The 114,168-nt window shown below is 72.3% G+C and carries 107 protein-coding genes, 2 tRNA genes and 1 pseudogene (1 of these 110 cut by a window edge); 77 read left to right on the top strand and 33 right to left on the bottom strand.

The annotated features are described in order from the left end of the window. Positions 1-24 precede the first annotated feature (24 nt). On the bottom strand, positions 25-789 hold the full coding sequence (locus ABD194_RS14020; protein ID WP_343994161.1) for an SDR family oxidoreductase: 765 nt from the start codon (positions 787-789) through the stop codon (positions 25-27). Between the two features lie 148 nt (positions 790-937). On the opposite strand from ABD194_RS14020, the gene serA reads away from it, so the two are divergent. Beyond that, positions 938-2,521: a phosphoglycerate dehydrogenase gene (gene serA, locus ABD194_RS14025; protein ID WP_343992371.1), complete on the top strand. Its 1,584-nt coding sequence runs from the start codon at positions 938-940 to the stop codon at positions 2,519-2,521. A 197-nt stretch (positions 2,522-2,718) separates the two neighbouring features. Further along, positions 2,719-3,183 (top strand): ATP-binding cassette domain-containing protein, encoded by a 465-nt coding sequence (locus ABD194_RS14030; protein ID WP_343992373.1) that lies wholly within the window; start codon positions 2,719-2,721, stop codon positions 3,181-3,183. A gap of 54 nt (positions 3,184-3,237) precedes the next feature. Here ABD194_RS14030 and ABD194_RS14035 read toward each other — a convergent pair whose 3' ends face one another. Continuing rightward, on the bottom strand, positions 3,238-4,431 hold the full coding sequence (locus tag ABD194_RS14035; RefSeq protein WP_343992375.1) for an AI-2E family transporter: 1,194 nt from the start codon (positions 4,429-4,431) through the stop codon (positions 3,238-3,240). A gap of 609 nt (positions 4,432-5,040) precedes the next feature. Between ABD194_RS14035 and ABD194_RS14040 the strand changes: the two genes are divergently transcribed. From ABD194_RS14040 to cimA, 10 genes and pseudogenes are all read left to right on the top strand, one after another. Continuing rightward, the gene (locus ABD194_RS14040; protein ID WP_343992377.1) at positions 5,041-6,105 is read left to right on the top strand and encodes a 3-isopropylmalate dehydrogenase; all 1,065 of its coding nucleotides are present in this window, start codon (positions 5,041-5,043) and stop codon (positions 6,103-6,105) included. A 177-nt stretch (positions 6,106-6,282) separates the two neighbouring features. Then, positions 6,283-7,380 carry a branched-chain amino acid aminotransferase gene (locus ABD194_RS14045; RefSeq protein WP_343992379.1) on the top strand — a complete coding sequence of 366 codons (1,098 nt, stop codon included), beginning with the start codon at positions 6,283-6,285 and terminating at the stop codon, positions 7,378-7,380. Positions 7,381-7,391: 11 nt separating this feature from the next. Next, positions 7,392-8,330: an HAD family hydrolase gene (locus tag ABD194_RS14050; RefSeq protein ID WP_343992381.1), complete on the top strand. Its 939-nt coding sequence runs from the start codon at positions 7,392-7,394 to the stop codon at positions 8,328-8,330. Positions 8,331-8,392: 62 nt separating this feature from the next. Then, positions 8,393-9,982, top strand: coding sequence for an amino acid permease (locus ABD194_RS14055; RefSeq protein ID WP_343992383.1), 1,590 nt, complete (start codon positions 8,393-8,395; stop codon positions 9,980-9,982). Between the two features lies 1 nt (position 9,983). Then, positions 9,984-10,745: a FadR/GntR family transcriptional regulator gene (locus ABD194_RS14060; protein ID WP_343992385.1), complete on the top strand. Its 762-nt coding sequence runs from the start codon at positions 9,984-9,986 to the stop codon at positions 10,743-10,745. A gap of 11 nt (positions 10,746-10,756) precedes the next feature. Next, a pseudogene (locus tag ABD194_RS14065) lies at positions 10,757-12,126 on the top strand (glutamine synthetase family protein). Further along, positions 12,123-13,505 (top strand): aldehyde dehydrogenase family protein, encoded by a 1,383-nt coding sequence (locus ABD194_RS14070; RefSeq protein WP_343992387.1) that lies wholly within the window; start codon positions 12,123-12,125, stop codon positions 13,503-13,505. Before ABD194_RS14065 ends, ABD194_RS14070 begins: the two are co-directional and overlap by 4 nt. 53 nt (positions 13,506-13,558) lie before the next feature. Then, positions 13,559-14,326 (top strand): 3-oxoacyl-ACP reductase, encoded by a 768-nt coding sequence (locus ABD194_RS14075; RefSeq protein ID WP_343992389.1) that lies wholly within the window; start codon positions 13,559-13,561, stop codon positions 14,324-14,326. Positions 14,327-14,344: 18 nt separating this feature from the next. Beyond that, complete coding sequence (locus tag ABD194_RS14080) at positions 14,345-15,058, top strand: gamma-glutamyl-gamma-aminobutyrate hydrolase family protein (RefSeq protein WP_343992391.1); 714 nt, start codon at positions 14,345-14,347, stop codon at positions 15,056-15,058. A gap of 318 nt (positions 15,059-15,376) precedes the next feature. Continuing rightward, positions 15,377-16,957, top strand: coding sequence for a citramalate synthase (cimA, locus tag ABD194_RS14085; RefSeq protein ID WP_343992392.1), 1,581 nt, complete (start codon positions 15,377-15,379; stop codon positions 16,955-16,957). Here the strand turns inward: cimA and bioD are convergent. From bioD to bioB, 4 genes are read right to left on the bottom strand one after another with little or no spacing between them, the layout of a single operon-like run. Next, entirely contained in the window at positions 16,936-17,640 is a 705-nt protein-coding gene (gene bioD, locus ABD194_RS14090; RefSeq protein WP_343992394.1) for a dethiobiotin synthase, read from the bottom strand. The genes cimA and bioD overlap by 22 nt on opposite strands. After that, positions 17,633-18,886, bottom strand: coding sequence for an aminotransferase class I/II-fold pyridoxal phosphate-dependent enzyme (locus tag ABD194_RS14095; protein WP_343992396.1), 1,254 nt, complete (start codon positions 18,884-18,886; stop codon positions 17,633-17,635). Before ABD194_RS14095 ends, bioD begins: the two co-directional genes overlap by 8 nt. After that, positions 18,883-20,223, bottom strand: coding sequence for an adenosylmethionine--8-amino-7-oxononanoate transaminase (bioA, locus tag ABD194_RS14100; protein ID WP_343992398.1), 1,341 nt, complete (start codon positions 20,221-20,223; stop codon positions 18,883-18,885). Before bioA ends, ABD194_RS14095 begins: the two co-directional genes overlap by 4 nt. Next, positions 20,216-21,292: a biotin synthase BioB gene (bioB, locus tag ABD194_RS14105; protein WP_343992400.1), complete on the bottom strand. Its 1,077-nt coding sequence runs from the start codon at positions 21,290-21,292 to the stop codon at positions 20,216-20,218. Before bioB ends, bioA begins: the two co-directional genes overlap by 8 nt. Before the next feature lie 119 nt (positions 21,293-21,411). Here bioB and ABD194_RS14110 point away from each other — a divergent pair, with 119 nt between their 5' ends. Both ABD194_RS14110 and ABD194_RS14115 read left to right on the top strand, forming a co-directional pair. Further along, on the top strand, positions 21,412-21,963 hold the full coding sequence (locus tag ABD194_RS14110) for a TetR family transcriptional regulator (RefSeq protein WP_343992402.1): 552 nt from the start codon (positions 21,412-21,414) through the stop codon (positions 21,961-21,963). A 113-nt stretch (positions 21,964-22,076) separates the two neighbouring features. Next, entirely contained in the window at positions 22,077-22,415 is a 339-nt protein-coding gene (locus tag ABD194_RS14115; protein ID WP_343992404.1) for a VOC family protein, read from the top strand. 153 nt (positions 22,416-22,568) lie between these two features. On the opposite strand, the gene ABD194_RS14120 is transcribed toward ABD194_RS14115, so the two are convergent. Continuing rightward, a complete protein-coding gene (locus ABD194_RS14120; protein WP_343992407.1) occupies positions 22,569-23,453 on the bottom strand; it encodes a 3-methyladenine DNA glycosylase in 885 nt (294 codons plus the stop codon). Between the two features lie 104 nt (positions 23,454-23,557). Between ABD194_RS14120 and ABD194_RS14125 the strand changes: the two genes are divergently transcribed. The 9 genes from ABD194_RS14125 (at position 23,558) to ABD194_RS14165 (ending at position 31,422) form a co-directional block, all read left to right on the top strand. Beyond that, positions 23,558-25,093 carry a phospholipase D family protein gene (locus ABD194_RS14125; protein ID WP_343992409.1) on the top strand — a complete coding sequence of 512 codons (1,536 nt, stop codon included), beginning with the start codon at positions 23,558-23,560 and terminating at the stop codon, positions 25,091-25,093. Positions 25,094-25,143: 50 nt separating this feature from the next. Beyond that, on the top strand, positions 25,144-25,923 hold the full coding sequence (locus ABD194_RS14130; RefSeq protein WP_343992411.1) for a fumarylacetoacetate hydrolase family protein: 780 nt from the start codon (positions 25,144-25,146) through the stop codon (positions 25,921-25,923). Between the two features lie 25 nt (positions 25,924-25,948). Beyond that, positions 25,949-26,122 (top strand): hypothetical protein, encoded by a 174-nt coding sequence (locus ABD194_RS14135; protein WP_343992413.1) that lies wholly within the window; start codon positions 25,949-25,951, stop codon positions 26,120-26,122. Between the two features lie 297 nt (positions 26,123-26,419). Beyond that, on the top strand, positions 26,420-27,859 hold the full coding sequence (gene gltX / locus ABD194_RS14140) for a glutamate--tRNA ligase (RefSeq protein ID WP_425580015.1): 1,440 nt from the start codon (positions 26,420-26,422) through the stop codon (positions 27,857-27,859). Between the two features lie 10 nt (positions 27,860-27,869). Further along, the gene (locus tag ABD194_RS14145; protein WP_343992417.1) at positions 27,870-28,517 is read left to right on the top strand and encodes a GNAT family N-acetyltransferase; all 648 of its coding nucleotides are present in this window, start codon (positions 27,870-27,872) and stop codon (positions 28,515-28,517) included. Next, positions 28,514-29,266, top strand: coding sequence for an HAD family hydrolase (locus ABD194_RS14150; RefSeq protein WP_343992419.1), 753 nt, complete (start codon positions 28,514-28,516; stop codon positions 29,264-29,266). Before ABD194_RS14145 ends, ABD194_RS14150 begins: the two co-directional genes overlap by 4 nt. Positions 29,267-29,324: 58 nt before the next feature. Further along, positions 29,325-29,396: transfer RNA gene (locus tag ABD194_RS14155), tRNA-Gln, on the top strand. A gap of 91 nt (positions 29,397-29,487) precedes the next feature. Further along, positions 29,488-29,560 (top strand) — tRNA-Glu (locus ABD194_RS14160). A gap of 134 nt (positions 29,561-29,694) precedes the next feature. Further along, positions 29,695-31,422: an alpha/beta hydrolase gene (locus tag ABD194_RS14165; protein ID WP_343992421.1), complete on the top strand. Its 1,728-nt coding sequence runs from the start codon at positions 29,695-29,697 to the stop codon at positions 31,420-31,422. On the opposite strand, the gene ABD194_RS14170 is transcribed toward ABD194_RS14165, so the two are convergent. After that, positions 31,407-32,057, bottom strand: a complete 651-nt coding sequence (locus ABD194_RS14170; RefSeq protein ID WP_343992423.1) for a MerR family transcriptional regulator — start codon at positions 32,055-32,057, stop codon at positions 31,407-31,409. The genes ABD194_RS14165 and ABD194_RS14170 overlap by 16 nt on opposite strands. Positions 32,058-32,129: 72 nt before the next feature. Between ABD194_RS14170 and ABD194_RS14175 the strand changes: the two genes are divergently transcribed. Further along, complete coding sequence (locus ABD194_RS14175; protein WP_343992425.1) at positions 32,130-32,654, top strand: DUF4188 domain-containing protein; 525 nt, start codon at positions 32,130-32,132, stop codon at positions 32,652-32,654. A gap of 29 nt (positions 32,655-32,683) precedes the next feature. Here ABD194_RS14175 and fgd read toward each other — a convergent pair whose 3' ends face one another. The 3 genes from fgd to ABD194_RS14190 all read right to left on the bottom strand — a co-directional run bounded on the left by fgd (position 32,684) and on the right by ABD194_RS14190 (position 35,720). Continuing rightward, positions 32,684-33,691 carry a glucose-6-phosphate dehydrogenase (coenzyme-F420) gene (gene fgd, locus ABD194_RS14180; protein ID WP_343992427.1) on the bottom strand — a complete coding sequence of 336 codons (1,008 nt, stop codon included), beginning with the start codon at positions 33,689-33,691 and terminating at the stop codon, positions 32,684-32,686. Positions 33,692-33,770: 79 nt separating this feature from the next. Next, a complete protein-coding gene (locus tag ABD194_RS14185) occupies positions 33,771-34,775 on the bottom strand; it encodes a L,D-transpeptidase family protein (RefSeq protein ID WP_343992429.1) in 1,005 nt (334 codons plus the stop codon). A gap of 192 nt (positions 34,776-34,967) precedes the next feature. Beyond that, the gene (locus tag ABD194_RS14190) at positions 34,968-35,720 is read right to left on the bottom strand and encodes an IclR family transcriptional regulator domain-containing protein (RefSeq protein ID WP_142184312.1); all 753 of its coding nucleotides are present in this window, start codon (positions 35,718-35,720) and stop codon (positions 34,968-34,970) included. 144 nt (positions 35,721-35,864) lie between these two features. Between ABD194_RS14190 and leuC the strand changes: the two genes are divergently transcribed. The 3 genes from leuC (at position 35,865) to ABD194_RS14205 (ending at position 39,084) form a co-directional block, all read left to right on the top strand. Further along, positions 35,865-37,319, top strand: a complete 1,455-nt coding sequence (leuC, locus tag ABD194_RS14195) for a 3-isopropylmalate dehydratase large subunit (protein WP_343992434.1) — start codon at positions 35,865-35,867, stop codon at positions 37,317-37,319. A gap of 3 nt (positions 37,320-37,322) precedes the next feature. Further along, positions 37,323-37,916, top strand: a complete 594-nt coding sequence (leuD, locus tag ABD194_RS14200) for a 3-isopropylmalate dehydratase small subunit (RefSeq protein WP_343992436.1) — start codon at positions 37,323-37,325, stop codon at positions 37,914-37,916. A 286-nt stretch (positions 37,917-38,202) separates the two neighbouring features. Continuing rightward, the gene (locus tag ABD194_RS14205; RefSeq protein WP_343992438.1) at positions 38,203-39,084 is read left to right on the top strand and encodes an HU family DNA-binding protein; all 882 of its coding nucleotides are present in this window, start codon (positions 38,203-38,205) and stop codon (positions 39,082-39,084) included. Positions 39,085-39,169: 85 nt separating this feature from the next. Here the strand turns inward: ABD194_RS14205 and cofC are convergent, their stop codons facing one another. Then, the gene (cofC, locus tag ABD194_RS14210) at positions 39,170-40,027 is read right to left on the bottom strand and encodes a 2-phospho-L-lactate guanylyltransferase (RefSeq protein WP_343992440.1); all 858 of its coding nucleotides are present in this window, start codon (positions 40,025-40,027) and stop codon (positions 39,170-39,172) included. A 114-nt stretch (positions 40,028-40,141) separates the two neighbouring features. Between cofC and ABD194_RS14215 the strand changes: the two genes are divergently transcribed. Together ABD194_RS14215 and ABD194_RS14220 are read left to right on the top strand one after the other, a co-directional pair. After that, complete coding sequence (locus tag ABD194_RS14215; protein WP_343992442.1) at positions 40,142-40,942, top strand: lysophospholipid acyltransferase family protein; 801 nt, start codon at positions 40,142-40,144, stop codon at positions 40,940-40,942. After that, entirely contained in the window at positions 40,939-41,940 is a 1,002-nt protein-coding gene (locus ABD194_RS14220; protein WP_343992444.1) for an NAD(P)H-dependent glycerol-3-phosphate dehydrogenase, read from the top strand. The genes ABD194_RS14215 and ABD194_RS14220 overlap by 4 nt, the downstream gene beginning before the upstream one ends. A gap of 20 nt (positions 41,941-41,960) precedes the next feature. Here ABD194_RS14220 and ABD194_RS14225 read toward each other — a convergent pair whose 3' ends face one another. The 4 genes from ABD194_RS14225 to ABD194_RS14240 form a co-directional block, all read right to left on the bottom strand. Beyond that, positions 41,961-43,010 (bottom strand): cation diffusion facilitator family transporter, encoded by a 1,050-nt coding sequence (locus ABD194_RS14225; RefSeq protein ID WP_343992446.1) that lies wholly within the window; start codon positions 43,008-43,010, stop codon positions 41,961-41,963. Further along, positions 43,007-43,402, bottom strand: coding sequence for an ArsR/SmtB family transcription factor (locus ABD194_RS14230; protein WP_343992448.1), 396 nt, complete (start codon positions 43,400-43,402; stop codon positions 43,007-43,009). Before ABD194_RS14230 ends, ABD194_RS14225 begins: the two co-directional genes overlap by 4 nt. Positions 43,403-43,457: 55 nt before the next feature. Next, positions 43,458-44,054 (bottom strand): phosphatase PAP2 family protein, encoded by a 597-nt coding sequence (locus ABD194_RS14235; protein ID WP_343992450.1) that lies wholly within the window; start codon positions 44,052-44,054, stop codon positions 43,458-43,460. A gap of 94 nt (positions 44,055-44,148) precedes the next feature. Continuing rightward, a complete protein-coding gene (locus ABD194_RS14240; RefSeq protein ID WP_343992452.1) occupies positions 44,149-45,234 on the bottom strand; it encodes a trans-sulfuration enzyme family protein in 1,086 nt (361 codons plus the stop codon). Positions 45,235-45,284: 50 nt separating this feature from the next. Here ABD194_RS14240 and ABD194_RS14245 point away from each other — a divergent pair, with 50 nt between their 5' ends. Further along, positions 45,285-46,424 carry a D-alanine--D-alanine ligase family protein gene (locus tag ABD194_RS14245; RefSeq protein ID WP_343992454.1) on the top strand — a complete coding sequence of 380 codons (1,140 nt, stop codon included), beginning with the start codon at positions 45,285-45,287 and terminating at the stop codon, positions 46,422-46,424. A 37-nt stretch (positions 46,425-46,461) separates the two neighbouring features. Here ABD194_RS14245 and ABD194_RS14250 read toward each other — a convergent pair whose 3' ends face one another. Both ABD194_RS14250 and ABD194_RS14255 read right to left on the bottom strand, forming a co-directional pair. Next, positions 46,462-46,746: a DUF3515 family protein gene (locus ABD194_RS14250; protein ID WP_343992456.1), complete on the bottom strand. Its 285-nt coding sequence runs from the start codon at positions 46,744-46,746 to the stop codon at positions 46,462-46,464. Between the two features lie 169 nt (positions 46,747-46,915). Next, entirely contained in the window at positions 46,916-47,149 is a 234-nt protein-coding gene (locus ABD194_RS14255) for an Lrp/AsnC family transcriptional regulator (protein ID WP_343992458.1), read from the bottom strand. Positions 47,150-47,343: 194 nt separating this feature from the next. Between ABD194_RS14255 and thiL the strand changes: the two genes are divergently transcribed. Then, the gene (gene thiL, locus ABD194_RS14260; RefSeq protein WP_343992460.1) at positions 47,344-48,345 is read left to right on the top strand and encodes a thiamine-phosphate kinase; all 1,002 of its coding nucleotides are present in this window, start codon (positions 47,344-47,346) and stop codon (positions 48,343-48,345) included. A 134-nt stretch (positions 48,346-48,479) separates the two neighbouring features. Here the strand turns inward: thiL and rpmB are convergent, their stop codons facing one another. Together rpmB and ABD194_RS14270 are read right to left on the bottom strand one after the other, a co-directional pair. Then, positions 48,480-48,668 carry a 50S ribosomal protein L28 gene (rpmB, locus tag ABD194_RS14265; protein ID WP_343992462.1) on the bottom strand — a complete coding sequence of 63 codons (189 nt, stop codon included), beginning with the start codon at positions 48,666-48,668 and terminating at the stop codon, positions 48,480-48,482. Between the two features lie 166 nt (positions 48,669-48,834). After that, positions 48,835-49,608, bottom strand: a complete 774-nt coding sequence (locus tag ABD194_RS14270; RefSeq protein ID WP_343992464.1) for a fructosamine kinase family protein — start codon at positions 49,606-49,608, stop codon at positions 48,835-48,837. A 141-nt stretch (positions 49,609-49,749) separates the two neighbouring features. Here ABD194_RS14270 and ABD194_RS14275 point away from each other — a divergent pair, with 141 nt between their 5' ends. From ABD194_RS14275 to mutM, 8 genes are all read left to right on the top strand, one after another. Then, positions 49,750-51,546: a DAK2 domain-containing protein gene (locus tag ABD194_RS14275; protein ID WP_343992466.1), complete on the top strand. Its 1,797-nt coding sequence runs from the start codon at positions 49,750-49,752 to the stop codon at positions 51,544-51,546. Between the two features lies 1 nt (position 51,547). Further along, positions 51,548-53,818 (top strand): ATP-dependent DNA helicase RecG, encoded by a 2,271-nt coding sequence (locus ABD194_RS14280; RefSeq protein ID WP_343992468.1) that lies wholly within the window; start codon positions 51,548-51,550, stop codon positions 53,816-53,818. A gap of 1 nt (position 53,819) precedes the next feature. After that, a complete protein-coding gene (gene rsmD / locus ABD194_RS14285; RefSeq protein ID WP_343992470.1) occupies positions 53,820-54,401 on the top strand; it encodes a 16S rRNA (guanine(966)-N(2))-methyltransferase RsmD in 582 nt (193 codons plus the stop codon). Positions 54,402-54,442: 41 nt separating this feature from the next. Continuing rightward, positions 54,443-54,931, top strand: coding sequence for a pantetheine-phosphate adenylyltransferase (gene coaD, locus ABD194_RS14290; RefSeq protein ID WP_343992472.1), 489 nt, complete (start codon positions 54,443-54,445; stop codon positions 54,929-54,931). Between the two features lie 89 nt (positions 54,932-55,020). Next, complete coding sequence (locus ABD194_RS14295) at positions 55,021-55,596, top strand: YceD family protein (RefSeq protein WP_343992474.1); 576 nt, start codon at positions 55,021-55,023, stop codon at positions 55,594-55,596. 1 nt (position 55,597) lies between these two features. Then, a complete protein-coding gene (gene rpmF / locus ABD194_RS14300; RefSeq protein WP_142184271.1) occupies positions 55,598-55,792 on the top strand; it encodes a 50S ribosomal protein L32 in 195 nt (64 codons plus the stop codon). A gap of 52 nt (positions 55,793-55,844) precedes the next feature. Beyond that, entirely contained in the window at positions 55,845-56,624 is a 780-nt protein-coding gene (gene rnc, locus ABD194_RS14305) for a ribonuclease III (protein WP_343992478.1), read from the top strand. A 4-nt stretch (positions 56,625-56,628) separates the two neighbouring features. Next, the gene (gene mutM / locus ABD194_RS14310) at positions 56,629-57,489 is read left to right on the top strand and encodes a bifunctional DNA-formamidopyrimidine glycosylase/DNA-(apurinic or apyrimidinic site) lyase (protein ID WP_343992480.1); all 861 of its coding nucleotides are present in this window, start codon (positions 56,629-56,631) and stop codon (positions 57,487-57,489) included. A 54-nt stretch (positions 57,490-57,543) separates the two neighbouring features. Here mutM and ABD194_RS14315 read toward each other — a convergent pair whose 3' ends face one another. From ABD194_RS14315 to ABD194_RS14330, 4 genes are read right to left on the bottom strand one after another with little or no spacing between them, the layout of a single operon-like run. Beyond that, a complete protein-coding gene (locus tag ABD194_RS14315) occupies positions 57,544-57,897 on the bottom strand; it encodes a hypothetical protein (RefSeq protein WP_343992482.1) in 354 nt (117 codons plus the stop codon). Positions 57,898-57,910: 13 nt separating this feature from the next. Continuing rightward, entirely contained in the window at positions 57,911-59,671 is a 1,761-nt protein-coding gene (locus ABD194_RS14320; protein ID WP_343992484.1) for a sodium:solute symporter family protein, read from the bottom strand. Positions 59,672-59,731: 60 nt separating this feature from the next. Then, on the bottom strand, positions 59,732-61,033 hold the full coding sequence (locus tag ABD194_RS14325; RefSeq protein ID WP_343992486.1) for an NAD(P)/FAD-dependent oxidoreductase: 1,302 nt from the start codon (positions 61,031-61,033) through the stop codon (positions 59,732-59,734). A 42-nt stretch (positions 61,034-61,075) separates the two neighbouring features. Next, positions 61,076-61,828: a hypothetical protein gene (locus ABD194_RS14330; protein ID WP_343992488.1), complete on the bottom strand. Its 753-nt coding sequence runs from the start codon at positions 61,826-61,828 to the stop codon at positions 61,076-61,078. Positions 61,829-61,944: 116 nt separating this feature from the next. On the opposite strand from ABD194_RS14330, the gene ABD194_RS14335 reads away from it, so the two are divergent. The 3 genes from ABD194_RS14335 to ABD194_RS14345 are packed head-to-tail and all read left to right on the top strand — an operon-like array spanning position 61,945 to position 66,069. Beyond that, positions 61,945-63,240, top strand: a complete 1,296-nt coding sequence (locus ABD194_RS14335; protein WP_343992490.1) for a hydroxyacid-oxoacid transhydrogenase — start codon at positions 61,945-61,947, stop codon at positions 63,238-63,240. A 43-nt stretch (positions 63,241-63,283) separates the two neighbouring features. Further along, positions 63,284-65,209: a M3 family metallopeptidase gene (locus ABD194_RS14340; protein WP_343992492.1), complete on the top strand. Its 1,926-nt coding sequence runs from the start codon at positions 63,284-63,286 to the stop codon at positions 65,207-65,209. Beyond that, positions 65,206-66,069, top strand: a complete 864-nt coding sequence (locus ABD194_RS14345; protein ID WP_343992494.1) for an MOSC domain-containing protein — start codon at positions 65,206-65,208, stop codon at positions 66,067-66,069. Before ABD194_RS14340 ends, ABD194_RS14345 begins: the two co-directional genes overlap by 4 nt. Before the next feature lie 48 nt (positions 66,070-66,117). Here ABD194_RS14345 and ABD194_RS14350 read toward each other — a convergent pair whose 3' ends face one another. Further along, positions 66,118-68,157, bottom strand: coding sequence for an acyltransferase family protein (locus ABD194_RS14350; protein WP_343992496.1), 2,040 nt, complete (start codon positions 68,155-68,157; stop codon positions 66,118-66,120). A gap of 107 nt (positions 68,158-68,264) precedes the next feature. Here ABD194_RS14350 and ABD194_RS14355 point away from each other — a divergent pair, with 107 nt between their 5' ends. Both ABD194_RS14355 and ABD194_RS14360 read left to right on the top strand, forming a co-directional pair. Then, positions 68,265-68,579, top strand: coding sequence for an acylphosphatase (locus ABD194_RS14355; protein ID WP_343992498.1), 315 nt, complete (start codon positions 68,265-68,267; stop codon positions 68,577-68,579). Between the two features lie 18 nt (positions 68,580-68,597). Then, on the top strand, positions 68,598-68,915 hold the full coding sequence (locus ABD194_RS14360; protein ID WP_425579989.1) for a chorismate mutase: 318 nt from the start codon (positions 68,598-68,600) through the stop codon (positions 68,913-68,915). Positions 68,916-68,961: 46 nt separating this feature from the next. Here ABD194_RS14360 and ABD194_RS14365 read toward each other — a convergent pair whose 3' ends face one another. Further along, positions 68,962-69,621 (bottom strand): MSMEG_1061 family FMN-dependent PPOX-type flavoprotein, encoded by a 660-nt coding sequence (locus ABD194_RS14365; RefSeq protein ID WP_343992500.1) that lies wholly within the window; start codon positions 69,619-69,621, stop codon positions 68,962-68,964. A gap of 119 nt (positions 69,622-69,740) precedes the next feature. On the opposite strand from ABD194_RS14365, the gene smc reads away from it, so the two are divergent. The 7 genes from smc to ABD194_RS14400 all read left to right on the top strand — a co-directional run bounded on the left by smc (position 69,741) and on the right by ABD194_RS14400 (position 80,982). Beyond that, the gene (gene smc, locus ABD194_RS14370) at positions 69,741-73,319 is read left to right on the top strand and encodes a chromosome segregation protein SMC (RefSeq protein ID WP_343992502.1); all 3,579 of its coding nucleotides are present in this window, start codon (positions 69,741-69,743) and stop codon (positions 73,317-73,319) included. 131 nt (positions 73,320-73,450) lie between these two features. After that, the gene (locus tag ABD194_RS14375; RefSeq protein WP_343992504.1) at positions 73,451-73,636 is read left to right on the top strand and encodes a hypothetical protein; all 186 of its coding nucleotides are present in this window, start codon (positions 73,451-73,453) and stop codon (positions 73,634-73,636) included. A 116-nt stretch (positions 73,637-73,752) separates the two neighbouring features. Then, complete coding sequence (locus ABD194_RS14380; RefSeq protein WP_343992506.1) at positions 73,753-75,369, top strand: glycosyltransferase family protein; 1,617 nt, start codon at positions 73,753-73,755, stop codon at positions 75,367-75,369. Beyond that, on the top strand, positions 75,362-76,573 hold the full coding sequence (gene ftsY / locus ABD194_RS14385) for a signal recognition particle-docking protein FtsY (RefSeq protein ID WP_343992508.1): 1,212 nt from the start codon (positions 75,362-75,364) through the stop codon (positions 76,571-76,573). Before ABD194_RS14380 ends, ftsY begins: the two co-directional genes overlap by 8 nt. A gap of 196 nt (positions 76,574-76,769) precedes the next feature. After that, the gene (locus tag ABD194_RS14390; protein ID WP_343992510.1) at positions 76,770-78,182 is read left to right on the top strand and encodes an ammonium transporter; all 1,413 of its coding nucleotides are present in this window, start codon (positions 76,770-76,772) and stop codon (positions 78,180-78,182) included. Beyond that, on the top strand, positions 78,179-78,517 hold the full coding sequence (locus ABD194_RS14395; protein WP_343992512.1) for a P-II family nitrogen regulator: 339 nt from the start codon (positions 78,179-78,181) through the stop codon (positions 78,515-78,517). The genes ABD194_RS14390 and ABD194_RS14395 overlap by 4 nt, the downstream gene beginning before the upstream one ends. A 92-nt stretch (positions 78,518-78,609) precedes the next feature. After that, complete coding sequence (locus tag ABD194_RS14400) at positions 78,610-80,982, top strand: [protein-PII] uridylyltransferase (RefSeq protein ID WP_343992514.1); 2,373 nt, start codon at positions 78,610-78,612, stop codon at positions 80,980-80,982. Positions 80,983-80,991: 9 nt separating this feature from the next. Here ABD194_RS14400 and ABD194_RS14405 read toward each other — a convergent pair whose 3' ends face one another. Beyond that, positions 80,992-81,426: an NUDIX hydrolase gene (locus tag ABD194_RS14405; protein ID WP_343992516.1), complete on the bottom strand. Its 435-nt coding sequence runs from the start codon at positions 81,424-81,426 to the stop codon at positions 80,992-80,994. Between the two features lie 82 nt (positions 81,427-81,508). Between ABD194_RS14405 and ffh the strand changes: the two genes are divergently transcribed. From ffh to ABD194_RS14425, 4 genes are all read left to right on the top strand, one after another. Continuing rightward, entirely contained in the window at positions 81,509-83,134 is a 1,626-nt protein-coding gene (gene ffh / locus ABD194_RS14410; protein WP_343992519.1) for a signal recognition particle protein, read from the top strand. Positions 83,135-83,365: 231 nt separating this feature from the next. Next, positions 83,366-83,665 (top strand): DUF350 domain-containing protein, encoded by a 300-nt coding sequence (locus tag ABD194_RS14415; RefSeq protein ID WP_486388609.1) that lies wholly within the window; start codon positions 83,366-83,368, stop codon positions 83,663-83,665. A 65-nt stretch (positions 83,666-83,730) separates the two neighbouring features. Continuing rightward, positions 83,731-84,819 (top strand): amidohydrolase family protein, encoded by a 1,089-nt coding sequence (locus ABD194_RS14420; protein WP_343992524.1) that lies wholly within the window; start codon positions 83,731-83,733, stop codon positions 84,817-84,819. After that, on the top strand, positions 84,809-85,744 hold the full coding sequence (locus ABD194_RS14425) for a GNAT family N-acetyltransferase (protein ID WP_343992526.1): 936 nt from the start codon (positions 84,809-84,811) through the stop codon (positions 85,742-85,744). The genes ABD194_RS14420 and ABD194_RS14425 overlap by 11 nt, the downstream gene beginning before the upstream one ends. A 117-nt stretch (positions 85,745-85,861) precedes the next feature. Here the strand turns inward: ABD194_RS14425 and ABD194_RS14430 are convergent, their stop codons facing one another. After that, positions 85,862-89,812, bottom strand: coding sequence for a beta-galactosidase (locus tag ABD194_RS14430; protein ID WP_343992528.1), 3,951 nt, complete (start codon positions 89,810-89,812; stop codon positions 85,862-85,864). Positions 89,813-90,126: 314 nt separating this feature from the next. Here ABD194_RS14430 and rpsP point away from each other — a divergent pair, with 314 nt between their 5' ends. The 4 genes from rpsP to trmD all read left to right on the top strand — a co-directional run bounded on the left by rpsP (position 90,127) and on the right by trmD (position 92,774). Continuing rightward, complete coding sequence (rpsP, locus tag ABD194_RS14435) at positions 90,127-90,612, top strand: 30S ribosomal protein S16 (protein ID WP_343992530.1); 486 nt, start codon at positions 90,127-90,129, stop codon at positions 90,610-90,612. Positions 90,613-90,614: 2 nt separating this feature from the next. After that, positions 90,615-90,857: an RNA-binding protein gene (locus tag ABD194_RS14440; RefSeq protein ID WP_142184219.1), complete on the top strand. Its 243-nt coding sequence runs from the start codon at positions 90,615-90,617 to the stop codon at positions 90,855-90,857. 160 nt (positions 90,858-91,017) lie between these two features. Further along, positions 91,018-91,545 (top strand): ribosome maturation factor RimM, encoded by a 528-nt coding sequence (rimM, locus tag ABD194_RS14445; protein WP_343992533.1) that lies wholly within the window; start codon positions 91,018-91,020, stop codon positions 91,543-91,545. 32 nt (positions 91,546-91,577) lie between these two features. After that, on the top strand, positions 91,578-92,774 hold the full coding sequence (gene trmD, locus ABD194_RS14450) for a tRNA (guanosine(37)-N1)-methyltransferase TrmD (RefSeq protein ID WP_343994165.1): 1,197 nt from the start codon (positions 91,578-91,580) through the stop codon (positions 92,772-92,774). Positions 92,775-92,813: 39 nt separating this feature from the next. Here trmD and ABD194_RS14455 read toward each other — a convergent pair whose 3' ends face one another. Further along, on the bottom strand, positions 92,814-93,572 hold the full coding sequence (locus ABD194_RS14455) for an ABC transporter permease (RefSeq protein WP_343992535.1): 759 nt from the start codon (positions 93,570-93,572) through the stop codon (positions 92,814-92,816). A 241-nt stretch (positions 93,573-93,813) separates the two neighbouring features. Here ABD194_RS14455 and rplS point away from each other — a divergent pair, with 241 nt between their 5' ends. The 10 genes from rplS to ABD194_RS14505 all read left to right on the top strand — a co-directional run bounded on the left by rplS (position 93,814) and on the right by ABD194_RS14505 (position 101,319). Further along, complete coding sequence (gene rplS, locus ABD194_RS14460) at positions 93,814-94,200, top strand: 50S ribosomal protein L19 (RefSeq protein ID WP_343992537.1); 387 nt, start codon at positions 93,814-93,816, stop codon at positions 94,198-94,200. A 42-nt stretch (positions 94,201-94,242) separates the two neighbouring features. After that, a complete protein-coding gene (lepB, locus tag ABD194_RS14465) occupies positions 94,243-95,031 on the top strand; it encodes a signal peptidase I (protein ID WP_343992539.1) in 789 nt (262 codons plus the stop codon). Further along, the gene (lepB, locus tag ABD194_RS14470) at positions 95,031-95,912 is read left to right on the top strand and encodes a signal peptidase I (RefSeq protein WP_343992541.1); all 882 of its coding nucleotides are present in this window, start codon (positions 95,031-95,033) and stop codon (positions 95,910-95,912) included. The genes lepB (ABD194_RS14465) and lepB (ABD194_RS14470) overlap by 1 nt, the downstream gene beginning before the upstream one ends. A 16-nt stretch (positions 95,913-95,928) precedes the next feature. Further along, positions 95,929-96,702: a ribonuclease HII gene (locus ABD194_RS14475; protein WP_343992544.1), complete on the top strand. Its 774-nt coding sequence runs from the start codon at positions 95,929-95,931 to the stop codon at positions 96,700-96,702. Beyond that, entirely contained in the window at positions 96,699-97,019 is a 321-nt protein-coding gene (locus ABD194_RS14480; protein WP_343992546.1) for a DUF2469 domain-containing protein, read from the top strand. The genes ABD194_RS14475 and ABD194_RS14480 overlap by 4 nt, the downstream gene beginning before the upstream one ends. 124 nt (positions 97,020-97,143) lie before the next feature. After that, on the top strand, positions 97,144-97,509 hold the full coding sequence (locus tag ABD194_RS14485) for a YraN family protein (RefSeq protein ID WP_343992548.1): 366 nt from the start codon (positions 97,144-97,146) through the stop codon (positions 97,507-97,509). Further along, a complete protein-coding gene (locus ABD194_RS14490) occupies positions 97,509-99,071 on the top strand; it encodes a YifB family Mg chelatase-like AAA ATPase (RefSeq protein ID WP_343992550.1) in 1,563 nt (520 codons plus the stop codon). The genes ABD194_RS14485 and ABD194_RS14490 overlap by 1 nt, the downstream gene beginning before the upstream one ends. Then, the gene (locus ABD194_RS14495) at positions 99,068-99,202 is read left to right on the top strand and encodes a hypothetical protein (RefSeq protein WP_343992552.1); all 135 of its coding nucleotides are present in this window, start codon (positions 99,068-99,070) and stop codon (positions 99,200-99,202) included. Before ABD194_RS14490 ends, ABD194_RS14495 begins: the two co-directional genes overlap by 4 nt. Further along, on the top strand, positions 99,192-100,298 hold the full coding sequence (gene dprA, locus ABD194_RS14500; RefSeq protein WP_343992554.1) for a DNA-processing protein DprA: 1,107 nt from the start codon (positions 99,192-99,194) through the stop codon (positions 100,296-100,298). Before ABD194_RS14495 ends, dprA begins: the two co-directional genes overlap by 11 nt. Positions 100,299-100,380: 82 nt before the next feature. Beyond that, entirely contained in the window at positions 100,381-101,319 is a 939-nt protein-coding gene (locus ABD194_RS14505) for a tyrosine recombinase XerC (protein WP_425580016.1), read from the top strand. A 15-nt stretch (positions 101,320-101,334) separates the two neighbouring features. On the opposite strand, the gene ABD194_RS14510 is transcribed toward ABD194_RS14505, so the two are convergent. The 3 genes from ABD194_RS14510 to ABD194_RS14520 form a co-directional block, all read right to left on the bottom strand. Next, the gene (locus ABD194_RS14510; protein WP_343992558.1) at positions 101,335-101,877 is read right to left on the bottom strand and encodes a M23 family metallopeptidase; all 543 of its coding nucleotides are present in this window, start codon (positions 101,875-101,877) and stop codon (positions 101,335-101,337) included. A gap of 97 nt (positions 101,878-101,974) precedes the next feature. Further along, on the bottom strand, positions 101,975-103,159 hold the full coding sequence (locus tag ABD194_RS14515; RefSeq protein ID WP_343992561.1) for a pyridoxal phosphate-dependent aminotransferase: 1,185 nt from the start codon (positions 103,157-103,159) through the stop codon (positions 101,975-101,977). A gap of 172 nt (positions 103,160-103,331) precedes the next feature. Next, positions 103,332-105,275, bottom strand: a complete 1,944-nt coding sequence (locus ABD194_RS14520; protein ID WP_343992563.1) for a DUF6541 family protein — start codon at positions 105,273-105,275, stop codon at positions 103,332-103,334. Positions 105,276-105,561: 286 nt separating this feature from the next. Here ABD194_RS14520 and rpsB point away from each other — a divergent pair, with 286 nt between their 5' ends. The 3 genes from rpsB (at position 105,562) to ABD194_RS14535 (ending at position 108,427) form a co-directional block, all read left to right on the top strand. Then, complete coding sequence (gene rpsB, locus ABD194_RS14525) at positions 105,562-106,482, top strand: 30S ribosomal protein S2 (RefSeq protein ID WP_343992565.1); 921 nt, start codon at positions 105,562-105,564, stop codon at positions 106,480-106,482. Between the two features lie 64 nt (positions 106,483-106,546). Next, on the top strand, positions 106,547-107,377 hold the full coding sequence (tsf, locus tag ABD194_RS14530) for a translation elongation factor Ts (protein ID WP_343992567.1): 831 nt from the start codon (positions 106,547-106,549) through the stop codon (positions 107,375-107,377). Positions 107,378-107,563: 186 nt separating this feature from the next. Continuing rightward, positions 107,564-108,427: a hypothetical protein gene (locus tag ABD194_RS14535; RefSeq protein WP_343992569.1), complete on the top strand. Its 864-nt coding sequence runs from the start codon at positions 107,564-107,566 to the stop codon at positions 108,425-108,427. A gap of 205 nt (positions 108,428-108,632) precedes the next feature. On the opposite strand, the gene ABD194_RS14540 is transcribed toward ABD194_RS14535, so the two are convergent. Beyond that, on the bottom strand, positions 108,633-108,809 hold the full coding sequence (locus ABD194_RS14540; protein WP_343992571.1) for a hypothetical protein: 177 nt from the start codon (positions 108,807-108,809) through the stop codon (positions 108,633-108,635). 18 nt (positions 108,810-108,827) lie between these two features. On the opposite strand from ABD194_RS14540, the gene ABD194_RS14545 reads away from it, so the two are divergent. The 5 genes from ABD194_RS14545 to pyrH form a co-directional block, all read left to right on the top strand. Then, complete coding sequence (locus ABD194_RS14545; protein WP_343992573.1) at positions 108,828-109,001, top strand: DsrE/DsrF/DrsH-like family protein; 174 nt, start codon at positions 108,828-108,830, stop codon at positions 108,999-109,001. 69 nt (positions 109,002-109,070) lie between these two features. Further along, positions 109,071-109,853 (top strand): response regulator, encoded by a 783-nt coding sequence (locus tag ABD194_RS14550; RefSeq protein ID WP_343992575.1) that lies wholly within the window; start codon positions 109,071-109,073, stop codon positions 109,851-109,853. Further along, positions 109,850-112,510 carry a DUF4153 domain-containing protein gene (locus ABD194_RS14555; protein WP_343992577.1) on the top strand — a complete coding sequence of 887 codons (2,661 nt, stop codon included), beginning with the start codon at positions 109,850-109,852 and terminating at the stop codon, positions 112,508-112,510. Before ABD194_RS14550 ends, ABD194_RS14555 begins: the two co-directional genes overlap by 4 nt. Before the next feature lie 31 nt (positions 112,511-112,541). Further along, positions 112,542-113,669 (top strand): aminotransferase class V-fold PLP-dependent enzyme, encoded by a 1,128-nt coding sequence (locus tag ABD194_RS14560; protein ID WP_343992580.1) that lies wholly within the window; start codon positions 112,542-112,544, stop codon positions 113,667-113,669. 102 nt (positions 113,670-113,771) lie between these two features. Further along, positions 113,772-114,168 carry the 5' portion of a UMP kinase gene (gene pyrH, locus ABD194_RS14565; RefSeq protein ID WP_343992582.1) on the top strand. Its footprint extends 332 nt past the window's final position, so only the first 397 of its 729 coding nucleotides appear in the window; it begins with the start codon at positions 113,772-113,774; the stop codon falls past the right edge of the window.

Genomic DNA, 114,168 nt, shown 5'->3' on the forward strand with positions numbered 1-114,168 from the left:
GGCCGCTCGGCGTATGCGCTCCCGTCAGTGTCCGGTGAGCCGGGCCGGCTGGGTGGCCAGCCACTCCGCGAACGTCCGCCCGCCCACGTGGGCGGCGCCGGGCACCGGCACGTTGCGGCTCTCGGCGAAGGCGTGAAGGAGCCGGCCGACGGGCGGCACGTGGACGGCGTGCGGAGCCGAAGCACCCCGGTGGGCGCGCACGAGTCGCGCGAGCTCGACGAGGGGGAGGACGTCGGGACCCGCGAGGTCGCGGGCGCGCACGTATGCCGCCGGGCGGGGACCGGTTGCCACCTCGGCCAAGCGGGTGGCCACGAAGTCGGTGTCGACCGGCTGGAACGCCATGTCACCGATCGTGAAGGTGACTGGTCCCTTCGTCAGGGTCCGCCCGAAGAAGGCTGCGAGGGAGTGGAACTGGGTGGCTCGCAGCACGGTGGCCGGGCCACCGGCCGCCGCCACGGCCTGCTCGGCGCGCAGCTTGCGGCGGTAGTAGGCCATCGGGTGGTCGTCGATGCCGACGATGGAGACGTGGACGAGGTGCACGCCCCGGGCGGCTGCCGCATCGGCCAGTCGCCGCGTCCCGTAGACGGTCACGAAGTCGCCCCGGGACGGGTCGTCGGCGCAGTGGACGACCGCGTCGGCGCCTGCCACGACCGGCTCCAGGCCGGCGCCCGTCGTGAGGTCGAGTCCGGTCCGGCGGCTGGCCGCCACGGCCTCGTGGCCCTGTGCCACGAGCAGTCGCACGACTCGCGACCCCAGGTCGCCCATACCGCCGGTCACCACGATGCGCATGGCCACAGACTGGCTCCTGCATCGTCTCCGCGCAACGGCCTGCCTGCGCAGGGCCAGCGCCTAGACTCACCGGCGGCACAGCGCGGTGTCGGAAAGGGCCGGCGCTCGACGCGCGAGCGGCCGGCACCCGCCCGGAAGGGAGCATCCCGTGAGCAAGCCCGTCGTCCTCGTCGCAGAGGAGCTCTCGCCTGCCACGGTCGAGGCACTGGGACCCGACTTCGAGGTGCGTCACGTCGACGGCACGAACCGCGAGGAGCTTCTGGCCGCCCTCGCCGACGTCGACGCGGTGCTCGTCCGCTCCGCGACGAAGATGGACGCAGACGCCATCGCGGCCGCCAGGAGGCTCAAGGTCATCGCCCGCGCCGGAGTGGGTCTCGACAACGTCGACGTTCAGTCGGCCACGCGCGCCGGCGTGATGGTGGTCAACGCCCCCACCGCCAACATCACCTCGGCTGCCGAGCTGACCGTGGGCCTGCTCCTTGCCGCGGCGCGCAACATCGCCGCCGCCGACCAGGCGCTCAAGGGCGGGGAGTGGGAGCGGAGCAGGTACGCCGGCGTGGAGCTGCTCGACAAGACGGTGGGCATCCTCGGGCTCGGCCGCATCGGCGCCCTCGTCGCCGAGCGGCTCAAGGGTTTCGGGATGAGGATCGTCGCCCACGACCCCTACGCCTCGCCGGCCAGGGCGGGGCAGCTCGGCGTCCGGCTCGTCACCCTCGACGAGCTGCTCTCGGAGTCCGACTTCATCACCGTCCACCTGCCGAAGACCCCGGAGACCCTGGGGCTCGTCGGGGAGGAGGCCCTCTCGAAGGTCAAGCCGACCGTGCGGATCGTCAACACCGCCCGCGGCGGCATCGTCGACGAGGCCGCCCTCGCCCGTGCCGTCGCCGAGGGCCGGGTCGCCGGCGCCGGCCTCGACGTCTTCGCCAGGGAGCCGACCACGGCCTCGCCGCTGTTCGCCCTGAACTCCGTCGTCGTCACCCCGCACCTCGGCGCCTCGACGCACGAGGCCCAGGAGAAGGCCGGCATCGCGGTCGCCAGGTCGGTCCGTCAGGCGCTCGGCGGGGAGCTCGTCCCCGACGCGGTCAACGTCGCCAGCGGCCTCATCGCCGAGGAGGTGCGCCCGGGCATCCCGCTCGTGGAGAAGCTCGGCCGCATCTTCACGGCCGTCGCCGGCGCCGTCCCGGCCCTGCTCGACGTCGAGGTGCGGGGCGAGATCACGGCGCACGGCGTGGACGTCTGGAAGCTCGCGGCGCTGAAGGGACTGTTCACCGACGTCGTCGAGGACCCGGTCACGTACGTCAACGCCCCGGTGTTCGCCGAGCAGCGGGGGTGCGTCGTCCGGCTCGTCACGGACCCGCACTCGGGCGACTTCCGCAGCGTCACGACGTTGCGGGGCACGCTCACGGACGGCACGGTCGTGTCGGTGTCGGGCACCCTCACGGGACCGCGGAGGGTCGAGAAGCTCGTCGGTGTCGGCGGCTACGACCTCGAGGTCCCGCTCTCGGACCACATGCTCGTCTTCGAGTACTCCGACCGGCCGGGCATCATCGGCACCGTCGGTCGCATCCTCGGCGACGCAGACGTCAACATCGGCGGCATGCAGGTCTCGCGGCAGGACGACCGCGCCATCGGGGTGCTCAGCGTCGACAGCGCCGTTCCCGCTGCCCTCGCCGTCGAGCTGTCCCAGGCCATCGAGGCCAAGAGCTTCTCCGTCGTCGACCTGCAGGACTGACCCGGGCGGGGCGCGCGCGGCCCAGGCACACGGCATACGCCCCCATGCGGGTCGTCGGGTCTTCGGACCCTGCCGGTGGCACGGGCGTCCGTGCGGCGGTCGAGGGGTGAGCGCCAGTGTCATCCGGTGCGAGCGCGTGACCAAGCGGTTCGGCGCCACCGAGGCCCTGCGCGGCGTCGACCCCGTCGTCGAGCAGGGTGAGGTCTTCGGCCACCTCGGCCCCCAACGGGGCCGGCAAGACCAGGACGCTGCGCCCGCTCGTGGGCCTGACCCGAGCCACGTCGGGCAGTGCCGAGCTGTTCGAGCTCCACGCCTGGCGGCATCGCGACGAGCTGCACCGCAGGGTGGGCTACGTCCCCGGCGACGTCTCGCTCTACCCACGGCTCACGGGGCAGGACCATGTCGACTACCTCGGTCACCTCCACCGGCTCGGCAGACCACCTGACGCCGCCGCGCTCGCGAGGCAGCTCGATCTCGACCTGGGCGGGCCCGTCGACTGGCTGTCCCCGGCCCAGAAGCTGTCGCCGTTCTACCAGTCCGCCGCCCACGACCCGCTGCGCAGCGGCGTCTCCTGGCCGGCGGTCGAGGTTGCCGCGGGCACGGTCGTGGTGTTCGCCCTGCTGGGAGTCGTCACGTTCGGCGGCCGGGACGTCTCGTCCTGACCTCTGTCGTGAGTCAGCTCGTGAGGGCCCGACTTGCCTTCAAGGGGTGCGGCCTCAACCGGCCGGGCGTGCGTCGGCCGAGCCGGTGGGGTCGTCCTCGGTGCGTTCGGTGAGGTGCTCGGTGCCGCTGGCAGGCTCCTGGCCGTCGGGGGTCTCGAGTTCCGCCAGCTCCGGCACGAGCTCGTGACGCTTGCTGAAGGTGTCGACGATCGCCAGGGCCACGGCCGCGATGGGGATGCCGATCAGCGCGCCGATCGGGCCGAAGAGTGCCGCTCCGGCGATGACCGACCCCAGGGCCACGGCAGGGTGCACGTCCATGGTCCGGCGGCTGATGCGGGGGGTGAAGACATAGTTCTCGACCTGCTGGTACACCGTGGCGAAGATCGCGATCCAGAGCGCGTTGACGGGCCGGTCGAGAAGCGCGAAGAGCGCCGGCAGTGCCACGCCGATGTAGGTGCCGATCGTCGGGATGAACTGGCCGACGATGCCGGCGAAGACACCGAGCGGGAGCCAGAACGGCACGTCGATGAACCAGAAGAAGGCGGCGTGGAAGACGGAGGAGAGCGTGGCGAGCACGACCTTGGAGACGACGTAGCCACCGGTCTTCTCGACGGAGATGGTCCAGACCGTGATGAAGACCCGCTGGTAGCGCTGGGGGAGCCACGAGCCGATGGTCTGGCGGAGCTTTGGGCTGTCGGCCGAGAAGTAGTACGTGAAGACGAGGATCGTCAGGGCGTCGAACAGGAAGGCGAGCACCGAGCCGAAGATGCCGATGATGCCGCCGCCGTACTTCCCGGCGAGCTCGCCCAGCTTGTCCGGGGTCAGGACGAGCGCCTTCTGGATCTGGGACAGGTCGAACGACGTGCCGAAGGTCGAGTTCACCCAGGTGATGGCCGAGGTGATCGCCGTCGGCAGCTGGCTCCCCAGCTCGGAGAGCTGCGAGACGAACACCTGGCCGAACATCTCGGCGACGGCGACGAAGAGCAGCACCATCGCCAGCATGGCGAGGCCGGTCGCAAGACCCCGCTTCATCCCTCGCCTGCCGAGCCACAGCACGACCGGCTCGAGGGCGATGGACAGCAGCCACGCGAGCAGCAGCAGGAACAGGAAGCTGCCCATCGCGTCGAAGGCCCAGGTGGCCACCGCGAGCAGGACGAGGCCCCCGATGACGGTCGCAGTGACCCGGCGGGCGTTGGCCGGCGTGATGGCGATCCAGCGCGCCTGCTCGTCGAACGGCACGCCGGGCACGGCATGGCCCGTCCTCCCGTGCCCGCGGTGCGCCGTGTCGGCCGGGGGGCCAGTCGGGGGGGCGGCGGTCTCATCGACGTGATCGGCGCTCACCCACCGAGCCTACGAGCCCGCGCCCGCGCATCGGGGGATGCCGCGAACGCGCCGCGCGTGATCCGGCGCGTCATGAGTTCGCTCGCCCGTTCGTGGACATCGCGTCTCAGTTGTTGGAAACCCCCTGTACCAGCACGTGGGCCCGCGTACCGTGAAACGCATGGCGCGGCAGGTCGTACTCATTCTCCGCCGCGGCGAGTCCAGGTAGTCAGCACCCTCGCCGCGGAGATCCCGCGCACCCCTCGTGCTGACCGGTTCGCCCACCCGGGCTGGAGCCACCTGAGACCGACACCCGAACGCAACCGAAAGACGTGATTCCCAATGAGCGAAGACGCCAAGGCCGCCCGTCAGGCACTGCAGGAGTCGATGGACCTGCGCGACCAGGGCCACACCGACAACTGACTCCGAGTCGGAGCGCTGGAACGCCCGAAGCCCCCGCCCCCACGGCGGGGGCTTCGCTTTTCACTTCCTGAGACACGGATCCCACATCACAAGACGGCTCCTAGGCTGGCGGGCATGGCACAGACGCAGCTGCAGGACGCCTACTCGATCGCGGTCATCGGCGGTGACGGCATCGGTCCCGAGGTGGTTGCGGAGGGCCTCAAGGTCCTCGACGCCGTCACGGGGCAGGGTGGCCCGAAGTTCTCGACCACCGACTACGACCTGGGCGCACGGCGCTGGCACGCCACGGGGGAGACGCTGCCCGGCTCCGTGCTCGACGAGCTGCGCGGCCATGACGCGATCCTCCTCGGCGCCATCGGTGACCCCAGCGTCCCGAGCGGCGTGCTCGAGCGCGGCGTGCTCCTGCCCCTTCGCTTCGCCCTCGACCACTACGTGAACCTGCGTCCCGCCAAGCTCTTCCCAGGAGTCTCGAGCCCGCTCGACGTCGCCCGCGTCGCCCCCGACGGGATCGACTTCGTCGTCGTCCGGGAGGGTACCGAGGGCCCCTACACCGGCAACGGCGGCGCGCTGCGTGTCGGCACTCCCGCCGAGATCGCGACGGAGGTCAGCGTCAACACGCGCTACGGCGTCGAGCGGGTCGTGCGTGACGCGTTCGCACGCGCGCAGGCCCGACCGCGCAAGCACCTGACCCTCGTGCACAAGCACAACGTGCTGACGTATGCCGGCCACCTCTGGCGTCGCACCGTCGAGGAGGTCGGCGCCGAGTTCCCCGACGTCGAGACGGCCTACCAGCACGTCGACGCCGCGACGATCTTCCTCGCCACCGACCCGGGTCGCTTCGACGTCATCGTCACCGACAACCTCTTCGGCGACATCGTCACCGACATCGCCGCAGCCATCGCCGGCGGCATCGGGCTGGCAGCCTCGGGCAACATCAACCCGGCACGCACGACGCCGAGCATGTTCGAGCCGGTCCACGGCTCCGCCCCCGACATCGCGGGACAGTCGAAGGCGGACCCGACCGCGGCGATCCTCTCGGTCGGGATGCTCCTGGCCCACCTCGGGCTCGACGCCGAGGCGGCACGCGTCGAGGCTGCCGTCGCAGCCGACCTGGCCGAGCGCAGCGACGCCACGCGCAGCACGACGACGGTCGGCGACGCCGTGGCCGCCCGCCTCTGAGACCGCGCCACACGGCATACGCACGCCCGTGTCCCCATAGGCGTTGCGGGTTCGTACGCGCGAGCGCACCACGCGTACGGACCCGCCCGTCGCCAACGGCGCCCGGCTACGTCGTCTCACCATGTGGGCGATAGCCTGACGTCGGATCACCGCTGATTTTGCTCCTGGAGGTTTGTCATGACCCAGCTGTCCTTCGAGGTCACCCGCCGCGACGACCTCACCCCGCCCGAGCGCATCGCCGAGATCCTCGAGAACCCCGGCTTCGGCAAGACCTTCACCGACCACATGGTCGTCGCGACGTGGACCGCCGACGGCGGCTGGGGCGGGGCGCGGGTCTTGCCCTACGGACCCTTCCAGCTCGACCCGGCCGCGGCCGTCCTGCACTACGCCCAGGAGATCTTCGAGGGCATGAAGGCCTACCGCCACGCGGACGGCTCGATCTGGACGTTCCGCCCCGAGGCCAACGCCGCGCGCTTCGCCCGGTCGGCCCGGCGCCTGGCCCTGCCGGTGCTGCCCGAGGAGGACTTCATCGAGTCGCTGCGCCAGCTCGTCGCCGTCGACCAGGAGTGGGTGCCCGCGGGTGACGCCGGCGAGAAGAGCCTCTACCTGCGTCCGTTCATGTTCGCCTCCGAGGCCTTCCTCGGGGTGCGTCCCGCGCAGCAGGTGACCTACTCCGTCATCGCATCCCCGGCCGGCGCGTACTTCTCCGGCGGCCTCAAGCCCGTCACGCTCTGGATCTCCACCGACTACGCGCGTGCGGGGGAGGGCGGCACCGGCGCCGCGAAGTGCGGCGGCAACTACGCGAGCTCGCTCGCCGGCCAGCTCGAGGGCATCGAGCACGGCTGCGACCAGGCGGTGTTCCTCGACTCCTCGACGCACACGTACATCGAGGAGCTGGGCGGCATGAACCTCTTCCTCGTCACCAAGGACGGGCGCATCATCACGCCCGAGCTCACCGGCACCATCCTCGAGGGCGTCACCCGCAGCTCGATCCTGGCGATCGCCAAGGAGCTCGACCTCGAGCCCGAGGAGCGCCGGATCCCCATCGAGGAGTGGAAGCAGGGGGCGGCCAACGGCGACATCGTCGAGATCTTCGCCTGCGGCACCGCCGCCGTCGTCACCCCGGTGGGCGAGCTGCGCTGGGACGGCGGCTCCGTCGACCACCGTCGTGATGGCCACGAGGACCGCTACGCGGAGGCGATCCGCACGCGGCTGCTCGACATCCAGTACGGCCGCGCGGAGGACAGCCACGGCTGGCTGACCCGGCTGGTCTGAGTAGGCGGCCGGTGGGCGTCGGCCCGGCGTCCGGCGAGGCGTCCGGCGAGGCGTCCGGCGAGGCGTCCGGCGAGGCCCGGTGGGGTCTCGTCGATGGCCCGCGCCCTCGCCTCGTCGCCTCCGACCTGGACGGGACGCTGCTGCGCACCGACGGCTCGCTCTCGTCTCGCACGGTCGCCGCCTGGACCGCGGCAGCCGAGGCGGGCATCGAGACGGTGCTCGTCACGGCTCGACCGCCGCGCTGGCTGCACGACCTCGAGCCCGTCGTCGGTCCGCGAGGCACCGCCATCTGCGGCAACGGCGCCTTCGTCTACGAGGTGGCGACCCGCCGCCTGGTCGAGACGCACTGCTTCGAGGGCTCCGTGGTCGACGAGCTCGTGGCAGACCTGCGCCGCGCCGTGCCGTCGGTGACGTTCGCCGCCGAGCGCGCCACGGGTCCGTTCGTCGCCGACGACTACCCCGACCCGCATCGCGACCGGGGCGCTGCCAGTTCGGTCCGAGGGTCCTGGCGGCAGGTGGCTTCCGAGCCGGTCGGCAAGCTACTTGCCCTCGCGCCGGAGCTGCCCGTCGACGAGTTCCTCGCGACGGTCGAGGACGTGCTGGGCGACCGGGGGCACCTGCACTTCTCGGGGGCGCACGGCCTGGCGGAGATCAACGCTCCCGGCGTGACGAAGGCCGCGGGGCTGGAGCGCTGGGCCGCCCGGCTGGGCCTCGAGGCCTCACAGGTCTGGGCCTTCGGCGACATGCCCAACGACCTGCCCATGCTCTCGTGGGCGGGGGTCGGCTGGGCCGTGGCGAACGGCCACGAGCAGGTGCGGCGGGCGGCCGACCGGGAGTGCCCGGCCAACGACGAGGACGGCGTCGCGCAGGTGCTCGAGGCTGTTCTGGGCAGAGCCGAACAAAAGGTTTTAGACAGAACCATTGACGCGTCGTGGCGTGCGGGTATTTGATGCCTCGCATCACATGACGCGGTGGGCAAAGGTCTGCCGCCTGATGTTTGCGAGGTAGTGCAGTGAGCGTTCCTCCGTCCCCTCCCGCCGACCCGCCCCTCGACGCCAGCGCCCGCGCCGTCCAGCCGGACGCGGACCCGGCCCTTGCCGGCTCGTCCGGCTCCTCCGACGACGACGAGGGGATGCTCGCGTCGCTCGGCTACAAGCAGGAGCTGCACCGCGGCATGTCCGGCTTCTCCAACTTCGCCGTGTCCTTCTCGATCATCTCGATCCTCGCGGGCTGCATCACCAGCTACGCGATCGCCATGAACGCCGGCGGTCCGATCGCCATCTCGATCGGCTGGCCGCTCGTCGGCGCCTTCGTCCTGTGTGTCGCCATGGCGATGGCGGAGGTGTGCTCGGTCTATCCGACCGCGGGTGGCCTCTACTTCTGGGCCGGCCGCCTGGCCCGCCGCAACCAGCGCGTGTGGGCATGGTACGTCGGCTGGTTCAACTTCCTCGGGGAGGTCGCCGTCACGGCGGCCATCGACTACGGCGCCGCGGTGACGTGGATGGCCCTGCTCAGCCTGGTCTTCGGCCTGCAGGTCACGGCCGGCACGACGTTCGTCGCCTTCCTGGTCATCATCGCGCTGCACGGTCTGCTCAACACCTTCGGGGTGAACCTCGTCAAGCTCCTCTCCAACGTGAGCGCGTGGTGGCACCTCGTCGGCGTCGCCGTGATCGTCGGCATCCTCGTGGTCGTCCCGGACAAGCACCAGGACCTCTCGTGGACGTTCACCCACTTCGAGAACCGGACCGGCTGGGGCACGCCGTTCTACGCGTTCCTGCTCGGGCTGCTCATGGCGCAGTACACCTACACCGGCTTCGACGCGTCGGCGCACGTCGCGGAGGAGACGAAGAACGCGTCGACGGAGGCGCCCAAGGGCATCGTCCGCAGCGTCTGGGTCTCGATCCTCGCCGGCTGGGTCCTGCTCGTGGCCGTCACCGCGGCGATCCAGAGCTACGACGGCGCCCTCGGGACCGACATCGGGCTGCCGCCGGCGCAGATCTTCATCGATGCCGCCGGCCGCTCGCTCGGGATCTTCCTGCTCTTCATCTGTGCCGTCGCCCAGTTCTTCTGCGGCATGGCCTCCGTGACCGCGAACTCCCGCATGTCGTATGCGTTCTCGCGCGACAACGCGCTCCCCGGCTCGCGCTGGTGGTCCCAGGTCAACCCCCGCACCGGCACGCCCACCAACTCGATCTGGCTGTGCGTCGCGTGCTCGGTGGTCCTGACGACGCCGGCGCTCGTGTCGACCACCGCGTACCTCGCGGTCACCTCGATCGCGGTCATCGGCCTCTACATCGCGTACGTCGTGCCGGTCTTCCTGCGCCGCACGAACCCGGACTTCCGTCCCGGCCGGTGGAACCTCGGCCGCTGGAGCGCGCCGATCGGCTGGGTCTCGGTCGCGTGGGTGGCCTTCATCGTCGTGCTCTTCATGCTCCCGCCCGCCAACCCGATCACGGTCGAGACGTTCAACTATGCCCCGATCGCCGTCGGTGTCGTCCTGGTCTTCTCGACGGTGACGTGGTTCGTCGGCGGCCGCAGGCACTTCATGCGAGACGTCCCGCGAGGCCACGATACGCTGCCGGCGGCGGAGATCCTCGGCTGACATGGTGCCTGACAGGGGAGCCCAGCCGCCCCAGCCCCTAGGCCTGACGGCGTTGCCGGACGCGGTGCTGCGTCCCGCGTCCGGCAACGCCTTCGAGCACGCGGTGGCGCAGCTGGCGCGGGCGATCCGACTCGGGGTGCTCCCCGACGGGGAGCAGCTGCCGCCGGAGCGCGAGCTCGCCGAGCGGCTCGGCATCGGACGCAACACCCTGCGCGAGGCGATCGCGGCGCTGCGGGAGTCCGGCATGGTCACCACCCGACGGGGCCGCGGCGGCGGCACCTGGGTGACCTACGACGGCGCCGTCAGGGCTGCGTCGTGGGAGCCCAAGGACGTCCCGGTGCGCAGCGGCGCCGCCATGGACGACGCGCTGGCGTTCCGCCGCGTCGTCGAGCCCGGTGCGGCGTGGTTCGCCGCCTCGCAGCCGCTCGCCGGGGACCAGCGGGCCTGGCTGGCCGACAGCCTGCGCGACGTCGACGAGGCGGCCGACGCCGCGGCCCACCGTGTCGCCGACTCCCGGCTGCACCTGGCCGTGGCGACGCTGGCGGGCTCGCCGATGCTCGTGGACGCAGTGACCCGGGCCCAGTCCGCACTGCACGACATGCTGACCGCGATCCCCGTCCTGACCCGCAACATCGAGCACTCGAACGCCCAGCACCACGAGGTCGTCGAGGCGATCCTGCGTGGCGACCCGCACCGCGCGCGGGCCGCCATGGAGGAGCACTGCGACGCCACCTCCGCGCTCCTGCGCGGACTTCTCGGATAGGACATGTGCACATGGCACCAGCACCGAACCTGACCCTCGAGCGGCTGCGCGCCGAGATCGAGTCGGGCGACATCGACACGGTGGTCGTCGCGTTCACCGACATGCAGGGACGCCTGCAGGGCAAGCGCCTGCACGGCCACTACTTCCTCGACCACGTGCTCGAGGACGGCACCGAGGGCTGCAACTACCTGCTCGCCGTCGACGTCGACATGAACACCGTCGACGGCTACGCGATCTCGTCGTGGGAGCGCGGCTACGGGGACATGTTCTTCGACCTCGACCTGTCGACCCTGCGTCGGACTCCGGGGAGCCGCCACTCCGCCACCGTCCAGTGCGACCTGACCTGGCTCGACGGCAGCGGCCCCGTCCTCCAGTCCCCGCGGTCGGTGCTGAAGAAGCAGGTGGAGCGGGCCGCCGCCCTGGGGCTGGGCGCGCACTGCGGCACGGAGCTCGAGTTCATGGTGTTCCAGGAGTCGTACGAGCAGGCCTGGGACGCGGGGTACACGGGGCTGACGCCCGCCAACCGCTACAACGTCGACTACTCCATCCTCGGCGGCGACCGCGTCGAGCCGCTGCTGCGGGAGATCCGCAACGAGATGTATGCCGCGGGCGCCGTCGTCGAGAGCGCCAAGGGGGAGTGCAACCTCGGCCAGCACGAGATCGGTTTCCTCTTCGACGAGGCGGTGCGCACGTGTGACAACCACGTCGTCTACCGCAACGCGGCCAAGGAGATCGCCGCCCACCACGGGCAGTCGATCACCTTCATGGCCAAGTTCGACCAGCGCGAGGGCAGCTCGTGCCACATCCACCTCTCGCTTCGGGGGCTGGACGGCGAGACCGTCTTCGCCGACGAGGAGCGCGAGCACGGGCACAGCGTCCTCTTCGAACACTTCCTCGCCGGGATACTGTCGACCCAGCGGGAGCTGACGTACTTCTACGCGCCGAACATCAACTCCTACAAGCGGTTCGCGTCCGCGAGCTTCGCACCGACGACGGTCGCCTGGGGGCGGGACAACCGCACCTGCGCCCTGCGCGTCGTCGGTCGCGGCGCCCGGCCCTGCGCGTCGAGAACCGCGTCGGTGGCGGCGACCTCAACCCCTACCTCGCGGTGGCCGCGATGCTCGCCGGCGGGCTCCACGGCATCGAGAACGAGCTGCCTCTCGAGCCGGCCCTCGAGGGCAACGCCTACACGTGCGACAAGCCGCGCGTGCCCTCGACGCTCCAAGAGGCCCGCGACCTGCTCGCCGCGTCCGCCGTGGCCCGCACGGCCTTCGGCGACGAGGTCGTCGACCACTACGTCAACGCCGCCGACGTCGAGATCACGGCCTTCAACGCCGCGGTCACCGACTGGGAGCGCCGGAGAGGATTCGAGCGACTGTGACCACCACGAGCCAGACCCACGACGTCGTCAACCCTGCGACCGAGGAGGTCGTCCGCACCGTCGAGCTCGCCTCCCTCGAGCAGGCCGACGCGGCGATCGCTCGTGCCGCCCAGGCGAGCCCCGCCTGGCGGGCGGTGAGCCCGGCCGACCGGGCCATGCTGCTGCGCCGCTTCTCCGACCTCGTCGGAGAGCACCAGGAGGAGCTGGCGCTGCTCGAGGTGGAGAACGCCGGCCACACCATCGGCAACGCCCGGTGGGAGGCCGGGAACGTCCGTGACGTGCTCGCCTACTACGCCGGCGCGCCCGAGCGGAACTTCGGGCGCCAGATCCCGGTCGCCGGCGGCGTCGACGTGACCTTCCGCGAGCCGCTCGGCGTCGTCGGCATCATCGTGCCGTGGAACTTCCCCATGCCGATCGCCGGCTGGGGTTTCGCACCGGCTCTCGCGGCGGGCAACACGGTCGTGCTCAAGCCGGCCGAGCTCACGCCGCTGACGGCCGTACGGCTGGGGCAGCTCGCGCTGGAGGCGGGCATCCCCGAGGGTGTCCTCACGGTCGTCCCGGGTCGGGGCGACGTGGTCGGGGAGCGTTTCGTCACGCATCCCGACGTGCGCAAGGTCTGCTTCACCGGCTCGACGGCAGTCGGCCAGCGGATCATGCGCGGGGCCGCCGACCAGGTCAAGCGGGTCACCCTCGAGCTCGGTGGGAAGAGCGCGAACATCGTCTTCGCAGACTCCGACCTCGAGCTCGCCGCGGCGCGGGCCCCCTACGGCGTCTTCGACAACGCGGGCCAGGACTGCTGTGCCCGCAGCCGGATCCTCGTGGAGTGCAGCGTCTTCGACACCTTCATGGAACACTTCGAGACGGCGGTCCGCGGCGTCGTCGTCACAGACCCGCGCGACGAGACGGCCGAGATGGGGCCGCTCATCAGCGCCGGTCAGCGCGAGCGGGTGCGCTCCTACGTCGAGGACGCCGGAGACGAGGTGGAGGTCGCCTTCCGCGGGGACGCTCCTGACGGCGCCGGCTACTGGTACCCCGCGACCGTCGTCCTGCCGAGATCGACGAGCGACCGCGTCTGGCAGGAGGAGGTCTTCGGCCCTGTCGTGGCGGTGATGCCGTTCGATGACGAGGCCGACGCGGTCGCCAAGGCGAACGACACGGCATACGGCCTCTCGGGGTCGATTTGGACGCGCGACCTGGCGCGCGGGCTGCGCGTGGCCCGCGCCGTCGAGGCCGGCAACCTCTCGGTGAACTCGCACAGCAGCGTGCGCTACTCGACCCCGTTCGGGGGCTTCAAGCAGAGCGGGATCGGGCGCGAGCTCGGTCCTGACGCGCTCGAGGCGTTCACCGAGGTCAAGAACGTCTTCATCGCGACCGACTGACCCGTCGGCCCCCACACCTACACGCAGAACCACTGGGCTACAAGGAGATCCACATGACAGGCAGGCTCGACGGCAAGGTCGCGGTCATCACCGGCGGATGCTCGGGCATCGGGCTTGCGACCGTGCGGCGGTTTGCCGAGGAGGGCGCCAAGGTCGTCATCGGCGACCTCGACGAGACCAACGGTCCCCGCATCGCGGACGAGGTGGGCGGCACCTTCGTGCGGGCCGACGTCGTGAGCAAGGAGGACGTCGACGCGCTCTTCCGCACCGCGAAGGAGACGTACGGCTCGGTCGACATCGCCTTCAACAACGCCGGCATCAGCCCGCCCGAGGACGACTCGATCCTCGACACCGACCTCGACGCCTGGCGCAAGGTGCAGGAGGTCAACCTGACGTCGGTCTACCTCTGCTGCAAGGCGGCCCTGCCCCACATGCTCGAGCAGGGCAGGGGCTCGATCATCAACACTGCCTCGTTCGTGGCCGTCATGGGTGCCGCCACGTCGCAGATCTCCTACAGCGCGAGCAAGGGTGGCGTGCTGTCGATGTCGCGCGAGCTCGGGGTGCAGTTCGCCCGCCAGGGGGTGCGCGTCAACGCGCTGTGCCCGGGCCCCGTCAACACCCCGCTCCTGCAGGAGCTGTTCGCCAAGGACGAGGAGCGGGCCGCGCGCCGGCTCGTCCACGTGCCGATGGGCCGCTTCGGCGAGCCCGAGGAGATGGCCAACGCGGTGCTGTTCCTCGCCTCGGACGAGTCGAGCTTCATCACCGCGTCGACCTTCCTCGTCGACGGCGGCATCTCAGGCGCCTACGTGACCCCGCTCTGAGGTGGGTAGGGGGTGGTCATGGGTCGTCCGGTCATCGGCATCACCGCGTACGTCGAGCGCGCCTCGTGGGGCCACTGGGTCGACGTGCCCGGTGCCCTGGTGCCCCACCGCTACGTGCGGCAGGTGGAGGACGCCGGCGCGATAGCCGTGGTGGTGCCGCCGCGCCCCGATGCCGACGACGACACGGCCCTGGAGATCGTCGAGCGGCTCGACGGGGTGGTCCTGGCCGGGGGCGTGGACGTGGCGCCCGAGCTCTACGCCGACGAGCGGCACGCGTCGGTGCAGGCCTCGCGTCCCGACCGCGACTCCACCGAGATGGCGATCGCCCGCGCGACGGCGGAGGCCGACCTGCCCGTCCTCGGCATCTGCCGCGGCATGCAGGTGATGGCCGTCGCCGCTGGCGGTCTGCTCGAGCAGCACCTGCCCGACCGGGTGGGCCACCACGACCACTCGCCGGCCCCGGCGACCTACGGCAGCCACCCGGTACGCACGGTCGCCGGCACGCGCCTCGCCGCGATCCTGGGCGAGGAGGTGGACGTGCCCAGCTACCACCACCAGTCGGTGCTGACGCACCCCGGCTACGAGCCATCGGCGTGGGCCGCGGACAGCACCCTCGAGGCGATGGAGGACCCCACCGCCTTCTTCCGGCTGGCCGTGCAGTGGCATCCCGAGGTCGGTACCGACCCGCGGCTGTTCCGTGCCCTCGTCGAGGCGGCCTCCAGCCGTCGGTAGCCCCGGCCGCGCGGGTCCACGATCCGGACCTGCGGTTCCGCCCGCGCCGCGGCAGCCCTACGGTGAGCGGGTGATGAAGCGACCCGTGCCCACCGGCACCCTCATTATCGACTAGCGCGACGAGCACCCCTCGTCGCGCAGACCTCCCAACCCTTGGGGGGTCTTTTTGTTTCCCGAGACACCCCGAGGGAGACCCGCGAAGGCCACCACCCCCGGCCGCCGCGACACGAGAAGAGACCGGGACGCGAGATCACGCCTCCGCGCCGGCCGCCCCGACGGCGGCCGGCCGCATCCCCGAGATCGAGGACAATGAAGGTCATGGAAGCGCTGCACGTCTACGACACCACCCTGCGCGACGGCGCCCAGCAGGAGGGGCTCAACCTCTCGGTGTCGGACAAGCTGGCCATCGCCGGGCTGCTCGACGATCTCGGGGTCGACTTCATCGAGGGCGGCTGGCCCGGCGCCAACCCCAAGGACACCGAGTTCTTCGAGCGGGCACAGACCGAGCTGACCCTGCGGCAGGCGACGCTCGCGGCCTTCGGCGCCACCCGGCGGGCCGGGGGTGACGCGGCGCAGGATCCCCTCGTACGCGCGCTGCTCGACTCCGGGGCCTCCGTCGTCTGCCTCGTGGCCAAGTCGCACACCGGCCACGTGGAGCGGGCCCTGCGCACCACCCTCGCGGAGAACCTCGAGATGGTCCGCGACACGGTGAGCCACCTCGTCGGTGAGGGCCGGCGCGTCTTCGTGGACTGCGAGCACTTCTTCGACGGCTGGCGTCTCGACCGCCACTACGCGTTGTCCGTCGTGCGCACCGCGCACGAGGCCGGGGCCGAGGTCGTGGTGCTCTGCGACACCAACGGCGGCATGCTCCCGCACCAGGTCGAGGAGGTCGTCGCCGACGTCATCGCCTCCACGGGGGCGCGGATCGGTGCGCACTGCCACAACGACACCGGTTGCGCCGCAGCGAACTCCGTGGCCGCCGTGCGCGCCGGCGCCAGCCACGTGCAGGGCACGGTCAACGGCTACGGCGAGCGCACCGGCAACGCGGACCTGGTCACCGTCGCGGCCAACCTCCAGCTCAAGCTCGGCCTCGCCGCGCTCGATCCCGACGCCCTGCGGCGGGCCACGCACATCGCCCACGCGATCAGCGAGGTGACCAACGTCCCCGCCTACAGCCGCCAGCCGTACGTCGGCGCGAGCGCCTTCGCACACAAGGCCGGCCTGCACGCGAGCGCCCTCAAGGTCGACCCGGACCTCTACCAGCACATGGACCCTGCCCTCGTCGGCAACGGGATGCGCACCCTGGTCTCCGACATGGCCGGCCGGGCCAGCATCGAGCTCAAGGCCCGGGAGGCGGGGCTCGACGTGTCCGACCGGCCCGACGTCGTCGCCTCGGTGCTCGCCGAGGTCAAGGAGCTCGAGCTGCGCGGCTGGACCTTCGACGCGGCCGACGCCACGGTCGAGCTCATGCTGCGCGAGGCGCTCGAGCCCGGCTGCACCGACTACTTCGAGGTCGAGTCCTGGCGGGTCATCACCGACTCGTCCGGCGAGGGCGACGCCACCTCCGAGGCGACCGTCAAGCTCCGCGCCGGCGGCGCCCGTCTCATCGCCACCGGAGAGGGCAACGGTCCCGTCAACGCGCTCGACCACGCCCTCCGCGAGGCGCTCACCCGCGCGTACCCGGAGATCGAGAAGATCGAGCTGATCGACTTCAAGGTGCGCATCCTCGACGCCTCCCACGGCACCGACGCGGTGACGCGGGTGCTCATCGAGACCTCCGACGGCGAGACGTCGTGGGACACCATCGGGGTGGCCGGGTCGATCCTGGCCGCGTCCTGGCGGGCGCTCACCGACGGCATCGTGCACGGGCTGCTGCGTCAGGACGTCGCCAGGCGCTGAGCCAGTCCGGGCAGCCAGGTGGGCGCGGCCGCGCGGAAGGCCGGCGGATCCACACGTGGCGCGCCGAGCGGAACGGCCCCCAGGAGCCCTTCCGGCAGGTCGTCGAGGTAGTCGCGGTTGGTCGTCTCGACGACACCGGGTTCGTCCGGCCACGCACCGAAGACGACTCCGAGCTGGGGGATCATCCTGTGCGACAGCGCCTCCCGGGTCAGCATCGTGTGGTTGAGCGTCCCCAGGGCACTGCGCGCCACTACCAGTGCACCCGCGTCGCGCAGTCCTCCCGCCAAGTCGGCGAGAGTCTCGCCCGCCTCCGTGAGCTCGACGAGCAGACCACCCGCGCCCTCGACGACGACGACGTCGTGGTGCCCAGAGAGGTCGGTGACGGACTCCAGGTGCTCGGCCATCGTCGGCAGCCGCGCACCCTCGAGCGCCGCGGCCGGTCTGGGCGCCATCGGCGCGCGCAGCCGCACCCCCTCCGACGTCGCCACGCCGGTGAGCCGCTCGACCTCGGCCATGTCGCCCGGCTCCCCGGGTGCCACGCCCGTCTGCGTGGGCTTGTATGCCGCGACGCGCAGTCCCGCCGCCAGCACCGTCGCGGCGACCGCAGCCGTGACGACTGTCTTGCCCACGTCGGTGTCCGTCCCGGTGACGAGGAGGACCCGGGGCAGCGGGCCGCTAGTCATCGACCGAACCGGGCGGGGTGGCGGCGACCGTCAGGAGGCCACGGGCAGGGGAGGGAGCATCCCCTGCCCGTGGCCACCCGACGGTACCTGCCGACCCGCGCTCGCCCGGCGTCGCCGCGCGCCGGGCCACGAGCTGCGCCGCCTCGCGCAGGTCTGGTCCCGAGAGGTCGGCGCGGGCGGTGACGCGCAGCCGGGAGACGCCGTCGGGGACGCTGGGCGGCCTGAAGCAGCCGACGAGCACGCCTTCGGCCCGCAGGTCCAGGGCGGCGGCGACCGCAGCCTCCGGGGACGGCATCGGCAGCGACTGCACCGCGCCGGCGGCCTGCTCGATGCCGCAGATCGCCGCGATGGTGGCGGCGTTGGCCCGGACGGCTGCTGCCAGCGACGGCTCGACGGCGATGACGTCGGCGGCCGCCCACGCGGCGGCGGCGGACGCGGGAGCGAGGCCGGTGTCGAAGATGAAGCTGCGCGCGCTGTTGACGAGGTGGTGCCGGATGGCGGTGGGGCCGAGGACGGCTCCGCCCTGCGAGCCCAGGGCCTTCGAGAGCGTCAGCGTGATGATGACGTCGCGGGCGCCCACGAGGCCCAGCTCGTGGACGAGGCCGCGACCGCCGCCGGCGACCCCGATGCCGTGGGCCTCGTCGACGACGAGCAGTGCGCCGTGGCGGTGGCAGACCTCGACGAGCGCGCGCAGGGGGGCGGCGTCACCGAGCACCGAGTAGATCGACTCGACGGCGACGACCACCCTGCGTCCGGCACGCGCAGCGAGCTCCCGGTCGAGCGCCGAGGGGTCGCTGTGGGCGAAGGACCCGTACGGGACGCGCGACATGCGGGCGGCGTCGTGGAGCGAGGCGTGGGCGTGGGCGTCGAGCAGGATCTCGGCCCCGCGTCCGCTGAGCGCGGTGAGCACGCCGAGGTTGGCGGCATACCCGGTCGAAAAGGCGAGGGCGGCCGGCTGGCCGGTGAGCCGGCACAGGGCGGCCTCGAGGTCCCGGTGGACCGGGAGGGTCCCGCTGACGAGGCGGCTCGCGGTCGCCGACGCGCCGTAGCGGGTGAGCGCCTCGTGGGCGGCGGCCACGACGCGGGCGTCACGTGCCAGGCCCAGGTAGTCGTTCGACGCGAGGTCCAGGGGGTCGCGGGTCTCCGCCTTCGAACCACCCTCGCGCAGCACGGCGTCGAACCGGTCGACGCCCCGCTGTCTCCGCAGCTCGTCACGCTGCCTCAGCCAGGCGTCCCAGCCGCTCATCCGTGCACCTCCGAGACGGCACCGACGATGCCGTCGGCGATGAGCCGCACGTCGTCGTCGGTGCACACGTAGGGGGGCATCGTGTAGACGAGGTCGCGGAACGGACGCACCCACACACCTCGCCGCAGGGCCGCCCGGGTGACCCGGCCGACGTCGACGGGGCAGGCCAGCTGCACGACGCCCACGGCTCCGAGGACCCGGATGTCGGTGACGCAGGCGAGGCCGCCGGCGGGCGCCAGGTGCTCGGTCAGGAGGCGGCCGACGCGCGGGGCGTCCCCCTTCCAGCTGCCCTCGACGAGCTCCAGCGACGCATTCGCGACCGCACAGGCGAGCGGGTTGGCCATGAAGGTGGGCCCGTGCAGCAAGGCGCGGAACTGCGACCGCGTGATCGCGTCACCGACGTGTCGGGTCGTGAGCACCGCGGCGAGAGAGAGGTACCCGCCCGTCAGCGCCTTGCCGATGCACATGACGTCGGGAGCGACGTCGGCCCACTCGGAGGCGAAGAGGCGGCCCGTGCGGCCGAAGCCGGTGGCGATCTCGTCGACGACGAGGAGCAGCTCGTGCTCGTCGGCGACGTCGCGCAGCACGCGCAGGCACTCCGGGGGGTAGACGTGCATGCCGCCGGCACCCTGCAGCACCGGTTCGACGACGACGGCGGCGAGCTCGTCCCGGTGGGTCTCGGCGAGGGACCGGACCTCCGCCGCCCAGGGCTGGAGCTCGAGAACGTCTGTCTCCCAGCGCTGCTCGCAGTCGGGGGTGGTGATCAGCCGTGCGGCGGGTGGTCGTGGGGCGAAGACCTGTCGAGCCAGCGCGCCGGGGAAGGCCGAGTGCATCCCGTCGACCGGGTCGCACACGCTCATCGCGGCGAAGGTGTCGCCGTGGTAGCCGCCGCGGACCGTCAGGAACCGCTGCCGACCCGGACGGCCGCGCGCCGCCTGGTACTGCAGGGACAGCTTGAGGGCCACCTCCACCGACACCGACCCCGAGTCGGCGAAGAAGACGTGTGTCATCGGGCCGGGGGCGATGGCGGTCAGGCGCTCGGCGAGGCTGACCGCCGGCTCGTGCGTCAGTCCTCCGAACATGACGTGGCTGAAGCGGTCGAGCTGCTCGTGCGCGGCGGAGTCGAGGGCCGGGTTGCGGTAGCCGTGCACTGCGCACCACCAGGACGCCATGGCGTCCACGGCCTCGTGGCGGGTGCCGTCCGGGGCTCGCAGGCTCAGCCGGACACCCGAGGCGCCCTCGACGGCATACGGCTCCGGGCCGTCCAGGGGGGCGTAGGGGTGCCAGACCAGCCCGCGGTCGCGCGCCGCGAGGGGGGACCCCGGGGGCTCAGGCATTGGCGGGGACGTCCGTGCCGGCCCCGCGACGACGCTTGGCCGGGTCGTGGGGCCGCTGGGAGGAGGGCCTCGCCCCTGCCGCGACGGCGTCGGCGCCGAGCACGACGAAGCCGTTGTCCCGGATGAGCTCGAGGTCGGCCTCGGCGGCCTGGCCCTCGGACGTCAGGTAGTCGCCGAGGAAGATCGAGTTCGCCACCTGCAGGGCGAGCCCCTGCAGCGAGCGCAAGTGCATCTCCCGGCCGCCTGCGATGCGGATCTCCCTGTCAGGACAAACCATTCGTGCCATGGCGAGGATGCGCAGGCAGCGACCGGGGGTCAGCTCCCACGTGCCCTCGAGGGGTGTGCCGTCGAAGGGCATGAGGAAGTTGACGGGGATCGAGTCCGAGCCGAGGTCGCGCAGGGCGAAGAGCGCCTCGACGAGCTGCTCGTCGCTCTCGCCGAGTCCCGCTATGAGGCCCGAGCACGGTGACAGCCCGGCGTCCTTGGCGCGGTTCACCGTGTCGACGCGGTCGGCGTAGGTGTGGGTCGTCACGATGTGGTCGTGGTGCGACTGCGCCGTGTTGAGGTTGTGGTTGTACGCGTCGACGCCGGCCTCGCGCAACCGCTGGGCCTGTCCGTCCTTGAGCAGGCCCAGGCAGGCGCACACCTCGACCTCCGGGTGCTCCTGCTTGAGGGCGCCCACCATGCCGGCCACCCGGTCGATGTCGCGGTCGGTCGGGCCCCGTCCGCTCGAGACCATGCAGATCCGGGTGGCGCCGCCGCGCAGACCCGCAGCCGCCTGCTCGACCGCCTCGTCGGGGCGCAGCCACGTGTACTTCAGGATGTCGGCCTGCGAGCCGAGCCGCTGGGAGCAGTAGTGGCAGTCCTCCGGGCAGAGGCCGGACTTGAGGTTGACGAGGTAGTTGACCTTGACCGCGTTGCCGAAGTGTCTGCGGCGCAGGCGTGCCGCCGCTGCGACGACCTCGAGGAGCTCGTCGTCGTCAGACTGCAGCACGGCGAGCGCATCCTGCTCGGTGGCCGGGGTCCCCGCCAGGACGGCGTCGGCGATGGCGTCGTGTCGGCTGGGCATCGGGTCTCCTTGCGGGCGGCGCTGAACGGTGTTCAACTGAACGGCGTTCAGTATGCCGAGCCGCTACGCTCGGCTGTCAACAGGGGGTCTAAAGCGGACCGTCAGGGGTTGGAGACCGCGTGGCACTCAGCAGGGAGCAGGTCGTGGCGACCGCCGTGGACCTGTTGCGCCGCTACGGCCTCGGCGACCTGACGATGCGCCGCCTCGCGCGTGAGCTGGGCGTCGCGCCGGGTGCGCTCTACTGGCACGTCGCCAACAAGCAGGAGCTCCTCGTCGAGGTGGCGGACGCCCTGCTGGCCGAGATCGCCGTCCCTCCGCCGGGACAGCCGCCCGAGGAGGCCCTCGCCGGGCTCGCCGTGTCCCTGCGCGAGGCCCTCGTCCAGGTTCCCGACGCCGCCGACGTCGTCGGGCTCGCGTATGCCGTCGAGCCGGGTGCCACCCGCGCGCTGCGTGAGCTGGCCCGCCTCGTCCACGACACCGGCGTGCCGGCGTCCGAGCGCGACAAGGTGGCCGCCCTCGTCGTGCACCACGTCCTGGGCTCCGTTGCCGGAGAGCAGAACCGGGGACTGGCAGCGCGCGCCGACCCAGAGCTGTCGCCGCCCGATCCGGCTGGGGAGGCCAAGGCCTTCGAGGTGGGACTGGCGGTCATCCTCCGCGGGGTCACCCGCTAGCGCCGACCCACGACGGACGCGTGTGCCCCATCGCGGCCCTCCGGTGCCGCAGACTGGCCGCATGCCCCTGCGAACGACGAAGCACTGGTTCGGCGTCGTGCTGGACGCGCCGGATGCATCAGCCCTGGCGCACTTCTACCAGCGACTGCTCGGGTGGACCTTCTACAAGGACACGCCCGACTGGGCCACCCGTCGCTCCGTCCGAGACGGCCGGCCACAACCTCTCCTTCCAGACCGAGCCCAACTACGTGCGCCCGGTGTGGCCCAGCGAGCCGGGGGAGCCGCTGATGATGCTTCACCTCGACCTCGAGGTCGACGACCTCGAGGAGGCGGTCGCGTATGCCGTCGAGGTCGGTGCGCAGGTCGCCTCCTTCCAGCCGCAGGAGGATGTGCGGGTGATGCTGGACCCGGCCGGGCACCCGTTCTGCCTCTACGTGGACACGGAGGACTGAGCCCTGGCGTCCCGCCGGGGCACTGACGGAGCGCAGGCAGCTGCCGCGACGAGCGACCACGTGGCCGGTTGTTGCGCCCGCACGATCCGCTCGACCGCGACAAGCCACCAGATGGCGCCGTGCCGTGGCGCGGCTCGGCCCCTCGACGAGCCCTCAGTCGGTGCGGTCCGACGAGACGAGCAGCACGCGGTCGATGGCCTCGACCAGCCGCTCGCGCAGCACCTGCCCGCGAGCAGAGAAGCCGCGCTGCTCGGCGGCGTACTGCGCCTTGCCTTCCGGCGTCTCGATCCGCACCGGCTCGTAGCCGAGCTCGCGCAGGTCGTACGGCGCGGCTCGCATGTCCAGCGAACGGATGTCCCGCGCCAGCGCGAAGCAGTCCATCACGAGGTCGCTCGGCACTGCGGGAACCAGCTTGTGCGCCCACTTGTAGAGGTCCATCCCGGCGTGCAGGCAGCCCGGCTGCTCGAGGTCCGGCTGCGTCTCGCGGGTCGGCCGGAAAGCATTGCGCGGCGCCGCCTCGGGAGTGAAGAAGCGGTAGGCGTCGAAGTGCGAGCAGGCGACCTGGTGGCTCTCGACGACAGCGTCCGTCCCCGAGGCGCCCAGCCGGAGCGGCCACCCGGAGTGCCGCACGTCCGAGGGATCCAACCGGTAGACCATGGCCCACTCGTGGAGTCCGAAGCAGCCGAACCGTGCCGGCCGCCCAGCGGTGCGTAGGAGAAGCTCGCGGACGAACCGCAGCGTGTCGCCGCGCGCCGTCACGAACGCGTCCACGTCGACGGCGACCCGGTCACCGTCGACCGCATAGAAACGCCAGTCCCGGTGCGGCGCCCGACTCGCGGCCGTCAACGCCGTTCCGGCGCCCGGGTGCCAGCGACGAAGCTGCGCCGGCTTGAACGAGTAGTAGGTGAACAGAAAGTCCTCGACCGGGTGCTTGCGGTGGTCGCGGCGACGGCCGAGGTGTGCGGCCGTGGCGGCATCGACCCGCGCCTCGTGCGCGGCCGTCCGCTCCCGCCACACCCGCTCGTCCACGACCTGCACCCCACGAGGGTAGGGGAGCGGCGCCTGCCTGCCACAACCGTCGGCAGCCCGACGACGCACGCCGCGACGACCGCAGACCCGCCCCACGGCATACGCTCGGTCCCGTGCTCGCCGCCGAGTGGTACCTCACCGCCCACGAACGGGGCAACCCGTCGACCCGCCTCGACCGCCGCCACCCCGACGGGCGCGCGTGGACGGAGGGCAACCTCGTCACGCCGCTCGTCCACGGCGAGGCCTACTTCGCGGCCCTCGCCGAGCGGGTCTCGCGGATGGAGCGGGGCGACCTGCTGCTCTTCGTCGACTGGCGTGGCGACCCCGACGAGCGGCTGACGGGCGAGCCCGGCAGCGAGGTCGCCTCCCTCTTCGCCCAGGCAGCCCGCCGGGGCGTCGACGTCCGAGGTCTCGTCTGGCGCTCCCACTGGGACAAGCTCACGTTCTCGGCCGGCGAGAACCGCCACCTCGGCGAGGACATCAACGCGGCGGGCGGTGATTGCGTGCTCGACATGCGAGTGCGCCTCGGGGGCTCCCACCACCAGAAGTTCGTCGTGCTGCGACACCCCGGGCGGCCGGAGCTCGACATCGCCTTCCTCGGCGGGATCGACCTGTGCCACAGCCGCCGTGACGACTCCACCCACGCCGGGGACCCGCAGTCCCAGACCATGGCCAAGGTCTACGGCCCCCGCCCGCCCTGGCACGACGTCCAGCTCGCGCTCACCGGCCCCGTCGTGGGGGACGTCGAGACGGTCTTCCGCGAGCGCTGGGACGACCCACAGGCGTTGAGCCGCTCGCCGATCCGCCGCACCATGGACGCCGTCCGTGGCGACCGTCCGCACCGGCGCGCCCTGCCCGCCCAGCTGCCGGACCCGGCGCCCACCGGCCCGCATCCCGTCCAGCTGCTGCGCACCTACGGCCACCGCCTCGGTGGCTACCCCTTCGCCCCGCGCGGCGAGAGGAGCGTCGCGCGTGCCTACGCCAAGGCGTTCTCGAACGCCCGGCACCTGATCTACCTCGAGGACCAGTACCTCTGGTCCGCGGAGGTGTGCGCGCTCCTGCTCGCGGCGCTGAGGCGAGCGCCCGAGCTGCGCTTCGTCGCCGTCGTCCCTCACCAGCCGGACCAGGACGGAACCCTGAGCTACGCCCCGAACCTCGTCAGCCGGGCCAGGCTGCTCGAGGAGCTGCACGCCGCGGCCCCGGGACGCGTCGCGGTCTACGGCATCGAGAACGCCGACGGCACGCCGGTCTACGTCCACGCCAAGGTCTGCGTCGTCGACGACGAGTGGGTCACGGTGGGCTCCGACAACTTCAACCGGCGGTCGTGGACGCACGACTCCGAGCTGTCCGCCGCGGTCGCGCACCCGGAGTTCGCCCGCGACCTGCGCCAAGAGCTCGCCCGCGAGCACCTCGACACCGACGCGGAGCTCCCGCTCGAGGACCACTTCGAGGCGTATGCCGCCAGCGCCCGGGCGCTCGCCTGCTGGCACCGCGCCCCGGCCGGCTCACCACGGCCGCCGGGGCGGTTGCGCCCCCTCGACAACCCGGAGCAGGGCCGGCTCACCCGGCTGTGGGCCGACGCGTTCTACCGCCTCGTCTACGACCCCGACGGCCGACCGCTGGACCTGCGCCTGCGCCGCACCTTCTGACAGGCGACCGCGCGCCCGACGCCTCGCCGCCGCGTCGTAGGGTGGGGCGCGTGCGCATCGCGAGGTACACGACCGGGGACGACCCGGCATACGGCATCGTCCAGGGCGACCCCGGGGGCGAGGTGATCACGCCGCTCGCCGGTGACCCCCTCTACGTCGGGCTCCAGCCCAGCGGGCAGCCCCCTGTCATGCTGGAGGACGTGCGCCTGCTCGCGCCGGTGATCCCGCGCTCCAAGATCGTGGCGATCGGCAAGAACTACGCCGACCACGCCAAGGAGATGGGAGGCGAGGCGCCGGCCGAGCCGATGATGTTCTTCAAGCCCAACACCTCCGTCGTGGGCCCGTTCGACCCGGTCGTGCTGCCCGCCGGCAGCGGCGAGGTCTCCTACGAGGGCGAGCTCGCGGTCGTCATCAAGACGATCACCAAGGGGGTCAAGGCCGAGAACGTCGCCGAGTGCATCTACGGCTACACGATCGCCAACGACGTCACGGCGCGCGACTGGCAGCGCACCGACGGCCAGTGGGCCCGTGCCAAGGGCTTCGACACGAGCTGCCCGCTCGGCCCGTGGGTCGAGACCGAGCTCGACCCGTCGGACCTCAAGATCGTCACGACGCTCGACGGGGACGTGAAGCAGGACGGCACGACGGCCGACATGGTCCACGGCATCGCGAAGATCATCGAGTACGCGTCCGCCGCCTTCACGCTGCTGCCCGGCGACATCGTCCTCACCGGCACCCCCGCCGGCGTCGGCCTCGTCGAGGCCGGCCAGCAGGTCACCGTGGAGATCGCCGGCATCGGCTCGCTGACCAACACCTTCGTCCGCCGCTGAGCCCGCGCGCCGCTAGGGTCGAGCCATGAGCCACGACGACATCACTGCCGCCGCCGACCCCCGCGACCCGTCCCGGGACGAGGGCTACGTCGGTCGCCACGCCCGCCCGGGGGCGCCCGACCAGGGCCCCGACGAGGACACGACCTACGACGCGAGGCACGACGACATCGAGGGCACTCCCGGCGCCGTGCAGCGCTGACCGGCTCGCGCCCAGCGGACCACCGACGCCGCCCAGCCACCAGGCTGGGCGGCGTCTCCGCGTCCGGGCCCTCGCGGGCCGCCCACTAGGCTGGGTGGCACCATGAGCGACAACAGCAGCAGCACCGGTATGCCGTCTTCTCCCGCCAGCGCGACCGTCCCCGACGCGCTCGACCCGACGCAGGTCGAGGTCCGCCTCGAGCAGGCGCAGCGCGTCTCCACCTCCGACGGCTCCGGCCCGGTCCGCACCCGTGTGGCCCCCTCGCCGACCGGCGACCCGCACGTCGGCACCGCCTACATGTCGCTCTTCAACCTCGCCTTCACCCGACAGCAGGGCGGCCAGTTCGTCCTGCGCGTCGAGGACACCGACCGCGTGCGCTTCCGCGAGGACTCCGAGGCGCAGCTCTACGACACCCTGGCCTGGCTCGGCCTGCACTGGGACGAGGGCCCGGACATCGGGGGCCCCTTCTCGCCGTACCGCCAGTCCGAGCGGCTCGACACCTACCGCCCGTACGTCGAGCGGCTCATCGAGTCCGGCCACGCCTACTACTGCTGGTGCTCGCGCGAGCGCCTCGACCAGATGCGCGAGGTGCAGCAGAAGACGAAGCAGCCCACCGGCTACGACCGCATGTGCGTGGGCAGGACCCGCGAGGAGCGCGCGGCGCTGCCGGGCTTCACCGAGACTCCCGTCGTGCGGATGCTCATCCCCGACGACGCGCCGCTCGTCTTCGACGACGTCATCCGCGGCAAGGTCTCGGCTCCGCGCCCCGACGACCAGGTGATCCTCAAGGCCGACGGCTTTCCCACCTACCACCTCGCCGTCGTCGTCGACGACCACCTCATGGGCATCACGCACGTGGTGCGCGGTGAGGAGTGGATCAGCTCGACGCCGAAGCACATCCTGCTCTACCGCTGGCTGGGGCTCGAGCCGCCGAAGTTCGCGCACATGCCGCTGCTACGCAACACCGACAAGTCGAAGATCTCCAAGCGCAAGAACCCCGCCGCACGCCTCACGTGGTTCCGGGAGCAGGGCTACCTGCCCGAGGCGCTCGTGAACTTCCTTGCGCTGCTTGCCTACCCGCCGCAGCAGGACGCCGAGGGCGCCGACGTCGAGGTCTTCACCTTCGAGGACTTCAGCCGCACCTTCGACTGGGCCAAGGTCAACCCGATCGGGCCGATCTTCGACCTCAAGAAGCTCGACTGGCTCAACGGCGTCTACATCCGCTCGCTCGGGCTCGGTGACTTCGCCGGCCGCCTGCTGCCCTACCTCGTGGCCGAGGGCGTGCTGGGCGAGACCCAGTCGCTGGGTGAGCTCGCCCGGCTCAAGTCCGTCGCGGAGCTCATCCAGACGCGCATCGCGCTGCTCACCGAGGCGCCCGCGCTGGTCCGGCCCTTCTTCGTCGCCGACGACGCGCTCCTCATCGACGACGACGCCCGGGCCCAGCTCAAGGACGACGCCCCCGCCGTGCTCGACGCCGCCCTCAAGGTGCTCGGCGACATCGACGACCAGGGCACCGGCCTGCTCGGCAGCGACAGCCCGTGGAACGCCGCCCGCATCGAGGAGTCGCTGCGCGCTGCGATCGTCGAGGGGCTCGGTATCAAGCCACGCTTCGCGTTCGGTCCGCTGCGCACGGCGGTGTCGGGCGCCCGCATCTCCCCGCCGCTCTTCGAGTCGATGGAGATCCTCGGCAAGACCTCCACGCTCGCCCGCCTCCGCTCGCTGCGCGACTCCCTCTGAGGGGCCTCGCATGGGGGAGCGCGCCGTCTGGCCGCTGCACGGCATACGCCTGCGCACGGCAGAGCTCGACCTGCGAGTGATGACCGAGGCGGACCTGCCGACGCTCTGCGAGCTGCTGCCCGACGACCTGCAGATGAACCCGCACGCCACGACGTATGCCGGTCTCGACAACCGCGCGAACCGCCGGGCCGTCCTCATGCAGGGCTACTGGCGCGCCCTCGGCATGTGGTCCCCGGACGACTGGGCGCTGCCCTTCGTCGTGCGGTCCGGTGACCACGTTCTCGGCGTCCAGTGGCTCGAGGGCCCCGACTGGCGGGCCGACCGCACCGTCGACTCGTCCTCGTGGCTCCTCCCGGGCGCCCGGGGCAAGGGCCTGGGCACCCAGATGCGCTCGGCCGTGCTGGCCCTGGCGTTCGACCGGCTCGGGGCGTCGGCCGCCATCAGCTCGGCGGTCGTCGACAACGGGGCGTCGCTGGGGGTCTCACGCGCGCTCGGCTACCGGGAGACCCACCGCTCCGTGCTCGAGCACTCCGGCGAGGCGCTCCAGCACGTGCGGCTCGAGCGTGCGTCCTGGGACGAGTCCCGACGGTCGAGCGGCATCCGGGTCGACGGGGTGCGCCCCGCGTTGCCCTACTTCGGCCTCGAGGACCAGGAGTGAGCCACGTGTCCCTGCAACACCTCTTCGCGGACGCCGAGGCCCTGCTCCTCGACGTCGACGACACCATCGTCGACACCCGAGGGGCGATGGTGGCGGCGGGCACCCACGCGGCCGCGACGCTGTGGCCGCACCGGCCCGGTGCGCACCGGGCGATGGCGCAGCGCTACTACGACGACCCCGAGCGGTGGTTTCCCCGCTATGCCGCAGGAGAGGTGGCGTTCGAGCACATGCGAGCCGCCCGCCTCGACGAGGTCGCGGCGGCCTTCGGCCTGGACGTCCCGGACGACGGACACCACGCGTACGAGGAGGTGTATGCGCCGGCCTTCCGCGCCGCCCAGCGGCTCTTTCCCGACGTCCCGGAGCTGCTCTCCACGGCGGAGCGGCGGGGGATGCCCATCGCCCTGCTCACCAACTCGGCGCACGCGCCGACCACGGTCAAGCTCGAGGCGCTCGGCCTCGTCGACCGGTTCGACGTGGTCGTCACCACCGACACCCTCGGCTTCGGCAAGCCCGACCCGCGCGTCTACCGCGAGGCGTGCCGGCTCCTGGGCGCAGGGCCGGCCGGGGTGGTGTGCATCGGCGACAGCCTGCCGTGGGACGTGCTCGGCGCGCAGGCCGCCGGGCTGCGCGCGGTGTGGCTCGACCGTGAGGGCCGGGGGACCGCGGAGCCGGTGGCATCGGTGCGCGGGCTGGACGAGGTGACGGCGGCCCTCGGCGGCCGATTTGGGCCACCGCGCAGGGACCGGTAGTATTCCCATTCGGTTCACCCCGTAGGGGCCGCAAGGCGCCGCTCGGAGTGAAACCCCTTGGGGTATGGTGTAATTGGCAACACTACGGTTTCTGGTTCCGTCATTCTAGGTTCGAGTCCTGGTACCCCAGCTCTGGTCCACGGCAACGTGGTCCGATTCGGAGAAATCCCGCCTTCACGGTAAGGTTTCTTCTCGTGCCGAGTCCGCTCGGCACCGCTCACGGCCCCGTTGTGTAGCGGCCTAGCACGCCGCCCTCTCAAGGCGGTAGCGCGGGTTCGAATCCCGTCGGGGCTACGTGATGCTCGCAGGAGCAGCAGGAAGACCCCGGTCCACCACGGACCGGGGTCTTCCTGCATGTGGGGCGCACCCGCCCGGACGGCGACCTATGCTGGCCCTCGCAGGGGCCGAAGCCACGAGGAGCAGTCGCCATGACCGCACCGGGCGCCGCCGTCACTGCCGCGGACAGTCGCCGGCACCGAGCCCTGCGCGTCGGGCTGGGCACACCCCACCGGGTCCTCGAGACGACCTTCTCGGGCGTGGGGCTGACGGTCGCCGCCTGGTTCTTCGCCCTGTCGCTGCTGCCCTCGCTGTTGCCCCGGGCAGCGGTCGTGCAGGGCATCGTCTCCGGCGTCACGGTGATGATCGGCTACGGCCTTGGAGCGGCGGCACAGGCCGTCTGGCACTACCTCGGCATCCCCTCCGTGCCGGGGCGGGCGCACGGGGTCCTCGTCACGGTGTTCGTGGGGCTCGGCCTCTGGGCCGCCGTCTTCACGGGGTGGCGCCAGCTCGGCTGGCAGAACGAGATCCGGACCCTCTACGGCATGCAGCCGGCCTCGCCGACGGTGTGGCCCGTCATCATCGGCGTCACCGTCGTGCTCGCGGTGCTCGTCCTCGTCGTCGCCCGGAGCCTTCGGCTGCTCTTCGACTCGGTCTTCCGCTGGCTCGGACGGCGGATGCCGCGGCGGGTCGCCGTCGTCGTCGGGCTGGTCCTGCTCCTGACCCTCATCTGGTCGCTGCTGACCGGTGTCCTCGTCAACGGGTTCTTCGCCGTCGCCAACAACATCTTCGCGCCCCGGGACACCCTCGTGGCCGCCGACATGCACCGCCCGCTCTCCCCGGAGCGGTCCGGGGCGCCGCAGTCCCTCTCGCGCTGGGAGCTGCTCGGCCGGCAGGGCCGCTACTTCGTCGGCGGAGGTCCCACCGTGGCCCAGCTGAACGCGGTCGACGGCGGGGGAGCCAAGGAGCCGATCCGGGTCTACGCCGGCCTCCAGTCGGCCGACACGGTGCAGGGCCGCGCCGACCTGGTCCTCGAGGAGCTGAAGCGCACCGGCGCCTTTCAGCGCAGGGTCCTCGTCGTCGCCACCACCACCGGCACCGGCTTCCTCGACCAGAACGGCACCGACCCGATCGAGTTCCTCTGGAACGGCGACACCGCCATCGCCGGCGTGCAGTACTCCTACCTCCCGTCGTGGATCTCGCTGCTCGCCGACCAGGATGCGGTGCGCGAGACCTCCCGCGTCGTCTTCGACACGGTGCACCAGTACTGGGCGACCCTGCCGGCGGGTGCCCGCCCCCGGTTCTACCTGTACGGCCTGTCACTCGGCTCGCTCGGGGTCGAGAGCATCCTCAGCTCGGTCAACGTCATCAACGAGCCCATCGACGGCGCCCTGATGTCCGGCCCGACGTTCGTCAACGAGCTCCACGCGCGGCTGACGGCCCAGCGCCAGCCCGGCAGCCCGGCATACCTGCCCATCTACGAGCAGGGGCGCACGGTGCGCTTCACCGCCGAGCAGGACGGCCTCGACCGGGGCTCTGCCCCGTGGGGCCCCACCCGCGTGGTCTACCTGCAGCACGCGAGCGACCCCATCGTCTTCTTCTCGCCGAGACTGGCCTTCTCGTCACCCGAGTGGCTGGCGAACGGGGAGCGTGGTCCGGACGTGTCGCCCCGGATGGGGTGGTTCCCCCTCGTCACGATGTGGCAGGTCCTCCTCGACCTGCCGGGCGCCGGCAGCATCCCGTGGGGCTACGGGCACCTCTACTCCGTCACGGCCAACCTGGAGTCGTGGGTCGGCGTGACCAATCCTCCGGGGTGGACCGCCGCCAGGACCGCGAAGCTGGCAGCGGTGCTGGAGAAGCGGCCCTACCGCAGCGACTGACGAGGTTCGGCGACGCCTTCGAGTCGTTCGGCGCTCACGGCCACCTGGGCCACCCGGCGCAGCGCCAGCAGGACCGGATCGGTCAGCACCGTGCCGAGCACCACGTGGCGCATCGCGTCGGCCGGTGGCATGTCGGCCAGCTCGGGCGCCACGTCGGTGCGCGCGACCGCCCACATCGCCGTGAACCACGTCGCCAGCTGCTCGTCCGTGACGACCCATCCCGCGGCCTCGGCTGCCTCGAGGGCCGTGGCCAGCTGCTGGCTCGCTGGGGAGAGGCCGCAGTCCGGGGCGCCGAGCGCGACGACGCGGCGGCTGGCCGGGGTGTCGAGCGCGGATGAGGCGCAGTGGCCGGGGGCACCTGCGGGCCGCAGCGCGTCCTGGGCCACGCCCAGCAGCTCGTGCCGCGTCGGCGGGGGCGAGTCGAGCGCGTCGACCACCTCGCGGACGCGCTCGAGCGGCAGGCGGCCCACGTCAGCGAGGGTGCGCACGAGGCGGACCCGCTCGAGGTGGGTCTCGTCGTAGCTCGCGCGAGTCGCGCCCTCGATGGTGCCCGGGTGCAGCAGTCCCTCGCGCAGGTAGTACTTGAGCGTCGCGATGCTGACGCCGCTGCGCTCGGACAGCTCCGAGATCCTCATGGGTCCTCCCTCTTGACGTTGGATAGTTCTACTCTCCAAACTGTGGATAGTCCAACTATCCAAGGAGTCGGCATGGCCACGTTCCAGCACACCAGCCATATCCACGACGGCGAGCTCGCCGTCTTCCTCATCGGGATGCGGGTGAACCAGCCGTGGCGTCCCGACCTCTGGATGCCCGTCGCCGCAGCCATGCCCCGCATGCTCCGCGAGCTCTACACGGCCAAGGTCGCCGCCGCGCGCGGCGACGGCCCCGACCTCGGTTTCCTCGAGGCACGCACCCTCGTCGGCGCAGGCGGCCCCACCGTCGTGCAGTACTGGCGCAGCGCAGACGACATCTACGCGTACGCCAACGCCGCCGAGCACGCGCACCGCCCCGCCTGGACGGAGTTCTACCGGCGCAGCCGCCGTGCCACCGGCGCCGTCGGCATCTGGCACGAGACGTATGCCGTTCCCGCCGGGGGGCACGAGAGCCTCTACCTCGCGATGCCCCCGACCGGGCTGTCCAAGGCCTTCCCGACGACCGGCGACCGGAGCCGTCGCCGGCACGCCCGCCTGCCTTCCACCGAGGCTGCCACGACCGACGCCCCCGCTGCCTGAGCAGCCGGGGACGGCGTGCGGGCGTAGCGTCAGCCGAGCTCGCGCAGGCCGGGGAGGATGTCGGCGGAGAACTGCTCGAGGAAGCGGCCCTGGTCGTGGCCCGGCGCGTGGAAGACGACGTGGTCGAAGCCCCAGTCGACGTACTGGCGCACCGCGTCCACCGCCTCGGCCGGGTCGCTCGTGACGATCCAGCGCTTGGCGATCTCCTCGTCGGACAGCTCGTCGGCGAGGCGCTCCATCTCCACCGGGTCGTCGACGCCGTGCTTCTGCTCGGCGGTCAGTGACAGCGGGGCCCAGAAGCGCACGTTGTGCAGCGCCTGCGCGGGGTCGCGGTCGTAGGACAGCTTGATCTCGATCATCCGGTCGATGTCGGCGCGCGTGCGGCCCGACTTCTCGAGCCCCTCGTCGACCGCAGGAAGCAGCTTGTCCTCGTAGAGCTCCCGGCCCTTGCCGGAGGTGCAGATGAAGCCGTCGCCCGACCGGCCGGCATACCGCGCGACGAGCGGCCCGCCTGCTGCGACGTACACCGGGATCGGCTGCTCGGGGCGGTCGTAGACCGTCGCCGCCTGCGTGCGGTAGTAGTCGCCCTCGAAGTCGACGCGCTCCTCGGTCCACAGCCGGCGCATCAGCGTGACCGCCTCGCGCAGCCGCGCGAAGCGCTCCTTGAACTCGGGCCACGGCGAGCCTGAGGCGCCGACGGCCACCTCGTTGAGGGCCTCGCCGGTCCCGATGCCCAGCACGATGCGGCCCGGGTTGAGCGCGCCCAGCGTGCCGAAGGCCTGGGCCACGACCGCGGGGTTGTAACGGAAGGTCGGCGTCATGACGGAGGTGCCGAGCTGGATGCGCTCGGTGCGCTCGCCGGCGGCGGCGAGCCAGCTCATGGCGAAGGGAGCGTGCCCCTGCTGGTGGCGCCACGGCTGGAAGTGGTCGGAGATGAACGCGGAGTCGAGCCCGACCTCCTCGGCCCGGGCGGCATACGTGACGAGGTCGCGTGGACCGAACTGCTCCGCGGACGCCTTCCAACCAACCTTGAGCACACCGACTCCTTCGGGACTGGGGGAGTGAACCCCGCCAGCCTACGTCCGGGTGCCGAGAGGCCCGCGGCGGCGGACGACGTCACCAGTGGACGACGACCTTGTCGCCGATCCGCACCTCGTCGTAGAGCCGGATCAGCAGCGCCTTGTCGCGCACGTTGACGCAGCCGTGCGACGCGCCGGCGTAGCCGAGGCGGGCGAAGTTCGAGGAGTAGTGCACGGCCTGGCCGCCGGAGAAGAACATCGAGTACGGCATGGGCGTGTGGTAGAGGTTCGAGATGACATCGACCTGCTTCTTGTAGACAGGGAACACGCCCTCGCGGGTGGGCAGCTCGTCGCTGCCGAACCGGACGTCGAAGCCGTACTGGGGCACGCCGTCGACGACCCACGTGAGCATCCGCGTCGTCTTGCTGACGCACATGACGCGTCCGGTCAGGCACCGCGGGTCCACGTCCCACGCGGCGTTCTGCGGCTTCGCCTCGACGGGCTTCGGCTTGACGTTGGCGAGCTCGTCGGTGGTGGGGACGCGCGTCATCGAGACGAGCCGGTCCCAGGTGACCTGGTCGAGGCTTCCGGTGGCGTCGAGCCCGCGCTTGGCCTGGAAGCCCTGGACGGCAGTGCTCGTCACCGAGCCGTAGCGGTCACCGACGTCGCCCGAGAACCAGCCGATCTGTCGCAGCCGCGCCTGCAGCGCTCGCACCCGCGGACCCGTGTCGCCGGCCTGCAGCAGGACGACGGGTGCCGGTTTCGGCTTCGTCTCCGTCGGCGTGGGTGCCGGCGAGCTCGGAGGAGTCACCGTCGGCGTCGCGGCCGTGGGCGTATGCGTGGTGCTCGGCGACGCCGTCGGGCTCGCCTCCGGCGTCTCCTCGGTCACAGGCGCCGTCGACGTCGTCGTCGGCGCTGCCATCGAGGGGCTCGAGGCGCCCGGCGCCTGGGCGAGCCGCGTGGCGGCGACACCCGGTCCCCGGTCCGGGCCGCAGGCAGTCGTGGTGGCGACGAGAGCGACCGAGCTCGTCAGGAGGCTACCGAGGAGCAGGGCGCGGCGCAGGCCGCCCGCCGTCCGAAGCGGTGAGGTGGCTGTCTGCATCGTGACCCCTTGTCTGAGACGAGACGGTGCCGTGCGTCGGTGCACTGCAACGAGGGTGACGCGGGGACGACCCGAAAGGTTGTCAGCGTGCGGCGCCGGGGGCAGATCGTGACCGATCCGTTGTGCTCCGCCGCGAGTGAGACCGCCCCCCGACGCCGTTGTCGGAAGGCGGTGGACCAGGGGGAGGGAGGGTCAGGCGTTCTGCTGCTGCTGTTGCTGCTGCTGCATCGCGTGGTGGCGGCGCAGCACCTCGGTCAGCTTGTTGGCGCCGGCGACGACCGTCGCGGCGTGCAGCCGGCCGGGCTGGCGCGACAGGCGCTCGATCGGCCCGGAGATCGACACGGCGGCGACGACGCGACCGGACGGGCCGCGTACGGGGGCGGACACGGAGGCGACGCCCGGCTCGCGCTCGGCCACGCTCTGGGCCCACCCGCGGCGGCGGACGCCGGAGAGCGCCGTGGCGGTGAAGGCCGCGCCCTGCAGGCCGCGGTGGAGGCGGTCCGGCTCCTCCCACGCGAGCAGGACCTGGGCCGCGGACCCGGCGAGCATCGAGAGGGTGGCGCCGACGGGGATCGAGTCGCGCAGGCCGACCGGTCGCTCGGCGGCCGCCACGCAGATGCGCTGGTCGCCCTGGCGTCGGAAGAGCTGCGCGCTCTCGTTGGTGTGGTCGCGCAGGGCGCCGAGCACCGGGCCGGCTGCCGCGAGCAGCCGGTCCTCGCCTGCGGCCGAGGCGAGCTCGCCGAGACGGGGCCCCAGCACGAAGCGACCCTGCATGTCGCGGGAGACGAGCCGGTGGTGCTCGAGGGCCACCGCCAGGCGGTGGGCCGTCGGACGGGCGAGGCCGGTCGCCCCGACGAGCTGCGCGAGGGTGGCGGGTCCGGCCTCGAGGGCGCCGAGCACGGTGGCGGCCTTGTCGAGGACCCCGACCCCAGAAGAGTTGTCCATGCACTGATATTGACGTCTCAATGTCTGAGACGTCAAGCCACCTGACCTGCAAAAGGTCCACGCTGGCGGAAGAGCGATGTCGCGACCCCGTCCCCGATGGCGCGCGCGCTCGAGCAGGAAACGCCGCCGAGTGGAAGTGGAGTCATGGCAGGGACACTGGCCGAGAAGGTCTGGGACGCACACGTCGTCCGTCGCGCCGAGGGAGAGCCGGACCTGCTCTACATCGACCTCCACCTCCTGCACGAGGTCACCAGCCCCCAGGCATTCGACGGGCTGCGCCTCGCCGGGCGCACCGTGCGACGCCCGGACCTGACGCTCGCCACCGAGGACCACAACGTCCCCACGACGCCCGGTCCGATCACCGACCCCGTGTCCAAGGTGCAGGTCGAGACGCTGCGCCGCAACTGCGACGAGTTCGGTGTCCGGCTCTATCCCATGGGTGACGCCGACCAGGGCATCGTCCACGTCGTCGGCCCCCAGCTGGGCCTCACGCAGCCCGGGATGACCGTCGTCTGCGGCGACAGCCACACCTCGACGCACGGCGCCTTCGGGGCGCTCGCCTTCGGCATCGGCACCTCGGAGGTCGAGCACGTCCTCGCCACGCAGACCCTGCCGCTCAAGCCCTTCCGGACCCTCGCCGTCAACGTGCGCGGAGCGCTTCCGGACGGCGTCACGGCCAAGGACGTCGTCCTCGCCGTCATCGCGAAGATCGGCACGGGCGGCGGCCAGGGCTACGTCATCGAGTACCGCGGCGAGGCCATCGAGGCCCTCTCGATGGAGGCCCGGATGACGGTCTGCAACATGTCGATCGAGGCGGGCGCCCGCGCGGGCATGATCGCCCCGGACCAGACCACCTTCGACTACCTCCAGGGGCGGCCGCACGCGCCCACCGGAGCCGTCTGGGACGCCGCCGTGGCCGAGTGGACCGCCCTGCGCACCGACGACGACGCCGTGTTCGACGCCGAGGTCGACATCGACGCCTCGTCGCTGACGCCCTTCGTCACGTGGGGCACCAACCCCGGCCAGGGCCTCCCGCTCTCGGCGTCGGTGCCCGACCCGGAGGAGTTCGCCGACGAGAGCGAGCGCCTCGCCGCCGCCAACGCGCTCGCCTACATGGGCCTCGAGCCGGGCACCCCGCTGCGCGAGATCAAGGTCGACACCGTCTTCGTCGGCTCATGCACCAACGGCCGCATCGAGGACCTGCGCGCGGCTGCCGCGGTCGTCCAGGGCCACCGGGTCGCCGACGGCGTACGCATGCTCGTCGTCCCCGGGTCCGCGAAGGTGCGCCTGCAGGCCGAGTCCGAGGGCCTCGACAGGGTCTTCACCGACGCGGGAGCCGAGTGGCGCCTGCCCGGCTGCTCGATGTGCCTGGGCATGAACCCCGACACCCTCGCGCCGGGGGAGCGCAGCGCGTCGACCTCCAACCGCAACTTCGAGGGCCGCCAGGGCAAGGGTGGTCGCACGCACCTCGTCAGCCCGCTCGTCGCTGCGGCGACCGCCGTCCGCGGCACCCTGTCGAGCCCGGCCGACCTCGACACTGTCGCCCAGCCCCTCGACCAGCCGGCCGAGCTGGCGTCCGCCACCACCGGAGAGGCCTGAGCCATGGAGAAGTTCGAGACCCACACCGGGGTCGGCGTGCCGCTGCGCCGCAGCAACGTCGACACCGACCAGATCATCCCCGCCGAGTACCTCAAGCGCGTCACCCGCACGGGCTTCGAGGACGGGCTCTTCGCCGCCTGGCGCAAGGACGAGTCGTTCGTCCTCAACAACCCCGTGTACGCCCGTGGCTCCGTCCTCGTCGCCGGCCCGGACTTCGGCACCGGCTCGAGCCGAGAGCACGCCGTGTGGGCGCTGATGAACTGGGGCTTCCGGGTGGTCATCAGCTCCCGCTTCGCCGACATCTTCCGGGGCAACAGCGGCAAGCAGGGCCTGCTGACGGCGATCGTCGCCCAGGACGACGTCGAGCTGATCTGGAAGTACCTCGAGAACAACCCGGGGGCCGAGATCACCGTCGACCTCGTGGGCCGCACGGTCCGGGCCGGAGAGATCGTCGCCCCCTTCGAGATCGACGACTACACCCGCTGGCGCCTGCTGGAGGGGCTCGACGACATCGGCCTCACCCTGCGACACGAGGACCTCGTCGCCGAATTCGAGTCCCACCGTCCCAGCCACAAGCCGGTGACCAGTCCCGCCTGACCCGGCGGCCAGGAGCGGCCCTCCCAAGCCTTGTCAGAGCGGATCCCCTTGATGGTCAAGGGGATCCGCTCTTTCGTGCGCCGGGCCGGCGCCACCTGGGCTGTCGTGTGCGAGCCGCCCGGGGGTGACGCAGACCCGTCAAACACCTTGCGACACAACGAAAGACCCGGAAAGTGGTGATGGACGTGCTTCCAGAGTCGGCCTAACGTCAGGAGGTAGCCGGACCTGTTCCGGACGCACATCGTCGGGTCGCCTGACGCCGACAGTCCTCTGGAGGGGAAAAGACGTGAACAAGGCAGAACTGATCGACGCGCTGGAGACCCGGCTCGGCAACAAGAAGGTCGCCTCCGAGGCCCTGGAGGCCTTCCTGGACGTCGTGATCCGAGAGGTCGCCAAGGGCGGCAAGGTGGGCATCACCGGCTTCGGCACCTTCGAGCGCGCCGACCGCGCCGCGCGCACCGGCCGCAACCCCAAGACGGGAGCGACGGTCAAGATCAAGAAGACCCGCGTCCCCAAGTTCCGCTCGGGCACGAACTTCAAGGAGATCGTGTCGGGCTCCAAGAAGCTCTCGAAGACGGAGTCGGCTGCCTCCCGCGCGTCCGCCGGGTCGGCGGCGGCGGCCGCGACGAAGTCGGCCGCCAAGAAGACGGCGACGAGGAGCACCGCCAAGACCGCTCCTGCCAAGACCGCTGCCAAGACGGCCACAAAGTCGGCGGCCACCAAGTCGGCGGCCACCAAGTCGGCGGCCACCAAGTCGGCGGCCCGGACGACGACGAAGGCCGCCGCCACCAAGGCGGCTCCGGCCACGCGGGCAACCGGCCGTGCCGCCGCCACGAAGTCGACGGCGACCAAGGCGACCCCCGCCAAGCGAGGGAGTGCGACGAAGGCCGCGGCCACGAAGGCCACGACCAGGTCCGCCGCGACGAAGTCCGCTCCCGCCAAGACCGCCGCCTCGAGGTCGACGGCAGCCAGGTCGACCGCAGCCAAGTCGACCGTTGGCACGACGACCGCTGCGAAGCGGGCGGGCACGACCAAGGCGGCCCCGGCGAGCAAGAGCACGGCCAGGACCACCGCCGCGAAGACCACGGCAAAGGCTGCCTCGGCGGGCTCCGCAGCCGCCAGGAAGACGACGGCCAGGAAGACGGCGAAGAAGACCGCCACTCGCTGACGCCCGACAGGCACCCGCTCAGGTGGGCCCGGCCGACGGCGGCCGGGCCCACCTCGTGTCCGGGGCGGCTCAGCCGATGGTGGGCTCAGCGGATGGTCTGGCCGGGGCCGATGCCGACGATGTGCAGGGCCACGACGAGGTCGTCGACGACCTCGACCGTCAGGCGCTGGCCGCTGCGCAGCAGGCGCAGGCCACTGGCGTCCAGTGCCGCGGCCTCGAAGCGCAGCTCGACCCCGTCGTCGCGCAGCACGCTCCCGGTGCGCGTCTCGGGGTCGAAGCGGTGGACGGTCGCCTGCATGCTCCTGATCCAACCAGACGCGCGGCGCTCGAGGACCGCTCGAGTGGCAGGGCCGAGGCCAACTCGTCGCGCCTGGGACAGGCTGCGCGCGTCGTCGACGTCGGTGCGCAGCCGGGGGAGGGGCAGCTCGAGGCGCACGGCCCCGTCGGCCTCGTGGCGCGCTGCGCTGTCGGAGCCGAAGCGCGGCCTGAAGTCCCGTCCGCAGCGCAGCACCGTCCCCGTGCCGTCGGCGTCGGGGACGAAGGACTGCGCGAGCCCGGAGGCCGTCTGCAGCGCACTGCACAGGGAGCCGGCGTCGAGCGCGGGCAGGTCGCCCAGCAGGGCCGCCACGCGGGCACCCGCGCCGGCATGCCGCATACCCAGCGACACGGCGTCGTTGAGCCCGCTGCCCGGGTCGGGCAGCACGTGCGCCCCCCGCGCGCGCCACGTCGAGCCGAGCCCCGTGTCGCCGGTGACGAGGACCAGGTGCCCGGGGCCGACCGCCTCCAGCGCGGCCGTGAGGGTGTCGGTCGCGATCGCGGTGCTGAGGTGGGCCCGGTCCGAGCCGACGGCCCGCGCCAGCCGGGACTTGCCGTGCGCCGTGTCCTTGACCGGGACGACGACGTGCCAGTCGGAGGCTGCGCGTGGGCGGGAGGAGGTCGACATGCTGGCGATATCGTCGCACTCGCCGCCCCGCTGCTCGACACCGCGCCATGAGGTGGACAAGATGAAGCCCCAGCCACGTCGACCGGCGTGCCCACGACGAGGAGGACGCGACACGTGACTGTCGGCGCACGCAAGAGGAAGCTGCCACTGGCCTACCGGTTGGTGGCGCTGGTGCTCCGGCCGGTGCTGATGCGGGTCACCAGGCGCGAGTGGCGCGGCCTCGAGAACATCCCGGCCGAGGGTGGCTTCGTCGTCTCGCCCAACCACATCTCCTACGCCGACCCGCTCGTCTTCGCGCACTTCATGTTCGACAGCGGCCGGGAGGCCTACTTCCTGGGCAAGGAGAGCCTCTTCACGATCCCCGTCGTCGGCTGGGTGCTGCGCAAGTGCGGCCAGATCCCCGTCTACCGCAACTCGCTCGCCGCGGCCGATGCCTACCGCGCTGCGGTGGAGGGTGTCCGGCAGGGCAAGGCGCTCGGCATCTTCCCGGAGGGGACGATCACCCGCGACCCCGACCTGTGGCCGATGCGCGGCAAGACGGGTGCGGCTCGCGTCGCCCTCGAGACCCGGTGCCCGCTCATCCCGGTGGCCCAGTGGGGTGCTCAGGAGATCCTCTCGCCGTACGGCCACCGGCCCTCCCTCTTCCCCCGCAAGACGATGAAGATGTATGCGGGGCCGCCCGTCGACCTGTCCGACCTCTACGGCCGTCCGATCGACACGAAGGTGCTGCGCGAGGCGACCGACCGGCTGATGGACCACATCACCCGGCTGCTCGAGGTCCTGCGCGAGGAGAAGCGACCCAGCGAGCGCTTCGACCCGCGCCGGCACGGCGTGCCGGAGGTCGGCAACCCCGTGCGCCACGACGACATCGGACCGTCCCGGCCTCTCGAGCCGGGCGAGGGGGACACCGCGTGACGACCCGCGTGGCGGTCATGGGCAGCGGCAACTGGGGCACCGCCTTCGCGATGATCCTGGCCGACGCCGGGTCGGACGTGACGATGTGGGCGCGGCGGCAGGAGGTCGCCGACGCCGTCAACGCGGGCTGCAACGACGCGTACCTCCCCGAGCTGCGTCTGTCGCCGTCGGTGCGCGCGACGGTCGACCCTGCCGAGGCGCTCGCCCGGGCCGACCTCGTGGTGCTCGCCGTTCCCTCGCAGACCCTGCGCGACAACCTCACCCGGTGGGGTGGGGCGATCCCGCACCAGGCGCCGGTGGTCTCCCTGCTCAAGGGCGTGGAGCTCGGCACCACCATGCGGATGAGCCAGGTCATCGCCGAGGCGGCAGACGTCGACGACGACCGCATCGTCGTGGTGTCGGGGCCCAACCTGGCGCACGAGATCGCCCTGCGCCAGCCTGCCGCCGGCGTGGTGGCCTGCCGCGACATGGGCACCGCCGAGCGCGTCGCGGGCGCCTGCGCGACGCCGTGGTTCCGTCCCTACACCGACACCGACGTCATCGGTGCGGAGGTGGGCGGGGCCGCCAAGAACGTCGTGGCCCTGGCCTCCGGCATGGCCGAGGGCATGGGTTTCGGCGACAACACCAAGGCCACGATCATCACCCGCGGGCTCGCCGAGACGACCCGCCTCGGGCTGGCCCTGGGGGCCCACCCCCAGACGTTCATGGGCCTCGCCGGCGTCGGTGACCTCATCGCCACCTGCATGTCCCCGCTGTCGCGCAACCACAGCTTCGGTGTCCGTCTGGGCCGTGGCCTCTCCGTCGCGCAGGCCACCGCGGAGCTGCGCACCACGACCGAGGGGGTCAAGTCGTGCGAGTCGATCCTCACGCTGGCCCAGCAGCACGACGTCGACATGCCGATCTGCGAGCAGGTCGTGGCTGTGATCCGCGACGGGCACCCGGTCGGCGAGATCGGGCCACGGTTGATGTCACGGGACCTCAAGGCCGAGAAGCACTGAGGGCGTATGCCGTCCGCTCCCTAGGGGTGAGCGGGGTAGGCGTGCACCACGGCCCTCGTGAGCTTGGGCGTCGTGCGGACGAGGTCCGCCTCGGCCCGGTGCGCGAGCGCGTGGGCGTCGACGAGGGACGTGGCGGGGTGGACGTCGAGCTCGGCCTCGGCATGGATCTCGTGGCCGATCCAGCGCATGCGCACGCCACGGACCGCCGTGACGCCGGGGACGTCGGCGAGCGTCGACTCGGCGGCCTCGACGAGTCCCGGCTCGACCCCGTCCATGAGTCGGCGCAGGACGTCACGGGCCGCGGTGCGCAGCACCATGGCGATCGCGACCGTGATGGCCAGACCCACCACCGGGTCGGCCCAGCCCCAGCCGAGAGCGACGCCACCGGCGCCCACCAGGACCGCGAGGGACGTGAACCCGTCGGCGCGCGCGTGGTGACCGTCCGCGACGAGGGCGGCGGAGCCGATGGCCCGGCCCTCCCGGATGCGGAGGACGGCAACGGTCTCGTTGCCGAGGAAGCCCACCAGACCGGCCACGGCCACCCAGCCGAGATCGCTCACAGGTGCCGGGTGCAGGAGCCGGTCGACGGCCTCCCAGCCGGCCAGCACGGCTGACAGGGCGATCATCGCGATGACGAAGAGCCCGGCGAGGTCCTCGGCCCGTCCGTAGCCGTACGTGTAGCGCCGGGTGGCGGTGCGGCGACCGAGCGCGAAGGCGATCCAGAGCGGGACCGCCGTGAGGGCGTCGGAGAAGTTGTGGATGGTGTCGGCCAGGAGGGCCACCGAGCCGGAGACGTAGACGACGGCGAGCTGCGCCACGGCGGTGATTGCCAGGACGACCAGGCTGGTCTTCACGGCCCGGATGCCGCGTGCGCTCGACTCGAGCGCCGCGTCGATCGAGTCGGCGGCGTCGTGGGAGTGTGGCGTCACGACGTGCCGCAGCCGCCCCCTGAGGCCGTGCCCGTGCCCGTGCTCGTGCCCGTGCTCGTGGCCGTGGTCGTGGTCGTGGTCGTGGTCGTGGTCGTGGTCGTGGTCGTGGTCGTGGTCCAGACCGTGGTCGTGGGCCCTCATCGGGCCACGTCATCACTCCGCAGCCGGACGGGAGTCGCGACGGTCTCCGCCGGGGACCGGTGGTGCGCGGGGATGCCGTCGGTGGCGTGCTCGGCGTTGTGGACGGCGTCGCGGACGAGACTGGCGATGTGGTCGTTGTCCATCCGGTAGTAGACGTGCGTGCCCTCGCGCCGGGTCCGGACGATGCGCGCCATCCGCAGCTTGGCCAGGTGCTGTGAGACCGCAGGAGCGGGCTTGCCGACGGCGTCCGCCAGCTCGCCCACCGCCAGCTCTCCATCCTGCAGCGCCCACAGCAGACGGACGCGCGTGCCGTCCGCCAGCATGCGGAAGGTCTCGACGGCGAGCTCGACCAGCTCGTCGGGCAGCCTCCGATTCTGCATGTCTGCGTTCATGCGCAGATAGTAGTACTCCTGCCATCGATGCCCGGTGTCAGCCGCCGGGGCGCGCTCAGGCGGTCGGGGCGAGCACCCGGTCGACGACCGGCAGGGTGCGCCCGTGGTGCACGAGCCAGGTGAGCGGACGACGGACGAGCAGCCAGCCGAGGCCGGCCACCACGGCGCCGAGCACCAGGCCGGCGACGACGTCGACGGGGTAGTGCGCACCGACGTAGACGCGGACGGCAGCCATGAGCACCGCCGCCACGGCAGCGACGGCTCCGAGACGCTTCGAGACGAGGAACAGCCCCACGGCGGCGGCACCGGCCATCACCGAGTGGTCCGACGGGAAGGACCAGTCGGTCGACCGGTCCACGAGCACGAGCACGGCCGGGTGGGCGGCATACGGCCTCGGTTCGGCGACGAGGGAGGCGACCGGCTGGTTCACCCCGACGGCGAGCAGCGTCCCGAGCCCGGCCCACAGCGCGGCCGCGAGCTGTCCGTCACCACCACGACGGCGCTGCCACACGCCGAGGAGGAGCAGCGCCGCGAAGACGACGACGCCGTACTTCGCGTAGGCCACGGCGGGGGCGTGCAGCCACGTCGACGTGCGGGCGAAGTCGTTGACGTGCAGGAACAGGGTGGTGCTGAGGTCGAGCAGGCTGCTCACGAAGGTCCTTCGGGTGGGATGCGGCGGTACCGCAGGGTCGTGCGGCCGGGTCAGCCTCCCGAAGGAATCTGAGGGAAATCTCAGAGAGCCGGTCTCACGCGGCGCGCAGGGCCTGGTCGAGGTCGGCCCACAGGTCCTCGACGTGTTCGATGCCGACCGAGAGCCGCAGGAGGTTGACCGGCACCTCGCAGGACTCGGAGGGATGGCGGCGGCGACGCTCGACCTGCGACTCCACGCCGCCGAGGCTGGTCGAGTGCAGCCAGACCCGCGTGGCGGCACAGGCGCGCTCGGCGGCGGCCTCCCCGCCCGCGACGTCGATCGAGAGGATGGCGCCGGCGCCGGCGTAGCGGACCCGCTCGACCGACGGGTGGTCGGCGAGGCGCCGGGCGAGCTCTGCGGCGCTGGCACTCGCCCGCTCGAAGCGCACCGAGAGCGTGCGGAGCCCGCGGAGCGCGAGGTAAACCTCCATCGGTCCGGCGATCGCACCGTGCAGGGTGCGGTGGCGACGCAGGCGCTCGCCGATGCCACGCCCTCGCTCGGAGTCCGCGACGACCGTCGCGCCGAGCACGACGTCGCTGTGGCCGGAGAGGTACTTGGTCACCGAGTGCACGACGACGTCGGCGCCCAGCGAGAGGGGGCGGCAGAGCAGGGGCGTCGAGAGCGTGTTGTCCACGACGCTCGTCACGCCCAGCTCGCGCGAGCGGGCCAGGACGACGTCGAGCTCGGTGACGTCCATGAGCGGGTTGGTCGGCGACTCGAGCCACAGCAGGTCGGCCGACTCGAGGGCGGCGAGGAAGCCGGGCGTGTCGGTGGCGTGCACGCGTACGACCGTGCCGCCGGCCTCCTCGTGGGCGGCGAGCAGGTCACCGGTGCCGTTGTAGGTCGTGTCCGGCGCCACCACCGTCCCGCCGGGCGGGACGAGCGACAGGGCCGCCGAGATGGCGCCCATGCCCGAGGCGTGCACGAGCGCGAGGCCACCCTCGAGGCCACCGAGGGCCTCCTCGAAGGCGTTCCACGTCGGGTTGCCGACCCGTGCGTAGTTGACGGCGCCGTCGGCGGCATACGTGGAGGTCAGCTCCACCGCGACGTTGACCGACGCGCCGGGGGAGCGCTCGGGGCGACCGGACCCCACGAGGAACGTGTCGACGTGCAGCGGCTGCGAACTCTCTTCCCTGACCACGCCGTCAGCGTACGAGGGCCTCACGAGAGCCTTCGATAGAGTCTCGACTGATGACCACGGACCAGCCCCAGCCCGACCAGCGCAGCCGCCGCCCGCGCGTCGCCATCGTCTTCGGAGGACGCTCCTCCGAGCACGCGGTCTCGTGCTCCACGGCCGCGAGCGTGCTGCGCTCCATCGACCGGGAGAAGTACGACGTCGTGCCGGTCGGCATCGCCAAGGACGGGCACTGGGTCCTCGTGGCCGACGACCCCGAGCCGCTGCGCCTGCGGCCCGGCCAGACCCCCGAGGTCGACGGCGCCGGCGCGTCCGTCGTCGTCCCGCTCAGCACCGGCGACCGCTCCCTGACGGTGCTCGAGCCCGGTCAGCCGCCGCGAGCCCTCGGCGAGGTCGACGTCGTCTTCCCCCTCCTTCACGGCCCGTTCGGTGAGGACGGCACGCTCCAGGGGCTGCTCGACCTCGCCGACGTGCGCTACGTCGGGTCCGGCGTGACCGCCTCGGCCGTGATGATGGACAAGGCGATGATGAAGGTCGTCTTCGAGGCCGCGGGCCTGAAGGTCGGCCCCCACGTCGTCGTCACGGACCGCGAGTGGAACCGCGACCCCGAGGCCGCCCTCGCGCGTGTCGAGCCGCTCGGCTGGCCGGTCTTCGTCAAGCCCGCCCGCGCCGGCTCCAGCATGGGGATCTCCAAGGTCGACGACGCCTCCGGCCTGCGCGCCGCCGTCGAGGCGGCCCGCGAGCACGACCCCAAGGTCGTCATCGAGGCCGCCGTCGAGGGGCGGGAGATCGAGTGCGGTGTGCTCGACGGGCACGGCACCGATGCACCGCGCACCAGCGAGCTCGGCGAGGCCGTCGTCGTCTCGAACCACGCGTTCTACGACTTCGAGGCCAAGTACCTCGCGGAGAACGACGTGCGGCTCGACTGCCCGGCCGACGTGCCGGCGGCGGTCGCCGACCGGATCCGCGAGATGTCGGTGCTCGCCTTCGAGGCCGCCGGGTGCGAGGGACTGGCCCGGGTCGACTTCTTCTACACCCCCTCGGGCGACGTCGTCATCAACGAGATCAACACGATGCCGGGGTTCACACCGCACTCGATGTACCCACGGATGTGGGCCGCGTCTGGGCTCGACTACCCCGACCTCATGGACGAGCTGATCTCGCTGGCCCTCGGGCGGCGGACCGGGCTGCGCTGACGCGGTGCGTCGGACTGGCACGCGTCACGAGCGGCCGTCAGGAGCAGTGGCGGCCGTTCGTCGGGAGGGACTTCGCCGCGGCGGTGAAGGCCGGCAGCAGCAGCGGCACCGGGCCGTAGCCGCCCGGCGCGAGGACCTCGATCGCCGGGTCGCGCCCGAAGGTCGTCGCCTTGGAGCCGTCGCTGAGGGGACGCACCACCCAGTCGACGCCGTCGACCGTGACGCAGCTGTCCGTCGTGGGGCCGAGCGGGTCGAGCCCGCAACGGGCGAAGATCGCGGGGTCGCCCCACGCGGCGACGGACCGGTCGTCCGGCTGGGTCACGACGCGGGCGTGCCCGCTCACGGCGCCCGGCCACGCCACCGAACGGCATGCAGCAGCCGATGACTGCGGGGCCAGGGCCACCTCGGGCGCCCGGTTGCAGGCGGACAGCACGACGGCGGCGCAGAGGAGCGCCGCCGTCGTGGGGAACGAGCGTTGGTTCAGGTCGACCTCAGACGTGGACCACGGTGCAGGTCAGGGTGCGGGTGATGCCCGGGACCTCCTGGAGCTTGGCGATGACGAGGCGGCCGAGGTCGTCGACGTTGGAGGCCTCGACGCGCGCGATGACGTCGTAGGGGCCGGTCACGTCCTCGGCGAGGGTCACGCCGGTGATCCCCGCGATCTGCTCCGCCACGCTGGCGGCCTTGCCGACTTCGGTCTGGATCAGGATGTAGGCCTGGACCACGTGTCACCTCACTGTGTGTCGATCGTTGGTCGGTCTGCTGGCACAGCCTGCAGGGGCGCTGCGGCAGCGGGACCGGTCGGAACGGCAGGCCTCAGTGTGACTGCGACCGTGCCCTGACGCTACCTTGCCATGGGGCTCCACGTCCCGCCGGATACCAGGCCCTGAGCCGGCCGCCGACCGAGAGGGTGTGACCCGTGCCGAACGCGCGGCGGTCCGAGCGCGGGCCGATGATGACGGGTGGCACGCCGCTGCGCTCCCTCGACGAGGAGGAGCTGCTCGGACACATCATCCCGGCGTTCCCACCGAGCGACGACCTCGTCGTCGCACCCGGTGACGACGCCGCGGTGCTGCGCACGTCCGATCGCACGATCGCCACGACCGACACGGTCGTGCTCGGCCGCGACTGGCTGGACGCGTGGTCCTCGGGCGCGGACATCGGGCACAAGGTGGTGGCGCAGAACCTCGCCGACGTCGCCGCGATGGGCGGCGTCCCGACGGGCGTGCTCGTCACCCTCGTGGCCGACCCGGAGCTCTCCCTCGAGTGGGTCATCGACCACACGAGGGGTCTGGCCGAGGCGTGCGCGGCAGCCGGGGTGGCCGTGCTCGGCGGCGACCTCTCGTCGGCGCCGGCCGGTGTGGTCATGGTCTCGGTGACGGCCCTGGGCCGGCTCGACGGGGCGCCCGTGCTCCGCTCGGGCGCGCGCCCCGGCGACGTCCTCGCCGTGAAGGGCTCCCTCGGCCTTTCCGACGCGGGCCTGCGGCTGCTCCAAGCCGATGCGGTCGAGCGGCTGCCCGAGGCGGTGCAGACGCACCGGCGCCCCCGGCCGCCGCTGGCAGCCGGACCCGGGGCCGCAGCTGCCGGCGCGACGGCCATGCTCGACGTCAGCGACGGGCTGCTCCGGGACGGAGGTCGGATCGCGCGGGCGAGCCACGTCGTCATCGACCTGGACCTGGAGGCGCTCGTGCCCTACGTCGACGTCCTCGCCGACGTGCTGGGGGCCGAGCAGGCGCTCGACTGCGTCCTGGCCGGGGGAGAGGAGCACTCGCTCCTCGCCACCTTCCCGCCCGGAGACCTGCCGGAGGGGTGGCGGGTGATCGGCAGGGTCCGTGCCCCGGGCGACGGGGAGGCGGCCGGCATCCTCGTCGACGGACGCGTCGTCACGCACACCGGCTGGGACCACTTCCGGACGACCTGAGCGCCGTCGACCCCCGCGATGGAGGTATGCCGTCGCGCCCGGGTCGCGGGGGATCACCTCGACGCACCTGGCGCCGGGGCACGAAGAAGGCCGGCCCCGACGGGACCGGCCTTCTTGCGTGTGGTGAGGGGCGTTCAGCGAACGACCTTGCCCGCCTTGAGGCAGGAGGTGCAGACGTTGACTCGCTTCGGCGTCACACCGTTCACCAGCGTCCGAACGCGCTGGATGTTGGGGTTCCAGCGGCGCTTGGTGCGGCGGTGCGAGTGCGAGATGTTGTGACCGAAGCTCGGTCCCTTGCCGCAGACGTCGCAGTTGGCAGCCACGGGTATCTCCTGAAGTTCGATGTTGATGAAGTGCGAAGCTCCACCACCGGCTCGGGGCAGACGCACGAAGGCGCGCGTCACCCCGCAGTGCACGGGGGGAACCGGTAAAGAGTAGCCGACGACTCGCTCCGACGACAAAACGACGAGAGCGGTCCGGGAGGGCACCTCATGCGAAGGCGCGGGCCGCGTCGACGAGCGGGGCGGCATACGAGGAGCCGTGCGACGCCGCGTGCACGGCGAGCGGGTGCAGCTGGTGCAGGGGCACGAGCTCGCGCCATCCGACCGCGAGGCGGGCGGCCTCCTCGTAGGCGGCCGTGACCCGGGCGAGCCCCGGGCAGCCGAAGAGGGCCAGCATGGCCAGGTCGGTGAGGCCGTGGCCCCCGTGCGCCGCCGGGTCGATGAGGACGGCGCCCTCGCCGGTGAAGACGACGTTGCCCGACCACAGGTCGCCGTGGATCCGGGCGGGCGGGCGGTCGTCGTCGAAGTCGCCGGCGGCCAGTCGGTCGCAGACGCGGTCGACGATCTGGGCCCCGGCCCGGGCGAGGTGCCCCCGGTCGAGCGCGCGACGCACGAAGGGCCGCACCCGCTGCTCGGCGTAGAAGGCGCCCCATGTCGGGCTCGGGTCGTTGCTCTGCGGCTGGCGCCCGATCCACGCGTCACCCACCCAGCCGGCCGGGGGAGCGCCGAAGGCGGCCGAACCCACGGCGTGGGTCAGGGCGAGACCTCGTCCGAGCGCCTCCGCGTGCTGGTCGGTCGGGCGGGAGGGGTGCAGCCGCTCCAGGTCGATGTGGTGGGTCCCGACGTCGAGAACCGGGACCACCCGGGCGCCGCCGCGGGACTCCGCCTCCGCGAGCCAGCGCAGTCCGGCGGCCTCCGCCTCAAAGAAGCCGGAGGGGGCGTCGTCCTGCGTCTTCCGGTGCCGGTCCCTGGTGGTGGTCACGCTCCCAACGTAACCGTGGAGGACCGGTGCCCGCCCGGTGGCCGCCCGGCGGCCGGAGGGTTGCATGCGACCGTCCGGGGGAGGCGCTAGCCTGCCCAGCATCGGCGAGCCCGATGTCCAGCACGACGAGCAGGAGGTCCGATGCCCGGCGCAGCGCCGTCGCCCGACGGACCCCTCGCCGTGCTCGACCTGGCGGCCATCCGCCGCTGGGCAGCGCTGACGCGGTCGCTCCTGGCGGCCCGTCGCACGGAGATCGACGCGCTCAACGTCTTCCCGGTCCCCGACGGCGACACGGGCACCAACCTCTACCTCACCTTCGACGGCGCGGTGGAGCGCACGCTCGCGGCCACCGACATCACGACGGCCGACCGGCTGCTCTCGGTCTTCGCCCGGCACCTGCTGTGGACGGCCCGGGGCAACTCCGGCGTCATCCTCAGCCAGCTCTCCCGGGGCCTCGCCGAGGGGTGCGCAGGCGCGGTCGAGATCGACGGCCGGGTGCTGGCCGAGGGGCTGCGGCGTGCAGAGGAGCGTGCGCGCCAGGCGGTGGCGGACCCACAGGAGGGGACCATCCTCACCGTGGCCACCGCGATGGCGCAGGCGGCCGCCCGCGTCGTGGGGGATGCCGCTGGGGATGTCGCTGGGGATGTCGCTGGGGATGTCGCCGGGGATGTCGCCGGGGATGTCGCTGGGGATGTCGCCGGCGGGGTCCACGCGGTGGCGCGCGCGGCGCTGGCGGCCGCTCGGCAGGCCCTCGAGCACACCCCCGAGCAGCTGGAGGTGCTGGCCCGCGCGGGCGTCGTCGACGCCGGCGGCGCGGGCCTCGTCGTGCTCCTCGAGTGCCTCGAACAGGTCTGCTCCGGCCACCGCGGGCAGCCCTCCGACGACGCCTCCCGGCACCGGCTGCGGCGCCGTCCGGAGGTCGGCCTCCCTGCCCTGCCTCCCGCTCCCTCCACCGAGGCGGACGACGCGGGAGTGGCCGCGACACCGCAGTTCGAGGTCATGTACCTGCTGCGCGACTCCGACGACGCCGCGGTCGACGTCCTCCGTGGCCGGCTCGTGCAGCTCGGTGACTCGGTGCTCGTGGTGGGGAGCGACGGTGAGTGGACCGTCCACGCCCATGTCGACGACGCGGGTGCAGCCGTCGAAGCCGGTATCGAGGCCGGTCGTCCCCACCGCGTGCGCATCACGGCTCTGACGCAGGGGTCTCACCCGCACCCCGGGCGCGAGGGCGCGGCGGGGATGCAACGGCTCGGCTCCGTGGAGCGGCGGCCCGCGGGGGTCGTGGCCTGCGCTGCCGGCGGTGGGCTCACGGCTCTCTTCGAGGAGGCCGGCGCTGTCGTCGTCGCCTCCGGCTCGGGACGACGGGCCTCCACGGGCAGTCTCATCGACGCCATCCGGGAGCAGCACGCCCGCGGAGCCTCTGGCGTCGTCGTCCTCCCCGACGACGGCGACACGCTGCTCGCGGCGGCAGCGGCGGTCCGTGCGGCGGACGACGAGGGCATCGAGGCCCATCTCGTCCACGTGCGCACGGCGGTGCAGGGCCTCGCCGCCCTCGCCGTCTTCGAGCCCACGGCGAGCGCAGCCGCCAACGTCCTGGCGATGCAGGCGGCGGCTTCGGCGACCCGGCACGGGGCCGTGGCGGTCGCCGATCGGGCGGCGCTCACCAGCGGGGGCCCGTGCGAGGAGGGGGACGTGCTCGGCGTGGTCGACGGCGACGTCGTCGTCATCGGCGCCGACCAGCTGTCCGTCACACGGGAGGTCGTCCGCCGGCTGCTCTCCAGTGGCGGCGAGCTCGTCACCGTGGTGGCCGGGACCGACGCCCCGGACGGGCTCGTCGAGGCCGTCAAGGAGGAGGCGCGGCGCGCGCACCACGGCATCGAGGTGTCGCTCGTCAAGGGTGGGCAGGCGGTCTACCCGGTGCTGCTGGGGGTGGAGTGAGATGCCGGTGCTGACCGAGGACTCGCCCCTGACCAAGCTCGTCAAGAAGGCCGAGGCCGAGCAGCTGGCCCGCAACAAGGGCCTGCTCAGCGTGGCCGACCTCTTCGAGTTCGTGCCCCGCCGCTACGTGCGCCCCGGACAGCTGACCGACCTGTCCTCGCTCCACGTCGGCGATGACGTCCTCGTCGTGGCCGAGGTCAAGACGGCGACGACCCGCCCCATGCGCAACCGCCGCGGCCGGATGCTGACGGTCGTCATCGGCGACGACCTCGGCAACGAGCTCGACGTCACGTTCTTCAGCGCCTACGGCCACGAGGGCAAGCTGCACCCCGGCGTCCGTGGCTTCTTCGTCGGGCAGATCGGCGCCTACGGCCGCCGGCTGCAGCTGACGCACCCCGAGTACGAGCTCTTCGACGACGAGGCGCAGGGCGACGCGGCCGTCGAGTGGTACCGCACGCACCGCGTCCCGGTCTACTCGACGACCGGCAAGCTCAACTCCCTCAAGCTGCGGCGGCTCGTCTACCAGGCGCTCGACTCCGTCGACCGCATCCGCGAGCCCGTTCCCGACGACGTACGCGCCGCGCGCGGTCTGCTCGACCGCGCGGTGGCGCTCGAGCTCGTCCACCGCCCGGCCGTCGAGGACCAGCCGGCGCGGGGCCTCGAGCGCCTGAAGTACGACGAGGCGTTCGTCCTGCAGACCATCCTCGCCCAGCGCCGCAAGGCCGCGGAGTCCGAGCTGGCGACGCCTCGGCCCCCACGCCCCGGCGGACTGCTGGCCGCCTTCGACGCCCGCCTGCCCTTCGAGCTCACCGCGGGCCAGCGCGAGGTCGGCGAGGTGCTCTCCGCCGAGCTGGCGTCGGACCGCCCGATGCACCGGCTGCTCCAGGGTGAGGTCGGCTCGGGCAAGACGATGGTCGCGCTGCGGGCGATGCTGGCCGCCATCGACGCCGGAGGCCAGGCCGCCCTGCTCGCGCCCACCGAGGTGCTCGCCGCCCAGCACCACCGGTCCATCACCACGATGCTCGGCGACCTCGCCCAGGGCGGGATGCTCGGCGGCGCGGAGTTCGGCACCACGGTCGCCCTGCTGACCGGCAGCCAGAGTGCTGCGGCGCGCCGTCGCTCGCTGCTCGACGCCGCGTCCGGCGAGGCCGGCATCGTCGTCGGCACGCACGCGCTGATCCAGAAGCACGTCCAGTTCGCCGACCTCGCGCTCGTGGTCGTCGACGAGCAGCACCGCTTCGGCGTCGAGCAGCGCGACGCCCTGCGCGAGAAGGGCAGCCGGCCACCCCACGTCCTCGTCATGACGGCGACCCCCATCCCGCGCACCGTGGCCATGACGGTCTTCGGCGACATGGAGACCTCGACCCTTCGCGAGCTGCCCCGCGGGCGCTCGCCGATCGCGACCCACGTCGTCGACGCCGACCGGCAGGGCTGGGTGGAGCGCACGTGGGCACGGGTGGCCGAGGAGGTCGCCGCGGGACACCAGGCATACGTCGTCTGCCCCCGCATCGGCGACGTCGACGACGAGCCGGGCGCCGGCTCGTCGAGCACCCGCGACAGCTCCGACGAGGACGCCGGCTGGGACGCGCACTGGGACGGCGAGGACGGCGAGGACGGCGACGCCGGGGCCGATGCGCCGGAGGGGCCGGCGCGCGAGCTCACCGGTGTCTACGCCATGCTCAGCACGCTGCAGGCCACCCCCGCGCTCGCGGGCGTCCGCATCGCGGTCCTGCACGGTCGGCTGGACCCCGACGCCAAGGACGCCACCATGCGCGCCTTCTCGGCCGGTGAGATCGACGTGCTCGTGGCCACGACCGTCATCGAGGTCGGGGTCGACGTGCCCAACGCCTCCGTCATGGTCGTCGTCGACGCCGACCGCTTCGGCATCTCCCAGCTGCACCAGCTCCGTGGTCGCGTCGGGCGTGGAGCCGTTCCGGGGCTCTGCCTGCTCATGACACGGGACCCGGGCGAGCGGGCGATGGAGCGGCTCCACCAGGTGGCCGCGACGACCGACGGCTTCGAGCTCGCCCGCGCCGACCTCCTGCTGCGCCGCGAGGGCGACGTCCTCGGGGCGCGCCAGAGCGGACGGGCCAACTCGGTGCGCCACCTGCGCCTCGGCCGCGTCGAGGACGAGCAGATCATCGCCGACGCCCGTGAGGACGCCTTCGCGCTCGTCGAGCGCGACCCGGAGCTGCGGGCGCACCCCGCGCTCGCCGCGGCCGTGGCGATGCGGCTGGACGAGGAGCAGGCGGCATGGCTGGAGCGAGGCTGACGTGACTCGGATCATCAGTGGCAGCGCGGGCGGTCGTCGGCTGCAGACACCCTCCGGGTCCTCGACCCGACCCACCTCCGACCGGGTCAGGGAGGCGCTCTTCAGCCGCCTGGAGCACCGGGGGCTCCTGGACGGCACCAACGTCCTCGACCTCTACGCCGGGTCGGGGGCCCTGGGTCTCGAGGCCGCGAGCCGGGGGGCGTCGCTCGTGCTGCTCGTCGAGTCGCACAAGGCGGCCGCGAAGGTCATCCGCGCCAACGCCGCCGTCGTCGGCCACCGGGCCGTACGCGTGGTGGCCGACACCGTCGAGCGTGCCGTCGCCGCGGGGCCGCCGGCGGACGTGCGCATGCACCTCGTGCTCCTCGACCCGCCCTACGACGTCACGGAGGAGGCCCTCGCCGCCGTCCTGGCCGGCCTCGTCGAGCACCGGTGGCTCGCTTCCGACGCGCTCGTCGTCGTCGAGCGGTCCAGCCGCTCGCCGCAGCCCAGCTGGCCCGAGGGGCTGGAGCTGTCGGGGGAGAAGCGCTACGGCGAGACGGCCGTGTGGTTCGCCGAGCCGCCGCCCAGCGACGTCGTCGCGTGAGCCTGCGTCGCGCGGTTCGGCCCGGACGGTAGGTTGGCGGCGTGACGAGCCCCGCGCGCCGGTGTGTCTGCCCCGGCTCCTACGACCCGCTCACCAACGGCCACGTCGACGTGGTGACGCGTGCCAGCCGGCTCTTCGACGAGGTCGTCGTCGCCATCCTGCACAACCCCTCGAAGCAGGGCACGTTCTCGGTCGACGAGCGCGTCGCCCTTCTCGAGCAGTCGGTGGGCCACCTGCCGAACGTCCGCATCGGGGCGTGGGCCGGCACGCTGGTCGTCGACGTGTGCCGTGAGGTGGGCGCGAGCAGCATGGTCAAGGGGCTGCGCGGCGGCACCGACTTCGCCTACGAGCTGCCGATGGCCACGATGAACCACCACCTCAGCGGTGTCGAGACCCTCTTCATCCCCGCCGACCCGGCCCTGCAGCACGTGTCGAGCTCGCTCATCAAGGAGGTCGTGCGCTACGGCGGCGACGTCAGCGGCCTGGTCCCGGACGCCGTCCTGGCGGCGCTGCGCGAGCGTCTGGGCTGATTTGGGCGCACGCCGTGCCTCTAGTAGCCTTGGACGTCGGTCCACGTCCGTCTTGGCGCGGGCCGAATCCTCTACTGTGCGCAGGAGTCATGGACCGTCCCGATCCCCGTTCCCCCCTGGTGCTCGACACCCGGGAGCTCGTTCGGCGACCGGGCACGATGCAGGAGCTCTCGCGCACGGTGACGTTGCCCGACGACCTCGGCACCGACGTCATCTCGATCAAGGCCGGCGAGCCGGTCCAGGTCGAGGTGCGCCTCGAGTCCGTCGTCGAAGGTGTCCTCGTCACGGGTTCGGTCAGTGGCACGGCGACCGGCGCCTGCGTGCGGTGCCTGGACCCCCTCGAGCTCGAAGTCGAGGGGACCTTCCAGGAGCTGTTCGCCTACGCCGACCGGGCGGCGCACCACCACGAGGTGGGAGCCGACTCGGACGAGGACGAGGTGCACGAGCTGGTCGGTGACCTCATCGACCTCGAGCCCGTGCTCCGGGACGCTGTCGTGCCGACGCTGCCGTTCCAACCGGTGTGCCGGCCGGACTGCCCGGGGTTGTGTTCCGAGTGTGGGATGCACCTCGCGGAGGACCCGGACCATCATCATGAAGTGATCGACCCGAGGTGGTCGTCCCTCAGCGGACTGCTGGGGAACGACCCGCAAGAGAAGAGGAACTGACGTGGCTGTCCCGAAGCGGAAGATGTCGCGCTCCAACACCCGTTCGCGTCGTGCGAACTGGAAGGCAACGCCGACGACGCTCTCCACGTGCCCCCAGTGCGGTGCGGCGAACCAGCCGCACATCGCGTGCCCGTCGTGCGGCACGTACAAGGGCCGTCACTACGCCGCTGCCGAGCGCACCGAGCACCAGGCCTGATCACCCCGTGAGCAGCCCCGTGAGCTCAATCGGCGCTGGGGGTGTTCCGGCGGTGCCGCAGCGGCCCGTCGATGCTCTGATCGCCCACCTCCGCGAGGTGGTCGGGCAGGACATCGACGAGCCGCTGCTCCTGCGTGCCCTGACGCACCGGTCCTACGCCTACGAGAACGGCGGACTGCCCAACAACGAGCGCCTCGAGTTCCTGGGCGACTCCGTCCTCGGGCTCGTCGTGACCGAGTCGCTCTACCGCGAGCACCCCGACCTCGCCGAGGGCCAGCTGGCCAAGCTGCGCGCCGCCGTCGTCAACATGCGGGCCCTGGCCGACGTCGCCCGCACCTTCGACCTCGGCCGCTACGTCATGCTCGGCAAGGGCGAGGAGGCCACCGGTGGCCGCGACAAGGCCTCGATCCTGGCCGACACGCTCGAGGCCCTGATCGGCACGGTGTTCCTCTCGACGGACATCGATCTCGCCGCCCGCTTCGTGCACCACCACTTCGACCCCATCATCGAGGAGGCGGCCACGCTCGGCGCCGGCCTCGACTGGAAGACGAGCCTGCAGGAGATGGCGGCCGGCTTCGCACTCGGCTCGCCGGAGTACCGGGTGGGCGAGCAGGGGCCCGACCACGAGAAGGAGTTCCACGCCCGCGTCGTCGTCGGCGAGGAGGTCCTCGGCGAGGGCCACGGACGCTCCAAGAAGGAAGCCGAGCAGAAGGCGGCCAAGGAGGCGTGGCACACCCTCGACGGTCGTCGCACCGCCGGCCGAAGCTCGGATGCCGACGGCTCGGAGACCGATGCGTCCCGCCCGTCCAACGGGTCGGTCGCCGGGACCTGACCCGGTGCCTGAGCTGCCCGAGGTCGAGGTCGTCCGCCGTGGCCTCGAGGAGCACGTCGTGGGCCGGCACGTGTCGCGCGCCCGCGTCACCGGCGTACGCGTCGCCCGCCGTCATGACGCCGGACCCGAGGACCTGGCCCAGCGCCTCCACGACGTCACCGTCACCGCGGCCTCGCGGCGCGGCAAGTACCTCTGGCTCGCCCTCGACGGCGAGGACGCCCTCATCGTCCACCTCGGGATGAGCGGGCAGATGCTCGTCGAGCCGGCCGACGCGCCGCTCGAGAAGCACTGCCACGCCCGCTTCGACTTCGATGACGCGGGACCGCAGCTGCGCTTCGTGGACCAGCGAACCTTCGGCGGCCTGGCGCTGTCACCGCTGCGGCCCGACGGCATCCCCGAGTCGGTGGCCCACATCGCTCCCGACCCGTTCGAGCCCGCCTACGACCAGGCTGCTGTCGTCCGCCGGATGAAGCAGCGCGACAGCGCCGTCAAGCGTGCCCTGCTCGACCAGACGCTCGTGTCGGGCATCGGCAACATCTACGCCGACGAGGCGCTCTGGCGCGCGAAGGTCCACGGGGAGCGGCTCTGCTCCTCGCTCACCAAGCCGACGCTCGCGCGCATCCTCGATCACGCGCGAGAGGTCATGGCCGAGGCGCTCGGCCAGGGTGGCACGAGCTTCGACGCGCTCTACGTCAACGTCAACGGCGCCAGCGGCTACTTCGACCGCTCGCTCCACGCGTACGGCCGGGCCGGCACGCCGTGCGACCGGTGCGGCGCCGTGATGCGGCGCGAGCAGTTCATGAACCGCTCGTCGTTCTCGTGCCCGGTGTGCCAGCCCCGGCCAAGACGCCGCAGCCCGTCCTGACCGTCGCGACGGTCAGGGGACGGGCCGCGGGGCTGCGCGGGGAGGCGGTGGCCGTCAGTGCCGGGTCTGCCGGCGCTTGGGCGCCGGGCGCGTCGGGTCCTGCTCGACGGGCTCGACGTGCTCCGGGACGAGGATGGGCTTGAGCCTTGCCCAGGCGATGAAGATCGCGCTGATGACGAGCAGGACGATGCCGGCGTACAGGTTGGCGTTGACGTTGCCCGTCTTGTCGTAGGCCTTGTCCCCGAAGATTCCGAGCAGCGTGAGGATCACGCCGTAGAGGCCGAGCAGGGCGCCGATGAAGTTGCGGATGTCGAAGGCGCCGGCGGTGTGCCGCCGGACCCGAGTGTCGTCCGGATCGGGCGCGTCGGTCCCGTTCGTCAGGTCAGGGGCGTCGTGGTGGTCACTCATGTCGATGCTCCTGTCAGAACAAGAAGTTGAGGATGATGACGAGGACGAGCGAGATGCCGGCGAGCGGCAGCGTGCGCCGGAACCACGGCAGCCGGTGCTCCTCCGGGTCGACGAGGTCCTCGCGGGGCGTCTCGGAGTAGACGAGGCCGCGCAGCTCCTTCGCCGGCTTGGGCTCCGTCACGAGCGAGACGACGACACTGAGCACGATGTCGACGACGAAGGCGGCCGAGGCAGCGACGAAGGCAGCACCCTGTCCGCTGATCGGGATGACCCCGAGGCTGAGCGAGCCGAACGCGTCCTCGCTGAGCAGCGCGACGACGACGGCCGACAGTGTGCCCGCTGACAGGCCCACCCAGCCGGCGGTGGCCGTCATCCGCTTCCAGAACATGCCGAGGATGAACGTGGCGAAGAGCGGCGCGTTGAAGAAGCCGAAGAGCGTCTGGAGGTAGTCCATGACGTTGCTGAACGAGCTGGCGACGATGGCCGTGAAGATCGCGATGACGGTCGCGCCGACGGTCGCGAGCCGACCGATGCGCAGGTAGTAGTCGTCGCTGTGGTTCTTGCGGATGTAGCGCTGCCACAGGTCGTAGCTGAAGACGGTGTTGAACGCCGAGATGTTGGCGGCCATGCCGGCCATGAAGGCAGCGAGCAGACCGGCGATCGCGACGCCGAGCAGGCCGTTGGGCAGGATGTCGCGCATCAGGAGCAGCAGCGAGTCGTTGTACTTGACGCCCTGGCCGGAGGCGCCGCCGGGCGGCGAGCCGCCGGCCTTGAGCTGGCCGATCTCCTTGACGAGGACCGCGGCGATCATGCCGGGCACGATGACGATGAACGGCACGAACATCTTCGGGAAGGACCCGATGATCGGGGTCTTGCGCGCGGCCGAGATCGAGTTGGAGGCCATCGCCCGCTGGACCTCGACGAAGTTCGTCGTCCAGTAGCCGAAGGAGAGCACGAAGCCGAGGCCGAAGACGATGCCGATCACCGACCAGATCGGAGAGCTGAAGCCGGATAGCGCCTCACCGGGCCAGGAGTGCAGCTGCTGCTCGGCAGGGGCGACTCCCGCCTTGGTGGCAGCCGGGCTCGAGGCGAACTGGGTGATCTTGTCCTGCAGCCCCGACCAGCCGCCCACCCGGTGCAGGCCGATCAGGGTCAGCGGCAGCAGGGCAGCGACGATGACGAAGAACTGCAGCACCTCGTTGTAGATCGCCGCCGAGAGCCCGCCGAGGGTGATGTAGGACAGCACGATGGCGGCGGCCACGATCAGCGTGAGCCACAGCGGCCAGCCGAGCAGCGCGTGCACGATCGAGCCGAGCAGGTAGAGGTTGACGCCGGCGATGAGCAGCTGGGCGAGCGCGAAGCTGAGGGCGTTGACGAGGTGGGCGCCCGTGCCGAAGCGGCGGAACATGAACTCCGGGACGGAGCGCACGCGCGAGCCGTAGTAGAAGGGCATCATCACGACGCCGAGGAAGAGCATGGCGGGGATGGCGCCGACCCAGAAGTAGTGCACGGTCGAGATGCCGAGCTCGGCGCCGTTGGCCGACATGCCCATGATCTCGACGGCGCCGAGGTTCGCCGAGATGAAGGCGAGGCCGGTGACCCAGGCCGGGAGCGACCGGCCGGAGAGGAAGAAGTCGATGGAGTCGGAGACGGCGCGCCTGGCCATGACCCCGATGCCGAGGACGAAGACGAAGTAGAGCGCGATGATGACGTAGTCGACGGGATTCGCGCTGATCAGGGTGTCCGCGGTGGGCAGACCCGCCAGAGCATGCATTGGAAACGTCCCTTCGTTGGGCAACGACTCACGCTAACGCAGCGTGCGGTGCCGGGCGCGTCAGGACGGGCCGGGGGCCGGAGCCTCGGTGATGAGCCGCTTGAGGGGGACCGCGGTGTCGGCAGCCGCGTCGGCTTCGATGGTCATACCCTTCTCGAGCGCTCGCTTCACCGCCAGGTAGTCGGCGGGGCTGCCGACCGACTCCACCGCGATGAGCAGGCCGTCGCGGTAGCTGAGCAGCGAGAACCGTTCCGCCGCAGCGTCACCGCGCAGGACGGTGCGGTCCGCGCCGTGGGGGAGCCCGGCCATCTGCAGGCGCAGGTCGCCCTGGTCGCTCCAGAACCACGGCACGCGGTCGTATGCCGAGGGGTGGCCGGCCAGGGCCGAGGCCGCCGCATGCGCCTGGTCCGTCGCGTGCGCCACGCTCTCGAGCCGGGTAGGACCGCCCAGCCCGCGGCCGAAGGGGTTGGGCCCGACGGCGCAGTCACCGGCGGCGACGGTCAGGCCGTCGGACGCGACGGCGTTCTGGTCGACGACGATGCCGCGCGGCTCGACGAGGAGGCCGAGCTGTGCCGCGAGCTCGGTGCGCGGGACCACCCCGATGCCGACCACGACGACGTCGGCCGGCAGCGTCGTGCCGTCGGTCAGCTCGACACCTCTGGCGCGGCCGTCCTCGACCACGACGCGGACGGCACCGGTGCGCAGCAGCACCCGCGTGCCGCGGCGTTCGTGGGCCTGCCGCACTGCATCAGCCAGCCCAGGGCTGACGGCGCGGTCGAGCAGGCGAGGAGCGACTTCGACGACCGTCGCGTCGGCGCCGAGCAGCCGCGCCCCGGCGGCTATCTCGAGGCCGATGAAGCCGCCGCCCACGACGACGACCTGGCGGGCCCGCCGCAGCTCCGGGGCCAGGCGGTCGGCGTCGGCCAGCGTGCGGATCGAGTGCAGTCCCGTGGTGGCGACAGGGCAGCCGGGCTCCTCGTGGCGCGCGTCGGCCACGGGAAGCGTCCGGTTGGCGGCGCCGGTCGTGAGCGCGAGGCGGTCGAACTCGAGTGTCCGCCCCGAGGTCGTCGTGGCCCGGCCGCCCGCGAGGTCGCGCTCGATGCCGACGACGGCGTCACCGGTCACCAGCTCGACGCCCCGGTCGGCGAACCAGCCCGTGTCGTGGAAGACGAGCGAGGCGCGGTCGTGCTCGCCCCGCAGGTAGCTCTTCGACAGCGGCGGCCGTTCGTAGGGCGGCTCCGGCTCGTCGCCGACGAGGACGACGGGGCCGGTGTCGCCGAGCTCCCGAAGGGCCGTCACGAGCGAGATGCCGGCCTGCCCCGCGCCGACGACCAAGGTCCGGGCAGGGCGTTGGTCCGTCATGCCCCACACCTTAGGTGGCGGGGCCGCGAGGGGTCGGAGCGATCAGCGCAGCACGTCGACCAGGTGCAGGCTCTCGGTGCCGCCCTTGACCGTCAGCTCCTCGACCACCCCGATGCCGCGCACGTAGTACTTGTTGTCCACGACGCCCGGTTCGAGGTCGGTCCGCTCCTCGGTGCGCAGGGCATTGCGGAAGTCGCCGTAGGGCACGGTGACCGACGCCGCGGTCGTGAGCGCGCGGTAGCGGTCCTCGGCCTGCCCCTTGAACCACTCCTGGCGGAACAGCCGACCGATCTCGGGCCCGCGCTGCTGGTACACGCCCGGCTGTGCGCCGCCCACTCCGGCGTGGAAGGACCCGGACCGGTCCGTCACGTGGCCGTGCGCGTCCAGGACCGCGGTGTCCTCGCCGAAGTACCAGACGTTGCCGCAGCGGTCCTGCGCGTAGTAGTCGGCGGTCCGCTCCTCGAGGACCCCGTCCAGGAACAGCCGGTCCTGGACCACCCTCGTCCTGACGCCGTCGATCGCCTTCGTCTGCCGGGAGACCGTGACGACGTCCAGCGCGTGCTTGCCGTCCTTCGTCCCCGTGTAGACGTACGTGGTGCCAGGGCGGAGCGGGAACCACGGGTTGGTGACGTGGGCGGAGAAGTCGGACGGCCCGATGGTGGGACGGTACGAGCTGCCCGGGCCGTAGGTCGGCAGCGGACACGATCGGTCGCCGCTCGCGTGGCTTGCCGTCGGGATCGTCATGGTTGCGGTCACGAGCGCGGCAGCGCAAGCGGCTCTGGTCGGGTTGGTCATGCGCATGGAGTCCTCCACGGCGGTCGGAAGAATCCCCTGACCGTTCGACGCGAGCACCAAGGCTACGCCCACCGTCCGAGCGACACACCCCTGCCGGCCCGTGGCAGGGTGACCCCATGACGTGGTCGCCAGCGAACCCTGAGTCCGTCTTCACCTACGGCGCGCCCTCGCTGAAGTTCGGAGCCGGAGCCGCCGACGAGATCGGGCACGACCTGCTGGGGCTCGGCGCCGGCCGCGTGCTCGTCGTCACCGATCCGGGGGTGCTCGAGACCGGGTGGCCCGACAGGGTCGCCGAGCGGATACGAGGCTTCGGGCTCGAGGCCGTCGTGCACGACTCGGCCCACGTGGAGCCGACCGACGCCAGCCTCGTCGCCGCGGCGGAGCGGGCCCGTGCCGACGGCCCGTTCGACGGCTACGTCGCCGTCGGGGGCGGGTCCTCCATCGACACCGCCAAGGCCGTCGACCTGCTGCTGAGCGACGGCGGCGACCTCATGGACTACGTCAATGCGCCCGTGGGGGCGGCCCGCGCGCCGAGCCGGCCGCTCGCCCCGCTCGTCGCGGTGCCGACGACGACGGGCACCGGGGCGGAGAGCACGACCATCTGCGTCCTGGACGTCCTGTCGCTCCGGGTCAAGACCGGCATCAGCCACGTCCGGCTCCGGCCGAGCCTGGCGGTCGTCGACCCCCGGCTCACCGCCAGCCAGCCGGCCGGGGTCACCGCGAGCGCCGGCATGGACATCCTGTGCCACGCGCTCGAGAGCTGGACCGCTCGACCGTTCACGACCTACGAGCGCAAGCAGCCGGGGGAGCGGGTGCCGTACTGCGGCAGCAACCCGATCGCCGACATGTGGTCGGAGCGTGCGATGTCGTTGCTGGCCAAGGCCTTCCGCACCGCGGTGCGCGACGGCTCCGACGAGGGAGCACGCGGCGACATGGCTCTCGCGGCGACGTTCGCGGGTTTGGGCTTCGGCAACGCAGGGGTCCACGTGCCGCACGCCAACGCGTACCCCGTCGCGGGGCGGGTCCGGGACTTCCACCCGGACGACTACCCCCGTGACGAGCCGATGGTGCCCCATGGCATGGCCGTCGCACTGACGGCGCCCGAGGCCTTCCGGTGGACCTTCGAGGCCGACCCCGAGCGTCACCTGGCGGCCGCCCGGCTGCTCGACCCCGGCCACGGTGCACGGTGGGCGGGGGAGCCGCGCGACGTGCTCCCCGGCGTGCTCGTCGACCTCATGCGCGACATCGGGATGCCGAACGGCCTGCGGGCCGTCGGCTACGGCGAGGCCGACGTCGACGACCTCGTCGAGGGCGCCCTCAAGCAGCAGCGCCTGCTCGCCACCAGCCCGCGTGAGGTGGGGGCCGAGGACCTCGCCGCCATCGTCAAGCGCTCGCTGCAGCTCTGGGACTAGCCGTTCGGCACGCAGGGGAGGAACGCGGCATACAGTGCCGTCTGTGACGACCGAGCCGACCCACCTGCCACTGCCCCTGTCGAGCGACTGGCTCGAGTGGGTCGGCGAACGAGGCGAGCAGCAGCTCGCCCTCACGCGCTCGCTGGTCGAGGGCCTGCGCAACGACCCGCCGAGCGAGCCCCTCGAGGTGCTTCGCGTCTGGAACGACGCCCAGACGGCGCTGTCCAACGCCGCGTCGGTGGGCTCCCTCTTCTCCGAGGTGCACCCGGACCCCGCCGTGCGCGAACGCGCGGAGTCGGTGGCCCAGCAGGTCCAGAAGCTCGACACCGACCTGGGCCTCGACACCGGCCTGTACGCAGTCCTCGCCGGCATCGACGCCAGCGGGCTCGACGCCGACGCCGCGCGCGTGCTGGAGCGCACCCTGCGCGACTTCCACCGCTCCGGCGTGGACCGCGACGAGGCGGCGCGGGACCGGCTGCGCGAGCTGAGCGAACGCGAGATCCTGCTCAGCCAGGAGTTCAGCAAGAACATCCGCGAGGACGTCCGCAGCATCCGGGTCACCCCCGACCAGCTCGCGGGACTGCCGCAGGACTGGGTCGACGCGCACCCCGTCGACGAGGACGGGATGGTGACGGTGACCACGGACTACCCGGACGTCGTCCCCTTCCGCACCTTCGCGCACGACGCCCAGGCCCGGCGCGACCTGGTGACCCAGTTCCTCAGCATCGCGTGGCCCGCCAACGACCGGGTGCTGCAGGACCTCTTCGCGGCCCGGCGCGAGCACGCCGCGCTGCTCGGCTACGCCTCGTGGGCCGACTTCGACGCCGAGGTGAAGATGATCGGCACCGGCGCGGCGATCGACGAGTTCATCGACCGCATCACCGAGCTCTCCACGGCGAGTGCCGAGCGGGACAAGGACGTGCTGCTGGCGCGCCTGCGTCGGGACCGCCCGGAGGCCATCGACATCGACGGCGCCGACGTGGCGTACTACTCCGAGCTGGTGCGCAAGGAGGACCTCGCGGTCGACGCCCAGAAGGTGCGCACCTACTTCCCGTTCGAGGCGGTCCGCCAGGGGCTGCTCGACGTCACCGGCCGGCTCTTCGGCCTGGAGTGGACCCCCGTGCCGGCCGAGGACGCCCGGACCTGGCACGAGGAGGTCGCCACCTTCGACGTCTCCTTCGGCGGCGAGCGCATCGGCCGGATCCACCTCGACCTTCACCCGCGGGACGGCAAGTACAAGCACGCGGCGCAGTTCGACCTGGTCCGGGGGGTGGCCGGCACGCAGCTGCCCGAGGGCGTGCTCGTCTGCAACTTCAACCGGGGCCTGATGGAGCACGACGAGGTCGTGACGCTCTTCCACGAGTTCGGCCACCTCGTGCACCACGTCCTCGCCGGTGGCACCGAGTGGGTGCGCTTCTCGGGCGTCGCCACCGAGTGGGACTTCGTCGAGGCCCCCAGCCAGATGCTCGAGGAGTGGGCGTGGGACCCCGAGGTCCTCGCCACCTTCGCGCGCGACGCCGAGGGCGAGACGATCCCCGCCGAGCTCGTGCGCGCCATGCGCCGGGCCGACGACTTCGGCAAGGGCTACGACGCCCGCACGCAGATGTTCTATGCCGCGCTCTCCTACGACTTCCACGTGCGCAAGACCGACGACCTCACGGCCCGCCTCCGCGAGCTGATGGGCCGCTACTCGGTCTTCCCGTACCTCGAGGGCACGCACATGCAGTGCCACTTCGGGCACCTCGACGGCTACAGCTCCGGCTACTACACCTACATGTGGTCGCTCGTCATCGCCAAGGACATGTTCTCCGCCTTCGACCGCGGCGACCTCTTCGACCCCGAGGTCGCCGGGGCCTACCGCGACAAGGTGCTCGCGCAGGGTGGCCGGCGCGACGCCGCCGACCTCGTCGAGGACTTCCTCGGCCGTCCCTACACCTTCAACGCGTATGCCGCCTGGCTGGCCGAGTGAGCGGGGCAGCGAGCGCCCGGGGTGACCTGGTCGTCACCGCGCTGGCCACCTATCCCGTCAAGTCGCTGGCGGGCGTGGCGGTGCAGGAGGCGGTCGTCGAGGCGCAGGGGCTTCGCGGCGACCGTCGGTGGGCGGTCGTGGACGAGGGGGGCACCAAGGTCACGGCCCGCGAGGAGCACGCGCTCCTCGGCCTGCGCGCGGAACCGCGGCCGGACGGCGCGATCCTGCTGTCGGCGCCCGGCGCGGACCCCTTGCTCGTCGCCGCGCCGTCCGGTGCCACACCGGTGACGGTCCGCTTCTCCGGCCAGGACGAGGCGAGGCCCGCCGGCTCCGACGCGGACGCCTGGTTGTCCGCGCGGGTCGGACGACCCCTGCGGCTGGTCTGGCAGGACGATGACACCGTCCGGCCCATCCGGCCCGAGATGGGCGGGCGGACGGGAGACCGCAACTCGCTCTCGGACGCCGCGCCGCTGCACGTCACGTCGGAGGCGTCGCTGCGCCGGCTGGGCGGCTGGCTGCTCGAGACGGCTGCCGAGCGGGGTGAGCAGCCGGGGGATCCCGTGGGCCACGACCGGTTCCGGCCCAACGTCGTCGTCGCCGGTGGCGAGCCGTTCGCCGAGGACTCGTGGTCGTCGGTGCACATCGGCGACGTGGCCTTCCGCACCACCATGGTGTGCGACCGGTGCGTCATGACCACGATCGACCGCGACGACCTGCGCACCCGAAAGGAGCCGATCCGCACGCTGGCCCGCCACCGGAAGTGGGAGGGGGCGACATGGTTCGGCATCCGCCTGGCCCCGGTGCTGCCGCTGGCACCCGGCGCCACTCTCCGCGTCGGCGACCCAGTCGTGGCGGTCTGAACGGCGACGCCGGATCCATCTGTGGCCCTCCTCAGGCGGGCAGCGGCCTCAGGGAATCGGGAGCTCCTTGAGCAGGACCTTCGTGCCGGTGTGGCGTTCGGAGAGGTCGGCAAGGGCCTGACGCACCGTCTTGGAGAACAGGTGCGCGCCCGTGATCGTCGGGTGGATCCGGTCGGACTGCACCTGCTCGGGGTGGGCCCGGATCGCGTCGGCCCAGTCGGCGACCACGACGTTGGACCGGCCACGAGCCACGAGCTCGAGCGTCGCGTTGTCGGAGTCGACGCGGGAGAAGGGAGCCATGATGTTGACGAGGACGACCATGCGCTCGGGGCCCAGGGTGGCCAGGACCTGCTTGACGGCGTCCTCGTCGACGCCGGCGTTGGTGCCGAACGCCAGGATGACCGCGCGCCGGTTGTCCGAGCCGCGTGCCCGGACCTGCGCGAGACCGTCGGACCACCGGCGGTTGGACTTGGCGTCGATGCGGATGCCCGGGAAGTAGTAGCGCAGCGCCTGCAGGCTGCCGACCATGATGGAGTCGCCGTAGGCGTCGAGCTCGGGGCCGCTCGGCATGGCGAAGGACGCCTTCGTGGCCGAGGGACCGCCCGGGGTGGCTGAGGCCGACGGCGCCGTCGCGCCCGGCGTGGACGGCATGCTCGGTACGCCGGGCGGGGCGGTGGAGGGGGCGCCCGACGGCGAGACAGCCGGCGCCTGCTGGTCTGCGGCCGCCTCGTTCTGCGCGAGCATCTGTGCGGTCTGGCTCTGGTCGGGCGCCGTGAGCACGATGACGCCGGTCGCCACCGCGAGGACGGCGACGACGGTGGCCACGACGCGCCGGCCGCGCAGGGTCAGCTCGGACACGCCACGGCCGAGGGCGACCGCGACGCCGCGGAAGCCGAGCGTGCGGAACGGCGTCTCGACGAAGCGGAAGCTCAGGTCGGCGAGCGCGACCGTCACGAGCACGCACCACAGGCGCGTCAGCAGGTGCGACACCGTGCCCGGCGCGGACGGGTTGTCCAGGGCGACGAGCAGGATGACCGGCCAGTGCCAGAGGTAGATGGAGTAGGACCGTGCGCCCACCCAGCCCAGGACCGGGTGACGCATCACCCGTGCCACCGGGCACGGCCCGCCGGGGCGCCGCTCGACGACGCCCATGACGAGCACCGCGGTGGCCAGCGAGGCCAGCAGGATGCCGCCTCGGAAGGTCCACGTCGACTGCTCGTCGAGGAGGGCCATCTCGGCCAGGAGGACCAGGAGAGCCAGCGGGACGGCATACGGCCCGAAGCGGCCCCAGCGTGAGGGGGCCACCCGCGGCGCCAGGCGCGGGCTGGCCCACGCGAAGGCGAGAGCTGCGCCGGCCATCAGGCCCATGACGTGCGTGTCGGTGCCGTAGTAGACGCGCGTGCCGTCGGTGCCGGGGGAGAAGAGCGCCGCCATCAGCAGCGACGAGCCGAGCCCGACCGCGACGGCGGCACCGACCCGGACCCGGCTCGACACGGCCAGCAGGGCCAGCGTCAGCAGCGGCCACACGAGGTAGAACTGCTCCTCGACGGCGAGGGACCAGAAGTTCATGAACAGCTGCGGCGCGGTCTGGTCGAAGTAGCTCGTGCCGGCGGTGATCTCGACCCAGTTGGTCGAGAAGGTGAGCGCGCCGAGGATCTCGCGGCCGATGTCGACGAGCAGGTCCTGGCTGACGGCTCGGGCGATGAGCACGCTCGTGAGGACACAGAGCACGAGGGCCGGCAGCAGCCGACGGGCCCGGCGGACCCAGAACTGGGAGAGGCGGACGCGTCCGGTGCTCTCGTGCTCGCGAACGAGCAGGGTCGTGATGAGGAAGCCCGAGACGACGAAGAACACGTCGACGCCGAGGAACCCGCCGGGCAGCCACGAGGCGTTGAGGTGGTAGACGAGGACCGCGACGATGGCGAGTGCGCGCAGGCCGTCGAGCCCCTCGATGCGGCCGGGCCGCCCGGGAGAGCCGGAGGAGCCCGGCGAACCCTCGCGCGCGCGCCCGGATCGGGGACTGGCCCCCGTGGCCGTGTCGGCGGTCTGACCCGTGCCAGCCGCCCGTGAAATCGCCGACGTCGACACGTCGCTCCTTCCGTGGGCCTCGGTGCGTGGAGTCACCGCTCTGCCTGCGGCGAGCATAGTTACGGCCGGTGACGGCGTTGCGACGCCACGCGGCATACCGTGTGGGGATGGAGCAGGCGGCGCAGGGCAGTGACGGAGGGGCCGTGCGCGCGACCATGTTCGTCCGGGGATCCGTGCAGGGCGTCGGCTTCCGTTGGTGGACCCGCGCCCGGGCCCTCGAGCTCGGGCTCGTCGGACACGCACGCAACACCTCCGACGGCCGCGTCGAGGTGGTGGCGCAGGGCAGTGCCGAGGCCGTGGCCGCGCTCGAGGCGCTGCTGAGGGAGTCGCCCTCCACCAGCCGGCGACCCGGACGGGTCGAGAGCGTCGTCGTGCAGCAGGGCGTTCCGAAGGACGGAACCCACGGGTTCGTCGAACGCTGAGCGACCTACTCTGGCGCGGTGAGCGACGATCCGGTGGGCGACGTGCCCGAGGTCCCTGAGGAGCTGGCCCGGCTGCGCAGCAGCATCGACAACATCGACGCGGCGCTCGTGCACCTGCTCGCAGAGCGCTTCAAGTGCACGCAGCAGGTCGGTCGGCTCAAGGCCGAGCAGCACCTTCCCCCGGCCGACCCGCGGCGCGAGGAGCAGCAGATCGCGCGGCTGCGGGCGCTCGCCGACAGCGCGGGTCTCGACCCCGTCTTCGCCGAGGCCTTCCTGAACTTCATCATCGCCGAGGTGATCCACCACCACGAGCGCATCGCCAACGGCAGCTCGTAGCGGGGCACCCGCCCAGGGCCACCTGCCTCCCCGGGCCTCCCGGGGCTCAGTAGAGCGTGGCGTCCTGACGCTCGTCGAGCGCTGCGTCGTAGGCGGCGGCCTCGGCGTCGGACGCGAACCCGCCGGCCTCTCGTGTCATGTCGCCGGCGGTGGGCAGGGTCCGGGGGTCCACGTGCGACCCGGAGTCCCAGAGCCGGCTGCGCTTGACCGCGCGGGCGCACTGGAAGTAGACGCGCTCGACGGTGACCACGACGACCGATGCCGGCCTGGTGCCCCTGACCGCGTGGCGCCCGAGCTCCTCCGGGTCGGTGGAGACGACGGCCGTACCGCGCACCCGCAGCTCCTCACCGAGACCGGGCACGAGGAAGAGGAGCCCGACACGGGGGTCGGCGACGAGGTTGCGCAGCGTGTCGAGGCGGTTGTTGCCGCGCCGGTCGGGGATCACGAGGGTGCGGTCGTCCCGGACCAGGACAAAGCCGGGCCGGTCGCCACGGGGCGACTGGTCGAGACCTCCGTCTCCCACGGTGGCGACCACGACGAACGGGGCGGCCTCGATGATCCGTCGGTGGCTGCGTGTGAGCACCGGCGACTCCTTCGCAAGCGAGTTCGGGACCGGCGACGTGGGGTAGACCTCGAGCAGCCGCTCGAGGGAGGTGACGAGGTGCTCGTCCGCTACGAGGGCCTGCCGGGGCGCGTGGTCGTCCACCAGGCCACCGTATGCGGTCGGCGCCCGGCGGGTGCGTGCGCTCGCCTCCCCGAGCCGGACCTTTCCGGCTAGTACGCTGACCGGGATCGCCGCAGGCTGGACAAAGGATTTCTCGGGTCGTGTACGTCAAGAGCCTCACGCTGAAGGGCTTCAAGTCCTTCGCCTCCGCGACCCACATGCGCCTCGAGCCCGGCATCACGTGCATCGTGGGCCCCAACGGCTCGGGCAAGAGCAACGTCGTCGACGCCCTCGCCTGGGTGATGGGCGAGCAGGGTGCGAAGTCGCTGCGTGGCGGCAAGATGGAGGACGTCATCTTCGCCGGCACGGCGGGCCGCGCGCCGCTGGGCCGCGCCGAGGTGGCCCTGACGATCGACAACACCGACGGCGCGCTGCCGATCGACTACACCGAGGTGACGATCGCCCGGACGATGTTCCGCAACGGCGGGTCGGAGTACGCGATCAACGGCACCCCGTGCCGCCTGCTCGACGTGCAGGAGCTGCTCTCCGACAGCGGCATCGGCCGCGAGATGCACGTCATCGTCGGGCAGGGCCAGCTCGACACCGTGCTGCGGGCCACACCGGAGGAGCGTCGCGGCTTCATCGAGGAGGCGGCCGGCGTCCTCAAGCACCGCAAGCGCAAGGAGCGCGCGCTGCGCAAGCTCGACACGATGGAGGCCAACCTCACCCGGGTCCAGGACCTCACCGGCGAGATCCGCCGCCAGCTCGGGCCGCTGGGGCGCCAGGCGGAGACGGCGCGCAAGGCCGCCGTCATCCAGACCGACGCCCGCGACGCGCGGCTGCGGCTGCTCGCGGACGACCTCGTGCAGCTGACGTCGACCCTCGAGCAGGAGGTCGCCGACGAGTCGGCCCTCATCGAGCGCCGCGCCGAGGTCGAGGAGTCGATCGCCGGCCTGGCGGAACGGCTCGCGAGCCTCGAGGCCGCCGCCGAGGCGGCCCGCCCGGCGCTCACCCGGGCGCAGGACGAGTACGTCTCGCTCGGCCGGCTCGTGGAGCGGATGGCCTCCACGCGCTCGCTCGCCGCCGAACGCGTGCGCCTGCTCAGCGAGGACGACGAGCCCGAGGCCCCCGGCCAGGGCCGCGACCCCGAGCAGCTGCGTGCGCAGGCTGCCGAGGTGCGCGAGCAGGAGGCGTTCCTCCTCGAGGAGATCGCCGAGGCCAAGGCCGCCCTCGAGGAGGCGGTGCTGTCCCGCACCGATGCCGAACGCAGCCATGCCGAGGAGATCGCCCGCCTGCAGCGAGAGGTGCGGGCCGCCGCCGACCGTCGTGAGGGTCTGGCCAAGCTGGGCGGCCAGGTCGGCGCCCGGGCCTCGCGCATCGAGGCCCGCGAGGCCGAGGTCGGACGCCTGCGCGGCACCATCGAGGCCGCGCAGGCACGCGCCGCCGAGGCCGAGCGCGAGTTCTCCCGACTGGAGGCGAGCGTCGCCCAGGACGAGGAGGGCGAGGAGGGCCTCGACACCGCCTACGAGGAGGCCGCCGCGCGGCTCGAGGCGGCCGAGGCCGAGCTGGCGCGCTGGAAGGAGGCCGAGGCCACCGCCGAGCGGGGCCGCACCACGGCAGCAGCGCGCGTGGAGGCGCTCGGGCTCAGCCTCAGCCGCAAGGACGGGGCCGCGGCCCTGCTCGCCGCCGCGGACGAGGGGCACGAGATCCTCGGCTCGGTGGCCTCGCTCGTGACCGTGGAGCCCGGCCTCGAGAACGCCGTCGCCGCTGCCCTCGGATCGGCCGCCGAGGCGCTCGCCGTCGGCTCGCTCGACGCCGCGGCCGCGGCACTGGACGCCCTGCGCGACGGTGACCACGGGCGCGCCAGCCTGCTGGTCGCCGAGTCCGCGACGTCCGTGGACCCCGCGGCGTGGCCGGCGCTCGACGACGGAGCCCGGTGGGCCCGCGACGTCGTCTCGTGTCCCGAGAGCGTGCGCCCGGCGGTCGACCAGGTGCTCGACCGCGTCGCGCTGGTCGCGGACGTGCAGCAGGCCAAGGCGCTGCTTCGCACCAACGCTGGAGTGACCGCGGTGACCCGCGGGGGCGACGTGTACGCCCCTGGCACCGTCCGCGGTGGCAGCACCACCGCGCCGAGCCTGCTCGAGCTGCAGGCGGCCCTCGACGACGCGCAGGACGCCATGGCGCGCGCCACGCGTGAGGGGGAGGAGGCGCGCTTCCGGGTCGCAGGGGCCGAGGCCACCCGCGCAGAGCTCTCCGACTCCGTGGAGGCAGCCCTCGAGCGCCTCAACGAGAGCGACGCCCGGATGGCGGCGATCGCCGAGAAGCTCGGCTCGCTCGGTCAGACCCTGCGGGCGGCGCGCGCCGAGGTCGAGCGCACCGAGAAGGCCATCGCCGACGCGACCGAGGCGCTCGAGACCGACCGGGCCGAGCACGCCGCCCTGCTCGAGCGGCTCGAGGCCGCGAGCGGCGAGGGCGACTTCGCCGAGGAGCCGTCCACCGAGGAGCGCGACCGCCTCGAGGCCCTGGCCCGCGAGGCCCGGGCCGCCGAGACCGACCTGCGCCTCGGACTGCGCACCCGTGAGGAGCGCGCCCGCGCCCTCAAGGACCGCGCCGACGCCCTCGAGCGTGGGGCCCGCCACGGGGAGGAGACGCGTCAGCGCCTCGCCGAGAAGCGCGCGCGCCGCCGCCGCGAGGCCGCCGTGGCCGAGGCCGTGCGAACCGCCGCGGCATGGGCCCACGACCTGCTCGCCGAGTCGGCCGACCAGGCCGGACGCGCTCGCGCCGCGGGGGAGGCGGAGCGCACCGAGCGCGACGCCGAGCTCGCCGTCGTGCGACGCGACGTCGCGACGCTGCAGGCCGAGCTGCGCGAGCTGACCGACACCGTGCACCGCGACGAGGTCGCCCGCACCCAGCAGCGCCTGCGCATCGAGCAGCTCGAGACCAAGGCGGTCGAGGAGCTCGGCGTCGCACCGGCCGACCTCGTCGAGGAGTACGGCCCGCACCGGCCGGTCCCCGCCGTGCCCGACCCCGACGCCGACCCGGACGCGGCGCAGCCCGAGCCGGTCCCCTTCGTGCGTGAGGCGCAGGAGAAGCGGCTGCGCCAGGCCGAGCGCAAGCTGAACGCGCTGGGCCGGATCAACCCGCTCGCCCTCGAGGAGTTCAGTGCCCTCGAGGAGCGGCACAAGTTCCTCACCGAGCAGCTCGAGGACCTCAAGAACAGCAAGCGCGACCTGCTCGACATCGTCAAGGAGGTCGACGAGCGGGTCGAGCGTGTCTTCGCCGAGGCGTTCGAGGACACCGCCGTGCAGTTCGAGCGCGTCTTCCAGCGCCTCTTCCCGGGTGGCGAGGGGCGGCTGGTCCTCACCGACCCGTCGAACATGCTGACCACCGGCCTCGAGGTCGAGGCCCGCCCGCCCGGAAAGAAGATCAAGCGGCTGTCGCTGCTCTCCGGTGGCGAGCGCTCGCTGGTGGCCGTGGCGCTGCTCGTCGCGATCTTCAAGGCCCGGCCCTCGCCCTTCTACATCATGGACGAGGTCGAGGCGGCGCTGGACGACGCCAACCTCGGCCGCCTGATCACGCTCTTCGAGGAGCTGCGCGACAGCTCGCAGCTCATCGTCATCACGCACCAGAAGAAGACGATGGAGATCGCGGACGCCCTCTACGGCGTCAGCATGCGTGGCGACGGGGTGACGACGGTCGTGTCCCAGCGCATCCGCGACGTCGCCGACCGCTCCGCCTGAGCACCCGGCATACCCCCCTGACTGGTTTCCCCGGACGCCGGTGACGCCGGGGAGTCGCGTCATGTCGCCGTTGCCAAATCTTCACTTGACGCTGTTTGCGTCACAGCAGTCACATCCGTCACTCTTTCCCCATGGTGTTCCTTGTCATCTCGATGCTCGTCGTCACCGTGCTCGGTGTCGCGGTCGTCGGCGTGGTCGCGGTGCCGGCGCACCGTGGGGGCCGGGACCTGCTCACCCCCAAGGGGGAGGGGGTTGCGCGCTCGGCACGTCGCCGTGCGAGCACCTGGAACCGTCGCACCACCGCACGGCTGCCCTGAGCGGCACAACCGCCGGCTCCCCGGGGCGACCACCTCTGGAGCCGCTCACCTCTGTGGCAGATCTTCGTTGCCTATGCTCTTGCAGGAGCGCAACGACCACATGACACGGAGGTGTCATGACTGTCACCGGGTGTCCGCGACCGTCGAGAGCCTGGATCCGCGCCAGCCGCCTGAGCGGGATGCTGGCGCTCGGACTGGTGGCCATGACCATGGTGGCGCCCCGGTTCTCGGCCATCCCGTACTCCCGGCCGGCTGCGCTGGTGACGTTCGCCGTCCTCGTCCTGGCCACCTGGCTCCTGCTGCGGCGCCGGGCCCTGGTATCTGACCGCCTCGCCCGCAGGCTCGCGTTCCCGGTCGGGCTCCTGTGCACGGCGATCGCCGGGTTCGTGGGCTATGCCAGCTACTACGTCAACACCTGGGACCCGAAGCTGATCCAGAACGTCGCGACGAGGGCGCCCAGTGAGGTGACCGCCCTCCAGGTCGCCTACCTCTCGCGGTACCCCAACAACGACCTCCTCCTCGCTCTCGCCCGACAGGCGCATCGGCTCGCGGAGGCACTCGGCGTGGACTACGGCACAGCGTTCCTGGCCTTCCAGGTCGTGTTCTTCGCGCTGGCACTGGTCGCAACCCACCGGCTGTGCACGCTGGTGTCCGACCACGCCACGGCCCTGGCGGCCATGGTTCTCGTCACCGTGCTGGTCGGGCTCAGCCCGTGGATGGCCGTCCCCTACACCGACGTCGCCTCGATGTGGACGCCGGTGTGGGGGATCTACTGCGTGGTCCGCGCACTACGAGCGGGGACACGGCTGACCACGGGTGCCTGGGCGCTCGCAGCCGGAGCGATCCTGGCGATCGGCGTCGACCTCAAGACGACGCCTCTCGTGGTGATCGTCGCCGCGGCCGTGTCCTTCCTGGCGGCCGCCCTGGGGCAGCGCGACCGCAGGAGGTGGGTCGCCTGCGCTGCGCAGGCAGGGTGCCTGGCTGCTGGCGTCGCGCTCGGCATGATGGTGAGCGGACCCGCCGTCGCCCGCTGGGCCCGGACACCTGCCACCACGCCCGGAGTGACGGCCTCCGTCTGGCAGTACGTGGCCGACGGGATTCGTGTCCAGGTGGGGCCCAACCACAACCGCGTCTACGGCGGGTACGACCGACCCACCAACAGCGCGACGTTCGGCAAGCCGACCGCCCTCCAGGACAGCATCTCCAAGCGCATGATCAGCGCCCAGCTCGAGCGTCGCGGGCCGCTGGGCACGCTGTGGTTCGAGGCCAACAAGCTCGACTTCACCTGGGGCGACGGCATGCTGTGGGCCTACGGCGAAGGCATCGACCTGTCACGCCGACCCGTGCACCACGGCCGGCCTTTCGAGATGGTCCAGTCGTGGAACTCACCGGTCGGGCACCTCTTCGGCGCGAGGGTGGCACTGACCCAAGGACTCTGGTGGCTCGTCCTGGCGCTGGCCGCGGTGGGATGGCTGCGGGCAAGGGTGACGGCCGAGTCCCTGCTACTGCTGCTCACCCTCGTCGGCGTGGCCGCCTTCACCCTGCTGTTCCAGGGACGGTCGCGCTACCTGCTCACGTTCGTGCCCGTGCTCGCGGTCGCCGCGCTGTGGTGGACGGCAGACGTGCGCGCCCGCATGGCAGCCGGTTGGAAGCCCGCGGCGGCCGGCGGGAGGGCCGCCCGGCGGGCTGCGGCGCGCGGTCGGCACCGTCGCCGACCGTGGTTGGATGGCTGACGTGGACACAGTCTTGATCTACGTCATCGTCGGCGTCATCGTCCTGCTCGGAGCGATCGCCTACGGCGTGAGCCTCATCACCGGGCGGCGCCGCACGCTCGAGCGCGAGGCCCCGCCCGCTCGGCCCGGGCTGCCCGCCGAGGACCTCGACCGTCAGCCACCGGGGGACACCACCGACACCGTGGCGCCGCCGGAGCACCCGGGTGCCCGGGCCACCGTCGAGGTCGAGCCCGAGCCGGAGGTCGCGCCCGCACCGCCGCAGCCGACCGTCGAGCGTCCCGCCTCGGCCCGCGGCCGCCTCCAGCGCCTGCGCGCCCGCCTCGCGCGCTCCAACTCCTCCATCGGCCAGGGCCTGCTCGCCCTGCTGTCGCGCGGAAAGCTCGACGAGGAGACGTGGGAGGAGGTCGAGGACACGCTCATCTCCTCCGACCTCGGCGTCGAGGCCACCATGGAGCTCGTCGAGTCGCTGCGCACCCGCGTCAAGGTCGACGGGGCCACCGACGAGGCCACGGTGCGCGGCTGGCTCCGCGAGGACCTCCTGGCCCTCGTCCAGCCCGACATGGACCGTCGCATCACGAGCACCCGGGTCGGCGACCGCCCCGCCGTGATCCTCGTCGTCGGCGTCAACGGCACCGGCAAGACGACGACCGTCGGCAAGCTCGCCCGGGTCCTGGTCGCCGAGGACCGCGAGGTGCTCCTCGGCGCGGCCGACACCTTCCGTGCCGCCGCTGCCGACCAGCTCGAGACCTGGGGCGCCCGCGTCGGCGTGCCCACCGTGCGCTCGGAGAAGGATGGCGCCGACCCCGCGGCCGTGGCCTTCGACGCGGTCAAGGCCGGCATCGAGGAGGAGGTCGACGTCGTCATCATCGACACCGCCGGCCGCCTGCACAACAAGGTCGGCCTCATGGACGAGCTCGGCAAGGTCAAGCGCGTCATCGAGAAGCAGAGCGAGATCGACGAGGTGCTCCTCGTCCTCGACGCGACCACCGGGCAGAACGGCCTCCAGCAGGCCAAGGTCTTCTCCGAGGCCGTGGACGTGACCGGCATCGTGCTGACCAAGCTCGACGGCACGGCCAAGGGCGGCATCGTCGTGGCCGTCCAGCGTCAGCTCGGCGTTCCGGTCAAGCTCGTCGGCCTGGGGGAGGGACCCGACGACCTGGCCCCCTTCGACCCCGAGGCCTTCGTCGACGCCATCGTCATGTAGTCGTCGACCCGCAACAGCTCACGTATGCCGCCCGGCTGGCCGGGCGGCATACGTCGTCTCCGGCGTCCGGCGGGGAGTCCACGATCCGGACCGCCCCGCTGGGCGAAACCATCCGCTAACACCACCCCGCCGGAGTTGACACGGCCGTAACACGCCGCGGCGCCCGGTGAAACGGCGCGTCTCCAGACTCCCGTGCATGACACCAGCACTGACGCCCCTCGCGGCAGCAGCACCGCAGATCAACGAGGCCGCGACAGCCTTCATGCTGATCGCCTCCTCGATGGTCCTCCTGATGACGCCCGGGCTGGCCCTGTTCTACGGAGGCATGACCCGGAGCAAGTCGGTCCTCAACATGATGATGATGAGCTTCGGCGCCCTGGCCGTCGTCGGCATCGTCTACGTGCTGTGGGGCTACTCGATGTCGTTCGGCAACCTGCAGGACGGCGGCGGCGACATCGCCGGCATCTTCGCCAACCCCTTCCACCTCTTCGGACTCAGCCAGCTGACCGGCCCCGACGGCCCAAGGCTCGTCGACCCGTTCGGGGTGGGCGTGTTCATCCCCGAGTACATCTACGCCGGCTTCCAGCTGACCTTCGCCGTCATCACGGTGGCGCTCATCAGCGGCGCCATCGCCGACCGCGTCAAGTTCGGCACCTGGATCGTCTTCTCCATCATCTGGGTGACCATCGTCTACTTCCCGATCGCCCACATGGTCTGGGGCGGCGGCCTGCTCAGCAACAGTGCCGGCGGCCTCTCCGCGGCCCTCTTCGGGGTCACCGACGGCAAGGCGACCGTCGCACCCATCGACTTCGCCGGCGGCACGGTCGTGCACATCAACGCCGGTGCGGCGGGCCTGGCCCTCGCCCTCGTGGTGGGCAAGCGCCTCGGCTTCGCCAAGGTCGCGATGCGCCCGCACAACCTGCCGCTCGTCATGATCGGTGCCGGCCTGCTGTGGTTCGGCTGGTTCGGCTTCAACGCCGGCTCCGAGCTCGCTGCCGACGGCGTCGCCTCGTCGGTGTGGCTCAACACCACCGTCGCCACGTGTGCCGCAGCCATCGGCTGGCTCGTCGTGGAGAAGCTCCGGGACGGGCACGCCACCTCGCTCGGCGCGGCGTCGGGTGTCGTGGCCGGCCTCGTCGCCATCACCCCCGCCTGCGGCGCCCTCTCGCCGGTCGGCTCGATCATCCTCGGCGTCGTCGCGGGCGGCCTGTCGGCCCTCGCCGTCGGGCTGAAGTACAGGTTCGGCTACGACGACTCGCTCGACGTCGTCGGCGTCCACCTGGTCGCCGGGCTCTGGGGCACCGTCGGCGCAGGCCTGCTCGCCACCTCCACCGGCCTCCTCTACGGCGGCGGCTGGGAGCAGACCGTGCTGCAGGTGCTCATCGCCGCCATCTCGCTCGTGCTGTCGTTCGTCCTGACCTGCGTCATCGCCGTGGCCCTCAAGGCCACGCTCGGCTGGCGGGTCTCGGAGGACGCGGAGTCCGAGGGCATCGACCAGGCCGTCCACGCGGAGTCCGGGTACGAGCTCGGCGGCTTCCCCGCCTCGGGCAGCCGCACCAGCACCCGTCCCGTCGTCACCGCATCGCAGGTCGAAGGAGCCAACGCATGAAGCTCATCACCGCCATCATCAAGCCCCACCAGCTCGACGAGGTGAAGGAGGCCCTCGAGGCCTTCGGGGTCGCCGGCATGACCATCAGCGAGGCCAGCGGCTACGGCCGCCAGCGGGGCCACAGCGAGGTCTACCGCGGAGCCGAGTACACCGTCGACTTCGTCCCCAAGGTCCGCCTCGAGGTCCTCGTCGACGACATCGACGCTCCCGACGTCCTCGAGGTCATCCTCAAGGCGGCCCAGACCGGTCGCATCGGCGACGGCAAGATCTGGTCCGTCCCCGTCGACGAGGTCGTCCGGGTCCGCACCGGCGAGCGCGGCGTCTCCGCCCTCTGAGGTCGGACACGCCGACGCACACCCGGAGCACGGCCCGCCAGCGTCCAGGGCCAGCACGAAGAGATGACGACGAGGGGACGGCGAGACCTGACATGACGGACGTGACCACCAGGCGTCTGGACCTCGCCGGCACCCGCAGCTTCGCGACGCCCGGCGCCGGCCCGAACCGGCGCCGGGCACTCGCGGAGTTCGGGTCCGGCTGGCTGCAGGAGCTGTGGCGCGAGGCCTGCGCGGGCCGTCGCCACGAGGGTGTCGCCCTCGCCGCCGTCGGTTCCCTCGCCCGCGGCGACGGCGGCCCGCTCAGCGACTACGACCTCGTCCTCGTGCACCACCCGCGGGGACTGTCGGGCAAGGAGGTCGGCACCTTCGCCGACAAGCTGTGGTACCCGATCTGGGACGCGGGGGTGCGCCTCGACCACAGCGTGCGCACCGTGGCCGAGTGCAGGACCGTGGCGTCCGAGGACCTCTCCGCGGCCGTCGGGTTGCTCGACCTCACGCACGTGGCCGGGGACGCCGACGTCGTCAACGCCGCCCGCTCGACCGTGGCCCACGACTGGCGGGCCAACGCGCGCACGCGGCTCGGCGAGATGCAGGAGTCGGTCGTGCAGCGCCACGCCCGGCAGGGCGACCTCGCCCACCTCGTCGAGCCCGACCTCAAGGAGGCCCACGGGGGTCTGCGGGACATGTCGGTCCTGCGTGCCCTGACGGCGGCGTGGCTGACCGACAGGCCCCACGGCGAGGTCGACGAGGCGTACGAGCGCATCCTCGACGTGCGTGACGCGATCCACGTCGTGACCGGGCGGGGGCGCGACCGGCTCACCCGGGACGACCAGGACGCGTGCGCGGCGCTGCTCGGCCACTCCGACGCCGACGACCTGCTCACCGACCTCTCCACCTCCGCCAGGACGATCGCGTATGCCGTCGACGGCACCCTGCGCCGCGCCATGCAGTCCCAGCGCGCCCGCACCCTGCGCGTCGGCCCCCGCCGCCCGCAGCTCGCCCCGCTCGGCTACGGCCTCTACCGCCACGACGGGGAGGCGGTCCTCGGACCGTCGGCGGACCTGTCGTCCGACCCCATCGTCCCGCTGCGCGCGGCCGTCGTGGCCGCTCGCGGCGGCATACCCCTCTCGCCCGCGACCCTGCGCAACCTCGCGGCGAGCGCGCCGGCCCTGCCCGAACCGTGGCCGGAGGTCGCCCGCAACCTCTTCGCCGACCTGCTCGCGACCGGTCCCGGTCTGGTGACGGTGTGGGAGGGCCTGGACCTGGCCGGCGTCGTCGAGCGGTGGATCCCCGAGTGGCGAGCGGTGCGCAGCCGCCCGCAGCGCAACGCCGTCCACCGCCACACCGTCGACCGGCACCTGGTCGAGACCGTCGTCGCCGCAAGCGGGATGGTGCGCGACGTCGCGCGTCCCGACCTGCTGATGCTCGCAGCCGCGCTGCACGACATCGGCAAGGTGGCCGGCTCGCGCGACCACTCCGCGACCGGTGGAGAGCTCGCCGACACCGTGCTGCAACGGATGGGCGTCCCGCACGGGGACCGGCACACGGTCGTCCGACTCGTGCGCGAGCACCTGACCCTGGTCGACCTCGCCACGCGCCGCGACCCCGAGGACCCGGCGACGATCGCCGCCCTCTCAGATGCCGTCGACGGCTCGGTGACGACGCTCGACCTGCTGCGGGCCCTGACCGAGGCCGATGCGTCGGCAGCCGGTCCCAAGGCGTGGAGCGACTGGCGCGCCGGCCTCGTGCAGCGGCTCTACGAGACCTGCCGCGCGGCCCTGACCGCCCGGACCCCGGAGGAGAGGGACCTCGTGGTGGAACCCACCGACGCGCTGGCACTGTCCCGCGACGCCCTCGAGCGGGTGGCGACGGGGGACGCGTACGTCACGGTGACCTCCCTCGGCGGGGCGCACCGGCTCGACATCGTCGATCGCGACCGCGCCGGCCTCTTCGCCGACACCGCGGGCCTGCTCGCCGCGCACGGTTTCGTCGTGCGCTCGGCCATCGTGCGCACCCTCGACGGCCTCGCGGTCAACGAGTGGTGGGTCGACTCACCGGGTGGGGAGACGCCCCTTCCCGACGTCATCGCCCGTGACCTCAGGCGCGTGGGCGCCGGCGACCGCGCGCCGCTGGGCCGGTTGCAGCGCCGCAGGTCCGCGGCCGTGCGCAGCCCCGGCTCCGGCTCGGTCGACTCGACTCGCGCCATGGTCATCACGAGCGCCTCGGACACCGCCACGGTCATCGAGGTGCGCGCCACCGACCGTCCGGGGCTGCTGCAGGACATCGGCATCACGCTCGCCCGTGCGTCCCTGTCGGTGCGCTCGGCACACATCGCCACGTATGCCGGCCAGACCCTCGACACCTTCTACGTGACCGAGTTCGGTGGCGGGCAGCTCGCGCCGGCCCGCGCCGCCCAGGCCGTGGCGATGATCATCGACACCTGCGACACCTGCGACGCCGACTGACCGCCGGCCTCAGTCGATGAGGCCGGTGTGGTGCAGGTGCTCCAGGACGAGCCGGTTCGCGGCGGACACGCGCTCGCCGTCACCGGACGTCAGCCAGGCGATCTCTGCGATCTCCCGCGAGGGCGCCGGCTCGCCACGGTGGTCTGCCGTGTAGCAGGTGAGGCGCACGACGCGGCCGTCGGCGCGAGCGTCGGCGGGCGCCTCGAAGGTCCCGATGTGGACGGCGGTCGAGGGCTCGACCGTGACGGACAGCTCCTCCTCGACCTCTCGCGCCAGGGTCTGCACGTCGCTCTCGCCCGGCTCTCGCTTGCCACCGGGCAGGTAGAAGAGCTCGCGCCCGGCGCTGCGGGCCGCGAGGAGGCGCCGGTCCACCACCTGCACCCAGGCGACCTTGTCGACGAAGGGCGGCGGGGTCGTGGACGGGTCGGCGCTCAGGTCACTCACGCACGCGACCCTACGCGCCGGCATACGGGCTCGGGGAACGGCGAGTGCGGAAGTGTCCTCGACGAACGGATAACCTTGCCGGGTGTTTGCATCCCTGTCTGACCGCCTGACCGCGACGTTCAAGAACCTCCGCGGGAAGGGCCGGCTCTCGGAGTCCGACGTCAACTCGACGATCCGCGACATCCGGCTCGCCCTGCTCGACGCCGACGTGGCCCTGCCCGTCGTCAAGCGGTTCACCTCCTCCGTGCGCGAGCGCGCCCTCGGGGCCGAGGTCAGCCAGGCGCTCAACCCCGCCCAGCAGGTCGTCAAGATCGTGCAGGAGGAGCTCGTCGCGATCCTCGGCGGGCAGACGCGCACCATCCGCTTCGCCAAGCAGCCGCCGACCGTCATCATGCTCGCGGGCCTCCAGGGCTCGGGCAAGACGACCTTCGCCGGCAAGCTCGGCAAGTGGCTCAAGGACCAGGGCCACACTCCGCTGCTCGTCGCGGCCGACCTGCAGCGCCCCAACGCCGTCACCCAGCTCGAGGTCGTCGGCGAGCGCGCCGGCATCCCGGTCTTCGCCCCCGAACGCGGCAACATGGGCGGCCACGACGCCGTGCTCGGCTCCGGCGAGGGCACCCGCTCCTTCGGCGACCCCGTCGCCGTGTCGCAGATGGGCATCGAGCAGGCCCGCGCCAAGCAGTACGACGTCGTCATCGTCGACACCGCCGGCCGTCTCGCGGTCGATGCCAACCTCATGCAGCAGGCGTCCGACATCCGCACGGCCATCTCGCCCGACGAGGTGCTGTTCGTCCTCGACGCGATGATCGGCCAGGCGGCGGTCGAGACGGCCCAGGCCTTCCACGAGGGTGTCGCCTTCACCGGTGTCGTCCTGTCGAAGCTCGACGGTGACGCCCGCGGTGGCGCCGCCCTGTCGGTCGCCGAGCTCACCGGTGAGCCGATCATGTTCGCCTCCACCGGTGAGAAGGTCACCGACGTCGAGGTGTTCCACCCCGACCGCATGGCCAGTCGCATCCTCGACATGGGCGACGTGCTGACGCTCATCGAGCAGGCCGAGAAGGCATTCGACAAGCGCCAGGCCGACGAGATGGCGCGCAAGTTCCTCGCGGAGGAGGACTTCACCTTCGAGGACTTCCTCCAGCAGATGAACGCCATCAAGAAGATGGGCTCGCTCAAGTCGATGCTCAAGATGATGCCGGGCATGCAGGGGATGCGGGACCAGCTCGACGCCTTCGACGACCGCGAGTTCGACCGGGTCGAGGCCATGGTCCGCTCGATGACCCCGTTCGAGCGCACCCACCCCAAGCAGATCAACGGCTCGCGCCGCGCCCGCATCGCCAAGGGCTCCGGTGTCACCGTCACCGAGGTCAACCAGCTGCTCGAGCGGTTCGGCCAGGCGCAGAAGATGATGAAGTCCATGGCGCGCGGCGGTGGCGGCGGGATCCCCGGCATGCCGGGAATCCCCGGGGCCGGCAAGCGCGGCAAGCAGCAGCCCCAGCGCAAGAAGAGCAAGAGCGGCAACCCGGCCAAGCGCGCCGCCGAGGAGCGGGCCGCCGCGGAGAAGGCGGCAGCCGGTCGGGCGTCCTCGGCTGCGAGCGCGTTCGGGGCCCCCGGCACGGGCGCGGGGCCGGAGGGTGACGCCGACCCGCTGGCCGGCTTCGACCCCTCGAACCTGCCCAAGGGCTTCGAGAAGTTCCTCGGTCGCTGAGCCGGGCCCGTCGCGAAGGTATGCCGCCGTGCCCCACCGGGCGCGGCGGCAACGTCCTCTTGGGGCCCGCTGTGTGCAGGCGCCGGGCTCCTGACCCCGACGGCTGCACACGGGAGGAGCCGGAGGGATCCGAGGCGCATTCGTGACGTCGTAGGCCCGTCGCGACGACGGTCGTGACCAGCACGCCCCCGAGGAGACCCCACCCCCCGGGCGCCTGGCTCGCACATCTGGATCGAGCGCTCGGTCAACGCCGCGATCGTGCTCGCCTCCGGGTTCCTCGGGCTCGGGGGCATCGTCTTCACGGCGATCTGGGTCAACGGCTCCGGCGCGGTCGGTGAGGCCCTCGGATCGACCGTCGTGTTCGGCCTCCTCGGCGTCGTGCTGCAGGCGCTCGCCTTCCGGCTGCTCGACCTCGTGACGCCGGGAGACATGGCCGAGCTCGTGACCCAGCGGGAGTCCCACCCGGCCGCGCTCGTCGCCGCGGCGGCGCAGGCGGCCGTGTCGCTCGTGGTCGTCGCCTCCATCGCCTGAGCCGCGCGGCGACGCTCCCGCACGTCGTTTCGAACGCCCACGGGGCGGAGGCTAGGGTCTGGTCCATGAGTGCACCGGTGCTCCACGTCCGCGGTCGGGTGCTGGTCGGTCCGGACGAGGTGGTCGACGAGCTCTGGGTCATCGGGGGCAAGGTCTCCCTCACCCCGCCGACCGACCGAAGCGACGTGCAGACGCTCGAGGGCTGGGTGCTGCCCGGCCTCGTGGACGCGCACTGCCACGTGGGCCTGGGACCGCACGGGGAGGTGCCGCGCGAGGAGGCCGAGCAGCAGGCCCTCACGAACCGCGACCACGGCACGCTCCTGATCCGCGACGCCGGGCAGCCCGGCGACACGCGCTGGGTCGACGAGCGCGAAGACCTGCCGAAGATCATCCGTGCCGGGCGCCACATCGCCCGCACACGTCGATACATCCGCAACTTCGCCCATGAGGTCGAGGAGGACGAGCTCGAGCGCCACGTTCGGCTCGAGGCCCACCGCGGCGACGGCTGGGTCAAGCTCGTCGGCGACTGGATCGACCGTGAGGTGGGCGACCTCGCGCCGAGCTGGTCCCAGGACGCCGTCAAGGCGGCGGTCGCCGCGGCGCACGAGGAGGGCGTCCGGGTGACGGCACACTGCTTCGGGGAGCAGTCGCTGCGGGACCTCGCGGCCGCGGGCATCGACTGCATCGAGCACGCGACCGGGCTGCAGGAGGACTCCATCGACACCTTCGCCGCGCAGGGCATCGCGATCGTGCCGACCCTGGTCAACATCGCGCAGTTCCCCGACCTCGCGGCCCCGGCCAGGGAGAAGTTCCCCGACTACCACCGCCACATGCTCGACCTGCACGAGCGCCGTCATGCCACCGTCGGCGCGGCGCACGAGGCGGGCGTGTCGATCTTCGTCGGCACCGACGCCGGGGGCAGCCTCCCGCACGGTCTCGTCGCCCAGGAGATGGTCGAGCTGACCAAGGCCGGGCTGACGGCCACCGAGGTGGTCTCCGCCGCGACGTGGGGGGCGCGCGAGTGGCTCGGGCGCCCGGGCATCGCCGAAGGTGAGGACGCCGACCTCGTCGTGTGCGCGTCGGACCCCCGGGTCGACGTCACGACGGTCGGTGACCCTCTGGGCGTCGTCCTGCGAGGTCGCGTTGTCGCCTGACGCCCTGCCCCCGTCCGTGCGACCGGAGCACCCGCTGACCGCGCTGGGGGAGCGCGTCGAGGTGCGCCCACCGTCCCCCGCCGACATCAGCGCGTATGCCGCTGCCGTCACCCTCTCGGAGCGGCGCCTCGCCGACTTCGCGATCCCCAACCCGCACAACCTGCCGGCGGTCCTGGAGAACCAGTCGCGGACCTACCGGACCTTCATGGTCATCGCGCTCGAGCCCGAGGGCTCGCACGGCCTCGTGGGCCGCATCAACGTCGCCAACGTCGTGGAGGGTGCCTTCCGCAGCGCCACCGTGGGCTATGACTCCTACGACCCGTATGCCGGACGGGGCCTCTTCGCGGAGGGCCTGCGGCTCGTGCTCGACCTCGTCTTCGAGGACCCGCCGCACGGCATGGGCCTGCACCGCCTGGAGGCCAACATCCAGCCCGCCAACCACCGTTCCGCGGGACTGGTCAGGTCGCTGGGGTTCGTGCACGAGGGCTTCTCCCGCGACTTCCTGCACCTGCCTGGCCCTGATGGGCGCCGCGACTGGCGCGACCATGACCGCTACACCGTGCTGGCGAGCGACTGGCCCGCCGCGCCCTACTCCCAGCACGCCCACCGGCGCACGGCCTGCGTCGTCCACCGCACCGGGGGCTACGACGCCGGGACCAGCCTCGCCGCGGCTGTCGCGACCGAGCTGGGCATCCCGCTCTTCTCCTCCACGGTGGTCGGGAACACCGACAGCCTGTTCGAGCTGCTCCGCTCCTCACCCGTCGGAGGCGTGCTCGAGTGCGGGGTGACGGGCCCGGCGCTGCGGATGGGCCTGGCCCGGGCCGGCTTCGACCCCTCGGTGGTGCCGGTGTTCGACGCGGCTTTCGACGTGCCGAAGCGTGACGTCGTGCGCCACGCCCTCGCGGTCCGCGCGGCGTTCGCCTGACGCGAGCGGACGGCATACGGCGAGGGCACAGGGCGACGGGCGGCAACACGCGCCGGATGCGGGACGGGCCCGGGCCGGCACCGGTGTGCCGACCCGGGCCCTCCCGGGGGTGCCGGGTCAGCCGGTGCAGTGGAGCAGCTGCGCGTCGACCCAGTCGGCGTTGTCGTGACCGTTGCCGTCGCCTCCGTCGCCGACGGTGAGCGTCAGGGTCTGGCTGCCCGTGACGTCGACCGTCAGGGTCCGGGCGACAGTTCCCTGGCGCAGCACGCCGGTCGTCGCCTTGGCGACGCCGTCGACGAGCACCGAGAAGACGACCGAGCCACGTCCCGCGCCGGCGGCGTCGTCGACGCCCACGCCCGTCGTGAACGACGTGCAGCCCGCGGGCACGGCGAGCGTCACGCTGCTGACCGCGTTGGTGCCGAGCCCCTTGGCGTAGGCGACGCCGGCCACGGTGAGCGGCCCGCCGTCGCCGGCGGACGAACCACCGACGTTGCTGTCCCGCTCGACGGGGCCGTAGCCGTTGGTGGCCGAGAGGAACGGCAGGTCGCTGACGAACTGGTCTCCGGAGCTGCGGACGGTCACGGGCACGGTGCTGCCGGTGCGCCCGGGACGTCCGTCCTGGGCGTACGTGGCCCACGCCGTCAGCTCGGCAGAGCCGGTGCGGGCGTCGGGAGGGACCGTCACGGTCCAGCGCAGCGTGCGGGTGGCGCCGGGCTCGAGCGGGTCGCCCGGCGTGTCGCCGGCGGGCGTGATGACCCATCCCGCCGGTGCCTGCAGGCCCGTCACCACCGACGTGGCCGGGCCCCCCGAGCGGTTGGCCAGCGTGCCCTGGACGTGGATGACGTCACCGGGGCGCGTCGGAGTGCCGGCGTCGCTCGTGAGCGAGCCCATCGAGACCTGGGCCGGCACGGCCGGGTCGCCGTATGCCGTCGCGTCCCACCGAGGGGCTGCGACCTGCTCGACGGGGACGCCGCCCCGGACGGTCCCGAGGTCGGTCAGGGACACCTTCTCGAGTCCGTCACCCGGACCGCCGTCGCTCGTGACGGCGAGGGCCAGCGTGTTGCTGCCGTGCGGGTCGAGGATGCCGTTGGGCACCACAAAGGTGTGCTGCGGACCGACATCGGCGACGTACTGGCCGACGTTCCAGCCGTTGACGAACACGAGCGCGCGGTAGTGGCCGCCCGAGCGCGGCACAGAGGGGTCGCCGATCGTGATGCCGAGCGACGCGTCGTCCGCCTCCGGGACGGCCAGCGGGAACGAGGTGCGGTACCACGTGGTACCGGGGGCGGCGGCGCCGGTCGCGGGGACGGAGGCCGCTGCCCACGTCGAGTCGTCGTAGCCCGGCAGTGCCCAGCCGTGGCGCTCGCCGAACTGGCCGCCCGCGTTGGCGACGCCCCGGACCGGGTCGACGAGGTCCTCCCCGCCGAGGTTGCCCTGGATGCGCCACGTCGGGGTCAGGGGGACCGCGGCGCTGGCTGCGCCGGTGAAGGTGGCCGAGATGAGACCACGGCCCTCCTTGTGCGCGTCGTTGACGCCGCCGTCCTCGTTGTGGCCGTTGTTGCGGACCATGACCGAGAGCACGTGCGGACCGTCCGTCCGCAGCTCCGCCGGGACGGGGAAGGACGCGGTCCCGGTCGTCGCGGGGGAGGAGACGCCGGAGGGGAGCACGTGCTCGCCGAGGTAGGTGCCGTCGAGCCAGGCCTGGAGCATGCCGGCGCCGCCTCCGCCGTAGCGCAGGTTCACCGAGGCAGCAGCGGAGCCCTGGGTGTAGCGGCCGCGGTACCAGACGTCGCCCTGGTGGAAGCCGTAGTCGTCGGCGGTGAGGACCGGCGCACCGGCCGGGGGCTTGGTCGTGCTGTTGGTCGAGGTGTGGTCGGCCACGGCCCACCCGGAGTCGTCGAAGCCTGCCTCCGATTCGGGTGAGCCCGGTGCTGCCTTCCAGTCGCGCAGGACGGGCAGCGAGACCCGTAGGGCCCCGGCGAGCCGGGCGTCGGCGGTGACCGACGCCGAGGACGTCGGCGACACGGTGACCGCGGCGCCGTTCCAGGTCACCCGGTGGATCTGGGAGGGGCCCCAGACCTCCAGGTCGGTGGCGTCCTTGGTGTCTCCGGTGAGTGTGAGCGTCGAGCCGTCCACGGCGGCGGTGCGGACGAGCTCGGGACCGCGCTCGAGCACGGGCCCGGCGGCGGTGTCCTGTCGCCAGAAGGTCCCGGCCGTCGCCTCGTCGGCGAGCAGCAGGGTCAGCTGCGGCCGCTCGCCCCCGCTGACCTGGACGCGAGTGAGGCCGTCGTGCTGGTAGTCGAGCCGGAGGTCTCCCGTCGCCGGGTCCCACGTGCTCGACACGGCGCCGCCGGTCGAGGTGACGTGCGGGCGGGAGGAGTAGCGAAGGACCGTCTCGCCGTCCTCACCGTGGCGTCCGTAGAGCAGGGCCAGGTCCTTGCCACCCTGGGCCAGCTCGGTCATGACCTCTGACGTCGAGTAGACGAGGTGCTGGCCGCCGAGGTCGTAGTTCGCGACGAGGATCTTGGCGTCCTGTCCGTCGACGTGCAGCGACCCCTGCTGCGGCACCGTGTAGTGGCCGTCAGGGGTGTCCACCGGGAAGGTGAAGGTCTCGTCGGTCGTCGAGCTCGACGGGTTGTGCACGGCGACGTAGAAGTGGGTCGCCGTGTCGGGGTTGACGTCGTGGTAGACGCGGATCCGGGGGTTCGACGGGCTGACGGGGTCGCCCTTGTCGACCTTGGTGATCGGATCGACGCTCTGCAGGAAGAGCCCGAGCTCCTTCATGGTCGTGGCCTTGGGCCGGATCTGGCGCGCTTCGTCGAAGGCCGCGCCGTAGTCGTAGGAGCTGTAGACGACCGGTGCCGGCAGCCAGCCCCACGACGTGCCGCCGAACGTCATGTAGAAGTTCTGCAGCGTGAGCCGGTTGGCGATGTTCGTGCCGTAGAAGACGCGCTCGTAGCCGGGACCCTGTCGGACCGCGGTGCAGTCGTAGGTGCCGTTGCTGCCCCAGTAGTCGAACCAGCCGCCGCCGAACTCGGCGACGAAGCCCGGCGTCTCGGGGGAGGCGGCCGAGCCGCCCTTGGCCCCGCCCGTGCCCCAGATGCCCCAGTCCGGCGCGGCCGACGGAGCGCCCGGGGTCGCATCGGTCCGGCAGGTGCCACCGGGGTAGCCGTCGAACGCGTACAGGTCGGCCGGGCCCTCGACGGTGCCGCTGACGGACGAGGGCTTGGGCACCCAGATGCCGTTGCGGCCCTTGTCGTTGTGGAAGATCGGGACGGTGATGCCGTCGGCGCGCACCTTCCCGTAGAGGTGGCTCATGTACGCCTTCTGCGAGGTGCCGGCCGTCGCCAGCTCGTTCTCGATCTGGTAGAGGATGACCGTCCCGGTGCCGTTGGTCAGCTGGTGCCGGGCCAGGATCTCGTCGATCCTGCCGAGCCACTCGTCGGAGGCCGCGAGGTAGTCAGGTGCGTCGCTGCGCGCCTTGCCCGCCTGGTTGGTCAGCCATCCGGGGAAGCCGCCGCTGCTGGTCTCGGCGTTGATGTACGGCCCGGGGCGGGCGATGACGTAGACACCGACCTCTTGGGCGATGTCGAGCAGCTTGTCCACGTCCCGGATGCCGCTGAAGTCGTAGACCCCCTGCTTCGGCGAGTGGTAGGCCCAGTCGAAGTAGATCGAGGTGGCGTTGTAGCCCTCGGCCTTCATCTTCTGGAGCATGTCGCGCCACAGGCTGGGGCTGGGCAGCCGCCAGTAGTGGAACTCCCCAGACCAGACGAAGGTGCGCTTTCCGTCGATCATGAGGGAGTACTTGTCGTAGGTCACCGTGTGGGTGCCGGATGCGGCGGTGGGGGCGCTGGCAGCCGGGGCCGTCGACCCGGCCGGGCCCGGACTCTCCGCCGCGACGCCGGCGGCCGGCGCGACCGCGGTCGTCACCGCGCTCGCGGACAGCGGCGCGCAAAGCATGGCGAGCAGGCCGGCAGCCGCCACCGCGGCGGTGGCTCGCCATCGCCGGCCGCCGGCCCGACCCCCACGTCGGTTGGACCCCTGCCTGCGCCGTGCCGCGGTGCTCATGCCGTCTACCTCCCTGGATCACCGTCATCGGTGGATGTCCGATGTTGGTCGATCGTGTGAAGTTCTGTCGGGCCATGTCAACGCTCTTTGCCATGATTTGACCGGACAAGAGCAGGACAGGTTCAGGACGGGAACACCCGGGCCGCCGCCCCTGCCACCCTGGTCGGAGCAGTGCTCGACGTCTGGCAGAATGGAGGGCTGTACCCGTCCGGCCCCCTCTCGGCTGGACCGGACGCCTACACACGGAGCGTCGGCACCCCGGCTGAACCCAGCCGGTCTCGCCGCGCTCACTACCGAATGAGGAGACCGCCACAGTGGCTGTCAAGATCCGCCTGAAGCGCATGGGCAAGATCCGTGCACCGTTCTACCGCGTCGTCGTCATGGACTCGCGCACCAAGCGCGACGGCCGTGCCATCGAGGAGATCGGCAAGTACCACCCCACCGAGCAGCCGTCGCTCATCGACATCGACATCGAGCGCGCGCACTACTGGCTGAGCCAGGGCGCCCAGCCCACCGAGGCCGTCGCGGCCCTCATCAAGGTCGTCGACGAGGGCAAGCTCCAGACCAAGGAGCCCAAGACCTCGAAGAGGGACCTCTACGAGGCTGCCGTCGCCGCCGCCGGTGGCAAGAACGACGCCGGCACGGACGGCCCGACGGCGCGCCGCAAGAGCGCCAAGAAGGTTGCCGAGGCCAAGTCCGAGACGGCCGACGTCGCCGCTCTCGAGGACGCCGTCGAGACGCAGGTCACCCAGGAAGCCGAGGCCGAGCGCAGCCTGACCTCTGAGAAGAGCGAGTCCTGAGCATGCTCGAGGAGGCGCTCGAGCACCTCGTCAAGGGCATCGTCGACCACGACGAGGACGTCGTCGTGCGCCGCAAGGAGCTGCGCCGCGGTGAGCTGCTCGAGGTCCGGGTCCACCCTGACGACCTCGGCCGCGTCATCGGCCGTTCCGGCCGCACGGCGAGCGCCCTGCGCACCGTCGTCGGCGCCCTCGCGGGCAACAACAACGTACGCGTCGACATCGTCGACACCGACCGCGTGCGCTGAGCGTCGACCGAGCTCGACCCGCGTCGCACCCGACTCCTTCCGAGTCGCGACCGCGCCACCGACAGGGGCGTCCCGGATCTCCGGGGCGCCCCTGTCGCGTCTGCTCACGCCCGTCCGGCACCGGTCTCGGGCCGCTGCCAAACCTGAGAGGATTCGGCCCATGAACGTCGTCCTCGCCCGCATCGGCAAGCCCCACGGTCTGCGGGGAGAGGTGACCGTCCAGCTGCACACCGACGACCCCGAGACGCGGTTCGCCGTCGGCTCCGTCATCGCCACCGAGGCCGAGCCGGGCTCCGGTGTGCCCACCTCGCTGACCATCGCCTCGACGAGGGTCCACCGCGGCATCTGGCTGCTCACCTTCGAGGAGATCCCCGACCGGACCGGGGCCGAGAGCCTGCGCGGCACGCGCCTCGTGCTGCCCGAGTCGACGCCCACGACGGAGGACGAGGCGTTCTACGAGGAGGACCTCGTCGGGCTCGAGGTGCGCGACACCAGCGGGCAGCGGGTCGGGACGGTGAGCGGCCTCGAGATCGGCCCGGCCCAGGACCGGCTGGTGCTCATGCTCGACGACGGCACCACTGCATACGTCCCGTTCGTCAAGCGGATCGTGCCCACGGTCGCCGACGACCACGTGGTCGTGGACCCCCCGCCCGGGCTCTTCGACCTCTACCGCGAGGGCACCGAGTGACCGCGGCCGACGCCCACGCCGCGCGCCCGGCGATGCGCCTCGACGTCGTCTCGATCTTCCCCGACTACCTCGCGCCGCTCGAGCTCTCGCTCATCGGCAAGGCCCGCGAGGACGGCCTGCTCGACGTCCGCGTGCACGACCTGCGCGACTTCACCCACGACCGCCACCGCACCGTCGACGACACCCCGTACGGCGGGGGAGCCGGCATGGTCATGAAGCCGCAGCCGTGGTCCGAGGCGCTCGACCACGTGCTGGCGCTGGACAACCCCTCCGGAGCCCGGCCGCACCTGGTCGTCCCCGGTCCCGGCGGACAGCCCTTCACGCAGGCGCTGGCCCGGCAGCTCGCGCTGGAGCCGTGGCTCGCGTTCGCTTGCGGCCGCTACGAGGGCATCGACGAGCGCGTCTACGACCACGCCCGTGAGGACCTCGGCCTCGAGGTCTCGGTCGTCAGCCTCGGCGACTACGTCCTCAACGGGGGCGAGGTGGCGGTGCTGGCGATGGTGGAGGCCATCGGGCGCCTCGTTCCCGGCGTCATCGGCAACGCCGAGTCCCTCGTCGAGGAGTCGCACGAGGACGGCCTGCTCGAGTACCCGATCTACACCAAGCCCAGCTCGTGGAACGGGCGCGAGGTGCCCCCGGTGCTGCTCTCGGGCAACCACGGCGCCATCGCGGCCTGGCGTCACGAGCAGCGCCTGGCCCGCACGGCCGCGCGCCGGCCCGACCTGCTCCACGCCTCGCACGCCGGCCCGCACGGCGACCTGGAGATCTCGGCAGCCACCCCGGGCGACGTCCCCGAGCTCGCCGTCCTCCGACGCGCCTGCGCGGCGAACGAGGTCGTCGAGACGGGGGCACTCGACACCCCGGCGCTGCGCGAGAGCCTCGACGACGTGCGGGCCGGTCTCGAGACGGGGCAGACCTGGGTCGCCCGCATCGCCGGCCGGCTCGTCGGCGCCGTCCGCACCACGCGCGCGTCGGGCTCGTCGGGGACGGGCGACAGCTGGGTCGCCGAGCGACTCTGCGTGGCCCCCGACCTGCAGGGGGGTGACGTCGGCCCGCGCCTCCTCGAGCACGCGGAGTCGACGGCGCCGGACGGCATACGCACCCTCGTGCTGCGCACGGTGGCACCGGACGCCGACGAGCTGAAGCGGTACAAGAAGGCGGGCTACCGTCTTGTCGACGCGCCGTCGGACGTCCCCGGCACGATCACGCTGGCCCGGCGTCGCCGCTGACCGCGGGGCCGCTCGGGTTGCTCCGGTTGCTCGGGACGCTCAGGAGACGAGCGCCACGCCGAGGTCGGCGGGCAGCAGGAGGCGACGGCGGATGAGCCGGGCCTGCACCCCCGCGGTGATCGACTGGGTGGCCATGATGGCGAAGAGCACGAGGACCTGCGCCGTGGCCGCCTGGATCGCGCTGCCGCCCCCGAGCATGACGCCGATGAAGGCCCCGGGCAGCGTCACCACTCCCGAGGTGCGGACCTGGTCGAGGCTCGGGAGGATGCCCTCCGGCACCCGCCTGGCGATGATCTCGTCGATGGCCTGGCCCGAGGTGAGGCCGAGCGACAGGCACGCCTCGTACTGACCGTGCTCCTCGCGCAGGGCCGCGAAGGTGCGCCGCCCCACCAGGGTGTGCACGGTCATCGTGTTGCCGATGACGATGCCCGCGATCGGGATGAGCGCGATCCCGGTCAGCGGGACCGCGCGCGTGGCGAGGATGACAGCGACGACGGGCACCACGCCGCACGCCATCGCCGCCGCGGCCCACGGCCAGGTCCTCGGCGCGCCGACCCGCTTGGAGGTCGTGGCCACCGCCATCGTGAACATGGCGAGCACCGCCACGAACGACAGCCAGAGGGAACCCACCACGGCCGTGATCACCAGCGCGACGAGCGTCAGCTGCACGACGGCCCGTCCTCCGGCGAGCACCGACTGCCGGCCGAGGCCGAGTCCCCCGACGCGGTTGGCCACGACCGTGACCGCGAGCAGGATGAGGAGGCAGACAACGACGGGCCAGCCGGGGGAGACGTCCACGGGGCCACGCTAGGGCACGCTCGCGGGTCCTTCGAACGTGCGGCGGCCGCGGCGAATTTCCCCGGACGCGGCGTGCTCTGGCAGACTGGCTCCTTGCGTCCGGCACACGACGGCCCCTGCCACAGGGGGAGTCGGGTCACCAGGGTCTCGACCAGCTCGAGTGGTGGCTCGACGCGGCCAGGCGGACGCGTCCATCTTTCGGCGACAAGGTGGCCTGTGGCACCCAGGAAAGTGAATCATCATGCACACGTTCGACGACATCAACGCGGCATCGCTGCGCACGGACGTCCCCGAGTTCCGCGCCGGTGACACCCTCAAGGTCCACGTCAAGGTCATCGAGGGCACGCGCTCGCGCGTCCAGGTCTTCCAGGGCGTCGTGATCCGTCGCCACGGTGGCGGCATCGGCGAGACCTTCACGGTCCGCAAGATCTCCTTCGGCGTCGGCGTCGAGCGCACCTTCCCGGTGCACACGCCGGTCATCGACAAGATCGAGCTCGTGACCCGTGGTGACGTCCGCCGCGCGAAGCTCTACTACCTGCGCGGCCTGCGGGGCAAGGCGGCCAAGATCCGCGAGAAGCGCGACAACGTCCCCGCCAAGGGCGCGGCCAAGGCCGGCGCCAAGAGCTGACGTCCTGCTGACGCAGACGTCCGTCTGACGACGCGAGGCGCGGTGGACCCCGAGCCGGCCGTCCCGGAGAGCTCCGGCACGGCCCCCGACCCGGGGACCGCCGCGCCTTCGTCGCGTCCCGGTCCGGGACTGGGAGAAGGTGCAGAAGAAGCCGGAGACGCCGGAAGCGCAGGCGGTGCGCGCGGGTATGCCGTACGCCGCAACCGCTGGCTCCTCGGCCCCGCGCTGCTCCTGCTCGCGATCGTCGTCGTGCGCGCCTTCTTGCTGACGCCCTTCGGGATCCCCAGCGGCTCCATGCAGGACACGCTGCTGGTGGGCGACCGCATCCTGGTCAGCCGGCTGACCGCACCACGCGACCTGCACCGCGGCGACATCATCGTCTTCGATGCGTCCGACGCGTTCCACCTGAGGGCGCCCGACCGCGGTGTCCTGCAGACGCTCGCCGCGGCGGTGCAGAGCCTGACCGGCAGGGGCCAGCCCACCGACTACGTCAAGCGCCTCATCGGGCTACCCGGCGACCACGTGCGGTGCTGCGCGAGCGACGGACGCCTGGAGGTCAACGGTGTCCCGCTGACCGAGCCTTACATCGCCCCGGGCCAGCGGCCCAGCGCCATGACGTTCGACGTGACCCTGCCTCCCGACCGGTTCTGGGTGATGGGTGACAACCGCGGTTCGTCGGCAGACTCGCGCGCGCACCTCGGCGAGCCGGGGGGCGGCACGGTGCCCGGGGACGACATCATCGGCAAGGTATGGGTGCGATACTGGCCGCTCGATCGGCTCGGGCCGGTCGCCGCAGGCCCAGCTGTCCCCGTTCCACGAAATGGTGAGTGATGTCGCAGTACACCGGACGCCCCGAAGACCCCACGCGCGGGCGTACCGCTGACGACATCGACGACCCGGACGACGACGTCGACGAGGACTACGACGACGACAGGCGCGGTTTCGGCGCCACGCTCCTGGCCGGCATCAAGGAGCTGGTCATCGTCATCGTGCTGGCGATGGCGCTGTCGTTCGTCGTCAAGACCTGGCTCTTCCAGGCCTTCTACATCCCCTCCGGCTCGATGGAGAACACGCTCGTCAAGGACGACCGCGTCATCGTCAGCAAGCTGACCCCGGGACCGTTCGACCTCAAGCGCGGCGACGTGGTCGTCTTCGAGGACCCCGGCGTGCCCACCCCCTGGCTCAACAACCTCGGCGAGACGCACAGCACCGTGGGCGGGCCCTTCCACGACGCGCTGGTCTTCGTCGGCCTGCTGCCGGAGGACTCCGAGAACCACCTCATCAAGCGCGTGATCGGGCTGCCCGGAGACCACGTCCAGGCAGACGGTGACACCGGCAAGATCAAGGTCAACGGCGTCGAGATCACCGAGCCCTACATCAAGCCGGGCGACTTCCCGAGTGAGGGCAAGAAGTTCAACATCACCGTCCCGGCCGGCCGCGTCTGGGTCATGGGCGACCATCGGTCCGACTCCTCCGACAGCCGTTGGCACGACGACGGCACGGGAGCCACCGGCTCGGTCCCCATGGACAAGATCGTGGGCCGCGCCCTGTTCATCGTCTGGCCGATCGACCACGTGACCTGGCTGGGCGTCCCCGAGCGCACCTTCGGGCAGGTGCCGGCCCCGAGCTCGACGCCGGCCAAGAAGGCCGCGGTCCACCCGGCCCCGAGCGGCAAGCCCAGCGCCTCGGCGACCAAGGTCGCGGCGGGCTGATCGGCGCCCCGGCTCCATGGCACCTCCGGCACCACCCTCGAAGAAGCCCTCGCTGCGCGTCGAGCGAGCGCTGCAGCGATCCGGCCATCGCCTGCTGGCGGGCATGGACGAGGTCGGTCGCGGCGCGCTCGCCGGGCCGGTCAGCGTGGGAGTCGTGGTCATCGACGAGACCGTGCGGTCGGCGCCCGTCGGCGTCAAGGACTCGAAGCTGCTCACCGAGAAGGCGCGCACCGCGCTCGTGCCCCGGATCCAGCGCTGGGCGGTCGCCCACGCCGTGGGCCACGCCGGCGCCGACGAGATCGACGAGATCGGCATCATGGCGGCCCTGCGCCTGGCCGGCACCCGGGCGCTGGCAGCGCTCGGCGTCGTGCCCGACCTCGTGATCCTCGACGGCAACCACGACTGGCTGACGGCACCCGACGGGATCGGGCTGTTCGCCTTCGCCGAGGAGACCGGGCCGGCCACGCCGCCGGTGACCACCATGGTCAAGGCCGACCTGAAGTGCTCCTCGGTGGCCGCGGCGAGCGTGCTGGCGAAGGTCGAGCGCGACGAGCTGATGGTGGCGCTCGGGGGCGAGCACCCGGCATACGGCTGGGCCCTCAACAAGGGCTACTCCGCCCCCGAGCACATGGACGCGCTGGCACGCCTGGGGCCGTGCGAGCTGCACCGACGGTCGTGGCGCCTGCCCGGCGTGTACACCGGCGAGCAGGTCGAGGTGTTCAATGAGGTGACGGAGACCATCGCTCCGACGCCCATGACGGCAGAGCAGACAGGAACGGCGATCAGGTGAGTTCGGAAGATCTCGAGAAGTACGAGACCGAGATGGAGCTCCAGCTCTACAAGGAGTACCGCGACGTCGTCGGTCTCTTCACCCACGTCGTCGAGACGGAGCGCCGCTTCTACCTGGCCAACTCGGTCGACCTCAAGGTGCGCAGCGACGGCGGCGAGGTCTTCTTCGACGTGACGATGGCCGACGCGTGGGTCTGGGACATCTACCGCCCGGCCCGTTTCGTGAAGAACGTCCGGGTCGTGACCTTCAAGGACGTCAACGTCGAAGAGCTGCCCAAGCCCGACATCAAGCTGCCCGAGAACGGCGACTTCTCCTGACGCGGTGACCGCGGTGACGCCGTGAGGCGGGTGTTGTCCACACCCCCTTCCCGAGGACGTATGCCGTCCACAGCCTCGGGCTGACGGGTGTCCCTGCCGGCGGCGCCCCGGGAGGGTGGTCGGCATGGACCTCTCGACCCGCGCCCTCGGCGACTACGGCGAACGCCTGGCGTGCCGCTACCTGCTCGCCCAGGGTGTGACGATCCTCGACCGCAACTGGCGCTGCGTCCGCGGTGAGATCGACGTCGTGGCCGTGGACGGTCGAGAGCTCGTCGTCTGCGAGGTCAAGACCCGCACGACCGAGGCCTACGGTGCCCCCTTCGAGGCGGTGACCTGGTCGAAGCAACGGCGCCTGCGACGCCTGGCCGGGCTGTGGCGTGACGAGCACGACCAGCTCGTTCGAGGGCTGGCCCTGCGCATCGACGTCGTCTCGATCCTGCGCCCGCGATCGGGCCCGGCCCGCCTCGAGCACCTGCGCGGGGTCTGCTGATGGGCACCGGGCTGGGCCGCACGCGCTCAGTCGGTCTCCGTGGGGTCCTGGGCTTCGTGGTGGAGGTGGAGGCGCACGTGACGCCGGGGCTGCCCGGGTTCGCCATCAGCGGTCTCGGGGACTCCGCCGTGAAGCAGTCGTCGGACCGGATCAAGGCAGCGGCCGCCCTCATCGACAAGATGCCGGTCAGCCAGCGGCGCGTCACCGTCAACCTCTCGCCGGCCGGCGAGCGCAAGGTCGGCACCGGCTTCGACCTCGGCATCTTCGTCGCCGTCGCCGCCGCCATGGAGCTCGTGCAGGTCGGCGTCGTGCGCGACGTCGTCCACATCGGTGAGGTCGGGCTCGACGGCACGGTGCGCCCGGTGCCCGGGGTGCTTCCCCTCGTCCGCGCAGCAGCGCTCACGGGGGTGCGGCACGTGGTCGTCCCGGTGGGCAACGCGGGTGAGGCGCGCCTGGTTTCCGGGGTCCAGGTGCACCCGGTGGCCGACGTCATGGAGCTCGTGCACCGTTACGACGCGCTCGGTCGTGGCCGCGCCGTCGACGAGGTCGCGGTGCCGCTCGTGGTGCCACCCGAGCCACCGCCCGTGCGAGACCTCAGCGAGGTCGTGGGCCAGGCCGACGCGAAGCTTGCCCTCGAGATCGCCGCAGCCGGCGGGCACCACCTGCTCCTGGCCGGGCCGCCCGGGGCCGGCAAGACGATGCTCGCCGAGCGGCTGCCCGGGCTGCTGCCGGCACTCGACGAGGCCGAGTCGATGGAGGTCACGGCGATCCACTCGGTGCTCGGCGCGCTCGGGGACGGCGAGGACGTGCGGCTCATCTCGCGTCCCCCGTTCGTGGCACCGCACCACGGCGCCTCTCAGGCGGCCGTCATCGGAGGCGGCAGCGGCCGCATCCGCCCCGGTGCCATCACGCAGGCCCACCGCGGTGTGCTCTTCCTCGACGAGACCCCCGAGTTCGACAAGAGCGTGCTGCAGTCGCTGCGCACGCCGCTCGAACGGGGGTCGGTCTCCATCGCTCGCGCTCAGGAGACCGTCACGTTCCCCGCGCGCTTCCAGCTCGTCCTGGCGGCGAACCCGTGTCCGTGCGGCAACGGATGGGGCAAGGGCCTCGACTGCACGTGCACGCCGATGATGCGCCGGTCCTACTTCGGCAAGCTGAGCGGCCCGCTGCTCGACCGCGTCGACCTGCAGGTGCACGTCCAGCCGCCCGGCCTGTCCATGGCCGGTGCTGCCGCCGGCGAGTCGAGCGCCTCCGTCGCAGCCCGGGTGGCTGGTGCCCGCAGTGCGCAGGGGGAGCGCTGGCGAGAGGTGCTCGAGACGCGCCGCGGCGTCAACGCCGATGTGCCCGGCTCGGTGCTGCGCGGACGCCCGTGGCGGTTGCCGACCTCGGCCACGGCGACGCTCGACCGGTCGCTCGAGAGCGGAGCGCTGAGCCTTCGGGGCTATGACCGGACGCTGCGTTGCGCGTGGACGATCGCCGACGTGACCAGGCTGCAGCGGCCGGGGCGCGACGAGGTCGACCTCGCCCTGTCGCTGCGCCACCGGTCCGGGGTGGCGGCATGAGGGCGCCACGCACCCGGGGCACCCAGGCCGCCGGCTACGGCGGCGACATCGGCGGCGAGCCCGTCGACGCGGAGCCCATCGACGCGGAGCCCATCGACGACGACAGCTTGGAGGCGCGCGGTGGACGCTGACCGGTTCGCCCGAGCGGCGTTGTCGCGGCTCGCGGAGCCCTGCGACCAGGAGGTTCGCACCCTCCTCGACGAGGTGGGCCCGGTCGAGGCGGTGGTGAGGATCCGTGCCGGCAGCGGGACCCTCGCCAGGTTCCGGCCGAGAGTCGCGTCCCTCGACACGGAGCGCGACCTCGACATCGCCGCCAAGGTGGGCGCGCGGGTGGTGGTCCCCGGAGACGACGAGTGGCCCGAGCGACTCGGCGGCATTCCCATCCCTCCGTACTGCGTGTGGGTGCGCGGTCCGCTCGACCTCGCAGAGACGGTCGAGCGATCGGTGGCCGTCGTCGGCTCGCGCACGGCGACCGCCTACGGGGAGCAGGTGGCGGCAGACCTCGCCGCGGGGCTGGCCCGACGCGGCTGGTCGGTGGTCTCGGGTGCCGCGTTCGGGATCGACGGCAGTGCCCACCGTGGCGCGCTCGCGGTCGACGGGGCCACCGTGGCCGTCCTCGCCGGCGGCGTCGAACGGCCCTACCCGTCGGGCCACGCCACCCTCATCTCGCGGATCGCCCGCGACGGGCTCGTGGTCTCCGAGGTGGCGCCCGGGTCGGCACCGATGAAGTCGCGGTTCCTGGCCCGCAACCGGCTGATCGCCGGCATGACGCGCGGCACGGTCGTGGTCGAGGCAGACCTGAGGTCGGGGTCGCGCAACACCGTCAAGCACGCAATCGAGGCCGGGCGCCACGTCGGGGCCGTCCCCGGACCGATCACCTCGATGACCTCCTCGGGCTGTCACCAGGAGATCCGCGACGGCCGGGCCGTGCTCGTGACGAGCACAGAGGAGGTCATCGACCTCGTCGGTGACCTCGGTGCCGACGCCTGTGAGCCGGCGCGCGGGCTGGTTCGGCCCGAGGACGGTCTCCCGCCCCTCGACGCGTCCGTCCTCGAGGCGGTGCCGTTCCGCTCCGCGCTGCCTCTGGACGCCGTCGTCCGCTCCGTGGCCCAGCCGCCGCTCGTGGTCCGCGCCGCACTGGGCCGGCTGGAACGACTGGGCCTCGTGACAGAGTCCGCCGGCACGTGGCGCAAGCGTCCGCAGCGCCGCCTCACGACGGCGGGCTGACTGCCCCGCCGGCGCGGGCCTCGGGGTGAGAAGTGCGCTTGCCAAGGCAGCCGCGGTTTGCGATGGTGCCCAAGTGACGGATGTGACGAAGGCGGGTGCCGCGAGGACGGACGTGTTGGAGGAGCACGCCGAACTGCTCCACGCCTACGCCCGGCACCTGGGCGCTGAGCGCGGGCGATCGGCGCACACCAGCCGGGCCTACCTCGGCGACATCCGTCACCTGCTCGCGTTCGCGGCAGCACAGGGCATCGACACGATCGGGGACCTGCGCATCGGCGACCTGCGGTCCTGGCTCGGCGCCCAGGCGGATGCGGGCGCGGCCCGCGCCACCATCGCCCGACGGGCCGCCAGCGCTCGCACCTTCCTGCGCTGGGCCGAGCACACCGGGCGCATCGCCGCAGACCCGTCCCTGCGGCTGGTCGCCCCCAAGCGGCAGGCCCACCTGCCCGAGGTGCTACGCCAGGGGGAGGCCTCCCAGCTGCTGGATTTGGCCGCCACCCGTGCGGACGACGACGACCCCATCCACGTCCGGGACCGCGCGATACTCGAGCTGCTCTACGCCAGCGGCATCCGCGTCGGTGAGCTGGCCGGGCTGGACGTCGACGACGTGGACCTCGCCCAGGACGTCGTCCGCGTCCTGGGCAAGGGCGCCAAGGAGCGCATCGTCCCCTTCGGCGCACCCGCGCGCCGGGCGCTCGAGTCCTGGCTCGCGGTCCGCTCTCGCCTGGTGCGCGACCACTCGGGTCCCGCGCTCTTCCTGGGCAGGCGTGGACGACGCGTCGACACGCGGCAGGTGCGCTCGGCGGTCCACGAGCTGCTCTCCCACCTGCCCGACGCGCCGGACCTGGGGCCCCACGGCCTGAGGCACAGCGCCGCCACCCACCTGCTCGAGGGCGGGGCCGACCTGCGCATGGTGCAGGAGATCCTGGGTCATGCCAGCCTCGCCACCACCCAGATCTACACCCACGTCTCGGTCGACCGGCTGCGACGCAGCTACGAGCAGGCCCACCCACGCGCCTGAGGCGACGCCAACCGCTCAGGGGACCGGGAGCAGGACCACTCTCGCCCGACCGACGAGGGAGAGCGGGTCCAGGTAGGACTCCCCACGCACCACGCCCCAGTGGAGGCACGTTCGTGGGGCGCAGTGACCCGGCGTCGCCGTCACCACGCCGACGCCTTCTCCACGCCTGACCGGCGTGCCCAACGACACCGCGGCGGCCACCGGCTCGAACGTGCTGCGCAGGCCGCCCTCGTGCGAGACGACGACCACCGACCTGCCGGCGACCACGCCGGACCACGTGACCTGGCCCTCGGTCGGGGCGAGCACCGGCTGGCCCACCGATGCGGCGAGGTCGACGCCGCGATGTCCCGGCAGCCACGGCTGGTCCGGCCGGTCGAAGCGTCGCACCACCTCGGGCCGAGGATCCAACGGCCACACCCAGCGGCCTGACGTCGTCACGGGACCGACCGCCCGTCCGGCGGGCGGGACGGACAACGGATCGCCTGCAGGGATGACGCCGGCCGTGGTCACCGACGCGGTGGCGAGCACTGCCGCGAGGAGCCCTGAGCCGATCGACATGTCCCCATCGTCGGTCCGGTCCGCCGCACCCGGGCCGGCGCCGCCGCGGGTGTGGACAACCGCCGAGCCGGCCCAGCAGGTGTGGACCGGCGCGCCCTCACTCGACGGGCCGGAGGCCGCCGGCCCGACCGGCGGAGGCCAGGCGGCGGCTCGCCTCGACGAGGACGTGGTCCTGCTTGCAGAAGGCGAAGCGGACCAGGGTGCGCGCCGCCTCCTGGTCGTCGTGGAAGACCGACACGGGCACGCCCACGACGCCGGCGAGCTCCGGCAACCGGCGCGCGAACTCCAGCCCGTCCACCGCCCCGAGCGGCGCGGCATCGGCGATGACGAAGTACGTGCCCGCCGGTTGCGACACCTGCAGCCCGGAGGCCGCCAGGGCCGAGCACAGCAGGTCCCGCTTGGCCTGCAGCGAGTTGCGCAGGCCGGCATACACGTCGTCACCCAGCCCGAGGGCCGCCGCGACGGCCGGCTGGAAGGGCCCGGACGCGACATAGGTCAGGAACTGCTTGACCGTCCGCGCCGCCGCGACGGCCTCGGCCGGACCCGAGAGCCAGCCGACCTTCCACCCGGTCGCGGAGAAGGTCTTGCCGGCGGAGCTGATGGTGATGGTGCGCTCGAACATCCCGGGCAGCGTCGCCACCGGCACGTGCTCCGCGCCGTCGAAGACGAGGTGCTCGTAGACCTCGTCCGTCACGACCCACGCGTCGTACTCCCGCGCGAGCTCCGCGACGAGCTCGAGCTCCGCGCGGCTGAAGACCTTGCCCGTGGGGTTGTGCGGTGTGTTGAGCAGCACGAGCCGGGTCCGGGACGAGAAGGCAGCCCGCAGGGACGCCTCGTCGACCGCGAAGTCGGGGAACCGCAGCACCGAGGTGCGACGGGCGGCGCCGGCGAGGGCGATGGTGGCGGCATACGAGTCGTAGTAGGGCTCGAAGGTGACCACCTCGTCACCGGGCTCGCACAGCGCGAGGACGACCGAGGCGATCGCCTCGGTGGCCCCCGCGGTGACGAGGACCTGCGACGCAGGGTCCAGGGTGAGGCCGTAGAAGCGCTGCTGGTGCCCGGCCACCGCCTCGAGCAGCTCGGGAACCCCGGCGCCGGGCGGGTACTGGTTGCGCCCGCCGTCGATGGCGGCCTTCGCCGCCTCGAGCATCACGCGCGGCCCATCCGTGTCGGGGAAGCCCTGCCCCAGGTTGATGCTGCCGGTCCGCTGCGCGAGGGCCGACATCTCGGCGAAGATCGTGGTGCCGAAGGGCTGCATCCGGGAGATCAGCGGCGTGCTCATGGGCCCGAGCGTAGCCACGCCCCTCGTGCACGGCAGGAGCGGACATGGACGACCCCACCCGGTCAGGGGTCCGGGTGGGATCGCCACCTGCTCCATCGACGGCAGCCCCGCGAGCGTTACACCCGTGCTGCGACCTATTCGAAAGGTCCTCTCCGGCGTCTGCCGGCCCGCCTCAGGACGCCCCCGCGCCCGCCGCCCCGGCGCCGGCCACGGCACCCCCGAGACCGCAGCCGATGATGCGGTAGAGGGTGTACTCGCCGTCGGTCCGCACGGCGACGACGCCGCCGACCTTGCCGAGGTCCTTCAGCCCCGAGGACCGTTCGGGCTTGTCGAGCCAGTAGACGTGCGGCGAGTCGATGGCCCACCGCACGTTGTTGCGGGCCAGCGCCTCGCACACGTCGGGCCGGTGCGCCATGTCGTTGAACCCGGTGCCGATGACGATCTGGTCACCGGTCGTGGGGATGGGGATGGAGCGGTAGAGGGTGTTCGTCCCGAAGAGCGGCCACATGAGCGGGGACCCGTTCTCGGGGCGACCCACCACCCCCTGGCCGGCGGGAATGAGCGCGGCCAGCCGGCCCAGCGACGCCTGCTCGGTCTTGCTGAGGATGACCTTCTGCGGCTGGTTCGGCCGGAAGAAGCCGGTGAGCATGTCGTCCCTGGTGCCTCCGTTGAGCCCCAGGGTCAGCGCCGGGATGACGAGGGCGCCCACGACCGCGGGCACCACCGGTCGTCGGCCGAGCGCCGGAACGCGGCTCAGCAGCTCGCGTACGGCCGGCGCGGAGGCGGCGACGAGCACGACGCCGGGCACTGCGGCCAGCGAGGCCAGCCGCACCTTGTCGTTGTACCAGTAGCCCGTCACGAGGGCGGTCCACGACATCGTCGACCACGCCGCCAGCACGTAGAGCGCCACGCAGGCCAGCCACATCGCCACGACCGGGAGGGCGGCGCGCGCGCGCAGCACGATCCAGCCGATCCCCAGTGCGAGAAGGACGAGCAGCCCCCAGAGCACGTCGAAGATCAGCACGCGGCCACCGACGACCTCCACGAGCGCCGTCCAGATGGAGACCTTGTCCTTCCACTGGTAGGACTGCGTCGAGGCGAGCTGGGCCGAGACGGCCGGGGCGGCGACGAGGCCGGCGGCCACGAGCACGGCCACGACCGCGAGGTCCCTCGCCACCTTGGGCCAGGTGATGTGGTGCAGCAGCCCGGCGCGCAGCCGGGCGGTGACGAACCACACCAGGGCGAAGGCGACGAGGGCCACGAGCGCGTTGGGCTGGATGAGGGCGAGGCCCGGCATGGCGGCAGCGAAGGCCAGCCACTGGCCGACCCGCCCCGACCGCGCCGCCTGCAGCATGAGCGCCAGCGCTCCGGGGGTCAGGGCGGTCGCCATGAGGTTGGGCCACAGCACGCCCCAGCCGAGGAGGGTCGTCGGGAAGGCGATGAACGCCGCGGAGGCGAGGCCGGCCGCATACGTCACGAGTCGCGAGGTGCCGAGCGCGTGCCGGACGAGGGCCACGCAGCCGACCGGCCACGCCACGGCGGCGAGCACGATGGTCGCGATGTTGGTGCCCGGCAGCACGCCGGCGGTGCCCGGCAGCAGGCCCGTCGCCACCCAGGAGTGGAAGCCGTTGGGGTAGAAGGTGGGGTTGGCGATGGAGAAGTTGCCGGTCTCGAGGAACGTCTTGATCCGGCCCAGGTGGTAGACGGCGTCGGGGGAGTCGACGAGCTCGTCGGGCCGTCCCATCGCCGGCAGGATCGTCGCGAGCGCGAGCACCGCGCCGATGGCGATCGCGGCGACGGCATCGGGTCGCGGGCGCCCGAGGAGGCGGCGGGCGGGATGCAGGTCGGCGTCGTGCCGTCCGAAGAGCCGTCTCGCCAGCCAGGCGACGACGACCGCCAGGAGGGTGGCGACGACGAGGGGCAGCAGACCCCAGCGCACCCCCAGGCGCTGGGCCACGGTCGCGAAGGCGGCGATGAGACCCGTCGAGACGGCGGGCGAGACCGCCAGGGCCTCGAGCCCGCGGGCGCCGAGGGCGCGCACGACGAGCCAGCCGGGCAGGAAGAGCACCACCGTGAGGACGACGAAGGTGGGGATCGTGTCCTGCCAGTACGCCATGCGGGCCATTGTGGCTGGTCACCGCGATTTCACCACGACCCGGGTCACCCCGTACCATGGGCTGCGGTCTCGTGTGCTCACGCGCACGCGGCCGTAATTCGCGCGTCTTCTGCCGGTCCGCCGGACCGGGTCGCACCACGGCAGTCCCCACCTCGCGGTGGGGCGGGGTGCGTCAGGCGCCAGGAGTGAGGTCGTATGCCGTCCGCCGCGTCACGTGCTCCGCGTGTCCGCCGGGTGCCAGCGCCCACACACAACTGACAACAACGACACAAGGGAGAACACGGCAATGGCCGTCGTCACCATGCGCCAGCTCCTCGAGAGCGGCGTCCACTTCGGGCACCAGACCCGTCGCTGGAACCCGAAGATGAAGCGCTTCATCATGACCGAGCGCAACGGCATCTACATCATCGACCTGCAGCAGTCGCTGACGTACATCAACAACGCGTACGACTTCGTCAAGGAGACCGTGGCCCACGGCGGCACGATCCTCTTCGTCGGCACCAAGAAGCAGGCCCAGGAGCCCGTCGCCGAGCAGGCGACCCGCGTCGGCATGCCGTACGTCAACCACCGCTGGCTCGGTGGCATGCTCACCAACTTCCAGACGATCTCCAAGCGCCTCACGCGCCTCAAGGAGCTCGAGGAGCTCAACTTCGACGACGTGGCCGGCTCGGGCTACACGAAGAAGGAGCTGCTCATCCTCAAGCGCGAGAAGGACAAGCTCGAGAAGACCCTGGGCGGCATCCGCACGATGGCCAAGGTCCCCTCGGCCGTCTGGATCGTCGACACCAAGAAGGAGCACCTCGCCGTCGACGAGGCCCGCAAGCTCGGCCTGCCGGTCATCGCGATCCTCGACACGAACTGCGACCCCGACGAGGTCGACTACAAGATCCCCGGCAACGACGACGCGATCCGCTCCGTCACGCTGCTGACGCGGGTCATCGCCGACGCCGTCGCCGACGGCCTGGTGCAGCGCTCGTCCGGCAAGTCCGGCGCCGACACGCAGGCCGAGGAGCCGCTGGCCGAGTGGGAGCGCGAGCTCTACGCCGAGGCCGCCGCCACGACCGAGACGCCCGTCGAGACCCCCGTCGAGACGCCGTCCCCCGAGGTCGCCGCCGAGACCGCGGTCGACGCCCCGGCAGAGGCCCCCGCCGAAGTTCCGGCCGAGGCCCCGGCTGCTGACGCGACGGCCGGTGCCGAGCAGGCCTGAGCCTGCCGGTCCGACACCGAGCACCCACAGTCAATCTCCACTGACGAAAAGAGCGATACAGAGCATGGCGAACTACACCGCCGCTGACATCAAGGCGCTGCGTGAGCAGACCGGCGCCGGCATGATGGACGTCAAGAAGGCCCTCGACGAGGCCGACGGCGATCGCGCCAAGGCCATCGAGATCCTGCGTGTCAAGGGCCTCAAGGGCGTCACGAAGCGTGAGGGGCGCTCGGCCTCCAACGGTCTCGTGGCGGCCTCGGCCACCGACGGCGTCGGCACCCTCGTCGAGGTCAACTGCGAGACGGACTTCGTCGCCAAGGGCGAGAAGTTCATCGCCCTCGCCGACCAGGTCCTCACGCAGGCCGTCGCCGCCGGCGCGACCGACGCAGACTCCCTCCTCGCGAGCACGCTCGAGGACGGCAAGACCGTCAAGGAGCTGCTCGACGAGGCGAACGCGACCATCGGCGAGAAGATCGAGGTCCGCCGCGTGGCCCGCCTCGAGGGCGAGAAGGTCGTCTCCTACCTCCACAAGACGAGCCCCGACCTGCCCGCGCAGATCGGTGTCCTCGTCGCCCTGGAGGGCGGCGACGAGACCGTCGGTCGCGACGTCGCGATGCACATCGCGGCGTTCAGCCCCACCGTCCTGACGCGTGACGAGGTCCCGGCCGACACGGTCGAGAACGAGCGTCGCGTCGCCGAGGCCACGGCCAAGGAGGAGGGCAAGCCCGAGGCTGCCCTTCCCCGCATCATCGAGGGTCGCGTCAACGGCTTCTTCAAGGAGAACGTCCTGCTCGAGCAGGCCTTCGCCAAGGACGCCAAGAAGACCGTCGGCAAGGTGCTCGAGGAGGGCGGCGCCTCGGCGAAGTCCTTCGCGCGCTTCCGCGTCGGCCAGTGAGGTCCTGACCTCCAGCACGACCACGTATGCCGGTCGCCCCAGTCGGGGCGGCCGGCATCGTCGCGTCTCGGCGACATCGCAGCCATCGATTGAGCGGGGCAGGGCGCGGAGGCCGCCGGCGCCGTGAACAGCGCCGGCTGCGGGGTAGGGGACTCGCACATCCGAACCCGAGCGAGAGGAATCCCCATGGGTGAGCAGCCGCGGAACGAGAGCCCCCAGGTCTTCGAGGTCCACGAGGTCGAGGAGCGCGACAGGCCGGTGGACGAGCCGCGACCGGCCGATGAGGCCGTCGAGGTGCCGGCGCGTGAGGTGATCACGATGGCCGACGAGCCCCGCCCCGGCGAGGAAGAGGGGGTGGGCGCAGGTGCAGCGCAGACGGGTGGCGGGGAGACCATCCCGTCGCCGGACGAGGCGCCCCGCGCCGATGCGACTGCCGATGCGAACGTGGACGAGCTGGGCGAGGGCTTCTCGGACGCGGGCGCCGCTGCAGGCGGCGACGTCGACGGAGGCTACGGCCGGGCGGACACCACCGCCGGTGTGCCGGACGTGCCCGACGTCGGGGCCGCAGGCAGCCTGCGCGATCGAGGCGAGCTGAGCGATCAAGGCGACCTGCGCGACCAGGGCGACCAGGGCGACGGGCGCGACGAAGCCCAGGGCGAGGTGGGCGCAGGCCCCGACGGCGGGCACGTCCGCGTGGGTGAGGAGACGTCGAGCGGGGTGAAGTACTCCCAGGAGATCACCTCGCCGGACGAGGAGCCGGAGCGCGAGGGCCGCAGCCTGGCCACCACGCACCACGAGGTCATCAAGGAGTGGGCCGAGGAACGCGGCGCCACGCCTGCCACGGTGGACGGCACCGAGCACGGTGACCACCTCGGGGTGCTGCGGCTCGATTTCGGCGGCAACAACCAGAACCTGCGCCACGTCAGCTGGGACGAGTGGTTCCACACCTTCGACGTCCGACGGCTGAACTTCATCTACCAGGAGAACCGGCGTGACGGCCGGCAGTCGAACTTCTTCCGGGTGGAGAGTCCCGACCGCGAGGACGGCTGAGCCCGCATCACCGTCGTGGACATGGACGACGTCGGGACCACCAGCTCGGCTACCTCTTCCTGCCGTTCGGGCTCATCGAGCCGGAGCAGGTCAGGCGCAGCCGGCACGCCCTGATCGCTGACGGCGTCGACTTCGTCGTGGGCGACATCGACCGGATCGAGCCGGAGGCCCGTGAGGTCTCCCTCGTGGACGGGCGCACCCTCGGCTACGCGCGTTCCTGGCCGATGACCACCTCCGTCGCCGCGGCCTGCGGGACCGGACCGAGATCGTCTACGTCACCCCGCTGGGCCGAGCCTTCACCGAGCCGGTAGCGAGCCGCGAGCTCGGGCACCTGCTCGCCGACAAGGGCATCGCTTTCGAGACCGACGTCCTGGTCGAGCACGAGCTCGACATCCCTGAGGTGCCCGAGCTCCTCGACCAGGTCGTCGCCTCCGGCGGCCACCTGTGGGCGTGCCGGATGTCGGCGGACATGCAGCACCTGACGGAGGCGGACCTGCGCGACGACGTCGAGGGCATGATCTCCGCGTCGGACTTCATCGAGCTGACCGAGGGCGCACAGCTGCTCTTCGTCTGACTCCGCCTTCACACGATCTCCACACGTCGCACCCTCGTCCGACCCGGGGCCGCTCCTAGGCTCGGGGTCATGGAACAGGGGTATGCCGCACGGTCGCCGCGCGGGGGCGAGCCGACGTTGCTCGTCGTCGAGGACGACCAGACCATCAACCAGGCCGTCACGGATCGCCTTGTGGCAGAGGGGTTCCGCGTCATCCAGGCGTTCGACGGCCCCAGTGCCGTAACGGCCCACGCAGAGCACGCGCCCGACCTCGTGGTGCTCGACGTCATGCTCCCCGGCTTCGACGGGCTCGAGGTGTGCCGGCGAATCCAGGCGACCCGGCCGGTCCCGGTGCTCATGCTCACCGCCCGGACGGACGAGACGGACCTGCTCGTCGGGCTCGGGGTCGGTGCCGACGACTACGTGACGAAGCCCTTCCGCATGCGCGAGGTGGTCGCTCGTATCCGGGCCCTGCTCCGCCGCGTCGACCGGGCGCGTGAGCTGGCCACGGAACAGCCACCGGTCCTCGTGGTCGGCGACCTCAGTGTCGACCGGGGGGCCCGTCGGGTCGCCGTCCGGGGGAGCGAGGTCCACCTGACGCCACTCGAGTTCGACCTGCTGCTGGCGCTCGCCGGTGAGCCGGGCGCCGTGCGGCTGCGTGACGAGCTGATGCGTGAGGTCTGGGGCTGGGCGGACGCCAGCGGCACGCGCACCCTCGACAGCCACGTGAAGTCCCTGCGCGCCAAGATCGGCTCGGGCCGGGTGCGCACGGTCCACGGCGTCGGCTACGCGCTGGAGAGCGGTGACCTCCTGTACGACGTCGCGGGCCGGGACCCCCTCGAGCGACAGCCGGCCGGCGAGGAGGCGAGGTGAACCCCGACCGGCCCCTCGACGGGGTCCGCTCGGTCAAGGTGAAGCTCGGGCTGCTCGTGGCGGCGAGCATCGTCGCAGCCTCCCTCGTGTCGACCATCGGTGACCGGGCCGGGGTGCCCGGGTGGTTCACCCTGCCCGTCACCATCGCGGCGGCCCTCGGGGTCACGCAGTGGCTCGCGCGCGGGATGACCTCGCCGTTGCGGGAGATGACCGCCGCGGCGGCGCGGATGGCCACCGGCGACTACTCCCGGCGCGTCACGGCCACGTCGGCCGACGAGGTCGGCATCCTCGCCCAGGCCTTCAACACGATGGCCGCGGACCTTGCCGGGGCCGACTCGCAGCGCCGCCAGCTCGTGGCGACCGTGTCCCACGAGCTGCGCACACCCCTCGCGGCCCAACAGGCACTGCTCGAGAACCTCGTCGACGGGGTCGTGCGGCCGGACGACGCCGTGCTGCGCACGGCGCTGGCGCAGGCCGAGCGCCTCGGCGGTCTCGTCGGGGACCTGCTCGACCTCAGCAGGGTCGACGGCGGGCGCACGCCCCTCGCACTGGCGCTGGTGGACGTCCGCGAGCTCGTCGAGGCCGCCGTGGCCGAGGCGGGAGTGTCCCGGCGCGGCACGGTGCACGTCGTGGACGTTCCGGCGGCCCTGCACGTCACCGCCGACGCCGCCCGGCTGCGGCAGCTGCTGGCCAACCTTCTCGACAACGCCGACCGGCACAGCCCGCCCGGGGGCCGGGTCACCGTGAGCGCCGGGACCGACGGCTCCGAGCGCTGGTGGCTCGTGGTCGCCGACGAGGGGAAGGGCATCCCCGTCGAGCACGCCGGTCGCATCTTCGACCGGTTCGGCTCGGGGGACGACTCCGGCGGCGGCACGGGAATCGGGCTCGCCATCGCCAGCTGGGTCTGCGAGCTCCACGGCGGCTCGATCGCCTCCGTCCCACCGGCGCCGGGTGAGCACGGGGCCCGCCTCCGTGCCGTGTTGCCCCGCTCGCCGCGCCCGACCTCGCCGGAGGCCGATCCACCACAGCGTCTTGAGACCGTCGTGCCGGCACAGCCCACGACCCGCACCGGCGTCCCGGAGGCGAGCTCGGCCCCCGCGGCGGGCGACCTGCCTCGCGTCGAGGCCGGCGGCCGCCCCACACCCCGCCCGGCGGCATCCGCGGCCGTTCCGGCGGCGACTCCGGGGCCGGTGGTCGACTCGCTCTTCGGCGACCTGTGGCCCGAGGCGGGACTGGCGCCCCAGGTGCGGCTGCTGCTGCTCTGCCTGGGTGTCGGCGTCCTCTCGGCGATCGTGCTGCCGTACCGCGGCCTCGGCGTCGCACTCTTCGCGGTGCTCGTGCTCGGAGGGGCGGTGCTGTGGCACACGAAGCGCGCCCGCTCGCCATGGACGCGCCTGACGGCCGTCCTCTGTGTGGCGCTCGCCTCGCTCTCGGTGCTGCGTGCTGCCGAGTGGCTGACCGTCCTCGCGGTCCTGCTCGGCATCGTGCTCCTGACCACGGCGCTGACCGACGCGAAGCGGCTGCTCCCGCTCCTCGCCGGCGTCGCCTCCTGGCCCCTGGCCGCCGTGCGCGGCCTGCCCCTGCTCGGGCGCACCGTCGCGGTCACCAGCCGGATCCACGTCCTGTGGCCGGTCGTGCGCACCGCGGTCGTCTCGGTCGTCGCGCTCGTCGTCTTCGGCGGGCTCTTCGCCTCGGGCGACGCCGTTTTCGGCTCGTGGGCCGGCGCCCTCGTGCCGCACCTGGGGTGGGACAGCCTCACCTTCCGCACGTTCGTCGGCTTCGTGATGGGCGGAGCCCTGCTCGCCGCCGCCTACGTCGCCCTCAACCCGCCGAAGGTCGAGCGCGTCGCGCTGCCCGGGGCCCGACCGGTAGCCCACCCGTGGGAGTGGCTGGTCCCGGTCGGCCTCGTCGTCGCCCTCTCCCTCGCGTTCGTCGTGGCGCAGGCCGCGGCACTCTTCGGCGGGCACGCATACGTGCAGCGCACCACCGGGCTCACGTACGCCGACTACGTGCACCAGGGCTTCGGCCAACTCACGGTCGCCACGCTCCTCACCCTGCTCACGGTGGCGCTCGCCGCCCGGAAGGCGCCACGGTCGACGTCGCACGACCGATTCCTGCTGCGGGTCGCCCTCGGTTCGCTCTGCGCCCTCACGCTCCTCGTCGTCGCATCCGCGCTGCACCGGATGGACCTCTACCAGCAGGCGTACGGCTTCACCGTGCTCCGGGTGGTCGTCGATGCCTTCGAGCTGTGGCTGGGGCTGCTGGTCGTGCTCGTCCTCGTGGCCGGCGTGCGGCTCTCGGGCTGGTGGCTGCCCCGGGCGGCCCTCGTGTCGGCGGCGGCGTTCGTGCTGGTGGGAGGGCTCGTGAGCCCGGAGGCCTGGGTGGCCGAGCGCAACATCGACCGCCTGGCCGCCTCCGGCAAGCTCGACGTGGACTACCTCCGCTCCCTCGGACCGGATGCCACGCCCTCGATCGCCACGGGACTTCCGGGCCCGCTCGCATCGTGCCTGCTGCGTGACAGAACCCCTCTGGAGCCGGACGACCTGCTCGGCTGGAACCTCGGTCGTGCACGCGCAGGACAGGTGGCGGCCACGGTGGCCGCGGTCCCGGACCCGGTCACCTGCACGACGTGGCTCCACACCGGGTACCAGCGCTGACCGCGACCAGGCGCTGCGGCAGGATGGCCGCGTGCGTCGCGACATCGCAGAGCTCTTCGAGCTCGACCCGACACTGACCCACCTCAACCACGGAGCCTTCGGGGCCGTGCCCCGCTCGGTCCGCGAGGCCCAGGACCGGGCCCGCGCCCGCATCGAGCGCGCGCCCATGCGCGCCTTCCGCGACGACCTGCCGGTCGAGATCTCCGAGGCACGACAGTCAGCAGCCTGCTTCCTCGGGCTGCCGTCCGAGTCGACCGCCCTCGTGCGCAACGTCACCGAGGCGGTCGGGGTGGTGGCGCAGGGACTCGGCATCGGCCCCGGCGACGACGTCGTCGTCAGCACCCACGGCTACCTGACCGCCGGCTGGACCCTCGAGGTGCGCGGCGCCCGGCTGCGCACCGCGGCGTTCGACGTCGACGCAGGCCCCGACGACGTCGTGGCAGCCTTCGCCGCCGCGGTCACCGACCGGACTCGCCTGGTCGTCATCGACCAGATCACCTCACCGACCGCGCTCGTGCTTCCCGTCGCAGCCGTGGCGGCGGCCGTGGCGCCCGTGCCCGTCCTCGTGGACGCGGCCCACGTGCCCGGCTCGTTGCCCGGGCTCGACGTCGAGTCCCTCGGCGTCGCCTTCTGGTCCGGCAACCTGCACAAGTGGGCGTACGCGCCGCGGGCCGCGGCTGCGTTGTGGGCGACGCCCGAGCACCGCGAGTCGCTCCGGCCGCTCGTCACGTCGTGGAGCCACGGGCTGGCCTACCCGGAGCGCTTCGACCTGCAGGGCACCGTCGACCACTCGGCGTGGCTCGCCGTCCCGGAGGGGATCGCCGCCTGGGAGGCGCTGGGCGGGTGGGAGCAGGTCGAGCGCAACGCCGAGCTCCTCGTCCACGGGGCGGAGGTGGTGCGGTCCGCGCTGGGCACACCCGACCCGCTCGGCGGCATACCCTCGGCTCCCTGCCTGCGGCTGGTGGCGCTCCCGGCGGGCGTGGCCACCACCACTGAGTCGGCCGATGCGCTGTGGCAGCAGCTCTACGGGGCAGGTTTCGTCGTCCCGCCCGTCGCGTTCGGCGGCCGGGGGTACCTGCGGCTGGCGGCGGCTCCCTACAACGACGAGGACGACTACCGTCGACTCGCCGAGGCGCTGCCGGCCGTCCTGGCCCGCTGAGCTCGCAGACCATCCCACCGGCACCTCGATGCGGCCGATGCCCGGGTGATGTGGAAAGATCGACCGACCGCCGGAACGCTGCCCATGAGGAGGCCCTGCGCCATGACCGATGCCCAAGCGACCCCCTTCCGCCGGGTCCTTCTCAAGCTCTCCGGCGAGGTGTTCGGCGGCGGCCGCATCGGCCTCGACCCGGCCGTCGTGTCCGGCATCGCCAAGCAGATCGCCGAGGCCGTGCACCAGGGCGTCGAGGTCGCCGTCGTCATCGGCGGCGGCAACTTCTTCCGCGGCGCCGAGCTGCAGCAGCGGGGGATGGACCGGACCCGCGCCGACTACATGGGCATGCTGGGCACCGTCATGAACTGCCTCGCGCTGCAGGACTTCCTCGAGAAGGAGGACGTCGAGACCCGCGTCCAGTCCGCGATCGCGATGCAGCAGGTGGCCGAGCCCTACATCCCGCGTCGCGCGATCCGCCACCTCGAGAAGCACCGCGTCGTCATCT

It is taken from the genome of Terrabacter terrae, from assembly GCF_039529575.1.
In the GTDB taxonomy this organism is placed as follows: Bacteria; Actinomycetota; Actinomycetes; order Actinomycetales; family Dermatophilaceae; genus Terrabacter; species Terrabacter terrae.

Bases quoted from the DNA above. Each gene is read 5' to 3' on its own strand.
- ABD194_RS14520 (WP_343992563.1), bottom strand. From the start codon at position 105,275: ATGGCGTACTGGCAGGACACGATCCCCACCTTCGTCGTCCTCACGGTG.
- rpsB (WP_343992565.1), top strand. From the start codon at position 105,562: ATGGCCGTCGTCACCATGCGCCAGCTCCTCGAGAGCGGCGTCCACTTC.
- bioB (WP_343992400.1), bottom strand. From the start codon at position 21,292: ATGCCCAGCCGACACGACGCCATCGCCGACGCCGTCCTGGCGGGGACC.
- ABD194_RS14390 (WP_343992510.1), top strand. From the start codon at position 76,770: ATGACACCAGCACTGACGCCCCTCGCGGCAGCAGCACCGCAGATCAAC.
- ABD194_RS14550 (WP_343992575.1), top strand. From the start codon at position 109,071: ATGGAACAGGGGTATGCCGCACGGTCGCCGCGCGGGGGCGAGCCGACG.
- ABD194_RS14510 (WP_343992558.1), bottom strand. From the start codon at position 101,877: ATGTCGATCGGCTCAGGGCTCCTCGCGGCAGTGCTCGCCACCGCGTCG.
- ABD194_RS14515 (WP_343992561.1), bottom strand. From the start codon at position 103,159: ATGAGCACGCCGCTGATCTCCCGGATGCAGCCCTTCGGCACCACGATC.
- ABD194_RS14045 (WP_343992379.1), top strand. From the start codon at position 6,283: ATGACCCAGCTGTCCTTCGAGGTCACCCGCCGCGACGACCTCACCCCG.
- ABD194_RS14190 (WP_142184312.1), bottom strand. From the start codon at position 35,720: ATGGACAACTCTTCTGGGGTCGGGGTCCTCGACAAGGCCGCCACCGTG.
- ABD194_RS14275 (WP_343992466.1), top strand. From the start codon at position 49,750: ATGCCCGGCGCAGCGCCGTCGCCCGACGGACCCCTCGCCGTGCTCGAC.
- ABD194_RS14245 (WP_343992454.1), top strand. From the start codon at position 45,285: ATGACCACGGACCAGCCCCAGCCCGACCAGCGCAGCCGCCGCCCGCGC.
- ABD194_RS14145 (WP_343992417.1), top strand. From the start codon at position 27,870: ATGGGGGAGCGCGCCGTCTGGCCGCTGCACGGCATACGCCTGCGCACG.
- ABD194_RS14080 (WP_343992391.1), top strand. From the start codon at position 14,345: ATGGGTCGTCCGGTCATCGGCATCACCGCGTACGTCGAGCGCGCCTCG.
- rimM (WP_343992533.1), top strand. From the start codon at position 91,018: ATGAACGTCGTCCTCGCCCGCATCGGCAAGCCCCACGGTCTGCGGGGA.
- ABD194_RS14420 (WP_343992524.1), top strand. From the start codon at position 83,731: ATGAGTGCACCGGTGCTCCACGTCCGCGGTCGGGTGCTGGTCGGTCCG.
- ABD194_RS14185 (WP_343992429.1), bottom strand. From the start codon at position 34,775: ATGCAGACAGCCACCTCACCGCTTCGGACGGCGGGCGGCCTGCGCCGC.
- ABD194_RS14135 (WP_343992413.1), top strand. From the start codon at position 25,949: ATGAGCCACGACGACATCACTGCCGCCGCCGACCCCCGCGACCCGTCC.
- ABD194_RS14325 (WP_343992486.1), bottom strand. From the start codon at position 61,033: ATGACGGACCAACGCCCTGCCCGGACCTTGGTCGTCGGCGCGGGGCAG.
- ABD194_RS14380 (WP_343992506.1), top strand. From the start codon at position 73,753: ATGACTGTCACCGGGTGTCCGCGACCGTCGAGAGCCTGGATCCGCGCC.
- ABD194_RS14165 (WP_343992421.1), top strand. From the start codon at position 29,695: ATGACCGCACCGGGCGCCGCCGTCACTGCCGCGGACAGTCGCCGGCAC.
- ABD194_RS14040 (WP_343992377.1), top strand. From the start codon at position 5,041: ATGGCACAGACGCAGCTGCAGGACGCCTACTCGATCGCGGTCATCGGC.
- lepB (WP_343992541.1), top strand. From the start codon at position 95,031: ATGTCGCAGTACACCGGACGCCCCGAAGACCCCACGCGCGGGCGTACC.
- cofC (WP_343992440.1), bottom strand. From the start codon at position 40,027: ATGTCGACCTCCTCCCGCCCACGCGCAGCCTCCGACTGGCACGTCGTC.
- ABD194_RS14490 (WP_343992550.1), top strand. From the start codon at position 97,509: ATGGGCACCGGGCTGGGCCGCACGCGCTCAGTCGGTCTCCGTGGGGTC.
- leuC (WP_343992434.1), top strand. From the start codon at position 35,865: ATGGCAGGGACACTGGCCGAGAAGGTCTGGGACGCACACGTCGTCCGT.
- trmD (WP_343994165.1), top strand. From the start codon at position 91,578: ATGCGCCTCGACGTCGTCTCGATCTTCCCCGACTACCTCGCGCCGCTC.
- ABD194_RS14395 (WP_343992512.1), top strand. From the start codon at position 78,179: ATGAAGCTCATCACCGCCATCATCAAGCCCCACCAGCTCGACGAGGTG.
- ABD194_RS14230 (WP_343992448.1), bottom strand. From the start codon at position 43,402: ATGAACGCAGACATGCAGAATCGGAGGCTGCCCGACGAGCTGGTCGAG.
- bioA (WP_343992398.1), bottom strand. From the start codon at position 20,223: ATGCCTGAGCCCCCGGGGTCCCCCCTCGCGGCGCGCGACCGCGGGCTG.
- ABD194_RS14295 (WP_343992474.1), top strand. From the start codon at position 55,021: ATGGACCGTCCCGATCCCCGTTCCCCCCTGGTGCTCGACACCCGGGAG.
- ABD194_RS14535 (WP_343992569.1), top strand. From the start codon at position 107,564: ATGGGTGAGCAGCCGCGGAACGAGAGCCCCCAGGTCTTCGAGGTCCAC.
- ABD194_RS14375 (WP_343992504.1), top strand. From the start codon at position 73,451: ATGGTGTTCCTTGTCATCTCGATGCTCGTCGTCACCGTGCTCGGTGTC.
- tsf (WP_343992567.1), top strand. From the start codon at position 106,547: ATGGCGAACTACACCGCCGCTGACATCAAGGCGCTGCGTGAGCAGACC.
- ABD194_RS14320 (WP_343992484.1), bottom strand. From the start codon at position 59,671: ATGCATGCTCTGGCGGGTCTGCCCACCGCGGACACCCTGATCAGCGCG.
- ABD194_RS14355 (WP_343992498.1), top strand. From the start codon at position 68,265: ATGGAGCAGGCGGCGCAGGGCAGTGACGGAGGGGCCGTGCGCGCGACC.
- ABD194_RS14075 (WP_343992389.1), top strand. From the start codon at position 13,559: ATGACAGGCAGGCTCGACGGCAAGGTCGCGGTCATCACCGGCGGATGC.
- rplS (WP_343992537.1), top strand. From the start codon at position 93,814: ATGCACACGTTCGACGACATCAACGCGGCATCGCTGCGCACGGACGTC.
- ABD194_RS14280 (WP_343992468.1), top strand. From the start codon at position 51,548: ATGCCGGTGCTGACCGAGGACTCGCCCCTGACCAAGCTCGTCAAGAAG.
- ABD194_RS14175 (WP_343992425.1), top strand. From the start codon at position 32,130: ATGGCCACGTTCCAGCACACCAGCCATATCCACGACGGCGAGCTCGCC.
- leuD (WP_343992436.1), top strand. From the start codon at position 37,323: ATGGAGAAGTTCGAGACCCACACCGGGGTCGGCGTGCCGCTGCGCCGC.
- ABD194_RS14440 (WP_142184219.1), top strand. From the start codon at position 90,615: ATGCTCGAGGAGGCGCTCGAGCACCTCGTCAAGGGCATCGTCGACCAC.
- bioD (WP_343992394.1), bottom strand. From the start codon at position 17,640: ATGACTAGCGGCCCGCTGCCCCGGGTCCTCCTCGTCACCGGGACGGAC.
- ABD194_RS14330 (WP_343992488.1), bottom strand. From the start codon at position 61,828: ATGACCAACCCGACCAGAGCCGCTTGCGCTGCCGCGCTCGTGACCGCA.
- ABD194_RS14060 (WP_343992385.1), top strand. From the start codon at position 9,984: ATGGTGCCTGACAGGGGAGCCCAGCCGCCCCAGCCCCTAGGCCTGACG.
- ABD194_RS14315 (WP_343992482.1), bottom strand. From the start codon at position 57,897: ATGAGTGACCACCACGACGCCCCTGACCTGACGAACGGGACCGACGCG.
- cimA (WP_343992392.1), top strand. From the start codon at position 15,377: ATGGAAGCGCTGCACGTCTACGACACCACCCTGCGCGACGGCGCCCAG.
- ABD194_RS14225 (WP_343992446.1), bottom strand. From the start codon at position 43,010: ATGAGGGCCCACGACCACGGTCTGGACCACGACCACGACCACGACCAC.
- ABD194_RS14115 (WP_343992404.1), top strand. From the start codon at position 22,077: ATGCATCAGCCCTGGCGCACTTCTACCAGCGACTGCTCGGGTGGACCT.
- ABD194_RS14400 (WP_343992514.1), top strand. From the start codon at position 78,610: ATGACGGACGTGACCACCAGGCGTCTGGACCTCGCCGGCACCCGCAGC.
- ABD194_RS14495 (WP_343992552.1), top strand. From the start codon at position 99,068: ATGAGGGCGCCACGCACCCGGGGCACCCAGGCCGCCGGCTACGGCGGC.
- ABD194_RS14430 (WP_343992528.1), bottom strand. From the start codon at position 89,812: ATGAGCACCGCGGCACGGCGCAGGCAGGGGTCCAACCGACGTGGGGGT.
- ABD194_RS14475 (WP_343992544.1), top strand. From the start codon at position 95,929: ATGGCACCTCCGGCACCACCCTCGAAGAAGCCCTCGCTGCGCGTCGAG.
- gltX (WP_425580015.1), top strand. From the start codon at position 26,420: ATGTCGCTCTTCAACCTCGCCTTCACCCGACAGCAGGGCGGCCAGTTC.
- ABD194_RS14020 (WP_343994161.1), bottom strand. From the start codon at position 789: ATGCGCATCGTGGTGACCGGCGGTATGGGCGACCTGGGGTCGCGAGTC.
- ftsY (WP_343992508.1), top strand. From the start codon at position 75,362: ATGGCTGACGTGGACACAGTCTTGATCTACGTCATCGTCGGCGTCATC.
- ABD194_RS14170 (WP_343992423.1), bottom strand. From the start codon at position 32,057: ATGAGGATCTCGGAGCTGTCCGAGCGCAGCGGCGTCAGCATCGCGACG.
- ABD194_RS14335 (WP_343992490.1), top strand. From the start codon at position 61,945: ATGACGTGGTCGCCAGCGAACCCTGAGTCCGTCTTCACCTACGGCGCG.
- ABD194_RS14485 (WP_343992548.1), top strand. From the start codon at position 97,144: ATGGACCTCTCGACCCGCGCCCTCGGCGACTACGGCGAACGCCTGGCG.
- ABD194_RS14095 (WP_343992396.1), bottom strand. From the start codon at position 18,886: ATGAGCGGCTGGGACGCCTGGCTGAGGCAGCGTGACGAGCTGCGGAGA.